Consider the following 112,858-nt stretch of genomic DNA (forward strand, 5'->3'; position numbering starts at 1 on the left):
GGGGGGGTGGACAGAATGGCCGGGTCGAGAGGTGCTTGCCCTGAGTCGCCCTATCAAAATATGCGACAATTGCTCAGGTCTTATGTGATATCTATTTGTCGTTCCTTGCCTTTCCTCGATAATGATCATCTTTGACTGAACAAGTTTCCCGAGAGCCCTTCTTATTGTACGAGAGCTCACGCCAATCTTCATTGCCAAATATTTATTGCCTGGAAAGGCCTTTCCTCCATATCTTATGAATATATAAATCTTTTCAAAGATACTCTGAGCACATGGAGATATGCGCAATTTGATCATTATTGATTTTATGTCACTTAATTTTATTTGTGACAAATCACCTTGAGACAGTGCTTCATATGTAATATCTTCAATTTTAACTGAATACATTATCGTCTCCTTGGCCGTCCGCGCTTTTTATCTTTGCTTGCAAAATGCAATGAGGAGTGATCAGGCGCAGATACCCCATGGCCGAAGCGCTGCATGAGCCATTCTTCTATATCTGCGCGATGCCAAACGACTCGACTTCCAAGCCGCTGAGGCTTCGGAACCAAATCCCATTGCCCGCGAAAAACTCTTCGCCGGATCGCGGCAGGACTGGTGCCCAAGATGAGCGCCACTTCACGAACTCCTATGAGAACTTGTTCCATCGCGGACCTCCTGGGGTAAGTTGTGCACCATTTCCCGGAGGGCCGGAGCGCGAAGAAAGAGCAATTTCAACCAGTTCTCCAGGCACCGAAAATACCTTCTGCATGCTATGGCGCCTCCGCCAAAGCGGCATACAAAAGCACAATATTTTGATATGATTATTCTTTTTCCTCAAGACAGGCAGGGATCGTGAGCGCTCCTCAGCTTTGCTTCTATCCTCGGCAGCGACGGGCATGTCCTCCCTGTCCAGCCTTGTCTCGGCTCATGCTTGGCTATAGAGTCTCGCCAGTTTGGCGAAGGCGCGGGGAATCCTCGGAATCTCGTGTCCTTACCGAAAAATTCAGATCAAGGATCACCGCTCCCGCATGAACCAACAGACATTGTCAGCATTCACCTGGTCGGTCGCCGACCTTTTGCGCGGCGACTACAAGCAGTCAGAATATGGCAGAGTCATCCTTCCCTTCACCATTCTACGGCGCTTGGACTGCGTTCTCGCCGCGACCAAGCCTGCCGTCCTGGCCGAACTCGAGGCCAAGAAGGCGCAGGGCATAATCTCCGACCCGTTTCTGCTCCGGGCTTCCGGCCAGAGCTTTTTCAACACGTCACAGCTGGACATGAAGAAGCTCATGGGCGACCAAGATCATATCCGAGAGAATCTGTTCGCCTACATCAGCGCTTTCTCACCCGCCGTGCGGGACATTTTCGAGCGCTTCGAGTTCCACGCGCAGGTGGAGCGGCTGTCCAAATGCGGCCTGCTCTACCAGGTCACGGAACGCTTTTCCCAGATAGACCTGCACCCCGAGAACGTGAGCAACTTCCAGATGGGGCTGATTTTCGAAGAACTGATCCGGAAGTTCGCCGAGTTGTCGAACGAGACAGCCGGAGAGCACTTCACCCCGCGCGAAGTCATCCGACTCATGGTGAATCTGATCTTCATCGAGGACGACGACGTGCTCTCCAAGCCCGGCGTCGTGCGGACGATCTACGACCCTACGGCCGGAACCGGCGGAATGCTCTCCATCGCGGGCGAATACCTGGCGGAGCACAACCCCAAGGCGCGCCTGACCGTGTTCGGCCAGGAACTGAATCCCGAGTCCTACGCCATCTGCAAGGCGGACATGCTCATCAAAGGCCAGGACGTGTCCAACATCGTCTTCGGCAACACCCTATCCGACGACGGCCACGCGGGGACGCGCTTCGACTACATGCTGTCCAACCCGCCCTTCGGCGTGGAGTGGAAGAAGGTCGAGAAGGAGGTCCGTCGCGAGCACGATACGCAGGGATTCAACGGCCGCTTCGGCCCCGGCCTGCCTCGCGTGTCGGACGGTTCCATGCTCTTTCTGCTGCACCTGATCAGCAAGATGCGTCCGGCGGCAGAGGGCGGCTCGCGCTTCGGCATCGTGCTCAACGGTTCGCCGCTCTTCACGGGCGGAGCCGGCAGCGGCGAGAGCGAAATCCGCCGCTACGTCCTGGAGAACGATTTTCTGGAGGCCATCATCGGCCTGCCCACGGACATGTTCTACAACACCGGCATCAGCACGTATGTCTGGATCGTCAGCAACCGGAAGCCCGAGCACCGCAAGGGCAAGGTCCAGCTCATCGACGCCTCGGCCATGTGGCAGAAGATGCGCAAAAGCCTGGGCAGCAAGCGCAAGGAACTGTCCGACGCCCACATCGAGGAGATCACCCGCCTGTTCGGCCAGTTCGCCGAGACCGAGCTGGACGGCAAGCCCATCAGCCGCATCTTCAGGAACAGCGCCTTCGGCTACCAGACCATCACCGTGGAGCGGCCCGAACGCGACGAGGCGGGCAAGATCGTCCTGGGCCAACGGGGCAAGGCGAAAGGCAAGCCCGTGCCGGACAGCAAACTGCGCGACACCGAGAACGTCCCCCTGGACGAGGACGTGAACGAGTACTTCAAGCGCGAAGTGCTGCCCCACGCCCCGGACGCCTGGATCGACCACGCCAAGACCAAAATCGGCTACGAGATTCCTTTCAACCGCCACTTCTACGTCTTCACCCCGCCGCGCCCGCTGGAGGTCATCGACGCCGAACTGAAGCAGACCACAGACCGCATCAAGGCGATGATCGAGGGACTGATCGCATGAGTTTTCCCCGGTATCCGGAGTACAAGGACAGCGGGGTCGAGTGGCTGAGGGAGGTGCCATCTCATTGGTCAGTTGGGCCTTTACGCTACGCAATAGCGCGGATCGATTCCGGAACAAGCGTCAACGCGAAAGATATGCCTGCCGAGGAAGGTGAGATTGGCGTCCTCAAGACGAGTTGCGTTTACGGTGGCAGTTTTGATCCCGATGAAAACAAAGCTGTTCTCCCGGAGGAGTTCGGTCGCGTTTCGTGCCCATTGAAGGCAAACACGTTAATCGTCAGCCGCATGAACACGCCAGATCTCGTTGGCGCCGTTGGCTTGGTTCGTATTGCTCAGGCTGGGTTGTACCTGCCAGATCGTCTATGGCTTGTGTCGTTCGCTGATGCTCACCCGACGTTCTGCTATTACTGGATGCGGTCTGCTAGTTACCGAGGGCAGGTACAAGCTGTGTGCTCAGGGACTAGCTCCAGCATGCAGAATCTGTCGCAGGGGCAGTTCCGGTCCTTTATCTTTCCCACGCCTCCCATGTTCGAACAATCCGCCATTGCGGCCTTCCTCGACCGTGAGACCGGCAAGATCGATGCGCTGGTGGCCGAGCAGGAGAAGCTGATCGAACTGCTGAAGGAGAAACGCCAGGCGGTCATCTCCCACGCCGTCACCAAGGGCCTCGACCCCACCGTGCTGATGAAGGACAGCGGGATCGAATGGCTGGGCGAGATGCCAGAGCATTGGGAGCGTGTCCAGCTAGGGCGTCTCTGCCGTCAAGTTTCAGATGGGCCACACTTCTCACCTGCATACGAAGATGAAGGAGTGATGTTTATCTCTGCTCGAAATATTAAAGTCGACGGCTGGTCTTTAGATGATGTAAAATTCATTTCTGAAAGAGACTACGCCGAGTTTTCTAAACGAGTAATTCCAGATTTCGGTGATGTTCTCTACACTAAGGGAGGAACGACAGGAATCGCCCGAGTTGTCGACCTAAAGCAGAAATTTCAAATCTGGGTCCATATTGCTGTGCTAAAACTTCATCACAGCATGTCAAATCCTTACTATGTCGCCTATGCGCTCAATAGCCGTGGCTGCTATGAGCAGTCACAACTATATACGCGAGGTGCTACGAATCAAGATCTTGGGCTGACTAGAATGATAAAGATTTGGCTTGCTCTCCCGCCTGTATCTGAACAAAACGAGATCGTTGAGCACCTTAATTCGGCAACTTTTGAACTTGATCAGCTGATCGCCGAAGCCCAACGCGCCATCGACCTGCTCAATGAACGCCGCTCAGCTCTGATCTCTGCCGCCGTGACCGGCAAGATCGACGTGCGCGGCATTCACCCTGAAATGACGGAGGCCATATGACCGTCGGCTCTACCGGACGCTCCCTCGAACTCTTCTTCATCGACGGCAAGCCGGACGGGATGCAGACGGCCGAAATGTTCAACTGGACCGGGCACGTGCTGATGGCACCCCGGACCCGCATCAAGGCCGCCTTGGACCGCAAGGAAGCGAAATATACCGGGATATACCTCCTTCTCGGCGACAAGGACGACAAGCCGTTCGCCTACATCGGGGAAGGAGAGGACATCTCGGACCGCATCAAGAATCACGATCAGAAAAAGGACTGGTGGACGCAGGCCGTTCTTGTCACGACCGGAGCGAATACCCTCAACAAGGCGCATGTGAAGTACCTTGAGTCGCGCCTTGTGGAGATCGCCAAGAGAGTCAAACAGCGCGACCTCGAGAACGGAAACACGCCCCCCCGCCCCGGCCTTTCCGAGGCCGCGCAGGCGAACATGGAATCCTTTCTCGAGTATCTCTTGATGACCCTGCCTGCCCTGCGCATCGACATGTTCCTGGACAAGGCCAGCCCCAAGGAGTCCACAGGAGCGGAGGCAACAGAAAGCGGCGAGTCCTCCTCACTCTTTTTCGAACTCGCGAGCCCAAAGCATGGACTCGCCGCAAAGGCGAAGCTCGTGGACGGGGAATTCATCGTCCTCAAAGGCTCCACGGCTCGCCTCAGGTGGAAGGGCAAGGGCTCATGGGACAGCACCTACGCGAAGCTCCACGAAGAGTTGCGGGCAACAGAGGTCCTTGTTGAAGACGGGGGCCACTGTGTCTTCGCCAAAAGCTACGCATTCCGCAGCACGAGCGCAGCCGCCGCGGTGATTAAAGGTCGTCCGGCCAGCGGCCCTGCCGAATGGAAAGTCGTCGGCACGGGACAGACCTACAGGGAATGGGAGGCCAGCCAGCTTCACGCTGCGGCTCTGGAGACTGCATGAAATTCGAGACCTTCGAGTCCGGCCGGTGGACCAAGCGGTACCGGTACAAGAGCTTCGAGCCGGTGCCGGTCAACCATGAATGGACGTGGGAAGACGCGGCCGTCAACGCGCTGCTGGAGACCGCCAACCGGGCGCTGGGGGAGCTGAACGCCTTCTCGCTCATCGTCCCGGACATCGACCTGTTCATCCAGATGCACGTCGTAAAGGAGGCGCAGACCTCCAGCCGGATAGAAGGAACGCAAACGGGCATCGAGGAGGCTCTCATGCCCGAAGAGCAGATTGAGCCGGAGAAACGCGACGACTGGCGAGAAGTGCGCAACTACATCACGGCAGTCAACCAGGCCATCGCCGAACTGAAGGACCTTCCACTGTCCAACCGTCTGCTCCGAAGGACGCACGAAATCCTCATGACCGGCGTGCGCGGCGAGCACAAGCAGCCGGGCGAATTTCGCACCAGCCAGAACTGGATCGGCGGGTCGAGCCTGATGGACGCCGTATTCATCCCGCCGCACCCGGACGGCGTGCCCGACCTGATGAGCGACCTGGAGAAATTCTGGCACAACGAAGAAATCACGGTTCCGCATCTCGTCCGCGCCGCCATAAGCCATTACCAGTTCGAAACCATCCACCCATTCCTGGACGGCAATGGACGTATCGGCCGCCTGCTGATCCCGCTTTATCTGGTCAGCCACGGACTCCTTGCCAAACCGTCGCTCTACCTTTCGGACTTCTTCGAACGAAATCGGGCGAGCTACTATGACGCCCTGATGGGGGTCCGCGTTTCCAACGACATCATGCACTGGGTGCGCTTCTTCCTGCGCGGCGTGGCGGAAACGGCCACCAAGGGGCGCGACGTGTTCCAGCAAATCCTCGCGTTGCGCACCGAGAGCGAAAACGCCGTGATGGGCCTGGGCAAGCGCAGCGCCAATGCCCGATCGTTGCTGCACGTGCTGTATCGCAACCCTGTCGTAACCGCTGCCGATGTCGAACGTGAGGTGGGGGTGAGCACGCCCACGGCCAACGCGCTCACCCGCGACTTCGAACGGCTTGGACTCCTCAAGGAGATCACGGGGCAGCAGCGCGGGCGATCCTATGCGTTTGATCGTTACCTTAGGCTCTTCGTTAGTTAAGGATAAGGCGTTTTCTTTGACTTAGCGTGACCTGTAGTTAAACTTGCTCGGGGACGGCTGATGAATCTGCACAAGGAAATCGAGTTCGAGAACGACATCTGCGGCCATCTGGCGGCGCACGGCTGGCTTTACGACCCCGCCGACGCGGCGGCGTATGACCGGCAGCGGGCGTTGTTCCCGGTCGATATCCTTGCCTGGGTGCGGCAGACACAGCCGGACGCGTGGGACGCCCTGGTCACGAACCACGGCGCATCGGCGGAAGCGACCCTTCTGGACCGCATCCGCAAACAGCTCGACGAGCGAGGCACGCTCGCCGTGCTGCGCTTCGGCGTCGAACTTCTCGGGCTGCGCCAGCCTATCAGCCTTGCCCAGTTCAAGCCCGCGCTGGCCATGAACCCGGAATTGCAAACCCGCTATGCGGCCAACCGGCTGCGCGTGGTGCGCCAGCTCCGCTATTCCGTACACAACGAGAACTGCCTGGACCTGGTGCTGTTCCTGAACGGCATCCCCGTGGCCACGGCCGAACTGAAGAGCGACTTCACCCAGGCGGTGGAAGACGCCGTGGACCAGTACCGCTTCGACCGCAATCCCAGGCCCAAGGGACAGGGGGCGGCCGAACCGCTGCTGGATTTTCCGCGCGGGGCGCTGGTCCACTTCGCGGTCAGCAATTCGCGCGTCAGGATGACCACGAAGCTTCTCGGCCCCGCCACCACATTTCTGCCCTTTGACCGCGGCGACGAGGGCGCGGCGGGCAATCCGGCGAATCCCGGCGGCCACCCCACCGCCTACCTCTGGGAGCAAGTCTGGGAGCGCGAAAGCTGGCTCGAGATCCTCGGCCGCTACATCGTCTCTACCCGCGACTGCAAGAGGCGCATCGAGAAGATCATTTTCCCCCGCTACCACCAGCTTGACGCCACAAGGCGCCTAGTGGCCGCCGTGCAGGCCGAGGGACCGGGCCAGAAGTACCTCATCCAGCATTCGGCGGGTTCGGGCAAGACGAACTCCATCGCCTGGACAGCACATTTCCTGGCGGACCTGCACGATGCCGCCGGGCACAGCAAGCTCTTCGACTCGGTACTCGTGGTGAGCGACCGCACCGTTCTGGACGCCCAGCTGCAGGAGGCCATTTTTGCCTTCGAACGGACCACGGGCGTGGTGGCGAGCATTACCGGAGAGCACCAGAGCAAGAGCGGCGAGCTGGCCGAGGCGCTGTCGGGCGGAAAGAAAATCGTCGTCTGCACCATTCAGACCTTTCCCTTTGCCCTTAGGGCCGTGCAGGAGCTTGCCGCCACCCAGGGCAAGCGCTTTGCCGTGATCGCGGACGAGGCCCACAGCTCCCAGACCGGAGAGGCGGCATCGAAGCTCAAGCAGGTGCTTTCGGCCGATGAGATGAAGGAGCTGGCCGACGGCGGCGAGGTGAGCACGGAAGATCTGCTGGCCGTGCAGATGGCTGCGCGGGCCAACCAAAAAGGGATCACCTACATAGCGTTCACGGCCACGCCCAAGGCCAAGACGCTGGAGCTGTTCGGACGACGCCCGAGGCCCGACCTGCCCGCCGGGCCGGAGAATCTCCCCGCGCCGTTTCATGTGTACGGCATGCGGCAGGCCATCGAGGAAGGCTTCATTCTCGATGTGCTGCGGAACTATACGCACTACAAGCTGGCCTTCCGCCTGGCCAGCAACGGCAAGGAGTGGGACGAGCAGGAGGTCGAGCGGAGCGAGGCGTTGAAGGGCATTCTGCGCTGGGTACGGCTGCACCCGTACAACATCAGCCAAAAGGTCCAGGTCGTCGTCGAACACTTCCGGGCGAACGTCGCCCCCCTGCTGGACGGCAAGGCCAAGGCCATGGTCGTCACGGCCAGCCGCCAGGAGGTCGTCCGCTGGCAGTTGGCCATCGAGAAATACATCAAGCGGCAGGGATACAAGATCGGCACCTTGGTGGCGTTTTCCGGGGCCGTGCGGGTCGAGGAGCTGGGAAGCGACGAGGTCACGGAGAACAGTGCCGTTCTCAACCCGAACCTGCGGGGCAGGGACATCCGTGAGGCTTTCACCACTGACGAGTACCAGATCCTCCTGGTCGCCAACAAATTTCAGACAGGATTCGACCAGCCGTTGCTCAGCGGGATGTATGTGGACAAACGGCTCGCGGGCATCCAGGCCGTACAGACGCTTTCTCGCCTGAACCGCTCTTACCCCGGCAAGGACACCACCTACATACTCGACTTCGTCAACGAGCCCGAAGAGGTGCTGGCCGCCTTCAAGACTTATTATGAGACGGCGGAGCTCGAAGCCACGACCGATCCGAATCTCGTCTACGACCTGCGGGCGAAGCTCGACGGGATGGGCTTCTACGACGATTTCGAAATCGAGCGCGTTGTGGCCGTCGAGCTGAATGATCGGGCGACGCAGGCCCAACTCGTTGCCGCCATAGAGCCTGTGGCCGACCGCCTGCTCAAGCGATTCAAGGCGCTGCGGCTTGCGCTTGAAGCAGCCAAGAGAGTGCAGGACAGCAAGGCAGAGAAGGACGCGAAGGACGAAATGGACGCCTTGCTCCTTTTCAAGCGCAATCTCGGCGCCTTCCTGCGCGTGTACACCTTTCTTTCCCAGATATTCGACTACGGCAACACGGACATCGAGAAGAGAAGCATATTCTTCCGACGCCTCCTCCCTCTTCTTGATTTCGGACGAGAGCGCGAAGGCGTGAACCTGTCAGGGGTAACGCTGACGCACCACAACCTGCGCAATCGAGGAACGCGAGACCTGCCGCTCGGTGACGGGCAAGGCGCAAAGCTGAAGCCTCTCACGGAATCAGGGAGCGGCGAAGTTCAGGACAAGGAAAAGGCCCTCCTCGCGGAGATCATCGCCAGGGTCAACGATCTGTTCGAGGGCGACCTGACCGATGATGACAAGCTCGTCTACGTGAACAACGTCATCAAGGGAAAGCTCCTGGAATCCCACATCCTGGCGGAGCAGGCGGCAAACAACACGAAAGAACAGTTCGCGGCATCCCCGGACTTGTCGCGTGAACTACTCAACGCCATCATGGATGCCCTGGCCGCCCACACGACCATGAGCAAACAGGCTCTCGAGTCACAACGGGTACAGCAGGGACTGCGGGACATCCTGCTGGATCAGGCGGGGCTCTACGAGGCGTTGCGAGAACGATCGCATAAGGCCGAGACCACGGCTCCGTAGATTTTCGGCGGCATTCCTCCGTGCGTTCAGTGCCGCATCTCCTGCCTGGTATTCTCATATGCTTCTCAGTTGTTGATTCTCTTGCTCGTCCTCGCCGGGGGTGAAGCGCGGACGAGCTTTCCCGACAGCCAGTGTCACTCCGTAGCCCAAGGCCTCAAGCCACTTGACGAGCGTATCAAGCGTGACATTTCCTATCCCCCCACGCAGGGCAATGGAAAGATCGTGTGGTTCGATTCCGCAGATGTCGGCTGCCTGTGCTTTGGTCAGACCTCGATCAGAGATTACGCCATCCAGGGCGTGCACAAGAGCGGACTTGGCCGAGAGCAATTCGGGGTTCGGCAACCCGAGATCTGCAAAAACGTTCATGCTGGCGGCGTAAACCCTTCGCTCGGGATCGGGCTCAAGATCGGCCCGGAGGTACCGGAGTGCAGCCATACCCCGCTTTGTGATCATATCAATCGGCCGCGTTCCGAAACGTATGCTGTGACGCGTCATCCAGGTAGACGCACGTTCAGGAGCATTTCGGTAGAAAAGACGTACAGCTTTTTGAAGCGCCAGAAGGTGCCCGACCCGCTCGACAATCTCCGTGTCGTTCGGGAGCGGGAATCCCTGGCGGAAGCGCCCGAGCATGGCCCGACTTGATCTTGGCAAGCCCAACACGGAGGCTTGCTCATCCTCTGTCAGCCCCCAGCCATCCAGTGCCCGCAGGATCCTCCTGGTCAATCTCCGGCGTATACGGCGCTCCCGGGCGGAACCGGTCAATCGTAATGCTCCATGACTACGTGTACGATCATGCATCATTTTCTCCTTCTCGTATAATTCATGCGCAAACAAGAGCATGACTATAAAATACTATGCATCATGGCCACATGAGAGAGCAAACAAAAAACAAGTCAGTCTTGTTTAGACACAGATAACGTACAGATAATTACAGACACTACCCTGCTGACAAAATAATCCCGCAAGGCATCGATTTATCATGATGCCTTGCGGGATTATTATTTGTGTCTATTTCGAACCGAGATACTGTGACACGACTGAATCGCGATCCGGTCCGTGTCCCAACTCGGATTTGATTATCAGGCGGGCATCCCGGTCCAGCTTGGACCAGGCTTTCCCCGCAACTCGTTCCGCATTGGAACGAAACTCCACTTTGCTCGGGAATTTGCATGGCGGAAGAAAGCCCGTGATGCATTCGTAGCGCCCCTGGGCATAGGCATGGCGGTTTCCATGCATCGAGGCCCCGGACGTTGACCTGGAAATGCCCTGCTTGGCCAGAGTGGCGTAGGCGAACTTTCGCCACTGGGCCTCACTCATTGCCGGGTCCATGGTCGATCCCCGTGGAGAGATGCAGTCTCGTGCAAAAACCAGGGCCTTTCGACTGACCTCCGGAACTGAAGACAAGATCCTGTCCCGCCCTCCTTTAGTGCCCTCGCTTATGAGGACTCTCCCGTCAGACAGGACTGCCCGCTCAGGATTCAATTTGCAGGACTCCTCGAAACGAAGCCCTAGCGAGCGCTGGAGCATGAGCTGGGCAGCAAGTCGCTGCTCATTGAGCGATCCGTTACGCAGTGTGTGAACCACCTCTCTGAATACATTTTCGGGGAGCGACTTGTCCGAGTTCGTGACGTAGGTTCTGTTGGGAATACCGAACTCCTCGTTCCTGCTTTCCGCGACGCGCGAATTTCCAAAATGACTACAGCAGATCCGAACGGCTGAAAGGTACTCCTTTACGGTCGCGGCGGTGAGACCATCGATATTGAGCCAATGGCCGACCACCGCCGCGACGTGTTTCATGCTTACGTTTTCCCATTTCCGCACGCCAAAGCCGAGTTGATGCAAGGTACTCACAAAACGCTTGGCTTCATTGAAATGGTTCTTCTTCGTTTTTCCTGATCCCCCGTGGCTTTTGATCCCGCGATGAGCGCCCATGAGAAGGCTGTTTTCATTCTTCATAAAAAACCTCCTGACCTGCCAAATAGCTACCTCGGGCGCGTGAGCGCCGGTGTGTTGGTAAATGAGGGGTCGGGCGTGAGCCGACTTCAGTCGGCCCCGTCTGGCCCAAGGCCAGAACGCAAGACGCCCCTGACAAGGTATGTAATCGACCATCTAAGGGGATGGCCGTTGGCAAGGGATAGGATGGGGAGAGAGGGATGCCTGACGGGAACTAGCCGTCAGGTCGGAATATAGTCTTGTTCCGACGCTAGGCGACCGGAACAAGATAATAATGTGGCGCGCTTAGGCGCGCGACGATGACGACGCGCTACGCGCGTCTGTATTCCTCTCGCGAGTCATACAGACGCGCGAAATGCCATTTGGGAGATAATTTGGGGTGCCCGCTTAGGCGGGTAGTCAGGGGTGCACGCAGAGGGTGCACGGCATGCTGTTTCGTTGCCGCCAAAGCGGCTCTTGACGCACAAACCTGCCGTGCTTTTGAGGGATACCAATCGCCGAAGCCATTGGTATTTGGGATGCGCAGGGCGCATTCTATGACCCGAAATTTTTACACCCGCCGGGTTCGGGGATTGATGCGCTTAGCTAGATCAAACACGGACCATTCGTCAATGATGAGAAAAGAAAACAGAGCCCCCCAATATTCGCATTGAAATTTTAAAAGAAAATGCTTATATAGACCCCTTCTTACAGTGACGCCATGCCAAATATTATATGGCTCTGACGTCCAGAACACTGACTTTTATCCCGCATTTCTTAGCATTACCAAACTACAAGCGGCTCGTCTATTTACCATGTGCTTTTAGTAAAACAATTTTTCTTACTAAAGAGGACCTCCATGAAGATTTTCGAATCGACACAAAATATTCAGGATGCAGTAGATTCCGTATTGAAACACGGTTTCGCAGCGATCGATGGAACAAAGTCAACAGCCGTTCCCTATGCAGAGAGGGTTGTCAACGCATTGGTTCCTCACAATATATCCGCATCTATTGGATACCAAAATACTTTGAAAAATGGCTACCTTTATTATGTGGTTGATTTAGAAAGATATCCATGTGGTGATGAGGAGCTGAAAAGACTTATCGATGATGTTGACAGTGATAACGATCCTTGCGAAAATTTTTAATACATTTCTATATGCTAATGAAAAAAGGATACTGCTTACAGTTAATATTTCACATGAGCTTTACCGCTAAACTCTCTGCATTAAGATGCGTATATCTCTTCAACATTTCTAGTGTCTTATGCCCGGTCACTTCCGCCACCTCCATCATGTTCAAACCTTTCTCAAATAATCGACTGGTAGCCTCATGCCTTAAGTCATGAAACCTAAGATCATCCAGCCCCGCACGGCCAGTAACACGCATGAATGCGGTGGTGATGGCATTAGGGGTTATTCGCCAGACCGGTCCGATATCCACATTTCGTTTAGTTAAGATTTCAGCAGCTTTTACGGACAGAGGAACCTGACGAGGTTCACCCGTCTTAGTCTGTTCAGACAAGAGCGACACTACTTTACGCCTCAGCTCCACCTGCTCCCAGCGCATCTGCGCTATCTCGTTTCGCCTCATGGCTGTCTCAATGGCAAAGATGATGATGTCTGCAATCTCACCGCCATATTGACGAGCAGCTGTCAGCAGCCTTTCCTCTTCCCCTGGCTTTAGTCGCCTCTCGCGGGCTCTCGGCATCTTTGGGAGACGCACATTTGCAGTGGGAAGACCACGAGGCAGGTTGATGCCCCAGTCTATCTGACAACACTTGAGGACGCGGTTGAGGAGCCCCATGTCGTGCCTGACGGTCTGGAGACTGTAGGTCTTGAGCATGATCTCGCGGTAGGCGGATATCTGCGCCGAATCCAGGGTGGCGAGACTGGTCGCTCCGAGATTCTCTTTCAGGCGGTCGAGGTTAGCCATCTGGGCTATGCCGCCACGCGCCAGAGAGGGGCAGACATCTTTCTTGTAGCGATCAATGGCCTGGGCAAGGGATGTCTTCTCTGCTGCTGTCGTGGAGACGAACGTCGCCCGGTCCATCTGGCTCTCGATGCCACGCGACCAAGCTTCGGCATCCGCCCGGGTATCGAAGGTTCGCGTCTGGACCGGGTAGCCCTTACGTCTGACTTTGACCTGCCACTGCCCCATTCCGCGCCGCGTGATCGTCGCCATTGTCCCTCCGCACCGAGTGTCCCAAATTTGTCCCAAATGTGGGATAAAAGATGCCGTACTTTATATGATTATGCGGAGTTGGACAATTCTCATTTCAGCTTTGGGAGCTGAACGTCGGAGGTTCAAATCCTCTCGCCCCGACCAATATTTCAATGGGTTGGAGTCCATGACGGACGCCAACCCATTTTTTTTGCCAGCCTATGGCTCCCGCCGGGTGCAGTGCCCAAGCCCGCGAGGCAGGCGGCGCGTGTCAGCGCAGGCCGCTCACCACCATCTGCGCCAGGAGCACGGCCAGGGTGGCGGCGGGGTAGTAGCTGGAGAGGTTGAAGAGGCGGGAGGCCTTGTCCGCCGCGTCGAAGGGGTCGCGCATGAGGCGCAGGACGGGCAGGAGCGTGAGGCAGGCGCCCAGGGCCAGGGCCGTGAGCAGGAAGGGCGCGGAGAGGCCGCCCGGGGCCAGGGCGAGCACCAGGGCCGAGAGCGCCAGGGCCGCGGCGATGGAGCCCGCGGCCACGCGCGAGGCCGTGCGCGGGCCGTAGCACAGCGGGATGGTGCGCGCCTCGTAGCAGGTGTCCTCGCCCACGTCGTACCAGTCGGCCGGGATGTTCTGCCCGCCGATCTCCCAGAGGAATATCCAGGCGAAGAGCCCGGCCACGAACCAGCCCGAGGGCGCGGGGTCCACGGCGTAGACCGCGGCCATGCCGCCCAGCGTCTTGACCACGCCGCTTATGAGCGCGCGCAGGCTCGTGACCGTGAGCAGCTTGCAGTAGGTCACCTCGAGCAGGCAGCCCAGCAGCAGGATGTAGGCGCTGACCGGGTTCAGCGCCGCGGCGCAGACCAGCGCGACGAGCCCCCATCCCGCGGCCCAGAGCACGGCCTCGCGCAGGGGCAGCAGCCCCTGGGCGATGGGATGGCGCACGAAGGCCGCGTCCAGGTAGGCCTGGCTCTTGTCCGGCGGCGAGGCGAGGAGCTTTTCGCGGTCCACCTTGTGGTCCACGATGTCGTTCAGCGCGTAGACGGCGGTGTAGCCGCCGAAGGCCGCGAGACAGCCGAGGATGACGACCTCGGCCGAGGGGATGCGGCCGAGCCAGAGCAGCGCGGCCAGGACCGGCGTGGCCATGTCCAAAAGGCCGTGCGGCGTGCGCGAAAGGGCCAGGAAAAGCCGGAGCTTCCCGCTTCCCCGCGGTGCCTGGGCGGTCAAGGCGCTGTCCACTCGTCCTCCATCGGTCGGTCTGCGGATCCCTTTCCGGAATCGTTTGCGGAACCGGCCGCGACCGGCTGGGCGGCCGCGGGCGAAATCCTAGTCATTCCCGCCGAGGCGGGGCCTGAACACATAGTACTGATACCCATTGTAGCACACCATCACCGGCAGGAGAACCGCAAACATCCAGGTCATGATGCCGAGCACGCCCGCGGGCGAGGCCGCGTCGGCGATGCGCACCGAGCCGGGCACGATGAAGGGGTACATGGTCGCGGCCAGGGCGGCCAGCAGGCTCCCCATGAGGCCCGCGGCCCAGGGGAATACAGGACCGCCGCGCCGCGCCGAGAAGGCGAGCATGGCCAGGCAGACCAGGGCGGCGAGGCCGAGCACCGGATACCAGGCCACGGCGCCCGAGGGATCGAGCCTGCCGCCGCCCACGGCCCAGGCGGCGAGCCAGGCCCCGGCCAGGAGCGTGCCCGCCGCGCCGAAGCCCAGGGCCTTGGCGGCGAGCCGCCTCGGCGCGCCCTGCACGCGGCGCATGAGATAGGCCCCGCCGAGCATGAGGTCGGCCATGAGGAGGAGCGCCGCCACGGGCAGCGCGCCCAGGGAGAGGAAGTCCCAGAAGCCGCCTGTGTAGCGGCCGTCCGCCACGGGCAGGCCGGAAAGCAGCGCGCCCGCGATGAGCGCCTGGGCCGCGACGATGCACAGGCTCCCGAGCCCCAGCGCCGTGAGCCAGCCGCGCGGCCGGGCCGCGCCGTGGTGGTATTCCATGGCCACGCCACGGCAGATGAGCCCCATGAGCAGGAGCAGGAACGGCAGGTAGAGGGCGGGCAGGAGCAGGCTGTAGACCAGGGGGAAGGCGCCGAAGAGGGCGCCGCCCAGGACCACGAGCCAGGTCTGGTTGGCATGCCAGACGCTCGAGACCGTCCCGATCATGGCCTCGCGGCCCTCGTCCTCGCCATGCAGCAGGAGCAGGAGCCCCACGCCCAGGTCCGCGCCGTCGAGCGCGAGGTAGAGGAAGAGGATCGCGGCGATGATCAGGAACCAGACGTCGGCGTAAGGGTTCACGGCCATCATGCCTCCCCTCCCCGTCCGGGGCCGCTTGCGGCCTGCCGCGGCAGGGGCAGCGTGGTGTCCGGCCCGGCCAGGAGCAGCTTTCGCGCGTACCAGAGGAATATGCCGAGGAGCACGGTGTACACGGCCAAATAGGCGGCGAGCGACCAGCCCACCGCGGCCGGGGGCAGGATGCTCGCGCCCTCGGAGGTGCGGATCAGGTTGTAGAGGACCCAGGGCTGGCGGCCCACCTCGCGCGTGACCCAGCCCGTCTCCGTGGCCAGGTAGCCGAGCGGCGCCATGACCACCCAGGCCCGGAGCAGGGTCCTGCTCCCCGCGGCGCGCTCGGGGGAGAGCCCGCCCTTGCGCCAGACCCACAGCGTCCAGAACATGAGCAGGACCATGGCGAAGCCGATCGCCATCATCACCCGGAAGGCATAGAAGGGCACGACGATGGGCGGCCTGTCCTCGGGCGGGAAGGAGCTGAGCCCGACCACGCGGCCGGTGGGGGAGCTCGTGAGCAGCAGGCTCAGGGCGTAGGGGATGGCGATCTCAAAGCTGTTGCGGTCGTGGTCGGAATCGGGCCAGGCGACGACGGCCCAAGGAGCGCCCTCGCCCGGCGCGTTGGTGTGCCAGTGGGCCTCCAGCGCCGCCAGCTTGGCGGGCTGGGTCTCGGTGACCATGCGGCCCGCGCGGTCGCCCATGAGGACCTGCAGCGGGGCCACGAGCACGGCCGCGACCAGGGCCAGCTTCAGGGAGCGCAGGAAGAATTCGGTCTTCACGCCGCGCAGGATGTACCAGGCGCTGATGCCGCCGATGACGAAGAGGCTCGTCTCCAGGCAGGCCAGCCACATGTGCCCGAAGCCGGGGAAGAGGTCCGGGGTGAAGACGGCCGCCGCCCAGTCGGTGATGTGGTAGATGCCGTCCTTGTTGCTCAAAAAGCCGCCGCGGGGCGTGTGCATCCAGCTGTTGGCGACCATGATCCAGAAGGCCGAGAGCGAGGCGCCGAGCGCCACCATGCCGGTGGCGAAGAGATGCATGCCCGCGCTCACCTTCTCCCAGCCGTAGACCATGATGTAGAGGAAGGCCGCCTCGAGCATGAAGGCCATGGCCCCCTCGAAGCCGAGGATCTGGCCGAAGAAGTTGCCGGTCATGGCCGAGAAGGCGCTCCAGTTGGTGCCGAACTGGAACTCCAGCGGGATGCCGCTGGCCACGCCCACGGCGAAGTTCAGGATGAAGAGCTTCGTCCAGAAGCGGGTGTGGTGGTAGTAGGCGGGCTCGCGCGTGCGCAGCCACAGGGCCTCGGTCGTGAAGAGGAAGATGGAGAGCCCGATGGTCAGGAGCGGCCAGGCGATGTGGAACATGGTCGTGGCCGCGAACTGCAGCCGCGACAGGAAGACGTGATCGCCCAGGAAGTCCATCGTCTCTCCCTCCTTACGCGCTCGCCGCGGCGCGCGCCGTCCCTGCGTCCTTCACGGCCGCGCCGAGGATGCCGAAGCGGCTCTCGGAGTAGCCCGGCAGGAGCGAAAGCCCTGCCGCGGCCATGCCCGCCCGGTACTCGGGGCCGTGGAAGCGGTCCTCGCGAGGGTGGGCCAGGATGCGGCGGAACAGGAAATTGGCGTAGAGCGGCGGGTAGATCTCCTCGAAGTAGAAGCCGCCGCCGGGTTTCAGCACCCGGGCGATCTCGCGCAGTCCCGCGCGCCAGTCCTCCAGGTGGTGGATGATGCCGAAGTTGAAGACCGCGTCCAGGCAGCCGTCCTCGTAGGGCAGGCGCTGGGCGTCCCCGGCCATGAACAGCAGCTCGGTGCCCGGGGTCGGGCCGATGCGCCGGGCCATGCGCAAAAGGTCCATGTCGATGTCCAGCGCGTCCACGCGGCGCGGGGCGAAGGTGCGGGCCACCAGCCGCGCGCCCGCGCCGTTCCCGCAGCCGATCTCGAGCACGTGGCCTCCGGCGGGCATGCCGCGCAGGGCGCGCATGCGCCTCACCTCCCGGGCCTGCACGAGGCGGCGCACCGGACTGTTTATCCAGACCCTCTCGGGCCAGTTGACCTTCATTCCCGTCCCCAGGTTCGTCGTTGTCCGTCGTTGTCCGTGGTTGTTCGTCGTCTGCCGCGCGCGCCCTTCAAGGCCTTCGGGCGCGGCGCGGCGCAACGGCTCCATTAAGCCCTACCAAAGCGCAGGGCCTTTCACAATGCGGCGCGGATTATTATCCGGCCTTTCGTCCGTGATAGATCTTGGCGATGCCGAAGGTCAGATCGCGCACCGCGCACTCAGAAAGCCCGGCCTCGGCCATCTCGGCCAGGAAGGCGGGCTCCGTAGGAAAGGCGTCCACGGACTCCACGAGGTAGCTGTAGGCGTAGTCCGTGCGCGACAGCCAGTTGCCCACGGGCGGCAGCACGTGGTCGAAGTAGAGGCGGTAGAGCCTGTGCAGGACCGGATTCCGGGGATAGCCGAACTCCATGACCATGACTTGGCCGCCGGGCTTCAGCACGCGCACGAACTCGCGCAGCACGGCCACGCGCTCCGCGATGTTGCGGATGCCGAAGGAGATGGTCACGACATCGACCGAGCCGGACCGCACCGGCAGGGCCCGCGCGTCGCCCTGGGTCAGGGCGATGCGCCCCGAAAGCCCGCGGGCCGCGATCTTCTTGTGACCCACGCGGAGCATGGCCGGGGAGAAGTCCACGCCGAGGACCGAGAGCCCCGGCCTTCTGCGGCAGATCTCTTGCGCCACCTCGGCCGTGCCCACGGCCACGTCCAGGACCACGCCGCCCGCCGGGGCGGCGATCATCTCCGCCAGCACCTTGCGCCAGGCCACGTCGCGGCGCAGCGAGAGCACGCTGTTCTGCAGGTCGTAGGAGAAGGCGATCTCCTCGAACATGGCCTTTACACGGTGATCATTCACGCCTTTCCTCCGTCTGCGTTTGCGTGTCGTCCGTCCTCGGGCTCGCCGTCGCACTCCCCGTCCGCCTCGTCCAGGGCCAGGGCCGCCGCCACGAGGGAGAGGTGCGTCAGCCCCTGCGGGAAGTTGCCGAGCATGCGGCCCGCGGCCGTGTCGTATTCCTCGGAGAAGAGGCCCACGTCGTTGCCGAGCGACGCCGCGCGGTCGAAGACCTCGCGGGCCTTCGCGATCCGTCCCTGGCGGGCCAGGCACTCGGCCAGCCAGAAGGTGCAGGCCAGAAAGACGCCCTCGCGCCCCGAGAGCCCGTCGCCCTGCCTGCCGTTCGGGCCGCCGTTCGGGCCGCCGCCCGCGCGGTAGCGGCGCAGCAGGCCGTCCTCGAAAAGCTCTTCCATGACCGCGTCCGTGGTCCGCACCATGCGCGGGTCGGCGAAGTCCACGAAGCCCATCACGGGCAGCAGGAGCAGGGCGGCGTCCATGTCCCGCGCACCGAAGGAGCGCACGAACACCCCGCGCTCCTCGTCGTACCCCTCCCGCTCCACGGCCTCGCGCACCGCGTCGCGCTCGCTTTGCCACATGGAGAGCGGGGCGGGCCTGCCGATCTCCTCGGCCAGGGCCGCGCCGCGCGCGAGCGCCGTCCAGCAGGCCGCCTTGGAGTGCACGAAGTGGCGCGGCTCGCCGCGCACCTCCCAGATGCCCCTGTCCGCCCGGTGCCACTCGGAGGCCGCCCGGTTCACGACCTCGCGCAAAAAGGTCCAGTAGTCGGCGTCCGGGTCGTGGCCGCGCAGGTGCCGCCGCCATGCGAGGTCAAGCATCTCGCCGTGGATGTCAAGCTGCTCCTGCGTGTAGGCGCCGTTGCCCACGCGCACAGGGCCCCGGCCCAGGTAGCCGCCGAGCTCCGGCACCTCGCGCTCGTACAGGCGGCGCTCGCCGCCCACGCCGAAGACGATCTGCAGCTCCTCCGCGCTGCCCGCGGCGCTGCGCTCGATGAAGCGGCCGAAGCGGTCGGCCTCCTTGTCGTGGCCGAGCCTGCCGAGCGCGCGCAGGGTGAAGGCGGAGTCGCGCACCCAGCTCAGGCGGTAGTCCCAGTTCCTGCCCGCCTGCATGGACTCGGGCAGCGAGGTGGTGGGCGCGGCCGCGATGGCCCCGGTGGGCGCGTTGGTCAGCGCCTTGAGCACCAGGCCCGAGCGCAGGGAAAGCTCCTTGTGCGGGCCGCAGCCCCTGGTGCGCCTGCTCCAGCGCCGCCACCAGGCCTCGGTCTCGTCGAGCAGCTGCTCCATGCGCGCAAGGCCGGGAAAGTCGCTCCCCTCGCCCCCCACCGCCCCGGGAGACTCCCGGTCCAGCAGCTCGGGCGGGCGGTGCGTCAGGGAGAGGCAGGCCTTCTCGCCCGCGGCCAGATCGAAGACGGCGCGCAGGTCGTGGCGGCGCTCGAGGGTCAGCTCGCGGTCGCTGGCGACGAGCAGGCCGTCCGCGCCGCCCAGCGCCGACCAGGCGCCTTCGCCGTGGCACCTGATCCAGGGGCGGATGGCGCCGTAGTCGAAGCGCGGCACGACCTCCATGGCCAGGCGCACCCGCCCGGAGATCCCCTCGACGAGGCGCAGAATCTGGCGACGCGGGGCGCGCGCCCCGCCCTCGCGCATGGCCAGGCAGTCGCGCAGGCGCACGCTTCCGCCCTCGGTCGTGAAGACCGTCTCGAGCACGAGCGTGCCGTCCAGGTAGCGCCTCTCGGAGGTGAAGGTCCCCTCCGGCGCGATGCGGCAGTAGCCGCCGCGCTCGCGGCCAAGGAGGCGGCCGAAGCAGCTCGGCGAGTCGATGCGCGGCATGCAGCACCAGTCGATGGAGCCGTCGAGGGCCACCAGGGCGCAGCTGTGGCAATCGGAGAGATAGGCGTACTCCTCGATGCGCGGCGGGCCGTCGTCCCCTCCGCCCCATTGCCGCCGTATCCCGTTGCCTGCCATGAGACCTCCCTTGCGCCGCGCGCGGTATGCCGGACTGCATCCGGCTCGGTGATAGCGAAGAACAATTATCATAGCATCGGAAACGGATCGGTGCCAGTCTTTCGATTACGAAAGACCGGTCGCGGCCTCCCCTGGAAGACGACAGGGGACAGCCCTGAAGGGCTTTTTGCGAGGCGCGCGACGGGCGGTTCGGGCACACAAATCGAGCCGACCAGGTTTACTTTTCCGCTCAACCTGCTAGGCTCTCCTGCTATGGACCGTCCTGCCGCCGGGCCCTGCCGGGCATTCGGGCGCAAAGGACGGCAACGAGCAAGGACGTCAACGGGACAGGCATGCAGCAGCTTTCCGGATCCCTCACCCAGACCCTTTCCCCCTGGCAGCCGGGGGCCTTCGCCCTCGTCGTCTTCGCCGTGCTGGTGGCGGGGCTCATCGGGGTCATCCTCTTCCTCACCTTCTGGCTGAATCCGCGCCGCGACGAGCGCGAGAAGGCGAGGCCCTACGAGTGCAGCATGCTGCCCACGGGACAGGCGCGCTTCAACTACCCCACGCCCTTCTACCTCGTGGCCACCTTCTTCCTGCTCTTCGACGCGGAGGCGGTCTACGTGCTCACCTGGGCGCTGTCCTTCGACCGCCTGGACCTCGCGGGCTGGCTGCACATCACCTTCTTCATCGGAGTGCTGCTCTTAAGCCTGTTCTACATCTGGCGCAAAGGAGGGCTCGAGTGGAGCGTCCGTCCGCAGCGCTGAAGCATCCGGGAGACCTCGTGCTCTCCGGCGTGGACACCATCGTCAACTGGTGCCGCAAGAACAGCGTCTGGCCCTTCTTCTTCGGCCTCTCCTGCTGCTTCGTGGAGGAGGCCACGGCCTTCACCGCGCGCTACGACATCGCCCGCTTCGGCTCCGAGGTCTTCCGCGGCTCGCCGCGCCAGGCCGACGTGCTCATCGTCTCGGGCACGGTCTTCAAGAAGGTGGCGCCCGGCGTGCTGCGCCTCTACGAGCAGATGTGCGAGCCGCGCTGGGTCATCTCCATGGGCTCGTGCTCCAACACCGGCGGCATGTACGACGTGTACAGCGTGGTCCAGGGCGTGGACCAGATCCTGCCCGTGGACGTCTACGTGCCCGGCTGCCCGCCGCGGCCGGAGGCCCTCCTGCAGGGGCTCGTGCAGCTGCAGGAGCTGATCGCGCGAAACGAACGGCCCGCGCGGCCCATCTTCCATCTTTCCGGCGGCAGCCAGGGCGGGCGGCGCACGCCCCTGCTCGACGGCGCAACCAAGACGCGCGACCCGCGCGGCCCCGGGCTTTCCGGCACGCCCATCCGCGGCACCTCCATGACCCCGCCCTTCTTCACGGACAGCCGCTCCGAGGGCATGTGGGCCCCGCCCGCGGGCCGCGTCGAGCTCACGGAGGGCGAGAGCGCGCTCGCGGCCGAGCTCGCGCGCCGCTTCGGCGACGCGGTGCGGCCCCTCGAGCCGACCTCGGACATGCCGACCTTCGAGACGAGCCCGGAGAAGGCGGCCGAGGTCCTGGCCTTCCTCAAGAACGAGAGCGGCCCGCGTTACCGCCGCCTGGAGGACCTGACGGCCGTGGACGAGTCCGCGCGCCGCCCGGACCCCGCGCACGAGCAGCGCTTCGGCCCCCGGCCGGACTTCAGCCTGGTCTACACCCTGCTCTCCTTCGACACGGCCTCGCGCCTGCGCCTCAAGGTCGGCCTTTCCGGCCGGGAGCCCGAGGCGAAAAGCGTCACCCCGGTCTGGCCCTCGGCCAACTGGTACGAGCGCGAGGTCTACGACATGTTCGGCATCCGCTTCGCCGGGCACCCGAACCTCAAGCGCATCATCATGCCCGACGACTGGACCGGCCATCCGCTGCGCAAGGAGCACCCGGACCGGGCCACCTCGCTCGCCCCCTACACCACGGAGGAGGCGAGGAGGTTCCAGCCCCTGGACGGCGCCGTGGTCATCGGGCGCAAGGCGGGAGAGGACGACTTCATCCTCAACTTCGGGCCGCACCACTACAGCACGCACGGCATCATCCGCTTCGTGCTCGACCTGCAGGGCGAGCAGATCGGGGCCATGCAGACGGAAATCGGCTACCACCACCGCGGCGCGGAGAAGATCGGCGAGCGCCAGACCTGGCATCAGTTCATCCCCTACACGGACCGGCTGGACTACCTGGGCGGCGTGGCCAACAACCTCTCCTACGTCACGGCCGTGGAGAAGCTCGCGGGCATAGAGGTGCCGGAGCGCGCGCAGTGCATCCGGGTGATGCTCTCCGAGTTCTTCCGCCTGAGCAACCACCTGCTCTGGTACGGGACCATGGTCCAGGACCTGGGCATGATGAGCGCCATCTTCTACGCCTTCCGCGAGCGCGAGACGATCATGGACATCATCGAGTTCGTGACCGGCGCGCGGCTGCATCCGGCCTGGTTCCGCATCGGCGGCACGGCCATGGACCTGCCCGAGGGCTGGAAGGAGCGCGTGGACGCCTTCGTCAAGATCTTCCCCAAGGCCATCCGCGAATACGAGGCCCTGTTCACCAAAAACCCCATCTTCAAGGCCCGCACCAAGGGCATCGGCCGACTCCCGCTGGACCAGGCCATGGACTGGGGCGTGACCGGGGCGAACCTGCGCGCCTCTGGGCTGGAATGGGACCTGCGCCGGAAGATCCCCTACTCCGGGTACCAGGACTACGATTTCGAGATCCCCACCGCGGCGGAGGGCGACTGCTACGCCCGCTACCTCGTGCGCATGGAGGAGATGCGCCAGAGCCTGCGCATCATCGAGCAGGCCGCGGCGCGCATGCCCGAGGGCCGCTACAAGGCCGCGGACTACCGCTACTGCCTGCCGCAGAAGGAAGAGACGCTGCACCACATCGAGAGCCTGATCCACCACTTCATCAACACCTCGCGCGGGCCCCGGATGCCGCGCGGCGAGGCCTATGCCGCAACAGAGGCGCCGCGCGGCGAGCAGGGCTTCTACGTGGTCAGCGACGGGCTGAACGCGGCCTACCGGCTGCACATGCGCTCGCCGGGCTACGCCAACGTCCAGGCCCTGCCGCTCATGAGCCTCGGCCACACCGTGGCCGACTTCGTGGCCATCATCGGCTCCGTGGACTACATCATGCCGGACATCGACCGCTGACGGGACGAGCGAAGAAGCGAAAGAGAGAGGACGAACGCCGCGATGGTGAACGACCAGGAAACGACCCAGAATCCGCCCATGTGCGTGCTGCCGGCGCAGCCGAACGACCCGCTGACCCCGGAGCTCGAGGAGCGGCTGCTCGCCATCATCGGGGCGACGGACGAGCCCAAAGAGAAGATCGTGGACGTGCTCTACATCCTGCAGAACCACTACGGCTACCTCTCGGACACGGCCGTGCGCGAGGCCGCGCGGATCATGGGCCTGGCGCCGCTGCAGATAGAGGAGCTGGCCACCTTCTACGACTACCTCTACCGCGAGCCCATCGGCCGCTACGTGATCCACGTCTGCGACGGCGTGGTCTGCTGGATGCACAACGCCTCCCTGATCTTCGACCACCTCTGCTCCAAGCTCGGCGTGCGCGTAGGCGAGACCACCGAGGACGGCATGTTCACGATCATGCCCACGGCCTGCATCGGGGACTGCCACAACGCGCCCTCCATGCTCGTCAACGGTCGCTTCTACGGCCGCCTGACCCCGGAAAAGATCGACGACATCATCGCGCATCTGCGCGAGAACTACGACGAAGAGTCCAGGGTGCTGTGCAGGTGATGCCATGAGCGAACTCGTCCTCTTCAAGAACAGGCGCGAGGGGCGCGCGGCCACCTTCGACGAGTACCGCGCGAGCGGCGGCTACGAGGCCCTGATCGACGCGGTGAAGAACAGGACGCCCGGGGACGTGGTGCGCATCGTCACCGAGTCCGGGCTGCGCGGCCGGGGCGGCGCGGGCTTCCCCACGGGCCGCAAGTGGGGCAGCGTGCACGGCGACGGAGGCCCCCGCTACATCCTGCCCAACACGGACGAAATGGAGCCGGGAACCTTCAAGGACCGCGTGCTGGTGAACACGGACCCGCACCTGGTCGTCGAGGGCATCATCCTGGCCGCTTACGCGGTCGGGGCCTGCCACGGCATCTTCTTCATCCGCCCCTCCTACGAGCAGGACGCCAAGGTGCTCGAGCGCGAACTCTCCATCGCCCGCGAGGCCGGGTTCCTGGGCAGGAACATCCTGGGCAGCGACTTCAGCTTCGACATCGACGTGCACCGCAGCGCGGGCCGCTACATCTGCGGCGAGGCCTCGGCCCAGGTGAACGCCATCCAGGGCAAGAGGCCGAACCCCATCAAGGTCGGCGAGCACCTCACCGAGACGGGGCTGTGGGGCAGGCCCACGGTGGTCAACAACGTGGAGACCCTGGCCTCGGTGCCGCACATCCTGAAGAACGGCGTGCCCTGGTTCAAGAGCCTGGCGGCCACGCCCGAGGGCGACGGCACGAAGCTCTACTGCGTGAGCGGCATGGTCGGCGCGCCCGGCTGCTACGAGCTGCCCATGGGCACGGCCCTGGGCGACATCATCTTCGAGCACGGCGGCGGCATGCTGCCCGGCAAGGACTTCAAGGCCTGCCTGCCCGGCGGCGCCTCCTCCGGCCTCATGCCCGCCTCGCTGCTGCACGTGCCCATGGACTTCGACGCCATGAAGAAGGCCGGGCAGCGGCTCGGCACGGCCTCCATCGTGGTCTTCGACCAGGAGACCTGCCTCGTGGGCGCCTGCCTGAACCTGATCGGCTTCTTCGTGCGCGAGTCCTGCGGCTGGTGCACCCCCTGCCGCGAGGGGCTGCCCTTCATCCAGGAGGTCCTCTGGCGCATCGAGCAGGGCGAGGGCGAGGAGCGCGACATCGAACTCCTGCGCGAGACCCTGGACCTGATGCGCTATTCCTATTGCGCCTTCGCGCCCGGCGCGGCCGCGCCCGTGGAGGGGCTCCTGCGCTACTTCGAGGACGAGGTGCGCGAGCACATCCGCATCAAGGGCTGCCCCTTCTCGGCCTCGGCGCGCTGCCTTTCGGCCCCGGCCCCGTCCACGGACGCCGAGGACCCGGCCGCCCGGGAAGGCTGCGACCTCTCGACCCGCAGGCAGGAGGGCTGAGCCGTGCCCACGCTCACCATCGACGGCCTGACCATCACGGTCGAACCCGGCATCCCGGTCATCGAGGCGGCCGAGCGGCTCGGCATCGTCATCCCCCGCTTCTGCTACCACGAGGCGCTCGGGCCGGTGGGCGCCTGCCGCATGTGCGCGGTCATGGTCCTCGAGGCCGCCAACGCGCGGCAGAAGGGGCTGCAGATGAGCTGCATGCTCGCGGCCGCCGACGGCATGGTCGTCTCCACGGACCACCCGCAGGCCATGCGCTTCCGGAGCTACGTGGCCGAGTGGCTGATGATGGACCACCCGCACGACTGCCCGGTCTGCGACGAGGGCGGCCACTGCCACCTGCAGGACACCACGGTGGCCGCGGGCCATTCCAGGCGCCGCTACAGGGGCGCCAAGCGGACCTTCCCGGACCAGTACCTGGGGCCGCTCATCCAGCACGAGATGAACCGCTGCATCCACTGCTACCGCTGCGTGCGCTTCTACCAGGAGTACGCCGGGGCCTACGATTTCGGGGCGCTCAGGATCGGCCGCAACGTCTACTACGGCCGCTTCGAGGAGGGCCCGTTCGAGAGCCCGTTCGCGGGCAACCTGGTGGACGTCTGCCCCACGGGCGTGTTCACGGACAAGCCTTCGCGCTACAAGGCCCGGCGCTGGGACCTCGAGCGCGCGGCCTCGCTCTGCCTGTCCTGCTCGCTCGGCTGCGCGACCACGGCCGGGGCCCGCTACCACCAGCTCATCCGCCTGGAGGCCCGGCGCTCGCCCGAGGTCAACGGCCACTTCATCTGCGACCGCGGCCGCTACGGCCACGAGTACGCCAACCTGCCCGAGAGGCCCCGCCGCGCCCGCGTGAACGGCGCCGAAACGACCGTGGACGAGGCGCTGAACGAGCTTTCGCGCCGCATCATGGCCCTGCGCGTGGCCGCGGGGCCGGACAGCATGGCCTGCCTCTCCTCGCCGCGCGCGAGCCTGGAGAGCCTGGCCGTGCTCGCACACCTGGCCTCGGCCCAGGGCTGGGCCTCGCCCGCGTTCTTCCCCCACGCCCGCGCCGCCGAGGCAAGCCGCGCGGCCGCCGCAGCGCTCGCGCCCTCCCTGGCCGTGTGCCAGAACGAGATGTCCAAGGCCGACGCCATCCTGGCCGTGGGCGTGGACCCGCTCTGCGAGGCGCCCATGCTGGCCCTGGCCATGCGCCGGGCCTCGCGCGGCGGCGCCAAGGTCGCGGTGCTGGACCCGCGCCCGGTGGCCCTGCCCCTGCCCTTCACGCACCTGCCCGTGCGGCGCGCCCAGCTCGACGCGGCGCTGGCGGCCCTGTGCCGGGCCGCGCTGCCGCGCCCCGAAGACGGCGCCTGGGCCTCCTTATGGGACGCCCTGCCCGAGGTGCCCCCGGAGGACGCGGACGTGGAGGCCTTCGCCGCGGCGGCCGAGTTCCTGGGCGAGGCGAAATTCCCCGTCGTCGTCTGCGGCACGGACGTGGCCGGACCGGCGACCATGGCCATGGCCGCGGCCTTCGCGCGCCTCCTGGCCCAGGGCCGGGAGCGGGCCGGGCTCTTCCCCGTGCTGTCCGGGGCCGACGCCATGGGCGCGGCCGTGCTGGACCGCGCGGGCGACGGCCTCAGCGTCGAGGAGGTCCTCGACGCCGTGGAGGCGGGCCGCGTGCGCGGGCTCGTGGTCTGCGAGGCCGATCCCTTCTCGACCTTTCCGGACAAGGCGCGGCTTGCGGCCGCGCTCGGAAGGCTCGACCTGCTCGCGGTCCTGGACTGCCTGCCGGGCGAGCTTGCGGATGCGGCGCACGTCCTTTTGCCCACGCAAAGCGTGTTCGAGTGCGGCGGCTCCTTCCTGAACCAGGAGGGCCGCCTGCAGCAGGCGCGGCGCGTGCACGGCCCGGGCATGCCCCTGGCCCAGGCCACGGGCGGCAGCCACCCGGAGCGCGTCTTCACGCACGCGGTCGCGGGCGGCGACGCCAGGCCCGCCTGGGAGCTCCTGGCCGCCCTCGGCAACCGCCTCGCCACGGCGCACGGCTCCGGAGGCGGGGCCGAGACGGAGCGCTGGGCCGCGCTCGCGGCCGATCCCTGGCAGGCCGTGGCCGCCGCCTCGCCCGCGCTGGCCGCGACCGCGCCGGGCACGCGCGCGGAGCTTTGCGACGACGACACGCCCCCGCCTCCGCCGGAGCTCGCGCCCGCCGATCCGGAACCCGAGGCCGACCCCCTGGCCGACGTGCTCTTCGTGGAGCAGACTTTCGGCACGGAAGAACTCTCCCGGCGCTCGCCGAGCCTCGCCGGGCTCGTCCCGGCGCCCGCGGCCCGGCTGCACGAGCTGGACGCCGCGGAACTGCACCTCACGGACGGCGACGACGTGGTGCTGCCCATGGACGGCGGCGTGGTGCGGGCCGTGCTCAGGACCGCCAGGTCCATGGCGCGCGGCACGCTGGTGCTGCCGCGCAGGCCCGAGGCGGGCTGGCACGTGGCCGGGGCGGACGCGGTCCGCGTGGCCCTGCACCGCATCTGGAAGGAACACGAGGCGCCCGCGGGCGCGGAGGCGCAGTCATGAACGAGACGCTCGCCGTGTTCCTGGCCGGATTCGGCCTGCTGCTGCTCAAGATGGCCGTGGTGCTCGGCGTGGCGCTGGGCGCGGCGGCCTATCTGGTGCTCTTCGAGCGCAAGCTGCTCGGCCGCTTCCAGCTGCGCTACGGCCCCAACCGCGTGGGCCCCTTCGGCCTGCTCCAGCCCATGGCGGACGGCGTGAAGATGCTGCTCAAGGAGGACCTGATCCCCGAGGGCGCGGACCGCGTGCTCTTCCTGCTGGCCCCGGCCCTGCCCACGGTCACGGCCCTGCTGACCTTCGCCGTGGTGCCCTTCGGCGACACGCTCACCGTCATGGGCCATGCCGTCCCCCTGGTCATCTCGGACCTGAACGTCGGGCTCCTCTTCGTGCTGGCGCTGTCCTCCTACAGCGTCTACGGCGTGGTGCTCGGCGGCTGGGCCTCCAACTCCAAGTACAGCCTGCTCGGGGCCATCCGCGGCGGCGCGCAGATGATCAGCTACGAGCTCTCCCTCGGCCTCTCGCTGGTGCCGGTGGTCATGCTCTCGCGCTCCCTGAGCCTCGTGGACATCGTCAACGCCCAGGCGAGCTGCCCCTTCATCCTCATGCAGCCGCTCGCCTTCGCCATCTTCTTCATAAGCGCCCTGGCCGAGTCCAAGCGCGTGCCCTTCGACCTGCCCGAGGCCGAGAACGAGCTCATGGCGGGCTACCACACCGAGTACAGCGGCATGCGCTTCGCCCTCTACTTCGTGGGCGAGTACCTGAACATGTTCGCCCTCGGCCTGCTGCTCGCGGTCTTCTTCCTGGGCGGCTGGCGCGGGCCGTTCCTGCCGCCCTTCGTCTGGCTGCTCCTGAAGGCGGCCGTGGTGCCCTTCTTCCTGGTCTGGTCGCGCGCGAGCCTGCCCAGGCTCCGCTACGACCAGCTCATGCACCTGGGCTGGAAGGTGCTCACCCCCCTGGCCCTGGTGAACATCGTGCTCACGGGCCTGGGCATGGTCCTTTGGGGATGATTTCCTGATATTTCCGGATGGATGAAGACGACATGAACGAGATGAAGCACAACGGGATCAGGGAGACGCTGCGGGAGATCGCGGAAGGCGCGGGCGGGATCGCCTCGGCCTACGCCACCACCCTGCGCCATCTCTTCAGGAAGCCCATCACCGAGCAGTACCCGGAGTACAGGCGGCCGCTGCCCGAGCGCTCGCGCGCCCGCATCATCCTCACCCGCAGCCCGGACGGCAGCGAGCGCTGCGTGGCCTGCTACCTCTGCTCCGGCGCCTGCCCGGTGAACTGCATCTCCATGGAGTCGGCCGAGCGCGAGAACGGGCGGCGCTACGCCCGCTGGTTCCGCATCAACTTCGGCCGCTGCATCTACTGCGGCCTGTGCGAGGAGGCCTGCCCCACCCTGGCCATCCAGCTGACCCCCGACTTCGAGTTCTGCAGCGACGACATCCTGAAGCTGGTGGCCGAGAAGGAGGACCTGCTGGTGGACCACGGCGGCAAGAACCAGGACTACGATTTCTACAAGGTGGCGGGCGTGGCCGCGACCTCGCCCAAGGGCACGCACGAGAACGAGAGCGTGCCCGTGAACATCAAGAGCAACCTGCCCTGAGGGATCCGGAAAGCATGTCCATGACGCGCGCAACATACACCGGAGAGCGGCCATGAGCCTGTACGCGCTGCTCTTCTACGTGCTCGGGGCGGTGATCCTCGCGGCCACGGCCATGGCGCTCACGCGGCGCACGCTGATGCACGGCGTGATCTACCTGGTCAACGCCTTCGTGGCCACGGGACTCCTCTTCTACCTGCTCGGCGCGCCCCTGCTCGCGGCCTTCGAGGTCATCATCTACGCGGGCGCGATCATGGTCCTCTTCCTCTTCATCGTCATGTTCATGCAGCCCAAGGACGCGGCGCACGAGGGACTTTCTCCCCAGCAGTGGATCTTCCCGGCCGTCCTGGCCGTCTCCATCGTCATCTCCGGCGCGGCCCTCATCCTCTCCGGGCCCGGCGCGGGCAAGCCCATGGCCATGGCCATGGCCGCGCCGCGCGAGCTCGGCCGCTTCGTCTACGACCGGTACTGGCTCGCGGTGGAGGTCGTCTCCTTCCTGCTCTTCATCGGCCTGGCCGGGGCCTACTACCTGGGCCGGGACGCGAGGCACGAGGCGCCCGAGAAGCCGCGGCCCGCGGAGGTCGACGGCACGGCGAGCGAGGCCCCGGACGCGGAAGCGGATGCACAGCCGGGTGCAGAACCGGATGCGAAAAAGGAGGAGACGCGATGATCGTTCCCCTCGAGCACGTGCTGATCCTCGCGGGCATCCTCTTCCTCATGGGCGCGCTCTGCGCGGTGGTGCGGCGCAACCTGGTCATGATCCTGCTCGGCGTGGAGGTCATGCTGAACGCCGCGGGCATCGCCCTGACGGGCGCGGCCCTGCGCTGGAACGCCCTGGACGGGCAGGCCTTCGTGCTCTTCATCATGGGCGTGGCCGCGGCCGAGGTCGCGGTGGGCCTGGCCCTCATCGTCCACCTCAGACGGCGCACCGGCAGCCTGGACGCCGACGCCTACAGCGAGCTGAAGGGGTAGCCGTGAAGACCGCCGTCGCCCTCGTGCTCCTCTTCCCCCTGCTCGGCGCCGCATGGCAGGCCCTGTTCGCCCGGGGCGTGCCGCGCCGCACGGCGCAGGCCCTGGCCTGCCTGGCCGTATTCGGCAGCCTCTGCGCCGCCGTGGCCGTCCTGTCCATGAACTGGGGCCGCGAGAGCGCCCTGACGCTCCTGCCCTGGTTCTCGGTCGGCTCCTTCTCCGCGGCCATGGACGTGCTCCTCGACCCGCTCTCCGGGCTCATGGCCGTGATGGTCACCTTCGTCTCGCTGATCATCCACGTCTACTCGGCCTGGTACATGCGCGAGGACGAAAGCTACGTGCGCTATTTCTGCTACCTGAACCTCTTCGTCTTCTTCATGCTGGTCATCACCCTGGCCGACAACCTGGTCTTCCTCTTCCTGGGCTGGGAGGGCGTGGGCTTCTGCTCCTACGCGCTGATCGGCTTCTGGTACCTGGACGACGCCAATACGCGGGCCGGGCGCAAGGCCTTCATCCTCACGCGCATCGGCGACGTGGCCTTCCTCGTGGCCATCGCCGTGCTCGTGTCCGTCTTCGGCACGCCCTCCATCGCGCGCATCGTCGCCGGAGTTTCCGGGACCGGCGCGGCGCTGCTCACCCCGGGCACGGCGACCCTGCTGGGGCTCCTGCTGCTGTGGGCCGCCACGGGCAAGTCGGCGCAGATGCCGCTGCTCGTTTGGCTGCCGGATGCCATGGCGGGCCCGACCCCGGTCTCGGCGCTCATCCACGCCGCGACCATGGTCACGGCGGGCGTCTACCTCCTCATGCGCCTCTTCCCGCTGCTCGCCCTCTCGCACACGGCCCTGCTCTGCGTCGCGGCCGTGGGCGCGTTCACGGCCCTGTTCGCGTCCTGCGCCGCGCTCGGCCAGCGCGACATCAAGCGCATCCTGGCCTGGTCCACCATCAGCCAGGTGGGCTACATGTTCCTCGGCATCGGCGCGGGCACGGTCAGCGGGGCCATGTTCCACCTGCTCAGCCACGCCTTCTTCAAGTCCCTGCTCTTCATGGGCGCGGGCTGCGTCATCCAGGCCCTGCACGAGGAGCACGACGTGTTCCGCATGGGCCGCCGGGTGCGCACCGCGCTCCCCTGGCTCTACTGGGTCTTCCTCTGCGGCTGCCTGGCGCTCGCGGGCGTGCCGCCGGTCTCGGGCTTCTTCAGCAAGGGCGGCATCCTGCTGGCCTGCTTCGACTACGCGAGCACGGGCGGCGGGGCCTACACCCTGCTCTGGCTCATGGGCACGGCGGCGGCCTTCCTGACCGCGGTCTACACCTTCCGCCTCTTCTTCCTGGCCTTCACCGGCACGCCCGCCCTGTCGCCCGGCCGCGAGGCGCAGAAGATCCCGGGCGGCATGACCCACGTGCTCTGGCCCCTGGCCGTCCTTTCCGTGGTCGGCGGTGTGCTGAACCTGCCCGAGCACGGCTGGCTCGACCGCGTGATAGGCGGCGGACTGCCCCACGCCGCGGGCGCGTCGGTCCTCGGCCTGTCTCCCGCGCTCGTGGTGGACGGCCTGGACACGCTCCTCGTCGTCGCGGGCATCCTCACGGCCTGGCATCTCTTCGGCCCGCGCGCCGCGCGCACCGCGCCCTCCGAGGGCGGGCTGCGCGCCTTTGCCGAGCGCGGCCTGGGGCTGGACGGCCTCTACCGGAACCTGATCGCCCGGCCCTACCTGGCCATGGCCCCGGTCATGCGCGGCACGGACGAGCGCGGCGTGGACGCCGCGGCCGAGGGCACGGGCCGCCTGGCCGTGCTCGCGGCCCGGGCCGTGCGCCCCTGGGCCACGGGCCGCCTGTCGTACTATCTGGCCATGCTGCTCCTGGGGCTGGCCTTCATCCTCGCCGCCCTGGCCGGGAGGGTCATATGATCGCTTCGGCCGCGGCCAATGCCTTCCCCCTGCTCTCGGCAGTGACCTTCCTCCCCCTCCTGGGAGGCATCGCGGCCCTGCCGCTCAAGGACCGGCCGGACCTGTGCCGCATCCTCTGCCTGCTCGTCGCCCTGGCGGACCTCGCCCTGGTGGCGCTGCTGCCGTGCTACGGCGACCTCTTCGGCGCCCTCGCGGGGGGCGGCGGCGCGGTCCTGGCGGAGGACTTCGCCTGGATCCCCCGCTTCGGCATCCGCTACACCCTGGCCCTGGACGGCCTGAGCTACCTGCTGGTGGTCATGACCGCCTTCCTGGGCGTGCTCGCGGTGCTGGTCTCCTGGCGCGAGATCACGCGCAGGACCGCCAGCTACCACGCCTTCCTGCTCTTCACCCAGACCTCGGCCATGGGCGTGTTCCTGGCGCGCGACCTCTTCCTCTTCTACCTCTTCTGGGAGGTCCAGCTGGTGCCCATGTTCTTCCTCATCGGCATCTGGGGCCACGAGAGGCGCAGGGAGGCGGCGCTCAAGTTCTTCCTCTTCAGCATCGCGGGCGGCCTGTTCATGCTGCTGGCGGTCATCGGCCTGTACCTCGCGCACGGCGCGCAGACGGGCGACTACACCTTCGCCCTGCCCGCTCTGCTGGCCTCCCCGGCCACGGGCGCGGCCGGAGCCTGGCTCTTCGCCGCCTTCCTCCTGGCCTTCGCCATCAAGATGCCCATCGTGCCGGTGCACACCTGGCTGCCGGACGCCCACACCCAGGCCCCCACCGCGGGCAGCCTGATCCTGGCGGGCGTGCTGCTGAAGACCGGCGCCTACGCCCTGGTGCGCTGGGCCTTCCCGCTCTTCCCCCAGGCCTCGGCCGCAAGCGCCACGCTCCTCGTGGTGCTGGGCGTGGGCGGGCTCTTCTACGTCTCCTGGATCGCCCTGGCGCAGACCGACGTGAAGCGCCTGATCGCCTATTCGAGCATCGGCCACATGGGGCTCATCGTGCTCGGCGTGGCCGTGTGGGACCGCATCTCCCTGGCGGGCTCGGTGCTGCAGATGGTCAACCACGCCCTGACAACGGGCGCGCTGTTCATCATGGTAGGCATGCTGGCCGAGCGCACGGACAGCCGCGAGATGTCGGACTTCGGCGGGCTGTGGAAGCGCATGCCCGTGTTCAGCGCCTTCTTCCTGCTCTTCTGCCTGGCCTCGGCAGGGCTGCCTGGCCTGGGCAACTTCGTCAGCGAGCTGCTCATCCTCGTGGGCTCGTATCAGGTGCGCCCCGTGGCCGCCGTCTTCGCCTTCGCGGGCATGGTCTTCACCCTGGTCTACGTGCTGCGGCTCGTGCAGGGCACGCTCTTCGGAGAGCCGGGAGGCCGCAGCGCGGCCCTGGCCGCGCTGCCCGACCTGAGCGCGCGCGAGACGGCCATCCTGGTGCCCCTGGCCCTGTCCACCCTCTACCTGGGGCTCGCCCCCTCGGGCGCGCTCGAGCTCCTGCACGGGCCGATCGGCGGGCTCCTGGGCCTGCGCTAGGGGAGGGAGAGGAATGGACGGACGCCGCAGCGAAAGGACAAGGAGGGCCGCATGACCGGCCAGACGATAGGACAGGCGATGGGGCCTCTTACAGGCCAGTTGGCGGGCCAGATGGCTGGGCAAATTGCGGGGCAGGCGCCGAGCCTGTGGCTGCTGCTCCTGCCGCACCTCCTGCTCGCGGGCGGGGCGCTGGCCGTCTTCACGGCCGGGGCCTTCTGGCGCACGCGGCCGGTGCGCACGCTCTTCGTCCTCTCCGCCGCCTCGGCCCTGCTGGCCTGCGGCGCGGCCCTGGCCCTGCCCGCGCTCACCGGCGGCGCGATCCCCGACGCCTCGGGCCTTTCGGCCATGCTCGACAGCGGCCCCTACGCCCGCTTCTACCTCGTGCTGCTCACGGGACTCACCTTCACGGCCCTGCTCTTCCTGGCCAACTACGCCCGGCAGCGGGGCTTCGAGGAGGACGAGCCCTACGCCCTGGTGCTCCTGGCCGCGCTCGGGGCCATGCTCCTGGCGCAGGCGGTCAACTGGGTGATCTTCTTCCTGGGCCTGGAGACGCTCTCCATCCCGCTCTACGTGATCATCGCCGCGCGGCGGGGCGATCCGAAGAGCGGCGAGGCGGCGGTCAAGTACTTCGTCATGGGCGCGGTGGCCAGCGCGGTGCTGCTCTTCGGCATCGCCCTGCTCTACGCGGCCACGGGCACGGCCGAAATCGCGGCCGGGCTCTCGCAGCCCATGAGCGGCACGGGGCTTTTGGGCCTCGGCTTCCTGCTCGCCGGGCTCGGCTTCAAGCTTTCCCTGGTGCCTTTCCACCTCTGGACGCCGGACGTCTACGAGGGCGCGCCCGCGCCGGTCACGGCCTTCCTCTCCACGGCCTCCAAGGTGGGCGTGTTCGCGGGGCTTTTGCGGCTCGCGGTGCAGGGCCAGGGGGGCATGTGGGACGGGCTCGCGCTCGTGCTCTGGGTGCTGGCGGCCGCGACCATGGCGGGCGGCAACCTCGGCGCGCTCGCGCAGGGCAGGGTCAAGCGGATGCTGGCCTATTCCTCGGTGGCCCAGATGGGCTACCTGCTCATGGCCCTGCTCGCCGTGCCCGCGGCCGGGCCCGGGCCGATCATGTTCTACAGCGCGGTCTACGCGCTCATGGACCTGGGCGCGTTCGGCGGGCTCGGCCTGCTCTCGCCGCGCGAGGGTGATCTGAACGAGTTCGGGGATTTTTCCGGGCTCGGCTACGCCAGGCCCTTCACGGCCGGGATCTTCGCCTTCTCGATCCTGGCCCTGGCCGGACTGCCGCCCACGGGCGGGTTCGTGGGCAAGTTCCTGCTCTTCGCGGCCACGCTGCGCGCGGGCTACACCATCCTGGCGGCGCTCGGCGTGCTCACGGCCGTCATCTCCATGGGCTACTACCTGCGCCTGCTCGCGGCGCTGTACATGCGCCCCGCCGAGGAAGCGTCCGCCAAGGGCCTGCCCACCACGGCCTCGGGCGGCGTGGCCCTGGTCCTGGTGGCGTTCCTCATCCTGCTCCTCGGGATCGTGCCCTCGCCGGTCATCAGCGCCCTGGCCGCCCTGCATTGACGTGACGTCCGCACAATACGCGAAGCCGTATTTTGCGGAGGACCGCTTCGCCGAAAGACACGGGTTTCGGCTCGCTCTCCCTCGAATAGTCCCCTAGCGCTGCAAAAGCCTGAGAACGGCCACGTCCACGGCCGCGAAGCCCATGCTCGAGAGTTCGCCGAGCGCCTGCGAGGTGCGGCGGAAGTCGGGGTCGACCACGCCCTCGGCCCCGCGCATGGCCGGGCCGTGCAGCGCCAGGAGATGCGCGCCCCAGGCCTCGGCCGCGGCCGTGCCCACCTTGAGCGCGCAGCCCGCCTTGGCCCCGTCGCAGATCATGCCGAGCACCGAGGACAGCACCAGGGCCACGGCCTGCTCCGCCTGCGCGGCGCTGCCGCCCGCCAGGCGCACCAGGGCCGCTGCGGCACCCGCGCCCGCGGCCACGGCGCAGCCGCAGATGGGCGTGAGCCGCCCGGTGCGGGCCTTGATGGCCCCGGTCACGAGGTGGGAGAGCGCCAGGGCCTCGGCCAGCTCGCGCGGGCTCCTGCTCCAGGCCGCGGCGGCCAGGGCGGGCGGGATGATCGCGGTCAGGCCGTGGTTGCCCGAGCCCGCGCTGCTCATCACGGCCTGCCGGGCGCCTGCCATGCGCACGTCGGCCGCGGCCGTGGTCGCGGCCTTGATGCGCGCGCCCAGGTCGTCCTCGCGCGCGAAGGCGGCCAGGGTATGGCCCGCGCCCAGGCCGTGGGGCTCGGCCAGCCCCATCGCGGCCACGGCCGTGTTCAGCTCGGCGCCGCTGCGCAGGAAGTCGGCCAGCTCCTCGTCCACCTCGGAGGCGAAGGTCCAGAGGTCGTCGAAGGCGGCGCGCTGCAGGTCCGCGAGATAGGGGGGGAGATGGTCGGCGGCGTGCGCGTCCGCGGCGCGGAACACGACCTCGCCCTCCAGGCGCACCTCGGCCAGGTGGTCGTGGCGGCCCGCGACCACGGCAAGGGCCCGGCGCGTGTCGCCGACGAGCTCCACCTCGGCATAGACCACGGGCACGTCCTGCACGATCTCCTGGCTCACGGCGCCCGCGTCGCAGAGCGCGGCTGCCAGGGCCACGTCGTCCTCGGTGATGTTGCGCAGGGCCTCGAGCCCGGCCTCGGCGTCGCCCGCGAGCGCGCCCAGGGCGGCAGCCGCGAGGTTGCCCGCAAGGCCGCCCGTGCCCGGGATGCCGACGGATTTGCCGTTCTTGAAGATGTTGGCGGAAAGGCGGAGGTGGATGCGCCGCGCGGGTTCGCCCAGGCGGGCGGCGGCAGCGGCGGCGGCCAGGGCCACGGCGCCGGGCTCGGTGCAGCCGAGCGCGGTCTTGACCTCGGCGCTGAAGAAGGCGTTCAGGTCCATGTCTGTCCCCAGCACACGTCGCAGGTGCGCGAGTTTGCCGCGCGCCGGAGATACGGCGCGCGGACGACTCACGACCTAGCGGACTTGCCCGCGAGGGGCAAGCCCGCCGTGCTCAGGGAAGGGGATTGCAGGCGAGCCGGAGCGGGGAGCGCGCGCGTCCGCTGTCCGGTCCCGCGCCGCAAGGGCGCGAAGGACCGCAGGACGCATGGTCCCGGTGCGCCGCGCAGGCCACAGGCCAGGCGCGGCAACGGCCCCGGTCGAGGGACCCTACTTCTTGGACAGTTCGCCGGTGAGGTAGCGGTTTTGTCGGATGACGTCGCGCGCCAGCTGGTTCATCTGGACCGCGCGGTCATTCTGCTGCCGGGCCAGCTCCATGAGAGCGTCGCCCGCCGCCTTTTCCCTGAGGGTGCGATTTGGGTTGTCTGACATGGCAATCCTCCCGCACTTTGGAATCGCCTCGACCGGTCGGACCGGCCGCAGCGTCGATTCGGAAGGTAACATAATTCAATTGACAGTCAAGTTAAAAGACCGGCACAAAACCGTTCTTCATGTCGGCATAGTCGCGAAGCCCAGGGCTGGCAATACGACAAGACTGTTACCCGCAGGGGGTTATGCAGAACATTGATCGACCGATCAGTCTGAATGCCGACTATCGTTCGCCGGCCAGCCTCCCGCAGCGGAGCAAGCTGACACAATTTTGTCAAACAACGCTCGAATTCTTTTTTCGCCTTTCCCGGGCCGCCAGGCCCTCCCCCCGTTGCGCAAGGTCGCGGCCGGCTCCACGAAAGGGCCACGCCGCAGGGATCATCGCCTCGCCGCCGAGGACGGCGTGAAGGCGGTGGGCGAGCTTGGCGGAATGACCTTTTCCTTCGCGGCCGGGCGCGAGGATGCGGGGATGGGCGAACGGACGGCGAACATGGCCGGTGGATGACGCAGGGAGACGGATGCATGTCGCGAAACCCCGGACGCCTCGTCGGTCTTTTTCAGACCGGGAATCGTTTTGGAAAAAGCGGCGAGCGGCCCCTGCCGCCCCGGAAAAGGGAGCGGTGAAGCTGCCCGGGTTGCGGGCAGGGCGCACGGCGTCGGCAGCCCTGCGGCCTCGCCCGCGCGGGCAGGCAGCGGCGTAAAGACCGGACGAGACGTCCGGCCCTGCCGCGGCTGCGGCGGGAGCGGGCCGGAAGCAGCGTCACCGGCAAAGCGGTCGAGGCCGTGCGATACGCCGACGCGTACCGCGCGCGGGCCTTCTTAAATGGCGAAGGCCAGGCCTTTCTCGAGCCTGGCCTGGCAGTGCACGCAGAGCGTGGCCGTGGGCCGCGCCGCAAGCCGCGCCGTGCCGATGTCGTCCTCGCACTCCTCGCAGATGCCGAAGTCCGGGGAGTCCAGGCGCGCCAGGGCCTCGCGGACCTCCTTCACGGCGCGGGCCTCGCGCTCGCGCAGGGCCACGTTCAGGCTCTGCTCGGAAAGCCTGGAAGCGTACTCGTTCTCGTCCGCGCAGGTCTCCGCCGAGGTCTCGGCGGGCGAGATGGCGAGCAGTTCGTCGAGCTTGGCCTCGAGGGTCCTTCTGATGCTGTTCTTCTGTTCAGGGGTCATTGCTCCGTCCTCACTGGTCGTTCGCTTTCGATGAGCCTATAGGGCGTCGCATACTTGCTGTGTAATGACGTGCATTCGTGGCGTTTTCAAGTCGGAATCGCAGATATTTTCCGTCGCCCCGGACGAGGGAGGGGCCTGGCCACTCCCCTCCCGCCGCACTTCGTGCTAGAATGCATACTGCATATGGCGAGCCAAGTGGAGGAACAGATGCATCGCGCCGTCCGGCTCTTCGCCGTCATCTTCGTGCTTGTCGCCGTCCCGCGCGCCTTCGCGGTCGAGACGGTGATCTTCGCCTTCGATCCCCAGCACGCGCCCTACACGCTCATGGAGGAGGGGCGGCCGGGGGGCTTCGCCCTGGACCTCCTGCAGGAGGCCCTGGCCGGGACGCAATACCACGTGGAGGCAGTGGCCGCGCGCTGGGAAGAGGCGCAGAAGATGCTCGAGACGGGCATGGCGGACATCGTGGCCGGGCTCGCGCGCACGCCCGGGCTCGAGGAGCGCGTGCTCTTCAGCCGCCTGCCCTTCGCGGCCGTGCGCACGGTCCTGCTGGTGCGCCTGGACTCCCCCTACCAGACGATCGCGGATCTCGCGGACAGACACGTGGCGCTCGAGCGCGGCGCCGATTTCACCAAGGGACTGCTCGCGCGCGACGGCCTCGCCCCGGTCTTCTACCCCACCGAACTCGACGCCCTGCACGCCATGCTCGACGGGCAGGCCGAGGCCTTCTGCGGCACGGGCAAGTCCGCCTGGGCGGCCCTGACCCCGGCGCAACGGACCACGGTGCGCCAGATCGGCGAGCCCATCTACCAGGGCCCGCTCTACTACGCCCTGAACCGTCGGCGCACGGGCCTGCTCACCGCGCTGAACCAGGGGCTGGACAGGGCCATGTCCGACGGCGCCTACGTGCGCCTGTACGCCAAGTGGTTCGGCGTGCCGCCGAGCGAGGAGCTGCTGCAGCCCCTTCCGACGGCCTCTGCCGCGGGCCCCACGGCCGCGCCTGGCGGCGCCGCGGCAGGTGCCGCCCCGGACAAGACGCCCGCCGGGTCCGCCAAGGCCCCGCAGGACGGAACCGAGGCGGGCACGGCTCGGCCTTAGCCGACCATGTAGCGCAGGTAGTAGCCCAGGGTGGGATAGGCCAGGGGGAGGCGCGCCAGCTCCCGCGCGGGGATGCGCTGCCGCACGGCCAGGGCGAAAAGGTTGGCCAGCTCCTCGGCCCCGTGTCCGACCATATGCGCGCCGAGCACCGCGCCGCCGCCCGGCTCCACCAGGAGCTTGGACGCCGCGTGGCGCTGGCCCAGGCGCTTCCAGGAAAAGCTGTCCGCAAGGCCGTGCTCCTTCTTCTCGAAGGGCACGCCGCGCTGCACGAGCTCCTCTTCGTTCTCGCCCACGGCGCAGATGGGCGGCAGGCTGAAGCAGACGCGCGGCACCCCCCGGTAGTCCACCTCCTTCTCCTCGCCCGCGGCGATGTTGGCGGCCGCGACGCGGCCCTGCATGTCCGCCGTGGGCGTCAGGGGATAGGGGGCGCGGCAGCAGTCGCCCACCGCGTAGATGTGCGGGTTCGAGACCGAGCGCATGGTCGAGGCCACGCGGATGCCCTGTTCCGAGAAGGCCACCCCCGCGGCGTCCAGGCCGAGCCCGTCGAGATCTGCCACGCGGCCCGCGCCGTGCACGGCCATGTCGCAGGCGAGCTCGGTCGCCCCGTCCCTGCCCGCGCGCACGACGAGCCCGTCCTTCTCCCGCCGAACGGAGTGGAGCGGCGCATCGAGCCGCACGTCGATGCCCGCCTCGGCCGTGGCCGTGAGCAGCACCTGGACCATGTCCGGGTCGAAGCCCTTCAGCGGACGCGCGCTGCGGTGCACGATGGCCACCTCTGCCCCGGCCCGGCGCGCGGCGTGGGCGAACTCGAAGGAGATATAGCCGCCGCCCACGAAGACCAGGCGGCGCGGCAGGCTCCGAAGCGCCAGGAAATCGTCCGAGGAGGAGAGAAGCCCGGCGCCCGGCTCCGACAGCGGCCGCGGCCGCTGGCCCACGGCCACCACCGCGTGGCCGAAGCCGAGCGTGCGCGTTCCCCCCTCGTGCAGCGCGACCTCGATGCGCTCGCGGTCGATGAAGCGGCCCCGGCCGGAAACGGTCTCGATGCCGAGCTCGGCGTAGGCCTCGCGGATGGACTCGGCGCGGCCGTCGACGAAGGAGGCGCGGAGCCTGGCCATCCCCTGCCAAGAGAGCTCGGGCAGGGCGGCCACGCCGCTCCCCAGCAGCCCCTCGGCCAGGTGCAGGGCCTCGGGCGCGGCGAGCAGCGCCTTCTTGGGATTGCAGCCCCTGAGCGGGCAGGTGCCGCCGAAGCCGTAGTCTTCCACCAGGGCCACGGACAGCCCGGCCCGGATGCAGGCAGCGGCAGCGGCCCCTCCCCCGGGGCCCGCGCCCAGCACCACGATGTCGAAACGCTCGGTCATGGACTCTCCTCTCTGCTTTCCTGCGGGCAGCCCGCCGCCGCCTTTCGCGGTCCGCGCGCGGCCGCCGAAAAAGGCCTTTCTCCCTCCCTTATACGGAAATCGCGGCTCAAGTGAAGGAGCAAAACCCCGGGCCCGTCCGCGGGAGAGACCGGCGGCGTGACGAAGGTAAACGAGAGGAGCGGATGTCTTTCCGACCGGAAAGCCGGGCAGGACAGGGCAGTCCGGGAACGGGCAAAGGACCTGGAAACGGACTGGGCGAACGGCCGGTAGTGCCCGCCGGCCGTCGCTTCCGGAGCCTCGGCAACTGTCAACTATTCCGACTTCGGCTGTCGTGGGGCATTACATATTTGCCATCTTATGTCAGATCTGACATAAATTCAGCATCAGTAAATCCGATGGGTTCCCCTAACGGCCTGGCCCTTGCACTATACCCGCCAAAGCGTGCCGACCCTGGGAGGAATGTCATGGCTACCTTCAAAAAGATGCTCGCAGCAGTCCTTTTGTCTCTGGGGATCTTCATAGCAGGCGCCGGACAGGCGTCCGCGGTCACCATCCTGCCGGACCCGACGATCTACGCGCACCAGTACGACCAGTTCTACTCGTACTCGGCCAAGCTGCTCACGGCCATGGGCTTCTCGGGCTTCGACGTGCCCACCGGCACGGGCGGCCTGGACGTGCTCGTCTACACCGGCGCCTCGGGCCAGGACAACGACCCCGTGGGCGGCGGCTACGTGCTCCAGGACCCGCTGCACGCACCCGCGGGCGGCGTGACCACCTTCTCGGGCGTCTGGGGCGCGGGCAACGCCTCGGTCAAGGGCCCGGTCACCGTGGACACCCTCGTGGACTACCTGCACACCTTCGGCCCCGACATCAACATCCCGGTCTTCAACTTCGACATGAACCAGACCGGCGCCGGGCCAGACCTCGACGTGGTGGGCAACGTCTCCGTCGTCGACCCGAACACCAACTCGGTCATCGCCTCCTGGGCCTTCGACAACCTGAACGACGGCATCTTCGAGCCCACCGAGTGGGTGCTCTCCCCCGGCACCATCACCGAGGGCCCCTACACCGTGGACAACAACAAGGGCTCCGGCAAGCTGGACTTCGTGGTCTACGCCCCGACCATGGACCTCAGCCAGTACACCGGCAAGGGCTACATCTTCGAAACCGACTTCCGGATGCAGCGTCTGAACGACGGCTTCGAGGAGCTGTTCCTGACCGGCGCCTTCGCACCGGACGCGCCCACCCCGACCCCGGAGCCCGCCTCCCTGATCCTCGCCGGTTCCGGCCTGCTCGGCCTGGTCGCCGCGCGGCGCAGGAAGAGGTCTTAAGCGCAAAACCGCCCCTCCCCTCCCCCTCCGGTCCTCCGGAGAGGGAAAAGAGAAGGCCCCGGACAGCGGTTGCTGTCCGGGGCCTTCCAATCTGTGGCCGGAAGCGGGGCAGGCCCCGCCGTTCAGGCGGGAAAGATGGCCTGCGGCATGGCGCGTCCGGCCTGGGCGAAGGCCTCGGCCAGGAGCACGCGCACGGCGCGCTCGCCCTCGGCGCCGAGGTCGTCGGAGAACTCGGTGACGAAGGTCTCGATGTGCTTTCGCACCACGTCCTTGGAGAGCTCCTGGGCGTTGTGCGCGATCCAGGCGGCGGAATCCGCGGGGGTCGCTCGGGCATGCGCCAGGCTCGCGCGCACCGCCTTCTCGACGGCCGCGATGGTCGGCGCGCCGAGGCTCCTGCGGGCCACGATGAGGCCGAGCGGCAGGGGCACCTCGAAGGCCTGCTCCCACCACGCGCCGAGGTCCACGACCTTGTGCAGCCCGTGCTCGGCGTAGGTGAAGCGGCCCTCGTGGATGAGCACGCCCGCCGCGACCTCGCCCGAGGCCACGGCGTCCATGACCAGGTCGTAGCGCATGGGCAGGCGCGGGCCGTGGAACAGGCCGGTGAGGTTCAGGAGCAGGCTGGCCGTGGTGGACAGTCCGGGAATGGCGATGGGCGCCTCGGAGACGTCCTCGGGCCGGGCGGCGCCGCCCGCGACCAGGAGCGGCCCGACGCCGCGGCCGAGCGCGCCGCCGCAGCGCAGCGAGACGTACTCCTCGGCGCAGTCGGCGTAGGCGGCCACGCTGATCTTGACCACGTCGGCCTCGCCGTTCGCGGCCATGGCGTTCAGCCGCTCCACGTCGTGCAGGGAGGTCGTGAAGCCGAGCGGCTCTCCGGGGGTCTCGGGGTCGTCGGCCGTGGTCAGGCCGTGGACCAGAGCGTGGAAGATGAAGGTGTCGTTGGGGCAAGGGGAAATAGCGAGAGAAAGCGTGCGCATTGTGCCTCCGGTCTCCTCCTCTAGCCTCGGAGGGCTGCGTTGACAAGCCGTGCGGCCGGGTCTAGGTTCCTGCACACCTCACGAAACCGGATGACTCCCCTATGGACATGAACTGGTATGATTCCCTTGGCCTCGCGGACGTCGCGCGCAAGGTCGCGGACGGAGAGCGGCTGAGCATGGAGGACGGCGAGCGCCTCTTCGCCTGCCCGGACGTCACCGCGGTCGGCGCCCTGGCACACCACGTGCGCACCCGCCTGCACGGCGACAAGACCTATTACGTGGTCAACCGCCAGATCAACTACACCAACATCTGCGTGAACGGCTGCCTGTTCTGCGCCTACGGGCGCGAGCGGGGACAGCAGGGCGCGTTCCTGCTCTCCCAAGACGAGATCCTGGCCAAGGCCCGCGAGGGCATCCCCCCGGCCGAGATCCACGCCGTGGGCGGCTGCCATCCCGAGACCCCGCTCTCCTTCTACGAGGAGATGCTGCGCGAGCTCGGCAAGGCCCTGCCCGAGGCGGAGCTCAAGTGCTTCACCCTGGTCGAGATCGCCCACTTCGCGCACCTCGAGGGCTGCTCCACGCGCGAGGTGCTCCTGCGCCTGAAGGACGCGGGCCTGGTCATGATGCCCGGCGGCGGGGCCGAGATCTTCTCGCCCGAGATCCGCACGCGCATCTGCCCCAAGAAGATCACGGGCGAGGAATGGCTGCGCATCGCGGGCGAGGCCCACGAGGTCGGCATTCCCACCAACTGCACCATGCTCTACGGCCACATCGAGAGCACGCGCCACCGCCTGGAGCACCTGGACGAGCTGCGCCGCCAGCAGGACAAAAGCCACGGCTTCGTCTGCTTCGTGCCCCTGTCGTTCCAGGCCAGGAACAATCTCCTCGGCGTGGAGCACGGCCCCACGGGCGTGGACGACCTGAAGACCATCGCCATAAGCCGCCTCATGCTCGACAACATCCCGCACCTTAAGGCCTACTGGATCATGCTCGGCACCAAGCTGGCCCAGACCGCGCTGTGGTTCGGGGCCGACGACCTGGACGGGACCATCGTGGAGGAGAAGATCGGCCACATGGCCGGGGCGGACTCCGCCGCCTCCCTGTCGCGCGAGGAGCTGAACGAGATGATCCGCGGCGCGGGCTTCACCCCGGTGGAGCGCAGCGCCCGCTTCTCGGAGCGCGGCGAGAACGCCGCGGCCAAGGAGGTCGCCTAGATGACAGCCCCGGACAACGCCCTGCTCGACGCCGCGCGCGCCAAGGCCCGGGAGGGCGGACGCCTCTCCCGCGACGAGGCCGTCGCGCTCTCTCTCGGCGAGGACTTCCACACCCTGGCGCACCTGGCGCACGCCCGGCGCATGGCGCTCCATCCCGAGCCCGTCGTGACCTACGTGGTCGACCGCAACATCAACTATTCCAACGTCTGCGTCTGCGGCTGCAAGTTCTGCGCGTACTTCGCCGGGCCCGGCGACGAGCGCGGCTTCGTGCTGAGCGAGGAGGAACTCGACCAAAAGATCGAGGAGACCATCGCGGTCGGCGGCACGCAGATACTCATGCAGGGCGGCCACCACCCGGACCTGCCGTTCTCCTGGTACGAGGAGATGCTCGCGCGCATCAAGGAGAGGCACGCCATCCACGTGCACGCCTTCTCCCCGCCGGAGATCGCCCATTTCGCCAAGACCTTCGGGCTCTCCACGCGCGAGGTCGTGAAGCGCCTGAAGGCCGCCGGGCTGGACTCCATCCCCGGCGGCGGGGCCGAGATCCTGGTGGACCGCGTGCGCTCCGCCGTGGCCCCGAACAAATGCTCCTCCGCCGAATGGCTGCGCGTCATGGAAGAGGCGCACGAGGAGGGGCTGCGCACCTCCGCGACCATGATGTTCGGCCATCTGGAGACGCCCGAGGAGCGCATCGACCACATGCTGGCCCTGCGCGAGGTGCAGGACCGAACGCACGGCTTCACGGCCTTCATCCCCTGGACCTTCCAGCCCGAGAACACGGCGCTTTCGCAGTGCCGCCCCCTGACCGCGCCGGAGTACCTGCGCACCCTGGCCGTTTCGCGTCTGGTGCTCGACAACTTCGAGAACCTGCAGGTCTCGTGGGTGACCATGGGCGCGCGCGTGGCCCAGCTGGCCCTCTTCTTCGGGGCAAACGACTTCGGCTCCACCATGCTCGAGGAGAACGTGGTGGCCGCGGCCGGAGTGCGCTTCCGCCTCTCGGAGGAGGAGATCAGGCGCGTGGTGCGCGCGGCGGGATTTGAACCCCGCCGACGCCTCATGGACTACAGCCCCGCGCCAGCCGAGTACGCCGACTAGTGTCGCGTCCATGAAAAGAGTCGATATGCTACGCAGTAGTCGTACGCGACACATGAACCGGGCGAATGCACGGTTCCGCCGCCGATGGCGGCGTGAGCAAGCAGAAAACCACGGTTTTCGGCGCAGCGATCTTCCGCAAAATACGGCTTTGCGTATTTTGCGGACGTCACACTAGGGAACCACGCGGGCGCGACCGCGTCCGCCGCATTCGGAGAACGGTACATGAACGACACCGGCGAGACCGCCGTCAGGCTCGGCAGGATCAGCTACCTGAACGTCCTGCCCATCTACTATCCCATCGAATCCGGCAACGTGCGGGGACCGCTCTCCGTGGTCTCCGCGCCCCCTGCGGAGCTGAACCTGCTCGCCCGCGCGGGCAAGCTCGACGTCAGCGCCTGCTCGTCCTTCGAGTACGCCTCGGCGGCCGACGACTACTTCCTCGTGCCTGATCTTGCCATCGGCAGCCGCGGCCACGTGCGCAGCGTGCTGCTGCTCTCGCGCCTGCCCGTGGCCAAGCTCGACGGCAAGAGCGTGCGCGTGAGCTACCAGACCCACACCTCCGTGGCGCTTCTGAAGCTCTTCTTGCAGCAGCGCGTGGGCGTGGACGTGACCTACACCACGGGCGACGTGACGCGCGCACTTGCAAGCGGCGAACGGCCGGACGCCTTCCTGGCCATCGGCGACGAGGCCATGCGGCTCAGCGCCCACCCGGACTACCCCCACCGCTGGGACCTGGGCAGCGTCTGGCTCGACTGGACCGCCCTGCCCTTCATCTTCGGCGTGTGGATCGCCCGGCGCGCCGCGGCCGCAGAGAACCCCGGCCCGGTGCGCGAGGCCTGCCGCGCCCTGGTCGAGGCCAAGGACTGGAGCAAGGCCCGGCCCGAGCTGGTGGCCGAGCTGGCCGCCGCGCAGGGCGGCTTCACCGTGCCCGACATGCGGACCTATTTCGAGGGTCTGGTCTACGACTTCGGAGAGCGCGAGAAGGACGGCCTGTCCGTCTTCTTCGAAAAGCTCGAGGGCGCTAGGATCATTCCCAAGGCGCCGAAGCTGCAGTTCCTGGAGATGTAGCGGCCGGGACGGCCGCGTGCCGCCCGTTCAGCCCCGGGCCAGAAAGCCGGGGTTGATCAGGGACTGACGGTTGTAGATGAAGGGCTCGCCGTCCAGGGTGGTCATGGAGCCGCCCGCGCCCTCCACGATGGCCTGTCCGGCCGCCGTGTCCCACTCGTAGGTCATGTTCGTGCGCGCGTAGATGTCGGCCTTGCCCTCGGCGAGGAGGCAGAACTTCCAGGCGCTGCCCGCGGCGATGCGCTCGGAGATCTCGTAGTCGGCCAGGAAGGCGTCGAGTTCCGGCGCGGAGTGGGAACGGCTGACCAGGGCGCGAAGCCCCTTGCCCGGAGCGGGCTTGGCGGTGCGGATGCGCTGCGGTGCGAACTCGCGGAACTGCTTGAAGGCCCCGAAATCCTTGCCCCCCCAGTACAAGAGCTCCATGGCCGGCACGTAGATCACGCCGAAGGCCGGAAAGTTGCGCGCCACCAGGGCGATGTTCACCGTGAACTCCCCGTTGCGCGCCACGAACTCGCGCGTGCCGTCCAGGGGGTCGACGCAGAAGTACCGTGGCCAGGACTGGCGCTCGGGATAGGGCACGTGGTTGCCCTCCTCCGAGAGGATGGGCATGCCCGGGTAGCCTTCCAGCAGCCGCTCGGTGATCAGCCTGTCGGCCAGCCGGTCGGCCTGGGTCAGGGGAGAGTGGTCGTCCTTGTACTCCACGGAAAAATCCGTGGCGTAGATCTTCATGATCTCCTGCCCGGCCTGCTTGGCCAGGTCGGTGAGATCGGCGACCAGTGTGTCGTAGGTCATGGTGCCGCGCCTTGCCTTGTCTGGGCGCGCCGCGATCGACTCGCGGCCGCCCCCCTCCATTCCATCCTGAACGCGTCTGATTGCAGCCTTTCGGCAGGCCCGCCACAGGCGGCCATCTTGTAACAGGAGTTCACGCCAAAACTCAAGAGCGTGTGCAGGCGAACCCGCTCTGCCTTCCCAGCACCCTGCGCCACCCGCCTGCAGCCTTCCGGGGCCCGCGCCGAGCGGGCCGCCCCGGTCTCGCTCCGAGACGTATTCCGATGCCATCAGGGATGCAATGACCCACCGCAGCATGTTCTTCCGGCAAAATGCTTCTGCCACCGTGCTATGTCAAGATTGACATAGTATCATTTTGACACATTGGCGTATCATTTTGTCCCATATTTCAATGGTGTATGTCATTTCGTGCATAGATGTTCACCTTTCCATCAGATGCGGTAGTATTCAGATTGAAGCAAGACTACTGTTACAGTCGCAATCATCAGACGGGAAGGAGCGAGGCGATAGAACCGGAACGGATTGATCAACAGTAGTCCACCTGTGTGTCGTTCCCTATCGTCTTGAGCGCAACAAAAGGCGGGTGGCCGGTTCGGATGACGGGATGACCGCGGGGCAGCCGGTCGAGGAGCATTCCGAGCCTGAAAGGACTCCGGACCGGGCGGAGAAGGGAGCCCTGCCTCCCCCCCTGGGCGCAGGGCAAGTCGCGACATTGCAAGACTATTCAATACGTACGGAGGATTACCATGATCAAATTCATTCGGGTCGACATGAGTTCCAAGAGCGCCAAGACGGAAGAATGTCCGGCGCAGTACGCAGGGCTCGCCGGTCGCGGGCTGACGTCCCTCTTCGTGGCGGGCGAGGTCAAGCCCACCTGCCATCCCCTGGGCAAGAACAACAAGCTCATCTTCGCCCCCGGCTTTCTTTCCGGCACCACCGCGGCGAACTCCGGAAGGCTCTCGTGCGGGGCCAAGAGCCCGCTGACCGGCGGCATCAAGGAGAGCAACACCGGCGGCACGTTCTCCCAGAAGATGGCCAAGCTCGGCATCAAGGCCGTGGTGTTCGAAGGGCTGCCCGCTGACGACAAGTACTACGTGATCAAGATCGACGCCGACGGCGTGAGCTTCGACGAAGCCCCGGCGGAGACGCTCGGCGGCATGGGCAACTACGACGTGGTCAAGGTCCTGCAGGCCAAGTACGGCGCAGACGTCGGCGTGGCCGTCATCGGCGTGGCCGGAGAGATGAAGCTCACCGGGGCCAACATCTCCTTCGCCGATCCCGACGGCAACATCCGCAGCGCCGGGCGCGGCGGCCTCGGGGCCGTCATGGGCTCCAAGAAGATCAAGGCCGTCGTCATCGACGACGCGGGTGGACCCGGCGTCACCATCGCCGACCAGGAGACGTTCAAGGGCGCGGCCAAGCGTTTCGCCAAGGCCCTCACCACCCACCCGGTCACCAGCCAGGGCCTGCCCCAGTACGGCACCAACGTGCTGGTGAACATCCTCAACGAGGCCGGCGGCCTGCCCACCAAGAACTTCCGCAGCGGCCGCAATGCCTGGGCCAACAACATCGGCGGCGAGACCATGGCCGCCACCATCAAGGAGCGCGGCGGCAAGACCACCCACGGCTGCCACAAGGGCTGCATCATCCGTTGCTCGCAGCACTACATGGACAAGGACGGCAAGTACCTGACCAGCGGCTTCGAGTACGAGACCATCTGGGCGCTCGGAGCCGACGCGGCCATCGACGACCTCGACGCCATCGCCCATGCGGACCGCGAGTTCGACGAGGTCGGCGTCGATTCGATCGAGACCTCCGTCGCCGTGTCCGTGGCCATGGAGGCCGGCATCATCCCCTGGGGCGACGCCAAGGCCGCCCTGGATCTCATCGGCCAGATCCGCAAGGGGACGCCCCTGGGCAGGATTCTCGGCAGCGGCGCGGGCGCAGTCGGCCAGATGTACGGCCTGACCCGCGTGCCGGTGGTCAAGAACCAGGCCATCCCCGCCTACGACCCGCGCGCGGTCAAGGGCGTCGGCCTGACCTACGCCACCACCCCCATGGGCGCGGACCACACCGCGGGCTACGCGGTCGCCACCAACATCCTGAGGGTCGGCGGCTTCGTCGATCCCCTGAAGAAGGAAGGCCAGGTGGAGCTGTCGCGCAACCTGCAGATCGCCACCGCGGCCGTGGACAGCACGGGCATGTGCCTGTTCATCGCCTTCGCCATCCTGGACATCCCCGACGGCTTCAACGCGCTGGTGGACATGATCAACGCCCAGTACGGCCTCTCCCTGACCGCGGACGACGTCACCGAACTCGGCAAGACGATCATCCGGGCCGAGCTCGACTTCAACCGCCGGGCAGGATTCACCAAGGCCGACGACCGGCTGCCCGAGTTCTTCGAGGAGCCCTGTCCGCCGCATAACACGACCTGGGACTTCACCGACGAGGAGATCGACTCGGTTCTCAACTTCTAGCCGGTCCCCCAGGATCGCGCCCAGCCAATCCCCGGGCGGGCGGCGTGCGTCGCCCGCCCTTACGTGTCCCGGCGACGCGGTCGCCGCCCGCCGGGCATTGATCCGCAAGGAAATCAATCCTACGGTGTGCACATGCATATCACAGTGAAATGTTTCGCCACCCTCGGCCCCTTTCAGCCCGCCGAATCGGACCGCTATCCGCTTCAGCCGGGAGAGAGCGCGGAAGACGTCATGAGGCGTCTGGGCATTGCGCCGGATTCGGTCGCCGTTCTGTTCGTCAACGGCCGTCACGCCGAGCCCGGCGTGACGCTGGCCGACGGCGACCGGGTCAGCCTGTTTCCGGCCGTGGGCGGCGGCTGAACGGCCCCGACCTGCCGCCGCCCAGGCCGACGGCGGCAACGAGGCCATGCAACCCATCATCAGGCCGGAGGAACTGCACGTGCCGACAACCATCGAACTGCGCGCGTTCATGGGGCTTTCCGATCTGTTTCGAGAACGGGGCTGGGACTTTCCCCTGAAGATCGAGGTCCCCGGCCGCATGTCCGGCTGCGAGCTGCTCGAGCGTCTCGAGATCCCCGAAGAGTTCGTCGAGGTCATCTTCGTCAACGGCAAGGCCAGCAAGCCGGACACCGCGGTCATCGATGCCGGAGACCGGGTCGCCCTGGCCCCGCCGGGAGTGCCGGGACCGTATCGAGTGCTCCTCGGCTTCAAGAAGATGGACTGAGGGCGCCTGGCCGCGGCGCCCGCCCGGGCCACGGCCGCTCTTGGCAAAGCCCGGCCGCTGTGTCAGGAGTGGTGGTCATGGAAATCGAAGTGCGCTGTTTCGCGACGCTGGCCAGGTTCACCCCGGGCGACGGCTTCTTCGAGCTGCCCGACGGCGCGACCGCGGCCGAGGCCATCGCGGCGCTCGGCATCCCGGCCGACGACGTGAACATCATCTTCATCAACGGAAAGGCCGCCGAGCTCGCGAGTCCGCTCGCGGAAGGGGACAGGCTCGGCCTCTTCCCCGCGGTGGGCGGAGGCTAGGTGCCCCTGCCGCCTCCTCCCTCTTCCGGCTCGTCCGGACCGGGGACCTGCGGCCCCGCGGCCCTGCCCCTGGCCGACCTCCTGCGCGCCGCCGCCCGCGCCGAAAAGCAGCCCGACAACAGCGAGGCCCTGGTCATAGCCGGGGCGGACCTGCTGACAGCCTCGCGCCGCGCCCAGACGCAGCCGTGGGAGGCCGCCGAGACGGCCCTCTCGCTCGGCATCGTGCCCGCGCGCTACCAGAGGAACCTGGGCGCCTTCGGCTGCGAGGGGCAGCTGCGGCTGCATCGCTCCTCGGCGGCCATGGTGGGGCTCGGCGGGCTTGGCGGACTGGCCCTGGAATCGCTCGCGCGCCTCGGCGTAGGGAATATTCGCGGCGCGGACGGGGACTTCTTCGAGGAGAGCAACCTGAACCGCCAGCTCCTGTGCGAGGCCGACTCCCTGTTCGGCCCCAAGAGCGACGCCGCGGCGAGGCGCGTGCGGCGCATCAACCCGCTGCTGCGCTTCTTTGCGGTGCGGGCCTTCCTCGAGGCCGGGGACATGGCGGAATTTCTCTCGGGCGCGGACGTGGCCCTGGACTGCCTGGGCGGGCTCGCGCATCGCCCGGCCCTGGAAAAGGCGGCGGGCGAGGCGGGAATCCCCCTGGTCACGGCCGCGGTGGCGGGCTGGTCGGGCTACGTGGCCGTGGTCATGCCCGGCGCCACGGGACCGGCCGCGCTCATGGGGGCCTCGGAGGGAGGCGCCGAGGACACGCTCGGCACCCAGCCCCCGGCCATCTACACCGCGTCCGCGATCATGGCCGGGGAGGCCGCGCGGCTTCTGGCCTTCGGCAAGAGCGCGCTCGCGGGCCGCATGCTCCTCTTCGACCTCGAGCGGCAGACCTACGACACCGTGAGCATCTGAGCCCCGGCAGCACCCCGGCAGCGACAAAGAAGACGGACATGGACTGGAGCAGCGAAGTTCCGACCGAGCCGGGAGTCTACTGGTTCGAAGGCGTCTATTACGCGGACGGCGAACGCCGCCGCACGCCCAACCCCACGCCCGTGGTGCTCACCGCAAACGGATTCGCGCCCTACGGCGGCGGCGAGCCCATGACCGGGCTTTCCGGCTCGTTCCAGGGCCCCATGCCCGGCTCGAACCGCAAGGCGGGCTAGTCCCCCCACTCCTCCTCGGGCACTCCTATCTCGTAGGTCCCGGCGAAGTTCCCCGCGTCCTCCGGCGCGCTCAGGCGCAGCGTGCGCATGGGCACGTCCGGCAGGTCGTCCGCGTGGTGCGAGGTCATGACCAGGCTCGCGCCCCTTCCCGCCATGGCGGCCAGGGTGCGGCGCATGGCCGCGCGCGAGGGCGCGTCCAGCCCGGCGAAGGGCTCGTCCAGGAGCAGCAGGCGCGGCCCGGCCACGAGCGCGCGGGCCAGGAGCAGGCGGCGCAGTTGCCCGCTGGAGAAGCTCTCCACCGATCTCTGTGCAAGCTCCGCCAGCCCGAGTTCGAAAAGCAGCGCGCGGGCGCGCGCCTCCTCCTCGGGCGTGGCCGCCTCGTGCAGCCCGATGTGGCCGCGAAGCCCGGAGACGACCACGGCGAGCCCGGTCATGTCCTCCTCGTGGATCACGTGCAGGTCGAAGGAGACCAGGGCCGTGCGGCGACGGATCTCCCACAGGCTCATGGGCTTGAAGCGGCCGAAGCGGCCCACGCGTCCGGCAACGGGATGCAGGTCCCCGGCGGCCAGTGCCAGGAGCGTGCTCTTGCCCGCGCCGTTCGGGCCGAGCACGGCCCAGTGCTCGCCCGGGCGCACGGTCCAGTCCAGGCCGACCAGTACGGCGCGGCCGCCGCGCACGGCCGTGACCTTCTCGAAGGCCAGGAGGAAGGCGGGCGCGCCCTTGCCGCCCGGCTCGGAGACAGAGGATGCGGGAACGACGGGCGCGGCCTCCCCTGCGCCATCCCCGATGTCCGGGAAGGCGCGGGCCGCTGCCTCGTCCAGGGACCCGGCGAAGACGACCTTTCCGGCCTCCACGACCAGGCCGCGCGAGAGCCCGAGGGCCCGCGCCTCTTCCGGCCGGTGCGTGGCGTAGAGGAGCTGCACGCCAGGCTCCTCCCCCCGGCGCTCCGCCTGGGCGCGCAAGCTCGCGAGCATCTCCTCGCGGGCTGCGGCGTCGAGTCCTTCCAGGCACTCGTCGAGCACCAGCAGGCGGGGCTTTCCGGCCAAGGCGCGGGCCAGGAGCACGCGGCGCTGCTGGCCCTGGGAGAGGGAGGAGAAGAGGCGCGCCTCGAGCTCCGCCAGACCGACCGCGGCAAGGGCGGCGCGGGCCGCGGCCAACTCGTCGTCGCGCACCCGGCCGTAGGCCAGGGGCGTGTCGCGCAGCCCGGCCACGGCCACGTCCAGGGCCGTGGGGTTCACGCCCGCGCGCACGTACCACAGCTGCTGCTCGGCCGAGACCAGGGCGCTCTTCTCGCGAAAGCCGAGCGGCGAGACCTGGGGACGGCCGTCCACGAAATAGGTCCGCTCGCCCTCGCTCGGCCAGATGTCGCCGCGCACGAGGGAGAGAAAGGTGGACTTGCCCGCCCCGTTGGCGCCGAACACGGCCCAGCTCTCCCCGGCCGCGAGCTCCCAGTCGAGCCCGCCGAGCACGAGGTTCCTCCCGCGCCGCACGCCCGCCTGCCTGAACCTGACCAGTGTCCCGTCCTGCATCTCGCCCGAATCCTCCTCTGCATGGCGCCCTTGACGTGCAAACGCCTTTGCGCCAGAAAATGGATACATGGAATACCGCGTCCCCACCCTGCTCAACCTGGCCGTGGCCGGTCTGCTGCTGGGGCTCAGCGCCCTGTTCTTCCTCGTGCTGCCGGGGCTGCTCCTGCCGCGAAGCGCGTGGTGGCTCCTGCTCCTCGTGCCCGTGGTGCTGGCCAGCAACACCTTCTGGTTCGCGGCGCACGAGTCCTTCCACTTCAACCTGCACCCGAACAGGACGGCCAACGAGCTGCTCGGCCGCGCCCTGGCCGTGTGCCTGGGCGTGCCCTTCCACGTGGTGCGCTTCGGCCACCTGCAGCACCACCGCTTCAACGGCGCCCTCGTGGACCGGCCGGACATCTACGACCCGGCCGACACCTGGCCGCCGCTGGCCTGGATCGGCTACTACGCGCAGCTCGTGGGCGGCTTCTACCTGCTGGAGGCGGCCAGTTTCCTGGTCTTCCTCCTGCCCGCCCGGCACATCCCGAAGGTGGTGGACATGGGGCTGTCCGAGCGCGACGAGGGCTCGGCCCAGATCAAGAAGCTGGCCCGGCAGACCTTTGCCAAGCCGGAGGTGGTGCGCGCCGTGCGCATCGACGGCGCGCTCGCGCTCGCGCTGCACGGCTCGGCCCTGTGGCTCTACGGGCCGTGGTGGCCCGCCTTCGTCGCCGCGCTCGCGGGCCGCGCCTTCCTCGTCTCGCTGGCGAACAACCTGCCGCATTACGGCACCGGCAACACGGACGTCAAATCCGCCCTGAACGTGCGCCTTCCGCGGCTTTGCGACGCGGCCCTGCTGCACTTCTACTGCCACCGCGTGCACCACGCCGACCCGCGCATCCCGTGGACCGGGCTGCCCGCGGGCATGGCGGAGCGCGGCCTCACCTTCCAGACCGGCTGGTGGCGGGCGGCGCTCGTCCAGTTCCGAGGCCCCATCACCCTCGCGGCGGCGCAGGCGGGCGGGACGGTGGCGGTCCCGGCCGCGGCCTGACGCCTCAGGCCGAGAGCTTGCCCATCACCCAGGCCATGTTGCGGCCGAGCACGGCCATGGTCTCCTTGCCCTCGGCGTCGTTTTGCACGTCACCCTTGTCCAGCCCCCGCCCCAGGTTCCAGTAGATCGACCCGGGCACGACCATCTGGCCGATGAGGAAGAAGTGGTTCATGGCGTTGAAGACCTCGATGCCGCCGCCCCGGCGCACGGCCACCACGCCCGCGCCCACCTTGCGGCCGAACATGTCGCCGTTGGCCTTGGCGACCATGCCCGCGCGGTCGATCACGGCCTTCAGCTCCGTGCTCACGTTGGCGAAATAGGTGGGCGAGCCGAGCAGGATGCCGTCCGCGGCGTCCATGAGCTCGATCAGCCCGTTCATGTCGTCCTTCTCCACGACGCAGCGCCGGTTCTTCTTCTCCCAGCACTTCATGCAGGCGATGCAGCCGGAAAGCTTCTTGCCCGCTAGGTTGACCATCTCGGTCTCGATGCCCGCGGCCTCGAGCTCGTCGAAGACCATGCGGATGAGCTGGGCCGTGTTGCCGTCCCTGCGCGCGCTTCCGTTGATGCCGAGGACCTTCATGGCTCATTCCTCCTTGGAGGGTTTCGTCGTTTGTGATTGCGCCGCCTCGGGCGCCTCCTTGCCGGAGCCGCCCGCCCAGTCGCACGACGCCTCGAGGTGCGGGCAGTGGTCGTGCCACAGGGTCTCGATGCTCAGGTTGGGCGGGGCCTCTTCGGCCGAGGCGAAGACCTGGTGGAAGACGTCGTGCACGAAGGCGAAGCGCGGGTCGATGAAGTCCAGGCCGCTCTGCCCCTTGCCCCGGCCCAGGCCGCGCAGCACGTCGGTCACGCGCACGTCGGCCGGATCGCGCGAGAGGGCGTAGGTCGGCCCGAACTCGTCGTCGAGCCTGGTCACCACATGCTGCCCGGCCAGGGTCTCGGCCACCTCGTTGACCGCCTTGACCGGCACGCCGAGCTTCTGCGCGGCGTGCTCGTTGTTCAGGGGCCGCACGCCCTTCTTGAAGGCGTCCACGAGCAGCAGCAGGAAGAGGATGGCCGTCTTCACGCGGCCCTCGAAGGTGATGTGGCCCGCGCGCACCTCGCTCTCGAAGGTCTTCATGTTCTGCAGCGAGAAGCAGATCTCCGCGCCGAGCAGGACGATGGCCCAGCTGATGTACAGCCAGAAGAGGAAGAGGGGGAACTGCGCGAAGCCGCCGTAGATGGCGTTGTACTTGGCCACGCCGATCTGCCAGTTGACGTAGCCCCACTGCGCCAGCTGCCACAGGGTGCCCGCCACCACGCCGCCCGCCAGGGCGCACAGGAGGTTCACCTGGGTGTTGGGCATGAAGGAGTAGAGAAAGGTCAGGGCCAGCCACATCATCACGTAGGGCAGGACCTTGAGCACGCTCAGGTAGATGTAGTTGAAGGCCGAGATGGTCAGGATCTTCTGCACCACGGCCTCGTTGTGCAGGCTCACGGTCACGGACAGCCCCACGAAGAGCAGCAGCGGGCAGATGAGCGTCACGGAGAAGAAGTCCGTGAACTTGCGCCAGGGCGAGCGGCCCTTGGCCACGCCCCAGATGTCGTTGAAGGCCTTCTCGATGCTGCCCAGGAGGGAGAGGGCCGTGAACAGGAGGACGACCAGGCCGACGTAGCCGAGCGTCTTCACGTTGGTGTTCTGCACGTAGCGCAGGAAGAGGTCCACGAGGTCGCTGCGCCCGGCCGAGAACTGCAGCAGCAGGCTGCGCACGTACTCGGTGTTCTGCAGGCCGAGCGCCTTGGAAATGGTGAAGGCCACGGCCAGGAAGGGCGCGATGGAAAGCGTGGTGGTGAAGCTGAGCGCCGCGGCGCGCAGCAGGCAGCGGTCGCGCAGGAAGCCGTAGACCACGAGAAAGAGCCAGCGCGTGGCGGTGACCACGCGGCGTTGCTGCAGCGTCTGCTGGGAGTAGTCCTCCACCCAGATGTCGCGCGTCACGTGGGTCATCAGCCGGGCGGCGCGCCGCGCGAGCGATTCCTCGGCATGGTTCCCGGTCCTGTTTCCGGCCCCCTTGCCTGCGCCCTTGCCGGGCCCCTGTCCGTTGCTCGCGCCGCCGCTCGGCTTCATGCGTCTTCCTCCGGTGCGTTGTGCCCGTCGCGGGCAGACTCTGGGGGACGAGGCGCCTTCCTCCGGGAGACGAGGCTCCGCCCCCTAGGGGATGAGGCTCCGCAAGATGCGGAAGGGCAGGGTCACTGCGTCCTTGACCGTGTTCACCAGGGCCGCGCCGGTGTTGATCTCCACCTTGACGTCATCCCACGGACCGCGGATGGCGACCGGGATGGTGGTCAGCTTGAAGACCTGCACGGAGACGCGGTAGTCCACCTCCTCCTTGACCAGGTCGGTGCCGCCCTTCGCCTCGGCCTTGTACCCCCATGGCTGCTCTATGTTCAAGGCGGCCGTGCCGACCACGCCGTTGTTCACCAGGATGTCCGTGTCCGCCGTGGCGAAGGCCGTGGCCTTCTCCGGCCGGACCGTCCCCCTGGCCTGTCCCTCGGCCCGGGCCAAGTCCTGCTTGGTGGGCACGAGATCGCGCAGCGAGGTCTCGGTCTTGCCGGACTTGGGCTTGGAGAAGAGCAGCCAGCCGTCCGAGACCTCCAGCCGCCCCTTGCCGTCCATGTCCTCGAGCAGGCCGTCGTTGGTCGCGCCGGTGAAGGTCAGGGAGGACTTGAGCGTGGTCACGCCGCCTGCGTACGGCGCCCCGGCCATGCTCACGAGCAGTTCGCCGAGCTGGAACTTCTGCGCCGTGCCGTCCACCTGCAGGATGAGGTTCGGCTTGACGATGTGCGCCGTGACCACGGCGTCGAGCCTGCCGCCGCAGACCGTGGCCGAGCAGGGCGCGGCCTGCAGGAAGCCCTTCTCCCCGGCCACCGTGACGTTCACGTTCCTGCCCGGCACGCCGTAGATGGTGAAGGCGTCGAAATGGACCGAGCCCTTGGCCTTGACGTTCGCCAGGAAATCGATGGGCAGCTTCACCGGGCCGGGGTTGGTGTCCGGCGCGTCGCGCGGCTCGCGGTAGCTGTCCACGTTCAGGTCCGTGCCCTCGATGTCGAAGGCGATGTCCAGGGGATCGAAGGAGGCGATGCTCGCCCGCCCGCTGATGCGCGTCGCGTCCAGCCCCAGGCGGATGTTCTCCAGCACGAGCGTGCCCTTGCCCCAGGTGAAGTCGCAGACCGCGCTGGCCGAGGCCAGGACCGCCGGGTCGCGCGTCTGGATGGGTCCGCCCTTTCTCGCCTCCAGCACGGCCCGGGGGCTGAAGGGCGCCACGTCCACCGAGCCGCGCCAGGTGGCCGCGGAATTGAGGTTGGTGCCCTTCAGCATGGCGCGCACCGTGGTGCCCAGGGCCTGGACCTGCAGGTCGCCGAGGCCGAGCTCGCCCGCCGCGGTGTCGAGATCCAGCAGGCCCTGCGCGGTGATCGTCCGGCTGCGCTCGGGCATGCGCGCCCAGGAGCCGGTGAGGTTGAGCTTGGCCTGCCTGGTCTGCAAGGCGTCCAGGGAGCGCGCCAGGGTGACCGGGCCGGACAGGCCCGCGTCCAGGGTGAGGCCCTCGCCCGGGGCGCTGCCGCGCAGCGAGGACTCGACGACGTAGGGGAAGCCCTTGCCCGCGTCGCCCTGTCCGGGCTTCAGCGTGAGCTTGGCCGCCACCGGGCCGAGGGACGTGCCCGCGCCGAGCACCGCGCCCTGGTCCAGGGAGAGGGACGCCTGGGCCGACAGCCCCGCGAGGATGTCGCCGAGGTTCGCGCCGCGCGCCGAGGCGCTGATCTGCCCGCTGAGCTTGCCGCGCAGGGACCGGCCGGAGCCGGACTGCCCGCCCTGGCCGAGTTGGGCCGCCTGGGCGAGGTCCACGCCCGAAAGCTTGACCTCGCTCATGAGCACCGGCGTCCTGTTCTCCGTGCCCAGGCCGAGCAGCGCGTTCACGCCGCCCCCGAGCGCCTGGCCGGAGAGGGAAAGCTTGCACCGTCCGCCCTGGGCCTCCACGGCGAAGGCGAGGTCGCGGGCCGTCACCCCCTGCGCCTTGATCCACCCGGCCTTGCACTGCACGACGGCGTCGTCGGCCGCAAGTCGCCGAAGCCCCAGGGGGGCGGAAAGGTCCGGCCCCTTCCTGGCAGCCGCGCTCTTGGCCCCGGCCTGCCCGTTGCCCTGGCCGCCCGCGAAGAGCGGCATGTAGCGGTCGAGGTCCAGGCGGTCCGCGTTCAGCGTGGCGCGCACGGGCATGGCGTCGAGGTCGTCGATGCGCAGCTTGCCGTCGAGGGAGGCCCCGTCCAGGGAGAGCGAGGCCTTGTCCACCACGACCGAGTTGGCGCCGCCCGAGAAGGACACGGTAAGCGCCGCCCGGGTCAGCGCCTTGGCGTCCAGCCCCTTGGGAACCGCCAGGGAAAAGACGCGGTAGATGTCGCGAGGGTTGAATTCCGGGACCTTGAGGCTGCCGCTCCAGGCCTCGGGCTTGCCGTCCACGCTGAGCTTGAGCCCCACGAGGGCGGGCGGCGGCGCGGGGCGCCCCTTGTCGGCGGCGCTTCCCTTGGGCGGGAAGGGCACGGCCGGAGGCGGAGGCGGCGGGGTGGCGCCCTCGGGCAGCGGGTTCAGCACGTCGAGGGAGAGCGAGGCGCGCATGGCGTCCTCGCGCACCTCGGCCTGCACGTCGCCGAGCAGCCTGCCCGCGGGCAGCGAGGCCTGGAAGCGCGAGGCCTTGATCTCGCCGCCGTGGGCGGCCATCTGGATGTTCAGGTCGCGGGCCTTCAGCGCCTGGTACTCCGCGTTGTCCGCGTGCAGCCGGAACTCCAGGTCCATGCCCTGCACCCAGGCCACGAAGTCCTTGACCGCGCCGCCCGCCTGTGCCGCGGAACGGCTCGCGGGCGGGTCGTCGTCGTGCCCGTCGTGGATGAGGAAGGTGCCGACGTCCAGGTCGGTCGCCGAGAGGTCCACCGTGACGATGGGGTCGGCGTAGCGCTCCAGCCGCAGGCTGCCGCCGATCCGGCTCGTGCCCGCGCGCACGTCGAGGTCGGAGACCGCGAAGGCCTCGCCGTCCGCGGTGAAGGACAGCGAGGCAGAGGCCTCACCCTGCTCCAGGGCCGCGGGCGGCTGCCCGCCCAGCACCTGGAAGAAGGCGGCCGGGTCCTTGAGCGTGACCCGGACCTGCCCGTCCGCGCTCGGCGCGGAAAAGACGTCGTGGCCCTTGGCCTGGCAGGCGATCTCGAGCCCGGCGCCCTTGGCCGTGAGGCTCTTCAGGTCCACCTCGCCCGTGGCCATGTCCAGGCCGAGCGAGCTTGCCAGCGACAGGGCGGCCCTGCGGTAGCCCGGCAGGAGCACGTCGACGTTCACGTCCAGCGCCGAGGACTCGATGACGATGTGCCCGTCCGGCGAGCCGTGGCCCCCACCGGTCCAGGTCAGGCGGCCCTGCACGGCCTTGAACAGGCCCACCGGGCCGCTGTCCAGGTCTGCCCCTCCGGAGAGGGTGAAGGCCCTGCCCGCGCCTTCTCCCGCGTCCAGCTCCACGTTCGTGAGCCGGGTGAAGTGGCCGGTGACGCGGTCGTCGATCTCGGCGCCCATGCCCGAAAGGCGGACGCGCTCGACCACGACCTTCCACGGCGACCCGCCCTGCTGCTCCTCGGCGCGGCCCTCCTGCCCGGCCGGGACCGGGGCGAGGGTCTCGGTCCCGCTCTTCTGCTGCGGGAGGAAGCCCGGGTTCAGGTTCCAGCGGCCGTCCGGGTTGCGCACGAGGTGCACGGAGAGGCCTTCCAGGCGCACGACGCGCACCTTGAGCTCGCGGCGCAGCAAGGGGAGTATCTCCACGCGCACCACGGCGCGCACGAGCCGCGCGGCCGGATCGCCCTCGAAGCCCTCCGGGCTGTCGACGACGACGTCCCTGATCTCGAATCCGGCGTGGGGGAAGATCTCGAGGCGAAGGCCGCCCTCGATGCGCACGTTCGCGCCCAGGGCGGACTCGAGAGCCGAGTCTATGCGGCCGACGAACGCGGCAGTGTTCAGCAGGCGGGGCAGCACGCCGACCACAAGGAAAAACGCTATGGCCAAGAGGCCGAGAATCGCGGTCAGCCGCTTCATATCACCCAGTCAGCTCCTCCATCGGATCATAGCAGCATCGGCCCGGAATGCCACTCCCCTTTTTGCTCCGGGAGAGGGGCGGGGCGCGGCTCGCGCCGGGCTCAGGCCGAAGCGCCGAAGCGGCGCATGAAACGGCGGTCGATGAAGTCCTTGAGGGCCATGGCCCAGCGCCCGCGAAGGCACAGTCCGCGCTTGTGCGCGAGCGCCGTGCCGTCTCCGGCGTTGAGCAGCAGGAGGTAGTGCGCGGCCCCGGGGTCGAAGGCCCGCAGCGGGCGGCCGCACAGGGCCGCGGCCAGGTTCTCCGCGAGCACGGGATTCTGGCGCACCGCGTAGACGCCCACCTTGTCCAGGGGGCGCGGCGCGAAGTCGATGCAGTCGCCTCCGCCGAAGATCTCGGGGTGCGCCGGGCTCTTCAGGAACCCGTCCACCAGGAGTCCGCAGCTTGGCCCCACGGGCAGGCCCGAGTCGCGGGCCAGGGGCGAGGGCTCTATGCCCGGCGCGAGGAAGGCCACGTCCCACAGGAGGCTTTTGCCGTCCGAGAGCCGGGCCAGCCCCGGCGAGAGGCCGGCCAGCCGGATCCCTTCGAGCACCCGCACGCCCTGCCCCGCGAGCGCGCCCAGGGCCAGGGCGCGCAGCCGTGCGGGAAAGCCCGCCAGCAGGCTGCTTCCGGCCAGCAGGGTGACGACCGGCCGCCCTCCGGCCAGGCGCACGGCGCGGGCCGCGTTGCCCGCCACCTCCACCCCGGCGGGGCCGCCGCCCGCGACGCACACTGCCACCCGGCCGCGCTCGCGGGCCAGCCCGGCAAGCCGCCCGCGCGCGGCGAGCAGAGCGCCCACGGGCTTGACCGGCCAGACGTCCTGGGGCCAGACGTCCTGCAGCCGGGCGTCCTGGGGCCGCCCGCCGTCGATCGCCCCGGCGGCCACGCGGCTGCCGGTGTTCAGGGAGAGCACGTCGTAGTGGATGGACGAGCCGTCGGAGAGGATCAGGCGGCGCTCCTCCGGCTCGATGCGCACGGCCTCGCCGCGCACGAAGACGCCGCCGCGCTCGCGCACCATGCGCTCGACGGGAAAGCGGACCTCGGCGGCCTCGTAGAAGCCGCCGAGCAGGCCGGGGCCCATGCCCGAATAGTAGTGGTGCGGCCCGGGCGCCACGCAGGTCACGCGGTGGCCCGCGGCCGCCATGCGGGGGATGGCGCGCACGGCCGCGAGATGCGCGTGCCCGGCGCCGACGAGCACGAGATGTCCCACGGTGTCCGCTCCTGCCCCGGATTACGTCGCGCGCTCCCCGGCAGACCCTAGCAGGCCGAGAGCTGCGAGACCTCGTCCCCGGACAGGAGCCTGTCCAGGTCGAGCAGGATGAGCAGGCGGTCCGAGAGCTTGCCCACGCCGCTGATGTACTCGGACTCGATGCCCGCGACCACGGGCGGCGGCGGCTCGATGGTGTCCTGGGGAATGCGCAGGACCTCGGACACGGCGTCGACCACGAAGCCGATGATCATGGCGCAGATCTCCACGACCATGATCCGCGTGTCCTTGTCGTGGTTGTGGTCCGCCATGCCGAAGCGCTTGCGCAGGTCCACCACCGGGATGACCTTGCCGCGCAGGTTGATGACCCCCTCCACGAAGCTCGGGGCCTTGGGGACCTTGGTGATGGCGACCATGCGGATGATCTCCTGGACCTTCAAGATGTCGATGGCGAACTCCTCCTCGCCCAGGGAAAAGGTCACCAGCTGGCGGATGGAGGAGTCCCCCCTGTCGCCGGTCCTGCTGCCCACGAGATGCATGAGTTCGGAATCCTGGCTCGCTGTGCCCATGATCGCCTCCTCCGGAGTTGCTGCGCCGGGCCGCCGCTCGCTGCGCGGCGGCCGCGTCGACTCCTTCTTAGCCTTATGCGCCGCGGAAATCCCTTATTTTTCCGGCCCGGGCCAAAGCGCGTCCGTGCGCCCCATGAGGTGGTAGGCGAGAAGGCCGTACCACTCGTGCGCCGCGAGCACGGCGCGGTCGAGCCCGCCCGCGAGGTCGAGGCCGAAGGTGCGCGCGAGCGGGTCGCCCGGCCTGCGCGTGCGGTAGTCCACGGGCCAGGGGACGACGGGAAAGTTCGCGGCGCGAAAACAGCCCACGGAGCGCGGCATGTGCCAGGCCGAGGTCACGAGCAGCCAGACCTCGCCGGGCTTGGGATCGGCCAGTCGGCGGCTGAACACGGCGTTCTCCCAGGTGTTGCGCGATTCGCGCTCGAAGACCACCCGCGAGGTGTTAAAGCCGATGCCGTCCAAGAGCGCGGCGAGTTCGTCGGCCTCGCGGCGGTCCTGGTCGTGGATGTCCCCGGAGCCGCCGGTGAAGATCAGCCTGGCCGAGGGATAGCGGCGGGCGAGCGCGAGCATGGCCAGCAGCCGCTCCGAGCTGTCGTTCACCGACCATTCGTCCCGCGAGGCCGCGAGCGAGGGGTCGAGGAAGCCGCCGAGCACCACGATCCCGTCCACCCGGGGCGGCGGAGCGGGACGGGCGAAGCGCTCCTCCAGCGGCCGGAGCATGGCGCTGCCCACGGGCAGCACGGCCACGGCCAGCAGCGCGAGGGCCGCGACGGCCACGAGCAGGCGTCCCGAGCGCCTCCCGAGGAGCATGAGCGCGGTGCCCGCGACGAGCAGGAGGAGCAGCAGATTGTCGGGCGATGCAAGGGGACCGAAGATCTTGGAGAGGGCGAACATGGAGCCTCCCGGGCGCTGCTGGGGGCGGCCCGGCCGGACCGCCCGGAAAAACGAAGGCCGCCGGTCCCGGGGAGGGGACGGCGGCCCGTATGAACGTATGAACGCGTGGGCCTACGAGCCCCCCATGCCCCTGTCGTCGAGCAGGCCGAGCTTCTGGATCTCGGTGATGATCATGGTCTCGTCGATGGGCTTGACCAGAAAGGAGGTGGCGCCGCCGAGGAAGAAGGCGTTGTGGGTGTCCTCGGAGTCGTCCAGGACCGTGGTGATGATCACCTTGACCTGGCGGTCCTCGCCCACCTCGTGCTCGCGCTCGATCTCGCGGATCTCGCGCAGGGCGTTGTGGCCGTCGATCTCGGGCATGACCAGGTCCATGCAGATGAGATCGTAGGGCTTGCCTTCCTGCAGGGCCCGGCGGAAGGCGTAGATGGCCTCGTCACCGTTCACCGCCACGTCGCAGAAGGCGTAGGGATGCAGGATCTCCTGCAGGTAACTCCGGCAATAGAAATCGTCGTCGACGATGAGAACTCGCATGTGAACTCCAGGCACCTGTTTTCGACAGATGGAAGCCGACCAATTACAGGCTTGAGGAAACTACCCCCACCATGTGCGTTTGTCAAAACCTTAGCAGGAGATACGCATGTCCCGCCGCGCGGGCAAGAAGAAGAGGCGCGCCGGTCCGTCAGCGCCGGATGATGCTCGTGGAGACGCCGTTGCACTGGCACTCTCCCTCGTCGGGCAGGTCCTCCAGGCGGGAGCGCAGGCACTCGACCGTGCCGTGGCGGAAGACGACCCAGACGTGCCCCCACAGGGCGCAGGCATGGCCGCGCGCGTTCTCGGGCAGCACCGTGCGCGGCTCCCCGAGCAGCTCCCGGACCTCGTCCGCGCGCATGCCGATCTCCGCGAGCTGCATGGCGCGCTGCGTCTCCTCCTCGATGGACAGCTGCACCCGGCCCTTCTCCTCCTTGAGCTTGTCCAGGCTCTCGGCGGGCGGGCGAGGCCCGACTCCTCCGGCCGCCGCGGACGGCGCCGGGGCCTTCGGGCCTTGCGCGGTTTTTTGCGCGCGCAGCGCGGCCAGGCGGCGGTTCAAGCCCTCCCGGTCCACGCTCGCGGACATGGTGCAGACCACGTCCAGGCTCTGGCCGTGCGCCTCCAGGCGGTCCTCCTCGCCCTTCACCTGCACGAGCCCTCCGGCGTAGGTCGAGGACTTGTCCGGCGGGAGCACGAAGTCCTCGACCTCCGAGGCCGACTGCACGGCCACGCCCGACTTTTCCAGGATGCGGCGCATGACCTCCGCGCGGCACTTGCGTCGCGCCGTGTCCAGGGTCTCGCCCGGCCCCACGGTGTAGCGCCAGGTCGCGGCCTGGCTCACGGCCGCGCCGGGCTGCCCGGGAACGGACTGCTCGGGTGCTGGCTGGCCGGGGGCAGGCTGGCCGGGGGCATTCTGTGCCGGTTTCGGGACGGGGGCGGCGGGTGGCGCCGCCGGGGCCGGGGGCGCGGGCGGGCGCGGGGCGGCCTGCGGAGGGGCAGGGGGCGGGGAGGCCTTCCTGAAGGCCAGGGGCACCAGGGCCGCGGCCGCGCACACGGTGACGATCCCCGCGATCAGAAGCAGTCGTCGCACTCGATCCTCCTCGCCGCGGGGAAAGCAAGAACCGGGCCGCGCCGGTTCGGGAAAGGCGCGGCCGGGCGGCCTAGAGCTCGATCTCCAGGTCCTGGGCCGCGGCGGCCACGCCCATTTCCGGCCTGCCCGCCGCGTCGGCCAGGCGGCGGCAGTCCGCGACCATCTCCTTAAGCGCGGCGTCGCTGCGGTTCTGGTTGTGGTGGAAGAGGAAGAAACTTCCCACGTCGGCCCGAAGCGCCAGGTCCAGGGCGTCGGTGTACAGGCTGTGGCCCCAGCCCCGCGTGAGCGCGTAGTCCGCCTCCGTGTACTCCGCGTCGTGCATCAGCACGTCGGCTCCCCGGCTGAAGGCCGCGTACTCCTCCGCGCTCCTGCCGCCGGGATGGGGGTGGGCAGGCTCGTTGTCCGTGAGGAAGACGAAGGAGCGGCCGTCCTCCTCGAAGCGGTAGCCGAGCCCGAGGTTCGGGTGCGAGAGCGGGATGGAGGTGACGCGCAGGCGGCCCACGGAAAGCCGTTCGCCGCACACGCCCTTGTATTCGATGCGCGCCTTGAGCGCGGAATAGGGCACCGGGAAGTAGGGCGCGGCCATGGTCTTGGAGAGCAGGAGCTCGACGTTGCCCTGCCCCATGGGGCAGCCGAAGAGGTCGATGTGCGTGCTCGGGCTGTATATGGGCTTGAAGAAGGGAAAGCCGAGGATGTGGTCCCAGTGGGAGTGGGTGAAGAGCATGGTCAGGCGCGAGCGGCCCTCGTCCATGAGGCGGTTGCCCAGGCGGCGGATGCCCGAGCCCGCGTCCACGACGACGATCTCGTCGTCCGCCGTGCGGATCTCGAGGCAGGTGGTGTCGCCGCCGAAAAGAACGTATTCCCGGCCCGACACGGGAATGGAGCCGCGTGCTCCGAAACACCGAATCCGCACTCCAGGTCCCCCTGCAACTCACCGGAACAGCTCACGAAACGTGCACCGGCAATAAACACGGAACGCGCCATCCGCTTCACACGCGCTACACCAATTTTCCCGGCGAAACAACACCTTGTCCCATGCCCTTCGTTTTCGGCCCGGCTTGCGCCTGGGTGCGAATTCACCTAAATGACATGTGAGAGTTGCCACACGGTAACCGATCTGCCGGATTAATCATGCCGTCGAAGCACAATCAGGACGGACCCCAACCCGCCACGAGGCCCGAAGGTACGCGAGACCCGCGGGCCGAGGACGGCAACAGGGACACTATGCAGCATCAGGCGCATTCGCCCGAACTCATACGGCTCCCCCCGCCCAGCGGGGGCCCGTTCAAGAAGACGCTATACAACCTTCTGACGCAGCCGCTGTGCAGGATCATCGGCCTGCCCGAGCTCAACCGCATCTACGCCCAGGTCACGGACGCGGACACCGACATCTTCCTCACCGAGCTCCTCGACGAGCTCGGCGTGTCGGTCGCCCTCTCGGACGAGGACAGGGCGCGCATCCCCGTGGACGGGCCGTGCGTGGTCGTGGCCAACCATCCCTTCGGCGCCGTGGAAGGCGTGATCCTCGCCAAGATCCTGCGCGAGGTCAGGCCCGACGCCAAGCTGATGGCCAACTACATGCTGGCGCTCATCCCGGAGATGGGCCGGATCATCATCCAGGTCGACCCCTTCGGTTCCGACGCCTCCACCGGCAAGAACATCGGCCCGCTCAAGGATTCCATCCGCTTCCTGCGCCAGGGCGGCATCCTCGGCGTCTTCCCGGCCGGGGAGGTCTCCACCCTGAATCTGAAGAAGCGGGCCATCACGGACAAGCAGTGGAGCCCCACCGTCGGGCGCATCATCCGACGAACCGGCGTGCCCGTGCTGCCGGTCTTCTTCAAGGGCTCCAACCGCGCCCTCTTCCACCTTCTCGGCCTCATCCACCCCAAGCTGCGCACCGTCATGCTGCCGCGCGAGATGCTCAAGCGCCAGAACACGACCATCGAGATGCGCATAGGCCATCCCATTCCGCCCGCGCAGCTCAAGGGATTCGAGACGGACGAGCAGCTCATGGACTACCTGAAGCTGCGCACCTACGTCCTGCGCAACCGCGACGAGAAGCCGCAAAAGCGCGTCCAGGTGCCCGAGCTGCCCGGCGTCTCCCTGGTCGCTCCCAAGCCCCGCGAGGTGCTCGAGGGCGAGATCGAGGGGCTGCCGCCCGAGCAGCTCCTGGTGGATGCGGGCGACCAGATCGTCTTCATCGCCAGGCGCCCCCAGATCCCTGCCTGCGTGGAGGAGATCGGACGGCTGCGCGAGATGACCTTCCGCGAGGTGGGCGAGGGCACGGGCAAGGCCACGGACCTCGACCGCTTCGACGACACCTACTGGCACCTGGGGCTTTGGAGCCGCACGGAGCGCGAGATCATGGGCGCCTACCGCCTCGGCCCCACGGACGAGATCCTGACCGCCGAGGGCCCGGACGGGCTGTACACGAACACCCTCTTCCGGCTGAAGACGAAGTTCCTGGGCGAGATCGACCCGGGCCTGGAGATGGGCCGCTCCTTCATCCAGAACCGCTACCAGAAGAGCTACACCTCCCTGCTCATGCTCTGGCGCGGCATCGGCACCTTCGTCGCGCGCAACCCGCGCTACGCCACGCTCTTCGGCCCGGTGAGCATCTCCAACGACTACCGCTCCTTCTCGCGCGAGCTGATGCTGCGCTTCCTCTCCATGCGCGAGGCGGCAGGCTGGCCCCTGGCCGGTTCGGTCAAGGCCAAGACCCCGCCCAAACTGAAGCCCCTGCACCTCTCCGGGCTGGTCATCAACTCCGCGCGGCAGGTCTGCCGCGACATCGACGACCTGGCCTCGCTGATCTCCGAGGTGGAGAGCGACAAGAAGGGCGTGCCGGTGCTCCTGCGCCAGTACCTGAAACTCGGCGGCAAGTTCCTGGCCTTCAACGTGGACCAGGACTTCGCGGACGCCCTGGACGGGCTCATCGTGGTCGACCTGCGCAAGACCGACCCCAAGATCCTGGCCCGCTACATGGGCAAGGACGAGGCCCAGGCCTTCCTGACCCACCACGGCGTGGCCGACGAGTCCGACTGATCCCCGGAAACGGGATAGCGGCGGACGGGCGCCCGCGCATCGACCCTGGAGGCGATGCGCGGGCGCCCGTCCGTTCGGGGCCGAAAAAAGTCCGGGCTCAGGGCAGGAAGGACTTGGAGGCCCAGATGACACGCCCCAGGACCTGAAGCTTGCCGATCTTGGAGCCCGCGATCTCCACGCTCGGGTAGGCGGAATTCTCGCAGTGCAGGAAGATGCCGTCCACGCCCGCGTCCACCCGGCGCACGGCGATGGCGCCGTTCAGGACCAGGGCGTAGAGCCTGCCGGGATGGAGCGCCGTGAGCGAGGAGTCCACCAGGAGCACGTCGCCGTTGCGCAGCCCCGGCTCCATGCAGTCGCCCGAGACCGTGGTCACGAACATGGCGTCCACCGGCCCCTGCGCCGCCAGCCAGGAAAAGTTGAAGCAGTAGGAGTTCTCGGCGTTGCCGAGCAGGGTCTTCAGGTCGTGCGGCCCCTCCCTCAGGATGGGCGCGATGGCCGGGATCTGGATGATCTCGCCGCCGGGCACGGGCACCTGGCGGCTGAAGCCGCGCCTGTACGCGGGCTCCTCTCCGCACAGGAGCCAGTCCGGGGCCACGCCGAAGCGCCTGACGAGCCGCGCGAGCAGCGGAACGTCGGGCAGGCGGCGGCCCGAGAGGTAGTTGGCGAGCGTGGACCGGGCCACGCCCATGGCCGCGCAGAACTGCGGCCGAGTCAGTCCGGAATCCTCAAGAATCTTGCGGAGACGGCCCCCCATGGCCGCGTCTTCGCTCCCCCCCGTGTGCATACCCCCCCCGTGGTTGACAACGTAAGCGAATTCGGTATGGTGCCCCTTTCTACAGGTGTGGCGAAAACGTCCACATATGTAGATTAGAGTACAGAACAGCCGCATAGCGGTCAAGAAAAAGTCCGCGAATGTGGCCCAAAAGGGCTGGAAACCGTCGGAATCAGGCTGCAGGAATGGACGCCACGTTCGTGAACGTGGACAGCCTGTCGAAGACGTCCCGTCATACGCTGTTTGATACCCGCCCCCATGGGCGGACGCTCTTTCTCCTGGCCGCCTCCCGTTTCGAGAGCGTGAGCGGCCGCCCGCACCCCCCATCCCCCCCTCACGTCTAGCGGGCGGCCGCGAGCGCATCTCGAGCCGGGAGGCGCCTCTTTTTTCAGGCTCCTCCCCCCTTCCCTCTCCATCTCCGTCCTCCGGAGCGTCCGGCGGCCTTGCCACCGCGCCTGCCCGGGGCTACACAGTCCCCTTTCACCGCGAAACGCCACGGAGGGATTCGATGCTGCCTGCCTGCCGCACCCGCGAGATGAGCTCCTTCAAGGTCATGGACGTGCTCGAGGCCGCCCAGGCCATGGAGGCCAGGGGTGAACACGTCATCCACATGGAGATAGGCGAACCCGACTTCGACACGCCACAGCCCGTCAAGCGCGCGGCCATCCGCGCCATCGAGGAAGGCAAGACCCACTACACGCACTCGCTCGGCCTGCCCGAGCTGCGCCGCGCCATCGCCGCGGACTATCTCGCCCGCTACTCCGTCACGGTCGACCCGGACCGGATACTCGTCACCTCCGGCACCTCCCCGGCCATGCTGCTCATGTTCGGCGCCCTGCTCGAGCCCGGCGACGAGGTCGTGATCTCCGATCCCTGCTACGCCTGCTACAGGAACTTCATCCGCTTCGCCGAGGGCACGGCCGTGGAGATTCCGGTCTCCGAGGCGGACGGCTTCCAGCTCGACGCCGCGGCCGTGGCGGCGAGGCTCACCCCGCGCACGCGCGCCGTCCTGCTGAACTCCCCGTCCAACCCCACGGGCACTCTGCTCGCGCCCGAGCGCATGGCCGCCCTGGCGGAGCTGACGCGTGAGGGTCCCCTGCTCTGCTCGGACGAGATCTACCACGGCCTGGTCTACGAGGGTCGCGAGCACAGCGTGCTCGAGTTCACGGACCGCGCCTTCGTGCTCGGCGGCTTCTCCAAGCTCTACGCCATGACCGGCTGGCGGCTCGGCTGGCTGGTGGCGCCCGAGGGCTACATGGACTGCCTGCGCAAGGCCGCGCAGAACCTGCTCATCTGCGCCGGGTCCGTGGCCCAGTGGGCGGGGCTGGCCGCGCTCACCGAATGCGCCGCGGACGTGGAGCGCATGCGCGCGACCTACGACGAGCGCCGCCGCTTCATGATCAAGAGGCTGCGCGAGATCGGCTTCTCCCTGGCCTGCGAGCCCACCGGCGCCTTCTACGTCATGGCCAACGCCCGGCGCTGGACCGACGACGCCCTGTCCTTCGCCTTCGAGATCCTGTCCGAGGCCAAGGTGGGCGTGACCCCGGGCACCGACTTCGGCCCCGGCGGCGAGGGCTTCATCCGCTTCTCCTACGCCAACTCCATCGAGAACATCGCCGAGGGACTCGCGCGCATCGAGCGCTACCTCGCCGGACGCGGCCCCAAGGGGGCGTGAGCGAGCCGAAGACCACGTTTCTCGGCGCGGCGATCTTCCTGCACGACACGGCCGGGCCTCTTGCGGACGTCACACGGGACGGCCGCGGAAAGAAGCCGCCCGGCCGCCTCCAAGGCTGGTCTTTCTCCCACGAAGGAGCTAAGAGGGGATAGTCCAGACCGTTCTCCTGCGTGGAGGGGGAGGCCATGTCCGACTCGGAACGCGTCCTTGTCGTGGAAAACGACGCCGAACGGCGCAGGGTGCTGTGCGACGTGCTCGCGCGCTCGGGCGTCGAGCCCGTGTGCGCGGCCACGCCGGACGAGGCCGCGCAGGCGCTTTCCCGCGAGCGCTTTGAAACCGCCTTCGTGTCCGTGCGCCACCTTGGCGAAAGCGGCTTCGAGGTCGCGGAGCGGCTGAAATCGGTCGCGCCTGGGCTCGGCATCATCTTCGTCTCCGCCCCGGAATTCGCCGAGGACGCGGTGCACGCCATGCGCTTCGGCGCCTGCGAGTTCGTGCGCGTGCCCCTGGAGCCGGGCGAGGTCGCCCTGGCCCTGGCCCGGCTGCGCGAGCGCAGCGCCCTGGTGGACCTGGCCTTCCAGGCCCGCCTGCGCTACGACCACCTCGTCCAGAACATCCCGCTGATCATCTTCTCCCTGCGCGAGGACCTGACGCTCTCCTTCATCAACCGCGCCTGCCTGCCCATGCTCGGCTTCACCCCGGAGGAGGCGGCGGCCGTGCCCGACTTCCTGGCCCAGCGGCTGCATCGCGACGACCGCGAACGCGTGCTCTCCCGCCTGCGCGAGGCCATGGACCACCACTCCCCCTTCACCCTGCAGGCGCGCCTCACGCACCAGCAGGGAGGCACGGTGCACGTGCTCCTGAAATCCATGCCCCGCTTCAGCTTCACCGGGGCACCGGGCGGCGCCTCGCTCGACGGCGTGATCATGGACATCAGCGAGCGGGTGCTCCTGGAGAAGACCCTGGTCCAGGACGAGAAGCTGAAGATGCTCGGCACCATCTCGGCCGAGGTCTCGCACGAGATCAGGAACCCGCTGGTGGCCATCGGCGGCTTCGCGCGGCGCCTCAAGCAGAGCCATCCCGAGAGCGGCGACGTGGACATCATCCTGCGCGAGACCGCGCGCCTCGAGAGCCTGCTCTCGCGCATCCGCGACTACCTGAAGCCCCTGCGCATGGCGCCCAAGCCCTCGTCCATCAACCACATCCTGAGCGAATGCCTGGCCCTGCTGGCGCAGGAGATGTCCGAGCGCGGCGCGGTCTGCCGCCGCGAGTTCGTGCACGACCTGCCGCTCGTGGCCGTGGACCCGGACGTGCTCGGCCAGGTCGTGGTCAACCTGGTGCTGCACTGCCTGCAGCACATGCCGCACGACAGCGAGGCCGTGATGCGCACCGGGCTCGACGGATCGAGCGTGCTCGTGGAGCTCGTGGCTCCCTCGGAGGCGCACGCCCTGGACGCGCCGGAGCGCTCCCTGCTGCCCTTCGACGCCGAGTCCGAGCACCTGGGCCTGCCGCTGTGCTACCGGCTGCTCAAGGGCATGGGCGGCGTCTTCAGCTACGACCGCGAGGACGGCATCGCCCGCTACACCCTCTCCCTGCCCGTGGGCAGCATGCGCCCCTCCGTGGTCTACTACGACATGGAAGATCTGGCGCCGTGGAGCGAGACTGCCGACGGCGCCCCCGCCCAGGGACAGCGCGACGCCGAGTTCGAGATCGCCTTCGATCGGGAATGGCGGCGGGCGAGCCGCCACCACCTGCCGCTGTGCGTGCTGGTGGCGGACATGGACGATTTCAAGGGCTACGTGGACAAGAACGGCGCCAAGGCGGGCCGCGTCGCCCTGAAGCGGGTGGGCGAAGCCATCGAGCAGCGGCTGAAGAGGCCGGGCGACTTCGCCGACCAGGGCCGGGGCCAGCAGTTCACCATCGTCCTGCCGGACACGGACGAGATGGGCGGGGTCGTGGTAGCCGAGGACGTCCGCGAGCTGGTGCGCGGGCTGCGCATTCCCCGGCGCGGGACGGACGGCGAGGAGATGCTGACCGTCTCCGTGGGCGTGGCCTCCCTCGTGCCCAGCTCGCAGGCCCTCCCGGCGCACCTGGTCGAGGAGGCGACGCGGGCGCTGTACGCGGCCAAGTCCGAGGGCCGCGACAGGGTCTTCGCCGCCAGGCTGCGCAATCTGCACGGCCGGGATAATGCCCCGGGCAACGGGCCGGGCAATGGGCCGGGCGGCGACGCCGGCTCTCCCGAAGGACGCGAGCCCTCCGGCGGCGACGCCGGGCGATCGAACTAGACGGATTCAGGGCGCCGCGTCAGGCGCCGCCCCAGGACGAACGAAAGAAGGCCCGCCGGGGAAGGGCCGGGCAGGCCCGGCTCAGACGGCCACGACCGAGTTCTTGCCGCGCCGCTTGGCCGTGTACAGCGCCTCGTCCACCCGGCGCAGGAGATGCTCCTGCGACTCGCCGTGGTGGTAGGAGGTGACGCCGAAGCTGCAGGTGATCCCATTCTCCGGCCCCACGGGATTCTCGTGCATGAGGCGCAGGAGCTTCTCGGCCATGTGCGTGGTCTGCTCCAGGTCGCAGCCCGGGACCGCGAGCATGAACTCCTCGCCGCCCCAGCGCGCGAAGACGTCGTTGGCGCGGATGTTGAGCCCCACGAGCTGGGCCAGTTCGATGAGTACGCGGTCCCCTATCTCGTGGCCGTGGGCGTCGTTGACCCGCTTGAAGTCGTCGATGTCGAACATGGCCAGGGAAAAGGGGATGCCGTAGCGCCGGGCGCGGTTCAGCTCCTGGTGCAGGACCTCGCTGAAGCGCAGCCGGTTGCAGATGCCGGTCAGGTGGTCGGTGCTGGCCTGGGAGGCCAGGCTCCTGCGCTCGTCGTCGATGGGCGTGATGTCGGTCAGGACGATGACGTACTTGTCCGTGTCCGGGAAGCGGTTGTGGGTCGCCAGATAGGCCCGGCTCTCCTCGCCCTGCGGCCCGCGCAGGCGCACCACCACGTCCTGGCACTGCGCCGCCACGATCTCGTGCAGCCACTGGCTGACGCGGGTCCTGTCGTGGTGGCCCGAGATGTTCTCGATGAAATCCTCTATCCCCCTGCCCGCCAGGATGAACTCCTCGAGCGAGGAGTAGCCCATGAACTCGAGGAAGGTGCGGTTGACGTACTCCACCTCGCCCTGGTCCACGACCACGATGAAGCCCGGGTTGATGTCCAGCAGGATGCGGTTGAAGCGGTTGGCCTCGTTGACCTCGCGCTGCCGGGCCATGCTCTCCGCGGCGCGGGACACGGCCCTGATCACCTGGCGGTGGTCGAAGGGCTTGATCAGGTACTTGTCCACCCCGAGCTCGATGGCCTTCAGCAGGTAGTCGGCGTCGCTGTAGGCCGAGGTGACGATGACCGGGACCTCGGGGTCGGTCTCGCGGATGGCCGCGATCATGTCCAGCCCGTTCATGCGCGGCAGCCGGATGTCCGAGACGACCACGTCGGGCTTCAGGCGGTGGTAGAGCTCGAGCCCCTCGAGCCCGTCGGCCGCACAGTGCAGCTCGCGCACCAGCTTGCCGAGGATGGTGTGCATATGGAACTGGATGATGGAGTCGTCCTCGACATGCAGGATGCTGACGCCGCACAGCAGGTCCGGGTGGCCGAGGTCCGTCCGGGACGGAGGAAAGGGCTGGTGCATTTTTTTCTTCCGCTACGAGGGGTGATATGAGCATACCTGTAAAATCGCTCAACGCCAAGTAGGCAATCCCCTCATTCCCTCTTCCCCGGACCCCGCGCGGAGAGCGGGCTTGCCAAGGCCGGGCACTGGTTATACAAGTACACGGTGTTGGGGGGGCGGGCTTTTGGGTCCGTGTGCTCCCGCTGTGCCGATCGAAGCCACGAACGCCAAGGAGACGACGTGGATATTAATATCGCCAAGCCGTTCATCAAAGCCACGGTGGACGTCCTTTCCACCATGGCCATGGTCCAGCCCAAAGCGGGCAAGCCTTACGTCAAGAAGGACAACGTCGCCCAGGGCGACGTCACCGGTGTGATCGGCATCACCGGGGAGAAGAACGGCACCATCTCCGTGACCTTCACCAAGGACTGCGCCGTCGCCATCGTCAAGAACATGCTCGGTGGCGAGATCGAGGACATCATACAGGACGTCAAGGACGCCGTCGGCGAAGTGACCAACATGATCTCAGGGCAGGCCCGCCGCGGCCTCTCCGAAATGGGCTACGTCTTCCAGGCGGCCACGCCCACGGTCATCATGGGGGCCAACCACACCATCTCCCATGTGGTCTCGTCGCCCATCATGGCCGTCCCCTTCGAGACCGAGTTCGGCGAGTTCACGGTGGAGGTCAGCTTCGAGTAGGCGCGTCAGGCCGGAGTAAGCGCGTGCGCTTCAAGGAATATCTGCTCAAGGCGGGCTACCGCCTCTTCCTCGGCACCGTCGACTCCTCGGTCTACGAGTTCTTCAGCTGCCCCCAACCCCGCCGTGCGGTCTGGTTCCACAAACCCGGGAGCTTTCAGTGCGCCGGATGCAAGAACCAATGCGAAACCGACTCGACCAGGGGCTTCCAGATCTTCCTGGACTTCTCGTGAGGCCCGCGCGCGTGCGCACGACCTCCCTGCCCTCCTCTCTCCTGTCCGCCTGCCTGCGGACCGGGCTCCTGGCCTGCCTCCTCGCCCTGGCGCCCCTCGTCGCCGCCCTCTCCCCGGCAGACGCTCTCGCGCAGCAGGCGGGTCCCCCGGCCCCCTCCGCCCCCGCGGCCCCGCAGAACGGCCAGGGCGGAGCGCAGCAGCCCCTGCAGGGCCAGACATCTCCCGCCTTCCCCCCGAACATGAACGTGCAGGACCTGCCCATCATCCTGCCCGCGCCCAACGTTGACGAACCCGCCTTCGACACCGGGCAGGTCATGGGCTGCCTCTGCCAGAAGGCCCTGGCCGCGGTGACCTGCAAGAAGGTCGCGGACTACAACCTGGTGCGCACCGTGGGCACGGCCTACCTCTTCAACTCCTTCTACGCCTCGTCCTCCGAGGACTTCTACTGCGTGGCCCAGCCGGACAGCCTGGTCCTCTCCAGCACGGCCTGGGGACGCCTGCGCGTCACCGTGCCCTACGCCGTGGACAAGAAGGCCCGCACCGTCTCCGCCACCGTGGCCGGCACCATGTGCGACAAGACCGTCAAGATCCGGTGCACCGCGCCGGGCAAGCCCTGAAAAGGGATTCCTGAGAAGAAGAGCTTCGGGAGAGGCCCCGCGTCGGCAGAGCCCGAGGCGCGCCCGCTCCGGCAGGCGCGGCAAGCGGCGTCCTACAGCCGCCTGAGCCAGGCCAGCAGGGCCACCGCGGGCAGGGCGCACCAGATGGGCACCAGGGTCATGTAGTGCAGGGCCGCGCCCGCCGCCGCGCCGAGGATGGCGAGGTAGGCCCAGGCCTCGAGATGCTTGCGGAAGACGCCCCCGCGCCCCACGAGGTCGCGGTAGGGGATGGATTCGTCGGCCAGCCCCGACTCCCCCTCGTCATCGAAAAAATCGTCGGGGTCGCCGTCCTCCGGCCGCAGGCCGCCCGGTCGGCCGTCCGAGGCCCCCCACTGCCGCCCGCTCTGCAGCTTGTGACCGCACTGGCCGCAGATGCGCGCGTCGTCGGGATTGTCCCGGCCGCAGCGGGTGCAGACGATCATCGCGGGCCGCCCCGGAACCGGCTTTGCAACGCAAGCCCCGCATGGTATGCAGGGCGCCACATATATCCCAGCCAACGAGGCGCCCCCGCCATGAACAACGCCGTCATCCCCTTTCTCCCGTCCGACCGCCTGCCCCCGGAAACCGTGCGGCAGCAGGCCGAAGCCATCAATTCCTCGCAAGTGCGCGAGGTACTGGACAATCTGCCCCACATCATCTTCATTCTCAACTCTTTTCGGCAGATCGTCTTCTTCAACAAGATGTTCCTGGAGCTGGCCGCGGACCTGGCGGCCGACCTGGCGGCAGAACTGGCGGGCGGGCTCGCGGCCGAAAAACTGCTCGGCCTTCGGCCCGGCGAGGCGCTCAGCTGCCAGCAGGTGCCCTCGGCGCCGGGCGGCTGCGGAACGGGCAGGAACTGCCGCCACTGCGGCGCGGCCCAGGCCATCTTCGAGTCCCTGGCCGGGCGCGAGGCCAGGCGCGAGTGCCGCCTGACCCGCCACGCCCCGGCCGGATTCCAGTCCCTGGACCTGCTCGTCTACACCAAGCCCGTGAACATCGGCGGCGAGAACTTCATCATCTTCTCGGTGCAGGACATCAGCGACGAGAAGCGGCGCCAGGCCCTGGAGCACATCTTCTTCCACGACATCCTGAACACGGCCACCGGACTGCGCGGCCTGATCCAGTTCCTCTCCGAGGAGGTCCCGCCCGCCCTGCGCGAGGAGGCCGGGCTGCTTGCCGGATACTTCGAGCAGATGGTCGAGGAGATCCTGGCCCAGAAGGACCTCCTGGACGCCGAGAACGACCGCCTGGAGGTCTCGCCCGAGGAGATGGACCCGGAGGCGTTCCTGAGCGCCCTGCTGCCCATCTACCGCACACACCCCCTGGCCAGGAACCACCGCGTGGCCCTGGGCGCGGTCTGCCCCGCCCCGCTGGCGAGCGACCCCATCCTGGTCAAGCGGGTGCTGGACAACATGGTCAAGAACGCGCTCGAGGCAGAGGACAGCGGCGGCACGGTGACGCTCTCCTGCTCCGCCGACCCACAGCGCGTGCACTTCCACGTGCACAATCCCGCGACCATCCCGGACAGCGTGCGGCCCTTCGTCTTCCAGCGCTCCTTCTCCACCAAGGGCCGCAACCGAGGCCTGGGCACCTACGGCATGCGCCTGCTCGCGGAACGCTACCTGGGCGGCGAGGTGAGCTTCGAGTCCTCCCCCCCCGCAGGCACGACCTTCACCCTCTCCCTGCCCAGAAGGCCCGCCCCCATTCCCAACAAGGGCTGAGGCCCAGGCTGCAAAAGAACCAGGGAGGGCTCCTCGCCCTCCCTGGACCCTCCTCGCAAGGGGTCACCCCTTGACCGCCTCCGCGCGCCATTACACGGCAGAAGGACATACGCCGCCTAGGCGTGAGAGGCCGAAAGCTGGAATCGTTCCTGCCGGGGAACGGCTAGACCCCACCTCCGGGCTGCTCAAAAGGTGTCAGATGCAAGGCGCAAGAAAAGTCCAAGCCCGACGCGTATTCCTCATACGCGAGGGTTTGGACTTTTCGCAGCAACGCAGCAGATGACGCCTTTTCAGCGGCCCGGAATCGGACAGCAAGTGCCTTCGCAGCAGCTGGTGAGAAACTCGCTGTAGGCGAAGAGGATGCGGCGCTCGCGCAGGAGGCGGTTGCCGCTGAGCGGCTCCATGCGGCGTCCCTCGGCCAGGGCGGGCAGGTCCTTCCAGCGCGGCAGGGCGTGCATGCCCGAGTCCAGGTGCTCGCCGTCCGGCACGGAGAGGAGGACGGCGTCCCTGGTGTCCGTGGACACGGCCAGGGGGGCCGGGCCGCCCGGGATGAGCCGGGCCGCGGCCACTGTCTCGCGGTCGTAGGTGCCGGGCATGCCGGAGCAGAAGATGATCACGAGCAGGGGCCGGTCTTCGTCGTCGTAGGCCACCAGATCCGCGACCCGGCAGTATTCGCGGTCGTCGATGGGAAAGCGCACCCCGATCTTCGAGCGCAACCGCTCGCGCGGGTAGCCGAGTTCCTCGACCAGCATACGCGCCAGGGCTTGGCGCACCTCCTCGTAGGTGGTGCTCGGCACGTCCTCGCCGCTCAGGTAGTCGCGAATGGTTCCGCCAAGGGATATCTCGTGCATGTCGGCTCCGGCATCCGTGTTTCCGCCATGCTAGCGCGCCCCACGGCCCGCGACAAGCCCGACCGGAGACGGCTGACGAAACGAAGACGACGGGCCCATGTCCAACACATCTCCCCTCCCTCGATACCAGCCGGAAGCCCCAAGTCCGCCCTCCAGAGACAACCCGCCCCCCAAGGCCGCTCAAAGAGCGCCGGATGCAAGGAGCAAGAAAAAATCGAGTCCGACGCGTATTCCCCATACGCGAGGGCTCGATTTTCTCGCGGCGACGCCGCAGACGACGCTCTTTCAGCGGCCCGCACGAAAAGCCTTCTCCGGGCCCCCTGCAGGGGCCCGGAGAAGGCGAAGACTAGCCGAAGATGCGGTAGTTGAAGAAGCCGCGCAGCACGTAGTCGATGCCCACGTAGAGCGCGAGGACGATGAAGAGGCGCTTGAGCCAGATGTCGGAGAAGTACTTGGAGGTGCGCGGGCCGATGAGCGAGCCCACGAAGATGCCGACCAGCTCGATGCCGACCATGCCGAAGTCGATGGGCGTGCCCTTGGTCATGAGGGTGGCGATGGACGTGATCATGGAGATGAGCACGGCCAGGGCCGAGGTGCCCGCGGCGATGTACATGGGCAGCTGGGTCACGGAGGTCAGGAAGGGCACGATCATGAAGCCGCCGCCCACGCCCAGGAAGGCGGAGATGGCGGAGATGACGATGCCGCCGAGAACCGGCAGGAGCGGGTTGAAGTCGAACTCCACGCCGAAGAAGGTGAACACGCAGCGCGACAGGGAGAAGGACTTCACGCGCACGCCCTGCGCGGCCATGTCCACCTTGCCGCCCGCCTTCTGCTCCTTCATGCTCGCCTCGAAGGCCTTGGCCGCCTCCTTGGCCTTCTTCTTGGACGCCTGGCCCGCGGGGGAGGTCTCCCAGAAGAGGTAGCAGCCGAGCACCAGGACGAAGAGGCCGAAGTAGCCCTGGTACTGCGAGAAGGAGAGCTTGCCCGCGGAGAGCATGTTCGAGCCCCAGGCGCCGAGCAGCGAGCCCGCGCCGAGCGTCAGGCCGAGCGGCAGCACCAGGCGGCCCATCTTGTAGTAGTTGATGGACGAGATGAGGGCCGAGAGGCCGACCAGATACTGGTTCGAGGCGCGGATCGAGTCGGTCAGCATCTTGTTCAGTGTGGGCGCGGTCTTCTTGAAGGTCTTGGCGTAGTTGCCCAGGCCGTAGACCGAGATGTGGCCGACGCCGGCCATGACGCCGCCGAAGGCGCCGACCGTGGAGAAGATCCAGCCCACCCACACGGCCCAGAACAGGGCCACGATGCTGTTCACCGTGGGCGCGCCCGCGATGCCCAGGAACCCGGCGGCCTTGGTGGGATCGATCTGCCCGGGCTCCGTGCCCTGCGGCGCCTGGGCGATGGCATCGGCCAGGCCGCCCGCGTGCGCGGTGGCCGCGGCCAGGAGAAGGACCGCCAGGGCGGCCAGGGCCGAGAAAAGCACTACCTTCCGCTTCATACGCAAAACTCCGTCGTTGAGGTTTGCTGCGATCCGTTGCGCGGCCTCACATGCCGCCTGGTCCGCCCGTCTCACCGCATGGCCTCGCGCCCGAGAGCCCGGGACCATGCGGCAAGGGAGCGGCTGCCGAGCGGCACCACGCGTCACGGATCGCGTCCGCCGATGACCACGACGGCGCGCCTTCGGTTCTCGGATTCCCGCGGCCGGTGCTTCGGCCCGGGAGCCTCGTTGCGACGGGCGCACCCGGCGGGAAGGGCTCTGCCCTTCGCGGCGACGCGCGTCCGTCCCTGGAAGGCCAGGGAGCTCTAGAGAGGAAGCGGGGGGCTGGGGCCCAGGTCACGCTGGCGCAGGTGCCTGGGCGGAAGGAAGAAAAGATGGAAGACGCCGGTGCACAGGTGCACGCGGCTCAGTTCGGGAGCGGCGGCCGCACGGCGGCCGGTGGGGAGAAAGGTATGCGGATGCTCAGCCGGCATGCTGCCCTTCGCTCTTCCCGTTCTCCTTTCCCGGCACGGGCGCCATGAGGTCCGCCCAGCTCATGAGCTCTTCACCGCAGTCCTCGTTGGCCTTGACCCAGGCCTTGATGCGGTTGAAGGGCCAGAGCCGGGGCTTCACCCAGCGCCCGAAGACCACGCGGACAGCCACGTAGAGGGGAATGAAGAAGAACGTGTAGCCCACGCTCTTGCCCAGGAGAGGAAGGACGAAGGTCACGGCGGCGAAGCGCGTGCCCATCCAGTCCAGGGCGAAGAAGGCCGGCCACAGGGAAGCGGCGAAAAGCGCCACACCGGAGAAGAAGGAAAGACCGAAGGCCTCGTTGGCCATGGTGTTGCAGGCCTTGTAGCTCTCCTTGTCGCGGAGCTTGATGGCCTTGATGGACAGGTTCTGGTGCACGACCATGTCGCGCTGCAGCTTGGCCCAGTGCTTGCGGTTCAGGAAGTAGGCCAGGGCCATGGTCAGCTCGCCGACCACGGTGCACAGCACGCAGAGCGCCACGATGCCCCCGAGGAAGGAGAGCATGGTGGGGAGGCCGAGAAGCATCAGGGCCTTGAAGGGTGCGATGCACAGCGCGTCGAGAATGCTTTTGATCATGGCTGCCTGTCTTTTGGGCGGTGTCCGCGTCCGCGGACCGGGTCGAGGTTTCGGGGAAGGCGGGCGGCCCCCACAGGACCGCCCGCCGTACTGATCTTCGCTTCGCGATCTAGAACGGGGGCACGATGCTGTAACCGAGGAAGCCCTTGGTCGTGTAGCGCAGGCCCACGTAGACGGCGAGGACGATGAAGAGAATCTTCAGCGCCCTGTCCGGCAGGTACTTGGAGGTCCTGGGACCGATCAGCGAGCCGATGACGATGCCCACGAGCTCGGCGCCGATCAGGCTCCACTGCACCGGCACGTTCTTGAGGAACATGTAGGAGAAGATGGAGGACGCCATGCCGATGAGCACGGCCATGGCCGAGGTGCCGGCGACCAGGTACATGGGCAGGCCGGCCACGGAGGTCAGGAACGGCACCAGCAGGAAGCCGCCGCCCACGCCCAGGAAGGACGCCAGGGCCGCGATGATGAAGCCGCCGATGACCGGGATGACCGGGTTGAAGTCGAACTCCACGCCGAAGAAGGTGAACACGCAGCGGGTGGGCGCGAAGGACTTCACGCGCACGCCCTGGGCGGACAGGTCGACTTCGCCGCCTTCCTTCATCTTCTTCACGCTGTCCTGGAAGGCCTTGGCGGCTTCCTTGGCCTTCTTCTGGGTGCGCTGTCCGGACGGCGAAAGCTGCCAGGTCAGGAAGCAGCCCAGGAAGAGGACGAAGATGCCGAACCAGCCCAGGTACATCTTCAGGCTGATCTTGCCCGCGGACAGGATCGGCACCAGGATGGAGCCGGAGACCGAGCCCACGGCCAGGGCCACGCCCAGCGGCAGGACCAGGCGGCCCATCTTCCAGTAGTTGAAGGTGGACAGGGCCGCGGAGGTGCCGACCAGGTACTGGTTGGACACGCGGATGGAGTCGGTGACGATCTTGTTGAGCGTCAGCTTCTTGCCGATGCTCTTGGAAGCGTAGTCACCAAGACCGAAGATGGTGATGTGGCCCACGGAGGCCATGATGCCGCCGAAGGCGCCGACCGTGGAGAAGATCCAGCCGACCCACACGGCCCAGATGAGGCCGAGCAGCAGGTTGACCTGAGGCGCGCCGGGGATGCCCATGTAGCCGACCGGGGCGGCCGCATCGACCTTGCCCGCGGTGATGGCTTCCTGGATGGCGTCCTGCAGTCCGTCGGCGTGGGCGATCCCGCTCAGAGCGAGAACGCCGACGGCGGCGAGCAGCGCCATCGTGAACAGATGTTTGCGATTCACTTCCAATACCCTCCTTCTGACATGTTGACGGTTCGTCCACCCCACTCCCCGCCCGGGGAGGTCCCTCGCGCCTAGCGGGTCAGGAACTTCTCGAGCGCGTAGGCCTTGCGCACCTCGGCGCTGTCCATATTGGGCTCGAGAAAGGTCAGCGCGTGCGACGTGCAGGCCGTGACGCAGGCGGGGCGCAGGCCCTCGTCCACGCGGTCGCGGCAGAAGTCGCACTTGATCACCGTTCCTGTCGCCTCGTTGAACTGGGGGATTTCCCAGGGGCAGGCCATGATGCACGCCTTGCAACCCACGCAGAGCTCCTGGTCCACGTAGACGATGCCGTCCTTCTCGCGACGGCTCATGGCGCCGGTCGGACAGGCCGCCACGCACCAGGGCTTCTCGCACTGGAAGCAGGGCATGAACTGGTTCAGGTATGCGGGCTCACCCTCCCGCGCCACGGGGCCGACGCTGACCAGGAGGCCGAGCTTGGCGCCGACGGGGACGCGGTTCTTGGACTTGCAGTGGACCTCGCACGCCTTGCAGCTGATGCAACGGTCCTTGTTCGTCTTGATCATATACTTGCTCATGACTCCTCCTTGCCTTGTCGGCCGCCAGAGAACGCAGCTGAGGTATGCCGACCCGTTAGCAAACACGCTTGAGGAGTGAGAAGTGAATTCGCCAAACGTGAAAAAAGAAACACAGCGGCAAAACCCTCGGCCGGAATCATGTGCACTATTTCACGAAGCCGTCCTTCCCCTCTCTCCGCCCTGATCCCGCGCCGCTTGGCCGGGAAAAACGAAACCGGGGAGCATCGCGAACAATTTCACGAAGCCCCCCGGTTCCGCTGCGCGCCCGGACCGGGGCACGGTCCGGGGCTCGAGCCGCTGTCTATCCGAATCCTTAGTGCAGCAGGGCCTTCCCCGCCGTGAGCACGATGTCGAAGATGCGCGCCGGGAAGACGCCGAGCGCCAGCACGCAGGCGGCGAGCAGCCCGCCCACGGCCACGGAGCACGGATGTGCCTTGACCGCCGGGGCGTTCTCCGGCTCGTGCGTGTAGGCGTGGCGGACCATGTTCAGGTAGTAGTAGATGGAGATGGCCGTGTTCAGCGCCGCCACGATGACCAGCCAGTCGTAGCCGCGGTCCCAGGCCGCGGTCAGCAGGTAGAGCTTGCCGGTGAAGCCCGCCGTGGGCGGCAGGCCGACCAGGGCGAAGGCCGCCACGAGCAGAATGAGCGCGAGGCCGGGCGCGCGCCTGGCCAGGCCGTCGAGGTCGGAGAGCGAGAGGTTGCGGCCGTCGTCGGCCACGCGGCAGATGACCCAGAAGCAGGTCAGGTTCATGAGCAGGTAGACCAGGCTGTAGAAGGCCGCGGCCGCCAGCCCGAGGGACGTGCCCGCGACCAGGCCGAGGGTCACGTAGCCCGCGTGGGCCACGGAGGAGTAGCCGAGCAGGCGCTTTAAGTCCGTCTGGGCCAGGGCGGCGAGGTTGCCGAAGGTCATGGACAGGGCGCCGAGCACCGCGATGAAGGTGGTCACGCCCACGCCCGGATGGAGCAGCGCGGCCAGGCGCACCAGCACCACCACCGCGCCCAGCTTGGGCAGCGTGGCCACGAAGGCCGCGGTCTCGTTGCTCGTGCCGTCGTAGACGTCCGGGGCCCAGAAGTGGAACGGGAACAGGGCCAGCTTGTAGAAGAAGCCCGCGAGGAAGAGCGCGAGGCCGAGGCAGGCCACGGGGGCCTCGGAGAAGCCCCAGGGCTTGGCCGCGAGCGCCGCGATGTAGGTCGTGTGCTGCCCCGCGATGATGTAGGACAGGCCGAACAGCGAGACCGCCGAGGCGGCCGCGCCGAAGAGGATGTACTTGATGCCCGCCTCGGCCGCCTTCTTGGAGCGGGCGCGCAGGGGCACCACGGCGAAGAGGCTGTAGGAGGAGACCTCGAGGGCCACGAACATGGTCACCAGTTCCACGCTGGAGGCAAGGAGCATGAGGCCCCAGGCCGAGAGGCCGAGGAAGAGCAGGTAGTCGGTGCGCTTCTCGTCGGCCAGGGTCTTCTGGCCCCAGCCGTTCAGCACCGCCACGAAGAAGCCGAGGGCCACGGCCAGCTTGAAGAACTGGGACATGGCGTCGATCTGGTAGGCGCCGTGGAACATGGCCGCGGAGCCGGCCTGGACCAGGGAGACGGCGGCCACGAGCACGCCGAAGCCCGCGGCCGCGGGCACCCAGGCGACCTCGCCCTGGCTTTTCTGCGAGGAGCAGGTCTGCACGAAGAGGCCGAGCACCAGAAGGAGCTGGAAGAGCTCGGGCAGGACGCGAAGCAGGTCGAAGTTCACGGCACGCTCCTTTCGCTAGCGGTGGCTATTCCCGGCAGGGCGTTCGCGGCCAGGAGTGCGGGCGCCTCGTGCGCGGCCAGGTAGGTCGAGACCGTCTGCCGCGAGGTGAAGCCCTTGAGCAGGTTCTGCACCGAGGGCTCGAACACGCGCAGGACCAGGCCGGGCGCGAGCCCGAGGACCAGGGTGAAGACGGCCAGCGGCGTGAGGTAGGCCCATTCGCGAAGCGTGAGGTCGCGCCAGCTCTTGCCCTTGGGCGAGGCCTGCTGCCCGATGGGCGCGTAGGTCATGCGCTGCAGCAGGCGCAGCATGTAGGCCGCGCCGAGCATGGCGCCGGGGATGGCCACGAGGCCTATGCGCCAGTCGTGGGCGAAGGTGCCGAAGAGCACGAAGATCTCGCCCACGAAGCTGTTGAGTCCGGGGAAGCCGAGCGAGGACAGGGCGAAGAGGCCGAAGAAGCCCATGAACGCGGGCAGGTACTTGCCCATGCCCTGGTTGTCCGAGATCTCGCGGCTGTGGCTGCGCTCGTAGATGGCGCCGACCATGATGAACAGGCCGCCGGTGACGATGCCGTGGTTGAGCATGACCAGCAGCGCGCCCTCGATGCCGCGCAGGGTGAAGACGAAGATGCCCAGGGTGCAGAAGCCCATGTGGGCCACCGAGGAGTAGGCGATCAGCTTCTTGATGTCCGTCTGCCCGAGGCAGATGAGGCCGCCGTACAGGATGCCCGCGATGGACAGGGCGATGAAGTACGGTGCGAGCTCGACCATGGCCAGCGGCGTCAGCGTCATGCAGAAGCGCAGGAAGCCGTACGCGCCCATCTTGATGAGCACCGAGGCCAGGAAGACCGAGCCCGCCGAGGGGGCCTCGACGTGGGCCGCGGGCAGCCAGGTGTGGAACGGGAACATGGGGACCTTGATGGCGAAGGCCAGGGCCATGGCCAGGAAGGCCCAGAACTGGAAGCGCTCCGAGAACTCCTTGTTCATGAGGTCCGGCAGCGAGAAGGTGCCGCCGACCTTGGCGAAAGCCACGATGGCCACCAGCAGCAGCGTGGAGGCGGCCAGGGTGTACAGGAAGAACTTGATGGATGCGTACTTGCGCCGCGGCCCGCCCCAGATCGCGATGAGCAGATACATGGGGATGAGCATGGCCTCCCAGAAGACGTAGAAGAGGACGAAGTCCAGGGCGCAGAAGACGCCCACGCAGGCGGAGGTCATGAGCAGCAGGCAGATGTGGAATTCCTTGATCCGCCTGCCGATGTAGGTCCACGAGCAGAGCACGCACAAGGGCAGGATGGCCACGGTCAGGATGACCATGAGCAGGGACAGGCCGTCCACACCGAGGTAGTAGGAGAGCCCGACCGAGGGCACCCAGCTCGCGTGTTCCACGAACTGAAAGCCGGTCTGGGCCAGTTGGTAGTCCCGCACCAGCGGGATGGCCAGGACGCACTCCACGGCGGAAGCCCACAGGGCCAGTGTCCTGACCAGGCCTTCGTGCCGGAAGAGCATGAGTATCCCCGCCGCGATCACGGGGAAGAAGATGAGTGCACTGAGCACCGGGTAGCCCGCTTCTGTCATTCTCCGCTCCCCTTCGCTAGCGTAAGGCGTACAGGACAAGGGCCAGGGCCGCGAAAGCCAGGGCCGCCGCCAATCCCAGGTAATCCGTGAGCCGGCCGGTCTGGACCGTTGCCGCCCGCTCGCCCACGCTGCGCGTGGTGTAGGCCGTGCCGTCCACCACGCCGTCGATGCCCTTGACGTCGAACCAGGAGGTGAACCGTCCGCCGCTAAGCAGGGCGCGCAGCCCCACCACGCGGTAGACCTCGGTCCACACGGAGTCGGCCCAGGCCGCGGGCCGGGTCACCAGCCCCAGGAAGAGTCGGCCGATGAACCGGTAGAGCAGCTCGAAGTCGATGTTGCGCTGGTCGTGGGGCTTCATGAGCTCGCGCAGGACGTAGAAGGCGAGTCCGGTGAAGCCGAGCAGGAGGAGCGCCTGGAGCACGTGCCAGGTGGTCCAGGGGTGATACTCCGCCGCGATCTCCGGGAAGGGAAGGAAGCGGTAGAGCAGGCTCGGGAAGAGGCCCTGCACGGTGCACAGCGTCGCCCCGCCGATCATGGCCGCGTACATGTTCCAAGGGATGGGCTTCAGCTCCCGCTTCACGTCGTCCGGCTTGCCGCCGAAGAAGGCGAAGTACGGCAGCTTGATGCCCACCGAGAGGAAGGTGCCCACGGCCGCTATCTCGAGCAGGATGCCGATGGCCGACTGGTGGTCCTCGAAGGCGCCGGCGATGGTCATGGTCTTGGAGATGAAGCCGTTGAAGACCGGCATGCCGGAGATGGACAGCCCCGCCACCACGTAGCAGATCATGACCAGGGGCAGCCGCGAGGCCAGGCCGCCGAGCTCGCTGAGCTTGGCCGTGCCCGCGGAGTAGAGCACCGCGCCCACGGTCATGAACAGCAGGCCCTTGTACAGGATGTGGGCATAGGCGTGCGCGGCCGCGCCGTTGATGGTCATGGCCGTGCCGATGCCGATGCCCGCGACCATGTATCCCACCTGCGAGACGATGTGGTAGGAGAGGATGCGCCGGGCGTTGTTCTCCATGGTCGCGTAGACGACTCCGTAGACCGCCATGATCGCGCCCATCCAGGCCAGGAACTCCGTGCCCGCGAAGGCGCGCGCCAGGACGTAGACCGCGGTCTTGGTGGTGAAGGCGCTCATGAAGACCGCGCCGGTGATGGTCGCCTCGGGGTAGGCGTCCGGCAGCCAGGCGTGCAGGCCGATGAAGGCCGCGTTCACGCCGAAGCCGAAGAGGATCAGCCAGTCGTAGTACTGCATGTTCCCCGGCGCCACCGGATCGAAGGAGTAGGTGCCGATGGCCTTGTAGCGGAGCAGGAGCCCCGCGAGCATGAGCAGGCCGCCCGCGGTGTGCACCAGGAAGTACCACAGGCCCGCGCGCGCCGCCCGCTTGTTGGCGTTGCAGTTGGTCACGATGAGCATGGTCGAGGCCACGCTCATGAGTTCCCAGAAGGCGAAGAGCGTCAGGTAGTCGCCCGCGAAGACGCAGCCGAAGGCGCCGCCCACGTAGAGCGCCGCGGAGATGTGCTGCGCCTTCTCCTTGACGTGGAAGGCGTAGGTGAAGCCGAGCAGCGCCTGGATGGCGAAGACGTTGGCGAAGACCAGGGAGAGCGCGTCCACCCGGCCGATGTTCAGGGTGAAGCCCATCCAGTGCAGGGAGGCATGTATGGACGCCGGGTCCGACATGAACTCCATGCTGAAGACCGACCAGATGGCCAGGATCGCCGGGATGGGCAGGAGCAGCCGCCAGGACTTGAACAGCCGGGGCGGGAAAAAGGGCAGCGCCACGGCCAGGGCGATGAAGGCCACGGCCGGATGGTAGAAGCCGGGGCTAATCATCGTAGAAGTCCTCCGAAACGTCGAGGATGTGCGCCAGCACGGCCTTGGTCACGAAGGCCAGGACCACGGCCACGACGAACCCGAAGATCGCCCAGAAGCCGGGCAGGACCTCGGCGTGGACGTGGGGTTCATGCGGCCGGATGAAGAGGTTGAGCCCCACGAGGACCGCCAGCGCCGCCAGGAAGAGGCGCAGCCAGAGTCCGTGAAGCTCCCGCAGCTTGGAGAAGAATCTGCCGAGTCCGTTCACTTCCGCCCTCCTAGTAGCCGCCGAATCTGCGCACGAAGTTGAGGATCACCTCGGGGTAGAGACCGAGGAGAACCGAGATGGTCGAGGTGATGAGCAGGGGCACGACCAGGGCCGCAGACGGCTCGCTGAGCGCTTCGACGTTCATGCCCTCGACCGGCTTCTTGAAGAAGGCCCGGTAGGTGATCGGGCCGAAGTAGGACGCGTTCAGGATGGTCGAGCCCAGGAGCGCGATGACCAGGATGACCTGGTGCGCCTGCAGGGCTCCGTTGACCAGATACCACTTGGTGACGAAGCCGCAGACGAAGGGCACGCCGATCATGGACAGCGAGGCCACCGCGAAGGCTCCGAAGGTCAGCGGCATGCGCCGTCCCATGCCGTCCATGAGGCTGATCTTCTTGGTGTGCGAGGCCACGTAGATGGCGCCCGCGCCCATGAAGAGGGTGATCTTGGAGAAGGCGTGGTTGGCGATGTGCATGATGCCGCCCTGCACCGCCATGGGCGTGAGCATGGTCACGCCTATGATGACGTAGGACAGCTGGCTGACCGTGGAGAAGGCCAGCCGCGCCTTGAGGTCGTCCTTGGACAGGGCGATGATCGAGGCCACCAGGATGGTGAAGGCCGCCAGGTAGGCCGTCGGTATGCCCAGGTTCAGGCCGGACATGCACGAGATGCCGAAGCCCGAGAGGACCACGCGGGCGACGCAGAAGACGCCCGCCTTGACCACGGCCACGGCGTGCAGCAGGGCCGAGACCGGTGTGGGCGCGACCATGGCCGAGGGCAGCCAGTTGTGGAAGGGCATGAGCGCCGCCTTGGCCAGGCCCGCGATGAACAGGACGTAGGTCAGGGTGACCAGGTACGGGTGCTGGTGCCAGGGGAAGTTCATGCCCATGATCACGTCGCCCAGGTGGAAGTCGAGCGTGCCGCAGAGCACGTAGGTCAGGACCATGGCGGGCAGCAGGAACATCTTCGAGGTGCCCATGAGGTAGACCAGATACTTGCGCGCGCCCGTGTAGGCCTCGTCGTCCTGGTGGTGGGCGACCAGCGGGTAGGTGAAGACCGTGATGACCTCGTAGAAGAGGTACATGGTGAAGACGTTGGCCGAGAAGGCCACGCCCACCGCGCCGAAGATGGCCACCGCGAAGCAGAAGTAGTAGCGCGTCTGGGCGTGCTCGTTCAGGCCGCGCATGTAGCCGATGTTGTAGAGCGTCACCAGCATCCACAGGAAGGTGGCGATGAGCCCGAAGACGAGCGAGAGCCCGTCCGCGCAGAACGTCACCGTCACGCCGGGCAGGATGGTGAACATGTGGTAGGTCCAGATGCGCCCGGCGAGGACGGCCGGGGCAAGCGAGAGCACACCCACGAAGGCGGCCGCGGCCGCGGTGAAGGAGACGCCCTCGCGCTGGTCCTGATCATGGCGCAGGAAGTAGATGAGAAAGGGGGCCAGCAAGGTGACGAACAGCGGCCCCAAGAGACGAACGCTTTCGATCTGCACTTCCCTACCCCCTGAGTTCCGCGACGGAGTCTGCGTCGGACCGTCCGAAGCGGCGGGCGACGACGATGAGGATGGCCAGGACCAGGGTGGCTTCCGCCGCGGCCAGGCCCATGACCAGGAGCGAGGCGAGCTGCCCGAGGACGGCGTCGCCCTCGGTGAGCTGTGCCGCCGCGACGATGGACAGTCCCGCGCCGTTGAGCATGAGCTCCACGCAGATGAGCATGCCCACGAAGGTCTTGCGGAAGGTCAGGCCGTAGAGCCCCACGCACAGGAGGAAGACGGCCACGAGCTGATAGAGGACGAGGGCGCTCACTTGTCACCTCTCTTGTGCTTGAAGGCCAGGACCACGGCGCCGGACATGGCCACGAGCAGGATCACCGAGATGAGCTCGAAGGCCAGGACGTAGGGCTCGAGGAGCCCCTGGCCCAGCACCGCGGGGGGCACCTCCGTGGGCGTGGCGATGGAGGCCGGCGCGTGGCGCACCAGGGTCCAGAAGAGCACCGCGCCCGGGAAGGCGGCGGCGAACAGGGCGATCATGTAGCTGCGCATGGGGCGCGGCTTCTGTTCCTCGCCGCCCGCGGGCGAGCGGGTCAGCATGATGGCGAAGAAGATGAGGATGACCACGGCGCCCACGTAGATGAGCAGCTGCATCATGGCGATCAGCGGCGCGTTCAGCAGGAGGTACATCCCGGCCACCCCGAAGAGCGCCAGGATGAGCCCGAGCAGCGCCCGCACGAGGCTCGCGGAGCGCACCGCCGAAACCGCGCCCCCCACGATGCACAGGGTGTAGAAGGCGAACAGGACCTTGGCCGCGGTTTCCATCATTCCTCCTCCTGCCCCTTCTCGGGCTGTGCCTTCTCGGGCGTGGGCGCCGCTGCGGCGGCCTCCGCCGCCTGGGCCTTGAGGCGGGCCATCAGGTCGAAGACGAAGCTCTTCTTGGAATAGTCCGCAAGGTAGATGTCGGTGGAGAAGCGCAGCGAATCCACCGGGCAGGCCTGCACGCACAGGCCGCAAAGGCTGCAGAGGTTGTAGTCGAGGATGAAGCCCTTGGGCGTCTTGACCGGCTTCTCCTTGGCGGGCGGCTTGGCCGACGTCTTGGGCTCGAGCCCTGAGGCGTACGCCTTGGGCGGCGCCGCGGCCTCCTTGGCCGGGTCCTTCTTGGGCGGCGGCTGCTTGACGATCTTGATGCAGCCCGACGGGCAGACGCTCTGGCACATGAGGCAGGTGATGCAGCGCGGCGTGGCCGGGTCGTTCTTGGCCCCGACCAGCTCGATGTGTCCGCGGAAGGTGACGAGGTGCTCGTTCTCCACCACCTTGCGCGGGTAGTGGACCGTGACCTCGGGCCGGACGAACTCGCGGCCGGTGATCTTGAGCCCCACAAGAAGGCTCTTCATGCCCCGGACGGCTTCCTTTATCTCGTGTACGACGCCCATGTCCTCCCCTCCCCTACAGCTTGACGATCACTGCGGTGGCCAGCAGGTTCAGCGTGGCCAGCGGCAGGAGCCACTTCCAGTTGAGGTTCAGGAGCTGGTCGAAGCGCACGCGGGGGTAGGTCCAGCGCGCCCACATCATGATCAGCAGCAGGGCGTAGACCTTCAGCAGGAACCACCACGGGCCGGGCACGGCCGGGCCCTGGTAGCCGCCCAGGAAGATGGCGGCGGCCACGGAGCAGGTCACGACCATGTTCGCGTACTCGGCCAGGAAGAAGAGGCCGAAGCCCATGCCCGAGTATTCCGTGTGGAAGCCCGCGGTCAGCTCCGACTCCGCCTCGGGCAGGTCGAAGGGCGCGCGGTTGGTCTCGGCCAGGGCGCAGATGAAGTAGATGACGAAGGCCACGGGCTGCAGGGCCGCGTTCCACTGCCAGGGCCAGGGCCCCTGGGCGCGGGTGAGCTCGAAGAGGTCGAGCGAGCCGCGCATGAAGCAGACCGCGAGCACGGCCAGGAGCAGCGGGATCTCGTAGCCCACGCTCTGGGAGACCGCGCGTGCCGCGCCGATGAGGCCCCATTTGTTGGCCGACGACCAGCCCGCGAGGCAGAGCGAGAGCACGCCGAGCCCCGCGAAGGCGAGGATCAGCAGCACGCCCACGTTGCACTTGAGCGCATAGGTGCTCTCCCCGAAGGGGATGGGCAGGAACATGACGAAGACCGGCAGGAAGCCGACGATGGGCGCGAGCCAGAAGAGCAGCGCGTCGGCCCCGCGGGGGGTGACGAGCTGCTTGCCCATGAGCTTCACCGCGTCGGCGATGGTCTGCAGGATGCCCTGCGGGCCGACCTCGAAGGGGCCGGGACGGCGCTGGATGAAGCCGGCGACCTTGCGCTCGACGTAGACCAGGACCGTGGCGTTCGCCCCCACGAAGGCGGCCAGGGCGACGAGGCCCACCACCAGGCGGATCAGCGTGTCCGGCGTGGTGGCGAACGGGTCGGGCATTGTCCAGGAGGAGGTGTCCATCATCGGTCTATCTCCGGGATGACGAGGTCAAGGCTTCCCAGGATGGAAACCGCGTCGGCCAGGAGCACGCCCCGGCCTGCTTCCGCGAAGCACGACAGGTTGGAGTACGAGGGCGAGCGCAGCTTGACCCGGTACGGGGTGCGGCCGCCGTCGCTGGCGACGTAGAGGACGATCTTGCCCCGCGCGCCTTCCACGGCGAAGCAGGTCTCGCCCTTGGGGGCGCTCCACTTGGGCTTGGGCGCGGTCTTGGCGAGGAAGGGACCGGCCGGGATGGTGGCCACGGCCTGCTCGATGATGCGCAGCGACTGCTCGATCTCGTCCATGCGCACCATGTAGCGGGCCCAGGCGTCGGACTGCGTGTAGACGGGAACCTCCCAGTCGAAGCGGTCGTAGACCGAGTAGGGCTCCACGCGCCGCGTGTCGTGGCCGAGTCCCGCGCCGCGGCTGACCGGGCCGGTGCAGCCGTAGCGGCGGCACATGTCCGCGTCGATGTGGCCGATGTCCTCCACGCGCTTCCTGAGGATGACGTTCTCCGTGACCAGGTCGCGGTACATGGGCAGCCGCGAGCGCAGGTAGGGCACGAAGGCCGCGAGACTCTTCAGGAACTTGTCCGAGAGGTCGGCCGAGACGCCGCCGAAGCGGTAGTAGCTGTAGGTCAGCCGCGACCCCGTGGGCTCCTGGAGCATGTCCATGATCTTTTCGCGGTCGTCGAAGGCGTACATGATCGGGGTGAAGGCGCCGAGGTCGAGCAGGTAGGCGCCCCACCACAGCAGGTGCGAGGAGATGCGGTTGAGCTCGCAGGTGATGACGCGGATGTACTCCGCGCGCTCGGGCACCTCGATCTCTCCCAGCCGCTCCACCGCGCCCGCCCAGGCCCAGTTCCAGGCCAGGGCGTGCAGGTAGTCCACGCGGCCCATGTTCGGCCAGAACTGCACCCAGCTCTTGGTCTGGCCCATGAACTCGTGCATGCGGTGCACGTAGCCGAGCACCGGCTCGCACCGCTTCACGTACTCGCCGTCGAGCTCCACGATGATCCGCAGCACGCCGTGGGTCGACGGGTGCTGCGGCCCCATGTTGACGACCAGCGTCTCCTCGTTGTCGGTGGGCTGGAAATGCCTGGTGTAGAAGTCGCCGCTCTGGAAGAAGCTCATGCAGCGCCCTCCTTGGCCGCGGATGCGGGCTTGTCCTTGGCGGCCTTTTCGGCGGCGGCAGATGCCTCCTCCGCCTTCTTGGCGGCCTCGGCGGCCGCAGCCTCGATCTCCTCGCGGGAGACGAAGGCGGGCCAGCACTCGGCGCGGATGAATTCGTCCACGATGTTGGACGCGGGCTTCTTGTCCTCGAAGGCCCGGACCAGGGGATGGCTCTCCTCGTCCTCGGCCAGGAGCAGCGGCAGCGGATTCGGGTTGCCCGCGAAGCGCACGCCGGAAAGCTCGGCGGCCTCGCGCTCGTGCCACTCCGCGCCCTGGTAGATGTCCGCGATGGACGGCACCTCGGCCTCGCCCTGGCGCACCAGGGTGCGCACCAGCATGCGGCCGGGCTTCTCGTAGTGGGCGTAGAAATAGTTGATCAGGATGCCCTCGCGCAGATCCAGGCAGGCGATGGTCTCGAGGAACCAGCCCTTCTCGAGCATGGCGCGCGCGGCGCCGGGGATCTGGGAGGGTTTGACGTGGTCGATCTCGGCGATGCCCATCTTGCCCATGTCGCCGCCGAAGGCGCACAGGCGGGCGAAGGAGACGCTCCTTCCGTTCATGCCTGCTCTCCCTCGACCGGCGGCATCTCGGGCACGGGCCAGAAGCGCTTGCCGGTCATCTTGCGCTGGATCTGGAAGAGGCCCTCGAGCAGTCCCTCGGGCCGGGGCGGGCAGCCGGGCACGTACACGTCCACCGGCACCAGCTTGTCCACGCCCTCCACGATCCCGTACTGCCCCTTGAAGGAGAAGGGACCGCCGGAGATGGCGCAGTTGCCGAGCGCCATGACGAACTTGGGGGCGGGCATCTGCTCGTAGAGCCTGACCACGGCCGGGGCCATTTTCTTGGCCACGGTGCCGGCCACGATCATCAGGTCCGACTGGCGCGGCGAGGGACGGAAGACCTCTGCCCCGAAGCGGGAGATGTCGAAGCGGGCCATGCCCACGGCCATCATCTCGATGGCGCAGCAGGCGAGGCCGAAGGTCATGGGCCAAAGCGACATGGCCCGGCACAGGTCGAAGATCTGGTTGACGGCGGGGATGTCGAGCCTGGGCGGCTCGAGACCTCCCTCCACCGGCCTTATCCGTTGATCCGGCGCGGCCATGCGAAGACTCCTTTCCGCCAGAAGTAGACGATGCCGAGGGCCAGCACCACGAGGAAGATGGTCACCTTGACGAGGGGCATCCACCCTTCGGAGTGGACGTACTGCGCGGCCACCGGGAAGAGGTAGAGGACGTCGACGTCGAAGGCCAGAAAGATGAGGGCGTAAATCCAGTAGTTGACGGTGAAGCGCATCCAGGAGCCGCCGTGCGGCTCCATGCCGCACTCGTACGGCATGGACAGGTCCCCGCCGTGCCACGAGGGCGCAAAAACGAGCGCCGCCGCGAGCGGACCCGCGGCGAACGCCGCGCCGGCACCAAGCGCCAGCACGATCGCGAGGTTCAACCAGGTGAAGACCACTGCCTACCCCCCTTAACCGCTTAAAAGTGGAGGGAATCCATGAATCACCAGTACCACCAAGGCAAATAATGAATGGCATATGAGAAACCACAATCGCTCTGATGCGTCAATCCCCCTATCCCACATATTCGAGAATTCGTGAAAAACTGGACAAATTACCCCAATGCCGCACGGGGCTAGTAGCGCATTTTTTCACAATGGCTGACCGATTTCAGGATAAAGGGGTGGTCTGCCTGTATCCGTTAGTGAAAAATGGGACAAATTGCCCCAGTCACTTCTCCTGCACAACGCGTGTTTTTTCACAAGGGCGAGTCTTTCTTGCCTACTTCGAAAAAGTCCTGCTACGTCCAGCCTACTTTCGGATCAAATTCAGCCCCTGTACCGAGGCGCGGGGGCGTTCTTCAGCACTTTCGGAGGGACCAGATGGCAAAGCAGAAGGTCTTCAGCGTGTGCGGCATGTGCACTGTGCGCTGCCCCATTGAGGTGGACGTGGCCGACAACGAGGTGCTCTTCATCCAGGGCAACTCCAAGAGCGGTCTCAAGGGCGCCCTGTGCGCCCGCGGCGCCGCGGGCTACGCCCTGACCCAGGACGACGAGCGCCCCCAGTACCCCATGATCCGTGAAGGCGAGCGCGGCGAAGGCCGCTGGCGCCGCGTCAGCTGGGACGAGGCGTTCGCCTACGTGGCCGAGAAGCTCACGGCCATCCAGGAGAAGCACGGCAAGGAGTCGGTCATCTTCTCCGACCGCGGCGGCCCCTTCGTGGACCTGCACCAGGCCTTCGTGCGCGGCCTGGGCTCGCCCAACTACCACAACCACGACTCCGCCTGCGCCCGCGGCGTGCAGCACGCGGCCAAGTCCGTCCTCGGCATGGGCCGCAAGGACGTGGTCTACGACTTCAAGAACGCCAAGCACATCGTGCTGCAGACCCGCAACATCTTCGAGGCGATCAACGTCTCCGAGGTCAACTCCGTGCTCGACGCGCTGGACGCCGGCTGCAAGCTGACGGTCATCGACGTGCGCGCCACGGTCAGCGCGGGCAAGGCCGACAACTTCTTCATGATCCGTCCGGGCACCGACTACGCCTTCAACCTCGGCGTGATCCACGCCCTCATCCACTCCGGCAAGTACGACAAGGAGTACGTCTCCAAGTACGTCAACGGCTTCGACGCCCTGCGCACCTTCATCGGCCCCTACACGCCCAAGTGGGCGGCGGAGGAATGCGGCGTCTCGGCCAAGGCCATCGAGGATTTCGCCGCGCAGCTGGCCGAGGCCGCGCCGTCCGTGATCTGGCACCCGGGCTGGATGACCGCCCGCTACAAGGACTCCTTCTTCGTCTCCCGCACGGCGTACATCATCAACGCCCTGCTCGGCGCCATCGGCGCCAAGGGCGGCCTGCCCGTCTCCAACAAGCCCGGCGACGTGGGCGCCAAGGGCATCAAGAAGTTCGTGGACCTCTTCCCCAAGCCGGAGGCCAAGCGCGCCGACGGCGCGGGCTGGAAGTACCCGCACATCGACGCCGGTCCGGGCCTGGTCAACCTGGCCTACGACGCGGCCGTCTCGGGTGATCCCTACCCGGTGCGCGCCTACATCTGCCACCGCCACGACCCGCTCATGGCCTACCCCGATCCCGATGCCCTGAAGAAGAAGTGGGAGAACCTGGACCTGTTGGTCTCCGTGACCTTCTCCTGGTCCGACACGGCCTGGCATTCGGACGTGGTCCTGCCCATGTCGCCCTACCTCGAGCGCGAGTCGCCCATCGCCCAGAAGGGCGGGCTCAAGCCCCAGTTCTTCGTGCGCCAGCGGGCCCTGCAGCCGCGCTACGACACCAAGGCCGACTGGGAGATCCTCACCGGCATCGCCAAGGCCATGGGAGTCAAGGAACTGGCCTTCGAGAACGCCGAGGCCATGTGGAACTACCAGCTCGAGGGCACGGGCAAGACCGTGGCCGACTTCGCGGAGAAGGGCTTCGTCGAGCTCTGCGCCAAGCCCCTCTACAAGGACATGACCGAGTTCAAGTTCCCCACCCCCTCGGGCAAGATCGAGATCATCCATCCCAAGTGGGAGGACCAGGGCATGTCCTGCCTGCGTCCCTACGAGTCGCCGGCCAAGCCGCCCGCGGGCAGCTTCCGCATCATCTTCGGACGCTGCGGCCTGCACACCCAGGGCCACACCGTGAACAACAAGCTCCTGAACGAGCAGATGCCCGAGAACGTCCTCTGGCTGAACGACAAGGTCGCGGCCGAGATGGGCGTTTCCAGCGGCGACAAGGTCAAGATCGGCGGCGGCTCCGAGAGCGGCGTCATGAAGGCCTTCGTCACCGAGTACGTGCACCCCGAGGCCGCTTTCATGATCCACGGCTTCGGCCACAAGCTGCCGCCCGAGTCCCGGGCCTACGGCAAGGGCGTCGCGGACAACGCGCTCATGCCCGGAGGCCTCGAGAACTGGTCCAAGGAAGGCGGCTACATCTGCATGCAGGAGCACTTCGTCACCGTCTCCAAGGCCTGATAGGCCACCTATCCGCAAGCTCATGCCGCACGGGCGGTCCGGGGAAACCCGGGCCGCCCGTCTTCTTTGCGCCGCGAACCGATCGCCTGCCCGGGGTGGTGGACGGGGCGCGGGATATTCCGCTATGTCTCCGATCATTCTGTCCCTGTGACACCGTTTTCCGGAGAACCGCGCATGCCCACCCTCGACCGCAGCCACTTCATCCTCATCCCCTGGCTCTGCTGGGCCATCTACTGGCGCAGGTCGGCGCGCACGGCCAAGGCCGACGCGTGGCGCGAGTCGCTGTCCTCACGCCTTCTCGGCCTCGGACCGATCTGGGCTGCGGCGCTCCTGCTCTGCCTCCCCTCCTCCTTTCTCTCGGGCCTCGCGGCGCGTTTCGTCCCACGCGCCGCGTGGGTGTTCCCGGCTGGCGCGGTGCTGACCTCGGCGGGCCTGCTCTTCTGCATCTGGGCGCGGCGCGTCCTGGGCAGGAACTGGAGCGGCGCCGTGAGCGTCAAGCAGGGGCACGAGCTGGTCACGACAGGCCCCTACGCCCTGGTCCGCCACCCCATCTACAGCGGCCTGCTGCTCGCCCTCGCGGGCACGGCCCTGGCGCTCGGCGAATTCCGCGGCCTGCTGGCCGTGGCCATCGCGGCCGCGGGATTCCTGCACAAGATCCGTCTCGAGGAAGTCTTCATGCGGGAGGTCTTCGGCGACGCCTACGCCGCGTACGCCGAGCGCGTGCCCGCGCTCCTGCCCTTCGTGTTCTGACCTTCGGGCGCGCTGTTCGCGCCTCCCTCTCCGTCGCACCTTCCCGCTCCGTCGCGCCCTGCGTTGCCCCGAGCCTCCCGGGTGTGCTACGATCGCAGTTCGGCAAAATCCCGTCCGTGAACTTCCGGTCCGGCCCCCTCCCGGTCCGGGCGGCTTCGAAGGAGCACGCCATGTCCCATCTCGCCTTCCTCGCAAACCCGGCCTTCGTCATCGTCTGGTACGGCTTCGGCCTGCTGGCCGCCGTCTGGGTGACCTACGACGTGCTCAGGGTGAACACGCACGTCATGCCCGCCCTGAAGGCAGGCTGGCCCATCATCGTCACCTTCTTCTCGATCATCGGCCTCGGCCTCTACCTGGCCAGCTGCCGCCCGCCGGGCATCGCCTCCCTGCGCGGCGAGGAGGCCGACGAGATCCACCACGCCTACGTCTCCGTGACCTGGAAGCGGGTCACGGGCTCGGTCATCCACTGCGTGGGCGGCGACGGGCTCGGGGTCGTGACGGCCATGGTCGTGGCCCGGCTCGCGGGCTTCAGCTTCTGGCACGAGTTCTGGTTCGAATACGCGGTGGGCTTCGTCTTCGGCTGGTTCGTCTTCCAGTACCTGTCCATGCGCAAGATGGGCCACCCGCCCCTCGAGTCCCTGTGGAAGGGCGGCCGGGCGGAGTTCTTCTCCATGCTCACGGTCATGCTCGGCATGGGGCTCGTGATGCGCTTCGTGACCCCGACCGTGGTCGGCCACAGGCCGCTGCCGGACGAGGCGGCCTTCTGGGGCTTCGCCTCCCTGGGCCTGTTCGTGGGCGCCATCGTCACCTACCCCATGAACTGGTGGATGGTGGCCGTGGGCTGGAAGCACGGCATGGGCTGAGCCCCCGGAACGCGGCGGCCGCAGGCGGCGGGGGAACGGCCGGGCCGCCCCCCTGCCCCGGCCTGGGCGCTCACTTCCCGGGGTGCCCGGGGTGCTTGACGAAGGTGCCCTTGGCGTATTCCTCGAAGGCCACGCGCAGCTCGTCCTGGGTGTTCATGACGATGGGGCCGTACCAGGCGACGGGCTCGCCGAGCGGCTTGCCGCTGATGAAGACGAAGCGCAGCGGCCTGTCCAGGGCCGTGACCTCCACCTCATCGCCCGCGTGCGCGTAGAGCACCGTGGTCTCCGGGCCGCAGCGGCACTCCCTGTCCACGTCGAGCCAGCCCGAACCCACCATCTCGTAGTCGAAGGCGTCGCGCCGCTCGTCGAAGTAGCCGTGGCCGGAGAGAACGTAGGCGATGGCCGTGTGCCCCTCCTTGACCGGATGGCGGAAGACGGCCCCGGCCGGGACCGAGACGTCCAGGAGCTCCGGGTCGATGACGATGTCGCGCACCGGGCCCATGACGTCGCCCACCTTGCCGCAGACCACCTTGACCCGCGCCCCGGAGTCGAGCTCCGCCTCGGGGATGGTCGCGGCGCGCACGTCGCGGTAGCGGGGCTCCATCATCTTCCGCCCGGCGGGCAGGTTGGCCCAGAACTGGAAGCCCCAGAGCATGCCGCTTTGCGTCTCCTTGGGCATCTCCTGGTGGATGATGCCGCTCCCCGCGGTCATCCACTGCACGTCGCCGGGGCCGATGACCCCGCTGTTGCCCATGCTGTCGCCGTGCTCCACCCGCCCCTCGAGCACGTAGGTGATGGTCTCGATGCCCCGGTGCGGGTGCCAGGGGAAGCCCGGCAGGTATTCGGCCGGATTGCCGGTGTGGAAGTCGTCCAGCATCAGGAAGGGGTCGAAGCGGGGCACCTGGGAGTAGCCGAAGGCCCTCTTCAGGTGCACGCCCGCGCCCTCCACCGTGGGGCGGCTCTTGTAGACCGTGGCGATGCGTCGCGTGCTCATGGCGTCCTCGCTGCCGGAGCGTTTTCGGGCGGCCCGTGGGGCCCCGCATGCGGGCACGCCCCCGGCCGGGCGCCCTGCACAGGGAGAGGGTTCCTGCATAGCAGGATGCGCGGGCCGTGTACACGCCCGGCCGGAAATCACGCGGACGGAAGCGACGGGACAGGGGCTCGGCCAGGGCGGGCCGAGGCCACTTGACCGGCCTCCGGGAGGCTCGTAAACATCGTTCAGCGCCGGGCGCGCCGCGCTTCCCCTTCGGGAGGCCCCTGCCCGGCCGCGGCGCGATCCGACCGCATCCGATCCGACCCGACACCAGACAGAGAGGGCCCGCACGCTCGCGGCCGCTTTCGTGCCCGGCCCGGGAGGCTTCGCCGCACCCCGAGGGACGGGGTGCGGCCGCATGCGGCGTTCGGCCCCTCACGAGGCGGCAATCCGGCAATCGCCCGCGAAACAGCAAAGGATGGTTCGCATGAAAGGATATCTTCTCACGTTCTACACGCAGCAGAGCAGGACGCACGACGGCATGTCGCTGGCGGACTGGATCGTGGAGGAGGCCAGGCGCCTCGGGATCAGGGGGGCGACGCTGCTCTTTGCGACCGAGGGCTTCGGCCACGACGGCCGCTTCCATTCGGCCGGGTACTTCGACCTGGAGGACCAGCCGCAGCAGGTGACCATGGCCGTCAGCCCCGGGGAGTCGGAGCGGCTGTTCGCCAGGCTGCGCGAGAACAGGCTGCGCGTCTTCTACACCTCGGCGCCCATAGATTTCGGGTTCACCTGCGACGACTGAGCGCATTGCGCGCGCGTCTCCGTGCCCGCAGGCCCGGGCATGCCCCTCGGGCGGTCCGGAGCAGCGGAGTGCGGCCCTTGAAAGCTGAATTTTTCTTCAAAAAACAGTTCGCACAATCACAAGGAAGAAATCATGATCGGTCCTTTCGTCAACGGAGGGGCGCTGCTCCTCGGCAGCCTCGCGGGCGCCTTTCTCGGCCCCAGGCTCGACAAGAACCTGCGCAACCACATGCCCATGGTCTTCGGCTGCGCCTCCATGGGCATCGGCGTGGCCATGGTGGTCAAGGTCAAGTTCCTCGCGCCGGTCGTCCTGGCCCTGGTCGTGGGCACGCTGCTCGGCGAGCTCGTCCGGCTGGAGACCGGCATCCAGAAGGCCGCAGGCAGCGCCCGCGGCCTCATCGAGAAGATCGCGACGCCAAGCGGCGACCTGAGCCAGGAGGAGTTCCTGGACAAGTTCGTGGCCGTGATGGTGCTCTTCTGCGTCAGCGGCATGGGCGTGTACGGCTCCATGAACGAGGGCATGACCGGCGACCCCACCCTGCTCATCGTGAAGTCCATCCTGGACTTCTTCACCGCCCCGATCTTCGCCTCGATCCTCGGCTACACCGTGGGCATCCTGGTCATTCCGCAGCTCGCGGTGCAGGCCACGCTCTATCTGTGCGCCGCGCTCATCCTGCCGCTGACCACGCCGGACATCATGGCCGACTTCTCGGCCTGCGGCGGCCTGATCATGCTGGCCACGGGCTTCCGCATCTGCGGCATCAAGCAGTTCCCTGTGGCGAACATGATCCCGGCGCTCATCCTGGTCATGCCCCTGTCCGCCCTGTGGGCGCACTTCGTCGGCTAGGAAGCCCTCCTCGCGGGGGAAGGCTAAGGAGAGGACGGAGGACGGCAGGGGGCTATCCCCTCCTGCCCGCCGGAATCGCTGGCGACGGGCAGGCGCGGCGCGCGGCCGACGGGATATGGCGGGATATGGCGGAAGATGGCGAGATCAGGCGATCTTGCCGGTGGCCTTCTTCACGGGCTCGAGGAAGACGGCGGTGCCGTAGCAGGTGTAGTGGCGCTCGCCCTCGGGGTGGAAGGCGACGGATTCGCGATACCCCACGATGGCGTCGGCACCGGCCTCGAGGGCGGAGTTGATGAGGCCGTAGAAGGCCGTGTCGGCCGAGAACGAGCGCGAGGCGACGAGCCCGAAGACCCATTTGATGTCGCGGCCCTCGACACGCTCGGTGGTGACGATCTTGATGCGGCCGTTGAAATAGGATTGGCGGGCGGCCTCGTAGCGCTGCTCGTCGTCGCCGTCCGTGGGCTTTTTCCTGCCGCCGAAGAGGGCCATTTCGGTTCCTTGTCCTTGGGCGCTCAGGGCTTGCGCCGGTTTTGGGTCCTGCCGGACCGGGCGGCCGCCTCGACGCGCAGGTTCTGCTCGCCGATGCGCCGGGCCAGGGCCTTGATGCCGTCGGCCGGATCGGCCTGGCCATGCGCCGCCGGGGCGCACGGGGCGGCCTGGGCCCGGGCGAGGTCGCTGCGGATCTTCCTGATCTCCTCGGCCATCTCGCGCTGCAGGGCGAGTATCTCGTGCAGAAGGCGCTGTTCCTCGCTCATAGGCTCTCGTCCACGATCAGGCCGGTGGTGTCGAAGACCGTGGCGTCGATGGTCTGCGAGGAGATGGGCCCCCAGCTCAGGGCGAACTCGGCGTCCGCCCGGGCGCGCGCGGCCGCGCGCACCTGGTCGAAATGCCTGCTCAGCGCTTCGAACATGGGCACGAAGGGCTCAGGCGTTCCCGGCGGGTCGACCGGGGTCCAGTCCGGCAGCTCGATCAGCATTCCCGATATGTACCTGAACCCCCGCCGATTTCAAGTCCGCGGGCTTGCGCCGCGGGTGGGGCATGGGGCATAGTCGGCCCTCCGAGACGATTCCCGCTTTTTTGGAGACGCGATGACCGCCGAGAATTCCCCTTTTCCGCCGACCGGAACGCAGCCCAGGCGGCCGGGCTTCTGCCCCGCCTGCGGCGGCCGCCTCACCCCCTGCCGCCGCTGACGAGAGGTCGCGCTGCGCTGCACGTCGTGCGGCGCCACGTTCGATCTTCGCGGCCACGCCGACCTCATCGACGACGAGATGGAGGAGCGGCTGGCCTATATCTCCGTGGACCGGTGCTGACCCCTCATGGTGCTTAGGGATGGACAGAAAACGCCGCGCCCTGCTAGGCTCTCCTCGGCCGACGCGAAATGCGCGGCCGGGTTTCCCATGCGCCCGAACCACGTGAGACATCTCTGCATTCTCGCCGCCCTGTGCGCGGCCCTTTGCCTCCTGCCCCGCCCGAGCGTCGCCGCCGAGGAGCCGAGTCCCCTGTGGCAGCCCCTCATCGACCGCCTGGCCGAGGACGGACTGCCGCGCGACTACCTGGACAAGCTCTTCTCCCGGCCCGAGATCACCTTCCAGCCCCGGGTCATGTCCCGCAAGATGATCGCGCTTTTGCGCAGCAAGACAGCGCCCGCGACGCCCCCTTCCAAGGAGGCGCCGTCCGCGCCCCGCGTCTACGAGCGCTACCTGCAGCCCGCGCTGCTCGCGGACGCGCTGCGCTTCATGGACGACAACAGGGCGACGCTCGACAAGGTGGAGCAGGAGCGCGGCGTGTCGCGCGAGGTGGTGGTGGCCATCATGCTCGTGGAGACGCGGCTCGGCTCCTATCTGGGCAACGGCAACGCCTTCGTCTCCCTGGCCTCCATGGCGCTGTGCGACGACTTCCTGCTCGTGCAGGCCTACATGCCCATGAACTCGCTCTCGCCGCAGCTGCAGCAGTGGCTCGTGCGGCGCACGCGTCAGAAGGCGGACTGGGCCTACGAGGAGCTCGTGGCCTTCATCGAGTACGCCATGGCCAGCGGCCAGGACCCGCTGAACATCAGGAGCTCGCCGTACGGGGCCATCGGACTGTGCCAGTTCATGCCGAGCAACGCGGTGCGCTTCGGCGTGGACGGCAACAACGACGGCGTGGTGGACCTCTTCGACCCGGCGGACGCCCTGCCCTCCATCGCCAACTACCTGGCCTTCCACGGCTGGAAGCCCGGCCTCACCGAGGAGCGCCAGGAGCGCGTCATCTACCACTACAACCACGACGAGACCTACGCCCGGACCATCGTGGAGCTGTCCAAGAAGCTCAAGGAGATGGAAGGCGCGCGCAACTAGCGCGACGCCCGCCGTCTCTCCCCTTCCCTCTCGCGCACGCGCCGCGCCCTTCCCGGCGGCGGCTTGACAGATCCCCCTCTCGCGGGCCACTCTTGGGTCGCTGTACTCAGGGCGGGGTGGAATTCCCCACCGGCGGTATCCCGGCGCGAGCCGGGGAGCCCGCGAGCGCTTCCGCCATGCGGCGGAAGGTCAGCAGACCTGGTGCGAGGCCAGGGCCGACGGTCACAGTCCGGATGGAAGAGGATACGGCAGTCGTGTGACCCGTTGCGGACGGTTCCAGTCCGCGCGGCCGCCCGTTGCGTTCCGTCGTCTGCGGAAACGTCCGGGGCGGCCGTCCCCTCTCATGCCCTGATTCTGGTAACCCATTATCGCAAATGGAGATCTGCCATGAATCAGTCCCTTCTTGCACGTTTCGGCACCCCGCGCGAGCGGGTCTCGCGCGCTCTGGCGGCCCTGCGCCGCGGCCAGGGCGTGCTGGTCACGGACGACGAGGACCGCGAGAACGAGGGCGACCTCATCTTCGCGGCCGAGTCTCTGACCGAGGAACAGATGGCCATGCTCATCCGCGAATGCAGCGGCATCGTCTGCCTCTGCCTGCCGCCGGACAAGGTGCGCGAGCTCGGCCTGCCCATGATGGTCAGGGAGAACTCGAGCCGCTACGGCACGGCCTTCACCGTGTCCATCGAGGCGGCCGAGGGCGTGACCACGGGCGTCTCGGCCGCGGACCGGGTGCGCACGGTGCGCGCCGCGGCGGCACAGGGCGCGCGGGCAGAAGACCTGCGCAGCCCCGGCCACGTCTTCCCCCTGCGCGCCCGCGAGGGCGGCGTGCTCGAGCGGCGCGGCCACACCGAGGCCACGGTGGACCTCGTGCGCCTGGCCGGGCTCACGCCCTGCGGCGTGCTCTGCGAGCTGACCAACCCGGACGGCACCATGGCCCGCCTGCCAGAGATCGTGGACTTCGCCGAACGCCACGGCATGTGCGTGCTCACCGTGGACGACCTGGCGGCCTACCGCCGGGAGACCGAGGAGGCCGAGCGGCGCCTGGCGGTGTAGTCCGCGCGGATCGGGAACGGCGCTCGCGCCATCGAAAAACACGCCCCCCCGGGCCGTTCAAACGGTCTGGGGGGGAGCATCGTGAGGCAGAGGCACACGACGCGCAGCAGGCGCTGAGAAGTGTGCCGCCATTTCCCCCAGGCCGTTCAAAACGGTCCAGATGCAAGGCGCTCAAAAAGTTCAGGCCCGGCGCGCATTCCAGATACGCGAGGGCCTGAACTTTTCACGGCAACGCGGCGGATGGGCCGTTTTCAACGCCTGGCGGTCTAGCCCAGGAGGCGACGGCACAAGGTGCGCCACAGTCATTGAAGCGCGTGGTCCCGCCCCCGAGGACGTTTTCGACGGTGTCTGGCCGGGCAGCGACACTGGAAATCGGCGGTACAAAGAAGGCCGCCACAGCCATTGAGGCGCGTGGTCCCGCCCCCCAGGCCGTTCAAAACGGTCCAGATGCAAGGCGCAAGAAAAGTTCAAGCCCGACGCGTATTGCGGATACGCGAGGGTTTGAACTTTTCGCAGCAACGCGGCAGATGGGCCGTTTTCAACGGCCTGGGCCGGGTTCGCGCACGCGGGCGAGGAGCACCATGCCCGCGAGGAAGAAGCAGGCCACGGCCAGGATGGCGGGGCGCGAGCTGCCGGTCAGCTGGCGCAGCACGGCGAAGACGAGCGGCCCGCCGATGGCCGAGAACTTGGTGACCACGGAGAAGTAGCCGAAGTGGCGCGCCGTGGCCCCGCCCGGCACGAGGCGGGCGTAGTAGGAGCGCGAGAGCGCCTGCGAGCCGCCGAGCACGAGCCCCACCACCCCGCCGAGCGCCGCGAACTGGATCGCCCCGCTGATCTCGTAGGCCGATACGGCCACACCGGTCCAGACCAGCAACGAGAGCAGGATGGCGCGTCGGGTGCCGATGCGCCCGGCCAGCCGCGCGAAGCCGATGGCCCCGGCGAAGGCCACGGCCTGGATGAGCAGCAGCGTGAGCATGAGCACCGAGGTGGGCAGCCCCAACTCCTCCTTGCCGTAGATGGTGGCCATGCCGATGGTCGTCTGGATGCCGTCGTTGTAGAGCAGGTAGGCCAGGAGAAAGGTTGCGGCCGGGCCGCCCCGGGTGAACGAGCGGGCCGTTTCCAGGGCCTCTGTGAGCCCCTGGCGCAGCCAGTCCGCCGGGCCGCCCGTGGCCCTCGCGGGCACGTCGCGCAGCGCGCGGAAGGCGGGCAGGGCGAAGAGCGCCCACCACACCCCGGCCGAGGCGATGGCCAGGCGCGCGGCCTGCCCCTGGGTGAGGCCAAGGCGCTCGTGCAGGGTCATGAGCCCGAGCGCGAGCAGGAAGTGCAGCCCCCCGCCCACGTAGCCGTAGGCGTAGCCCCGGCCGGAGACGCGGTCCGCGTCCTCGGGCCCGGCCACGCGCAGAAGGTAGGAGTCGTAGAAGACGTTGGCGCAGTTGAAGGCGGCCTGGGCCGCGGCGAAGAGGAGCATGACGGAGAGCACGTCGCCCGGGCCGCGAAAGCCGAGCGCCACGGCCGCGGCCGCGCCCGCGAGGCAGAAGACGCGCAGGAAGGTGCCGGACCTGCCGGAGAGGTCCGCGGCCGCGCCGAGCACGGGCGCGAGCAGGAACACGGCCAGGGCCGAGAGCCCCACGGTCAGCCCCCACAGCGTGGTGGCGCTCATGCGCAGGCCGAGGAGGGCGTAGCCCTGGGGTCCCACGATGCCCGTCGCGAACCAGGCGGGCAGCACGGCCGTGGCCACGCTCAGGATGTAGGCGGAATTGGCCCAGTCGTAGAGGCACCAGGCGCGGACGACCGAGGCGGATGCGGGCGGATGCGCGGAGGGATGTCCAAGCTGGTGCGCGGACGGGCGCGCGGGGGCCTCGCGCGAGGCATCAGGGGCCCCCGGCAGGCTCACGGATTTTCCCGGCAGAGCCAGACCACGCGGCCGAGCACGCGGACCTCGGCGGCCTCGCGCATGTCGATCTCGAGCGGCGGGTAGGCGTGGTTGTCCGAGACGAGCACGAGCATGCCGGGCTTCTTGTCCAGCCGCTTGACGACCACGGCGTCGTCCATGGCCAGGGCGTAGATCTTGCCGTAGACGATCTCGCGCTGCCCCTGGTCCACGAGGACCGTGTCGCCGTCGCGCAGCGTGGGCGCCATGGCGTCCCCGGCCACGGCGAGCAGGCGCAGCTCCTCGGGCGCGCCGCGCGCGACCTCTCCCAGCCAGTCGCGGGAAAAGGCCAGGCGCCCCTCCTCCGCGCCGCCCGCAAGGCCCTGCGGCTCCAGGCGGGGCGTGGCCGGGGCGGCAGGCAGGAGCACGAAGCCCGCGGGCGCCTCCTCCCCTTCGGGATCCCCCAAAAGCTCGCTGCCGAGCCCGGTCTCGACCCAGACGGGGTTGGCCCCGTAGAGGCGGCACAGCCGCAGGTACCAGTCCGCGGGCACGGCTCCGCGGCGCTTGGCATCCGTGACCGCGGCGCGCTTCACGCCGAGCACCGAGGCCAGCTCGGCCTGGTTGCGGCAGTCGGCGACGTGCATCATCCGCTTCAGGATGTCCTCGATGAAAAGTCCCTTCATGGCCCCTCCTGCGCTGGCCGCATAGTGGGCCGCATGGGCAGCCGCGTCAAGGCCGCGCGGACGCATTCGTCCAGCACCTCCGGACGGCGCGAGGGGACAAAGAGAGGCTGCCGGGACTGGACGGCGGTACCGCGGCGGCGTATATTTTTGGTATGAAGACCCGATTCGGCAAACGTTTCCTGATCGTTCTCGGCCTGCTCCTGGCAACGGCCGTGCTGACCTACTGCACGACCACGCCCTACACGGACCGCTCGCAGTTCATGCTCGTCAGCCAGCAGGAGGAGCTGCAGCTCGGGCAGCAGGCGGCCGCCCAGGTGCTGAAGACGGAGAAGGTCTCCAAGGACCCCGAGATAAACGCACGCGTGAGGCGCATCGGCGAACGCCTGGCCAAGGTCTCGGTCAGGCCGGACTACAAGTGGGAATTCTACGTCATCGACAAGGACGAGGCCAACGCCTTCTGCCTGCCCGGGGGGAAGGTCTTCGTCTACACCGGCATCCTCAAGTACGCCCCGACCGACGCGGAGCTGGCCACGGTCATGGGGCACGAGATCGCCCACGCGCTCCTGCGCCACGGCGCCGAGCGCATGAGCACGGCCCTGGCCCTGGAAGGCGTGGGCACGGTGGGCTCGCTCGCGCTCGGCGGCTCGGGCAGCGTGGGCGGCCAGGTCTTCGCCCAGTCCTACGGCATGGTGGCCAACGTGGGGGTGCTCCTGCCCTTCTCGCGCGACCAGGAGAGCGAGGCCGACAAGGTGGGGCTCGAGCTCATGGCCCAGGCGGGCTACGACCCCGCAGCCGCATTGACCTTCTGGGAGCACATGGCCAAGGACGAGGACAAGAGCAAGAAACCGCCCGTCTTCCTCTCCACGCACCCGCCCACGGCCGAGCGCATAGAGGCCATCCGCGACCTGCTGCCCTGGGCCAAGACGTTCTACCATCCGCGGGACTAAGGTGTTTCCCGCCTGGACAGCGAGCCGGGCTTAAGCAATACTGCGCGGATTAAAGTCATCCTCTCTGGGAAAAGCAAAGGAGCTGCCAGCGCATGAAGCCCCGGCGCGTCATGGTCGTAGACGACGAGCGCATCGTCGCCATGGATATCGGCCGGACGCTCGAACGCCTGGGATACGAGGTCACGGCGCTGGCCTCCTCGGGAGAGGAGGCCGTGGTCCAGGCCGGAGAGACGCGCCCGGACCTGGTGCTCATGGACATCCGCCTCGGCGAGGGCATGGACGGCGTGGACGCCTCCGTGCAGATCGCCGACCTCTTCGACATCCCGGTCATCTTCCTGACCGCCTATTCCGACGACGCCACCCTGGATCGCGCCAAGCGCAGCCGGCCTTTCGGCTTCCTGGTCAAGCCCTTCGACGAGCGGGAGCTGCACACGACCATCGCCGTGGCCCTCTCCAAGCACGAGATGGAGCGGCGGCTGCGCGCGGCCAAGTCCCAGGCCGAGGCGGCCAGCCGGGCCAAATCGGCCTTCCTGGCCAACATGAGCCACGAGATCCGCACGCCCATGAACGGCATCATCGGCATGACCCACCTGCTCATGGACACCCCGGTCTCGGGCGAGCAGGAGGAGTTCCTGCGGATCATCAAGGATTCCGCCAACTCCCTGCTCGGCCTCCTGAACGACCTGCTCGACCTCTCCAAGATCGAGGCGGGCCGCATGGAGCTCGAGGAAGAGCCCTTCTGCCTGCGCAGGGTGGTTGAAGACGTCATGCGCACCCTGCAGAGCCAGGCGGAGCGCAAGCGGCTGGAGCTCAAATGGTGCGTGGCCGACGAGGTGCCCGACACCCTGCTCGGCGACAGCGGCAAGCTCAAGCAGGTCCTCTTCCACATCGTGGGCAACGGCCTCAAGTTCACGGACAAGGGCACGATCAGCCTGTGCGCGGCCCTGGGCGAGATCACGGGCCGCGGCGCCCTGGTGCGCTTCACGGTGGAGGACAGCGGCACGGGCATCCCGGCCGAGCAGATGGAGATGGTATTCCAGAGCTTCACCCAGGCCGAGAACTTCATGACCCGCCGCCACGGCGGGGCCGGGCTCGGTCTCGCCCTGTCGCGCCACCTCGTGGAGATGCTCGGCGGCGAGATCTCGGTGAACAGCTCCGTGGGCCGGGGCAGCGCCTTCACCTTCACCGCCCTGTTCAAGACCCTGCCGCGCAGCATCATGGCAGCGCCCATGATCCTCGAGCCCGAGATCGCGAAGAGGCTTTCCAGGGCCAAGGTGCTGGTGGTGGAGGACAACACCACCAGCCGCCTGCTGGTCTCGGCCATCCTCGGCAAGGCTGGCGTGCAGGTGCTCACGGCCGAGGACGGGCGCGAGGCGCTCGAAACCCTGGCCGACACCCCCGTGGACGTGGTGCTCATGGACATCCAGATGCCCGGCATGGACGGGCTCGCGGCCACGCGGGCCATCCGCATGGGCGAGGTGCCGGGCGTGGATCCCGCCCTGCCCATCGTGGGCATGACCGCCTACGCCATGAAGGACGACCGCGAGCGCTTCCTGGCCGCCGGGCTCGACGCGCACCTGCAAAAGCCCCTGGACGCCCAGAGCCTCGCCTCCACGCTGGCGGGCCTGCTCGCGCGCGAGGCCTTGCCCGGACAGCGCTCCGCTGAGCCGACGCCCCTGCACGGGATCGCGGTGTTCGACGAGCGCGGCCTCGAGAAGGGCCTGGTCAGGGACGCGGCCGAGGTGCTCGCGCGGTGGGAGGATTTCGCGCAGGACGCCAACGGCGGCGTGGCAGCCCTCGAACGGGCGGCCGAAGCCGAGGACCGCGAGGCGGTCAAGGATTCCGCGCGAACGATCATGCTGGCGGCCGCCGGGATAGGGGCCAGCCTCGTGCGCGAGATCGCGCTCAGGCTGCACCGGCGGGCGGCCGAAGCCGCCTGGCCGGTGCTCCGAGACGAGGTCCGCCTGCTGCGCTCGAGCCTGGAGACGACGCATCTTCTCCTGCGCCAGCGGCTGGGCGGACCGTCCGCCCCCTAGAGTCCTTCCGCCCTTTCGGGCTCTTCAGCGCCTTTACAGCGCCTTGCGCGCCGCTTCCAGGGCACCCGTGTAGTCGGGCTCGTGGGTCACCTCGTCCACGATCTGGGCATAGGTCACCATACCCTTCTGGTCGACGACGAAGACGGCCCGCGCGAGCAGCCGAAGCTCCTTGATCAGCACGCCGAAGGCCTCTCCGAAGGCCGCGTCGCGGTGGTCCGAGAAGATGTTCAGCTCGCCCGCGCCCTCGGCCTCCTGCCAGCGCTTCTGGGCGAAGGGCAGGTCCATGCTCACGGTCAGGATGGCGACCTGGTCGTCGAGCTTCTTGGCCTCGTCGTTGAAGCGCTTGGCCTCGAGCGAACAGACGTCCGTATCCAACGAAGGCACGCTGATCAGGATCACGACCTTGTCCTTCCATTCGGAGAGGGAGCGTTCCTGCAGCGTGTTGTCGAGAACGGCGACGTCCGGGACCTTATCGCCCGCGGTGATGGGATTGCCAAGCAGTGTCAGGGGATTGCCCTGAAAGGTCACGAGTCCGGTGCGTTCCATGATGATGAGCCTCCTTTGGGAACTGGGAATCAGGGAAGACATTGTACACCGAAAAGGGGGGCTGCTGGCAACCGAAAAGCGCGGAGGCGCGACGCGACGGCGAACTCCCTCTCCGGACCGGTCCAAAGCAGGCGAAGCAAGACCGGGAGGCCGCCCTCCCAAGATTCGGGCCTAAAGCGTACCTCCTCATACGGAGGGTTCGGACTTTTTGCGGCAACGCGGCGGACGGTGCTTTCCCTCCTGCCTGGCCGCTCAAAAAGCGCCGGATGCAAGGCGCCAGAAAAGTCCGAGACCGAAGCGTATTCTTCCATACGCGAGGGTTCGGACTTTTTGCGGCAACGCGGCAGACGGTGCTTTTTCAGCGGCCAGGTTGACGCCCTCCCCTGCCCAAGGCTAGAGACGCGCATGACGAAACGGTTGGCAATGGCGGTCTTCGCCGCCCTCATTCTCTTCGGGCTGTGGCAGTTCTTCCATTTTTTCCCCGAGCTGCCCGCCCGCGTGGTGACGCAGCAGACCGCGGCGGGCAAGGCCAGCCTGATCATGGGCAAGCCCGCGGTCGCGGCCATCTACTTCCTCATCCTCATCGGCTTCGGGGCCTACTTCCTGGGTTGCGGCCTGTTCGTGAAGCGGCTGCCGGACCGCTACCTGAAGGTCCTGCCCAACCGCGACCACTGGCTCGCGCCCGAACGCCGCGAGGCCACCATGCGGACCCTCGCGACCTTCCTGCTCTGGCTCGGCGTGGCCACGCTCGGCATGTTCCAGGCCACTTTCCTGTGCATCTTCCTGGTCAACACCGGCCGCGCGGAGATGAGCATCGACCTGGCCACGAACTTCTTCACCACCCTCTACCTGACCTACATCTTCTTCTCCCTGATCGTGCTCAAGAACCGCTTCCGCACGGACACCCCGCGCTGGAAGCGCCCTCCGGAAAAAAAATAGGGCCCCGAGGGGCCCTCCTTCTCCGCTCCCCTTCGGGCCCGGGCCGGACGACGGCCTAGCGCCTCCGGCAGGCCGCGCTGTGCGCGAAGCACAGGTCGCCGTGGTCCACCAGGCGGTAGAGCAGGACCTTCAGCATGTCCGTGACCACGAAGGCCGCCAGGGCGTAGCCCCAGACGAAGAGCGCCAGCCTCCAGCCGATGGGCGTGATGTAGAGCCCGTAGACCGCGACCAGGGTCGCGAGCAGCTTGGTCGCCACGGCCGACCAGAGCAGGATGCCGCTCGGCCGCACGCTCCAGAAGGGGCCGCGCGTGCGCGCCACGAAGATGGTCAGGTGGCCTGCCACGGCGAGCTTGAGGAAGACGAAGGTCTGCAGCACGCCCATGCCCAGGTCCAGGTAGTCCTTGCCGATCCAGAAGATCATGAAGGACGAGACCACGCCGAGGAGCCCGAGGAAGGTGGCCATGGTCAGGACCACCCGCATGTCCCACTTCTCCGGGGTATTCGAGTAGCGCACGCGGTCGTAGGCGATGGCCATGATGGGCGCGTCGTTGAACAGGGCCAGGAGCACGATCATCACCGCGGTCACGGGATAGAAGCGGAAGGCCAGGATGGACAGGGTGATGAAGAGCAGCACGCGGATGGTCTCGGCGATGCGGTAGATGGCGTAGCTCTGCATGCGCTGGAAGATCTGGCGGCTCTCCTTGACCGCGTCGATGATCACCGAGAGTCCGGGCAGGGTGAGCACGATGTCCGCGGCCG

Annotated in this window: 103 protein-coding genes and 1 riboswitch (1 of these 104 cut by a window edge); of the genes, 48 read left to right on the forward strand and 55 right to left on the reverse strand. The window is 67.6% G+C overall.

The window, feature by feature from the left end; all coding sequences use genetic code 11:
• The coding region (locus DSX2_RS17925; RefSeq protein WP_152512843.1) for a GntR family transcriptional regulator at positions 1-387 on the reverse strand (387 nt) is incomplete at its 3' end.
• A 623-nt stretch (positions 388-1,010) separates the two neighbouring features.
• Here DSX2_RS17925 and DSX2_RS04895 point away from each other — a divergent pair.
• Genes DSX2_RS04895 through DSX2_RS04915 form a run of 5 tightly spaced genes read left to right on the forward strand, consistent with a single transcriptional unit; the run spans position 1,011 to position 9,356 of the window.
• A complete protein-coding gene (locus tag DSX2_RS04895; RefSeq protein ID WP_020880042.1) occupies positions 1,011-2,753 on the forward strand; it encodes a class I SAM-dependent DNA methyltransferase in 1,743 nt (580 codons plus the stop codon).
• Positions 2,750-4,111: a restriction endonuclease subunit S gene (locus DSX2_RS04900; protein WP_084486442.1), complete on the forward strand. Its 1,362-nt coding sequence runs from the start codon at positions 2,750-2,752 to the stop codon at positions 4,109-4,111. The genes DSX2_RS04895 and DSX2_RS04900 overlap by 4 nt, the downstream gene beginning before the upstream one ends.
• Entirely contained in the window at positions 4,108-5,031 is a 924-nt protein-coding gene (locus DSX2_RS04905) for a GIY-YIG nuclease family protein (RefSeq protein ID WP_020880043.1), read from the forward strand. Before DSX2_RS04900 ends, DSX2_RS04905 begins: the two co-directional genes overlap by 4 nt.
• Entirely contained in the window at positions 5,028-6,161 is a 1,134-nt protein-coding gene (locus tag DSX2_RS04910; protein ID WP_020880044.1) for a Fic family protein, read from the forward strand. Before DSX2_RS04905 ends, DSX2_RS04910 begins: the two co-directional genes overlap by 4 nt.
• Positions 6,162-6,221: 60 nt before the next feature.
• Positions 6,222-9,356 (forward strand): type I restriction endonuclease subunit R, encoded by a 3,135-nt coding sequence (locus tag DSX2_RS04915; protein WP_020880045.1) that lies wholly within the window; start codon positions 6,222-6,224, stop codon positions 9,354-9,356.
• 54 nt (positions 9,357-9,410) lie between these two features.
• Here the strand turns inward: DSX2_RS04915 and DSX2_RS17930 are convergent, their stop codons facing one another.
• Both DSX2_RS17930 and DSX2_RS17935 read right to left on the reverse strand, forming a co-directional pair.
• Positions 9,411-10,154, reverse strand: a complete 744-nt coding sequence (locus DSX2_RS17930) for a helix-turn-helix domain-containing protein (protein WP_020880046.1) — start codon at positions 10,152-10,154, stop codon at positions 9,411-9,413.
• Positions 10,155-10,364: 210 nt separating this feature from the next.
• Entirely contained in the window at positions 10,365-11,312 is a 948-nt protein-coding gene (locus tag DSX2_RS17935) for a phage integrase N-terminal domain-containing protein (protein WP_020880047.1), read from the reverse strand.
• Positions 11,313-12,147: 835 nt separating this feature from the next.
• Between DSX2_RS17935 and DSX2_RS18225 the strand changes: the two genes are divergently transcribed.
• Complete coding sequence (locus DSX2_RS18225; protein ID WP_152512845.1) at positions 12,148-12,438, forward strand: hypothetical protein; 291 nt, start codon at positions 12,148-12,150, stop codon at positions 12,436-12,438.
• Positions 12,439-12,487: 49 nt separating this feature from the next.
• Here DSX2_RS18225 and DSX2_RS04920 read toward each other — a convergent pair whose 3' ends face one another.
• The 7 genes from DSX2_RS04920 to DSX2_RS04950 all read right to left on the reverse strand — a co-directional run bounded on the left by DSX2_RS04920 (position 12,488) and on the right by DSX2_RS04950 (position 20,582).
• A complete protein-coding gene (locus DSX2_RS04920; protein WP_020880048.1) occupies positions 12,488-13,474 on the reverse strand; it encodes a site-specific integrase in 987 nt (328 codons plus the stop codon).
• 250 nt (positions 13,475-13,724) lie between these two features.
• Entirely contained in the window at positions 13,725-14,684 is a 960-nt protein-coding gene (locus DSX2_RS04925; protein ID WP_020880049.1) for a UbiA family prenyltransferase, read from the reverse strand.
• Positions 14,685-14,771: 87 nt separating this feature from the next.
• Complete coding sequence (locus DSX2_RS04930; protein ID WP_020880050.1) at positions 14,772-15,749, reverse strand: cytochrome d ubiquinol oxidase subunit II; 978 nt, start codon at positions 15,747-15,749, stop codon at positions 14,772-14,774.
• Positions 15,746-17,146: a cytochrome ubiquinol oxidase subunit I gene (locus DSX2_RS04935; RefSeq protein WP_020880051.1), complete on the reverse strand. Its 1,401-nt coding sequence runs from the start codon at positions 17,144-17,146 to the stop codon at positions 15,746-15,748. The genes DSX2_RS04930 and DSX2_RS04935 overlap by 4 nt, the downstream gene beginning before the upstream one ends.
• A gap of 13 nt (positions 17,147-17,159) precedes the next feature.
• On the reverse strand, positions 17,160-17,780 hold the full coding sequence (locus tag DSX2_RS04940) for a class I SAM-dependent methyltransferase (protein WP_020880052.1): 621 nt from the start codon (positions 17,778-17,780) through the stop codon (positions 17,160-17,162).
• Positions 17,781-17,931: 151 nt separating this feature from the next.
• Complete coding sequence (ubiE, locus tag DSX2_RS04945) at positions 17,932-18,630, reverse strand: bifunctional demethylmenaquinone methyltransferase/2-methoxy-6-polyprenyl-1,4-benzoquinol methylase UbiE (protein ID WP_020880053.1); 699 nt, start codon at positions 18,628-18,630, stop codon at positions 17,932-17,934.
• Positions 18,627-20,582, reverse strand: a complete 1,956-nt coding sequence (locus DSX2_RS04950) for a glycoside hydrolase family 15 protein (RefSeq protein WP_020880054.1) — start codon at positions 20,580-20,582, stop codon at positions 18,627-18,629. The genes ubiE and DSX2_RS04950 overlap by 4 nt, the downstream gene beginning before the upstream one ends.
• A gap of 332 nt (positions 20,583-20,914) precedes the next feature.
• On the opposite strand from DSX2_RS04950, the gene DSX2_RS04955 reads away from it, so the two are divergent.
• The 12 genes from DSX2_RS04955 (at position 20,915) to DSX2_RS05010 (ending at position 35,790) form a co-directional block, all read left to right on the forward strand.
• Entirely contained in the window at positions 20,915-21,328 is a 414-nt protein-coding gene (locus DSX2_RS04955) for an NADH-quinone oxidoreductase subunit A (protein WP_020880055.1), read from the forward strand.
• On the forward strand, positions 21,325-23,721 hold the full coding sequence (locus DSX2_RS04960) for an NADH-quinone oxidoreductase subunit B/C/D (protein ID WP_052014692.1): 2,397 nt from the start codon (positions 21,325-21,327) through the stop codon (positions 23,719-23,721). Before DSX2_RS04955 ends, DSX2_RS04960 begins: the two co-directional genes overlap by 4 nt.
• Before the next feature lie 42 nt (positions 23,722-23,763).
• A complete protein-coding gene (gene nuoE, locus DSX2_RS04965) occupies positions 23,764-24,330 on the forward strand; it encodes an NADH-quinone oxidoreductase subunit NuoE (protein ID WP_020880057.1) in 567 nt (188 codons plus the stop codon).
• 4 nt (positions 24,331-24,334) lie between these two features.
• Positions 24,335-25,696, forward strand: coding sequence for an NADH-quinone oxidoreductase subunit F (locus DSX2_RS04970; protein ID WP_020880058.1), 1,362 nt, complete (start codon positions 24,335-24,337; stop codon positions 25,694-25,696).
• A gap of 3 nt (positions 25,697-25,699) precedes the next feature.
• Entirely contained in the window at positions 25,700-28,243 is a 2,544-nt protein-coding gene (gene nuoG / locus DSX2_RS04975; RefSeq protein ID WP_020880059.1) for an NADH-quinone oxidoreductase subunit NuoG, read from the forward strand.
• Entirely contained in the window at positions 28,240-29,244 is a 1,005-nt protein-coding gene (nuoH, locus tag DSX2_RS04980) for an NADH-quinone oxidoreductase subunit NuoH (RefSeq protein WP_020880060.1), read from the forward strand. The genes nuoG and nuoH (DSX2_RS04980) overlap by 4 nt, the downstream gene beginning before the upstream one ends.
• 32 nt (positions 29,245-29,276) lie before the next feature.
• On the forward strand, positions 29,277-29,846 hold the full coding sequence (nuoI, locus tag DSX2_RS04985) for an NADH-quinone oxidoreductase subunit NuoI (protein WP_020880061.1): 570 nt from the start codon (positions 29,277-29,279) through the stop codon (positions 29,844-29,846).
• Between the two features lie 52 nt (positions 29,847-29,898).
• Entirely contained in the window at positions 29,899-30,513 is a 615-nt protein-coding gene (locus DSX2_RS04990; protein WP_020880062.1) for an NADH-quinone oxidoreductase subunit J, read from the forward strand.
• Complete coding sequence (gene nuoK, locus DSX2_RS04995) at positions 30,510-30,815, forward strand: NADH-quinone oxidoreductase subunit NuoK (protein WP_020880063.1); 306 nt, start codon at positions 30,510-30,512, stop codon at positions 30,813-30,815. The genes DSX2_RS04990 and nuoK (DSX2_RS04995) overlap by 4 nt, the downstream gene beginning before the upstream one ends.
• 2 nt (positions 30,816-30,817) lie before the next feature.
• Positions 30,818-32,713 (forward strand): NADH-quinone oxidoreductase subunit L, encoded by a 1,896-nt coding sequence (nuoL, locus tag DSX2_RS05000; RefSeq protein WP_020880064.1) that lies wholly within the window; start codon positions 30,818-30,820, stop codon positions 32,711-32,713.
• Positions 32,710-34,224, forward strand: a complete 1,515-nt coding sequence (locus tag DSX2_RS05005) for a NuoM family protein (protein ID WP_020880065.1) — start codon at positions 32,710-32,712, stop codon at positions 34,222-34,224. The genes nuoL and DSX2_RS05005 overlap by 4 nt, the downstream gene beginning before the upstream one ends.
• 111 nt (positions 34,225-34,335) lie before the next feature.
• Positions 34,336-35,790, forward strand: a complete 1,455-nt coding sequence (locus DSX2_RS05010) for an NADH-quinone oxidoreductase subunit N (protein WP_035040832.1) — start codon at positions 34,336-34,338, stop codon at positions 35,788-35,790.
• Positions 35,791-35,883: 93 nt separating this feature from the next.
• Here DSX2_RS05010 and DSX2_RS05015 read toward each other — a convergent pair whose 3' ends face one another.
• The 3 genes from DSX2_RS05015 to DSX2_RS05020 all read right to left on the reverse strand — a co-directional run bounded on the left by DSX2_RS05015 (position 35,884) and on the right by DSX2_RS05020 (position 38,736).
• Positions 35,884-37,146, reverse strand: coding sequence for an L-serine ammonia-lyase, iron-sulfur-dependent, subunit alpha (locus DSX2_RS05015; RefSeq protein WP_020880067.1), 1,263 nt, complete (start codon positions 37,144-37,146; stop codon positions 35,884-35,886).
• Positions 37,147-37,413: 267 nt separating this feature from the next.
• Positions 37,414-37,575: a hypothetical protein gene (locus tag DSX2_RS18525; RefSeq protein WP_020880068.1), complete on the reverse strand. Its 162-nt coding sequence runs from the start codon at positions 37,573-37,575 to the stop codon at positions 37,414-37,416.
• Between the two features lie 816 nt (positions 37,576-38,391).
• Entirely contained in the window at positions 38,392-38,736 is a 345-nt protein-coding gene (locus DSX2_RS05020; RefSeq protein ID WP_020880069.1) for a TraR/DksA C4-type zinc finger protein, read from the reverse strand.
• Between the two features lie 207 nt (positions 38,737-38,943).
• Here DSX2_RS05020 and DSX2_RS05025 point away from each other — a divergent pair, with 207 nt between their 5' ends.
• Positions 38,944-39,831 (forward strand): transporter substrate-binding domain-containing protein, encoded by an 888-nt coding sequence (locus tag DSX2_RS05025; RefSeq protein ID WP_020880070.1) that lies wholly within the window; start codon positions 38,944-38,946, stop codon positions 39,829-39,831.
• Here the strand turns inward: DSX2_RS05025 and DSX2_RS05030 are convergent.
• Positions 39,828-41,189, reverse strand: a complete 1,362-nt coding sequence (locus DSX2_RS05030) for an NAD(P)/FAD-dependent oxidoreductase (protein WP_020880071.1) — start codon at positions 41,187-41,189, stop codon at positions 39,828-39,830. The genes DSX2_RS05025 and DSX2_RS05030 overlap by 4 nt on opposite strands.
• A gap of 464 nt (positions 41,190-41,653) precedes the next feature.
• Here DSX2_RS05030 and DSX2_RS05035 point away from each other — a divergent pair, with 464 nt between their 5' ends.
• Positions 41,654-42,520 (forward strand): PEP-CTERM sorting domain-containing protein, encoded by an 867-nt coding sequence (locus DSX2_RS05035; protein WP_020880072.1) that lies wholly within the window; start codon positions 41,654-41,656, stop codon positions 42,518-42,520.
• A 122-nt stretch (positions 42,521-42,642) separates the two neighbouring features.
• On the opposite strand, the gene DSX2_RS05040 is transcribed toward DSX2_RS05035, so the two are convergent.
• Complete coding sequence (locus tag DSX2_RS05040) at positions 42,643-43,494, reverse strand: 1,4-dihydroxy-6-naphthoate synthase (protein WP_020880073.1); 852 nt, start codon at positions 43,492-43,494, stop codon at positions 42,643-42,645.
• Positions 43,495-43,595: 101 nt separating this feature from the next.
• Between DSX2_RS05040 and mqnE the strand changes: the two genes are divergently transcribed.
• The 3 genes from mqnE (at position 43,596) to DSX2_RS05055 (ending at position 46,871) form a co-directional block, all read left to right on the forward strand.
• A complete protein-coding gene (gene mqnE / locus DSX2_RS05045) occupies positions 43,596-44,708 on the forward strand; it encodes an aminofutalosine synthase MqnE (protein WP_020880074.1) in 1,113 nt (370 codons plus the stop codon).
• Positions 44,709-45,803, forward strand: a complete 1,095-nt coding sequence (gene mqnC / locus DSX2_RS05050) for a cyclic dehypoxanthinyl futalosine synthase (RefSeq protein ID WP_020880075.1) — start codon at positions 44,709-44,711, stop codon at positions 45,801-45,803.
• Positions 45,804-46,025: 222 nt separating this feature from the next.
• Positions 46,026-46,871, forward strand: coding sequence for a menaquinone biosynthetic enzyme MqnA/MqnD family protein (locus tag DSX2_RS05055; RefSeq protein ID WP_020880076.1), 846 nt, complete (start codon positions 46,026-46,028; stop codon positions 46,869-46,871).
• 27 nt (positions 46,872-46,898) lie between these two features.
• On the opposite strand, the gene cysQ is transcribed toward DSX2_RS05055, so the two are convergent.
• A complete protein-coding gene (gene cysQ, locus DSX2_RS05060) occupies positions 46,899-47,660 on the reverse strand; it encodes a 3'(2'),5'-bisphosphate nucleotidase CysQ (RefSeq protein WP_035040841.1) in 762 nt (253 codons plus the stop codon).
• Between the two features lie 743 nt (positions 47,661-48,403).
• Between cysQ and DSX2_RS05065 the strand changes: the two genes are divergently transcribed.
• The 6 genes from DSX2_RS05065 (at position 48,404) to DSX2_RS05090 (ending at position 52,311) form a co-directional block, all read left to right on the forward strand.
• The gene (locus tag DSX2_RS05065; protein ID WP_020880078.1) at positions 48,404-50,134 is read left to right on the forward strand and encodes an aldehyde ferredoxin oxidoreductase C-terminal domain-containing protein; all 1,731 of its coding nucleotides are present in this window, start codon (positions 48,404-48,406) and stop codon (positions 50,132-50,134) included.
• A gap of 132 nt (positions 50,135-50,266) precedes the next feature.
• Positions 50,267-50,494 (forward strand): MoaD/ThiS family protein, encoded by a 228-nt coding sequence (locus DSX2_RS05070; protein ID WP_020880079.1) that lies wholly within the window; start codon positions 50,267-50,269, stop codon positions 50,492-50,494.
• A gap of 46 nt (positions 50,495-50,540) precedes the next feature.
• Entirely contained in the window at positions 50,541-50,858 is a 318-nt protein-coding gene (locus DSX2_RS05075) for a hypothetical protein (protein ID WP_020880080.1), read from the forward strand.
• Between the two features lie 77 nt (positions 50,859-50,935).
• Entirely contained in the window at positions 50,936-51,160 is a 225-nt protein-coding gene (locus tag DSX2_RS05080; protein WP_020880081.1) for a MoaD/ThiS family protein, read from the forward strand.
• Positions 51,161-52,060 (forward strand): ThiF family adenylyltransferase, encoded by a 900-nt coding sequence (locus DSX2_RS05085; RefSeq protein WP_020880082.1) that lies wholly within the window; start codon positions 51,161-51,163, stop codon positions 52,058-52,060.
• A gap of 38 nt (positions 52,061-52,098) precedes the next feature.
• On the forward strand, positions 52,099-52,311 hold the full coding sequence (locus tag DSX2_RS05090) for a hypothetical protein (protein WP_020880083.1): 213 nt from the start codon (positions 52,099-52,101) through the stop codon (positions 52,309-52,311).
• Here DSX2_RS05090 and DSX2_RS05095 read toward each other — a convergent pair.
• Positions 52,308-53,840, reverse strand: a complete 1,533-nt coding sequence (locus DSX2_RS05095) for an ATP-binding cassette domain-containing protein (RefSeq protein WP_020880084.1) — start codon at positions 53,838-53,840, stop codon at positions 52,308-52,310. The two genes, DSX2_RS05090 and DSX2_RS05095, sit on opposite strands and share 4 nt — an antisense overlap.
• A 67-nt stretch (positions 53,841-53,907) precedes the next feature.
• On the opposite strand from DSX2_RS05095, the gene DSX2_RS05100 reads away from it, so the two are divergent.
• The gene (locus DSX2_RS05100) at positions 53,908-54,864 is read left to right on the forward strand and encodes a fatty acid desaturase (protein WP_020880085.1); all 957 of its coding nucleotides are present in this window, start codon (positions 53,908-53,910) and stop codon (positions 54,862-54,864) included.
• 4 nt (positions 54,865-54,868) lie between these two features.
• Here the strand turns inward: DSX2_RS05100 and DSX2_RS05105 are convergent, their stop codons facing one another.
• The 9 genes from DSX2_RS05105 to DSX2_RS05145 form a co-directional block, all read right to left on the reverse strand.
• Positions 54,869-55,444 carry a flavodoxin family protein gene (locus DSX2_RS05105; RefSeq protein ID WP_020880086.1) on the reverse strand — a complete coding sequence of 192 codons (576 nt, stop codon included), beginning with the start codon at positions 55,442-55,444 and terminating at the stop codon, positions 54,869-54,871.
• Between the two features lie 3 nt (positions 55,445-55,447).
• Positions 55,448-56,965, reverse strand: coding sequence for a YihY/virulence factor BrkB family protein (locus DSX2_RS05110; protein WP_020880087.1), 1,518 nt, complete (start codon positions 56,963-56,965; stop codon positions 55,448-55,450).
• Positions 56,966-57,049: 84 nt separating this feature from the next.
• The gene (locus DSX2_RS05115; protein WP_020880088.1) at positions 57,050-60,955 is read right to left on the reverse strand and encodes an AsmA family protein; all 3,906 of its coding nucleotides are present in this window, start codon (positions 60,953-60,955) and stop codon (positions 57,050-57,052) included.
• Between the two features lie 101 nt (positions 60,956-61,056).
• Positions 61,057-62,202 carry an NAD(P)/FAD-dependent oxidoreductase gene (locus tag DSX2_RS05120; protein WP_020880089.1) on the reverse strand — a complete coding sequence of 382 codons (1,146 nt, stop codon included), beginning with the start codon at positions 62,200-62,202 and terminating at the stop codon, positions 61,057-61,059.
• A 47-nt stretch (positions 62,203-62,249) separates the two neighbouring features.
• Entirely contained in the window at positions 62,250-62,738 is a 489-nt protein-coding gene (locus tag DSX2_RS05125; RefSeq protein WP_035040854.1) for a chemotaxis protein CheW, read from the reverse strand.
• Between the two features lie 123 nt (positions 62,739-62,861).
• The gene (locus DSX2_RS05130) at positions 62,862-63,659 is read right to left on the reverse strand and encodes a YdcF family protein (RefSeq protein WP_020880091.1); all 798 of its coding nucleotides are present in this window, start codon (positions 63,657-63,659) and stop codon (positions 62,862-62,864) included.
• Positions 63,660-63,770: 111 nt separating this feature from the next.
• Positions 63,771-64,190: a response regulator gene (locus DSX2_RS05135; RefSeq protein ID WP_020880092.1), complete on the reverse strand. Its 420-nt coding sequence runs from the start codon at positions 64,188-64,190 to the stop codon at positions 63,771-63,773.
• A gap of 148 nt (positions 64,191-64,338) precedes the next feature.
• A complete protein-coding gene (locus DSX2_RS05140) occupies positions 64,339-65,277 on the reverse strand; it encodes a hypothetical protein (protein WP_020880093.1) in 939 nt (312 codons plus the stop codon).
• A gap of 70 nt (positions 65,278-65,347) precedes the next feature.
• Positions 65,348-66,151, reverse strand: coding sequence for an MBL fold metallo-hydrolase (locus DSX2_RS05145; RefSeq protein ID WP_236615083.1), 804 nt, complete (start codon positions 66,149-66,151; stop codon positions 65,348-65,350).
• Between the two features lie 350 nt (positions 66,152-66,501).
• On the opposite strand from DSX2_RS05145, the gene DSX2_RS05150 reads away from it, so the two are divergent.
• Positions 66,502-68,322, forward strand: coding sequence for a lysophospholipid acyltransferase family protein (locus tag DSX2_RS05150; RefSeq protein WP_035040782.1), 1,821 nt, complete (start codon positions 66,502-66,504; stop codon positions 68,320-68,322).
• 97 nt (positions 68,323-68,419) lie between these two features.
• On the opposite strand, the gene DSX2_RS05155 is transcribed toward DSX2_RS05150, so the two are convergent.
• Positions 68,420-69,076: a LexA family transcriptional regulator gene (locus tag DSX2_RS05155; protein ID WP_236615084.1), complete on the reverse strand. Its 657-nt coding sequence runs from the start codon at positions 69,074-69,076 to the stop codon at positions 68,420-68,422.
• 526 nt (positions 69,077-69,602) lie between these two features.
• Here DSX2_RS05155 and DSX2_RS05160 point away from each other — a divergent pair.
• Positions 69,603-70,769, forward strand: a complete 1,167-nt coding sequence (locus DSX2_RS05160; RefSeq protein WP_020880098.1) for a pyridoxal phosphate-dependent aminotransferase — start codon at positions 69,603-69,605, stop codon at positions 70,767-70,769.
• 185 nt (positions 70,770-70,954) lie between these two features.
• Positions 70,955-73,051, forward strand: a complete 2,097-nt coding sequence (locus DSX2_RS05165) for a diguanylate cyclase (RefSeq protein WP_020880099.1) — start codon at positions 70,955-70,957, stop codon at positions 73,049-73,051.
• Between the two features lie 81 nt (positions 73,052-73,132).
• On the opposite strand, the gene DSX2_RS05170 is transcribed toward DSX2_RS05165, so the two are convergent.
• Entirely contained in the window at positions 73,133-74,437 is a 1,305-nt protein-coding gene (locus DSX2_RS05170; RefSeq protein ID WP_020880100.1) for a diguanylate cyclase, read from the reverse strand.
• Between the two features lie 219 nt (positions 74,438-74,656).
• Between DSX2_RS05170 and DSX2_RS05175 the strand changes: the two genes are divergently transcribed.
• The 3 genes from DSX2_RS05175 to DSX2_RS05185 are packed head-to-tail and all read left to right on the forward strand — an operon-like array spanning position 74,657 to position 75,962.
• Positions 74,657-75,115: a chemotaxis protein CheX gene (locus DSX2_RS05175; RefSeq protein ID WP_020880101.1), complete on the forward strand. Its 459-nt coding sequence runs from the start codon at positions 74,657-74,659 to the stop codon at positions 75,113-75,115.
• A 23-nt stretch (positions 75,116-75,138) separates the two neighbouring features.
• Positions 75,139-75,345 (forward strand): hypothetical protein, encoded by a 207-nt coding sequence (locus tag DSX2_RS05180; RefSeq protein WP_020880102.1) that lies wholly within the window; start codon positions 75,139-75,141, stop codon positions 75,343-75,345.
• An 11-nt stretch (positions 75,346-75,356) separates the two neighbouring features.
• Positions 75,357-75,962 carry a hypothetical protein gene (locus DSX2_RS05185; RefSeq protein WP_020880103.1) on the forward strand — a complete coding sequence of 202 codons (606 nt, stop codon included), beginning with the start codon at positions 75,357-75,359 and terminating at the stop codon, positions 75,960-75,962.
• Between the two features lie 92 nt (positions 75,963-76,054).
• On the opposite strand, the gene DSX2_RS05190 is transcribed toward DSX2_RS05185, so the two are convergent.
• A complete protein-coding gene (locus DSX2_RS05190) occupies positions 76,055-76,423 on the reverse strand; it encodes a zinc ribbon domain-containing protein (RefSeq protein ID WP_020880104.1) in 369 nt (122 codons plus the stop codon).
• Positions 76,424-76,513: 90 nt separating this feature from the next.
• Here DSX2_RS05190 and DSX2_RS05195 point away from each other — a divergent pair, with 90 nt between their 5' ends.
• Positions 76,514-77,701: a HAMP domain-containing sensor histidine kinase gene (locus tag DSX2_RS05195; RefSeq protein ID WP_020880105.1), complete on the forward strand. Its 1,188-nt coding sequence runs from the start codon at positions 76,514-76,516 to the stop codon at positions 77,699-77,701.
• A 290-nt stretch (positions 77,702-77,991) separates the two neighbouring features.
• Here DSX2_RS05195 and DSX2_RS05200 read toward each other — a convergent pair whose 3' ends face one another.
• The 18 genes from DSX2_RS05200 to DSX2_RS05285 form a co-directional block, all read right to left on the reverse strand.
• On the reverse strand, positions 77,992-78,552 hold the full coding sequence (locus DSX2_RS05200; RefSeq protein ID WP_020880106.1) for a type I restriction enzyme HsdR N-terminal domain-containing protein: 561 nt from the start codon (positions 78,550-78,552) through the stop codon (positions 77,992-77,994).
• Positions 78,553-78,898: 346 nt separating this feature from the next.
• Positions 78,899-80,047, reverse strand: a complete 1,149-nt coding sequence (locus DSX2_RS05205) for a sulfite exporter TauE/SafE family protein (protein WP_020880107.1) — start codon at positions 80,045-80,047, stop codon at positions 78,899-78,901.
• A 462-nt stretch (positions 80,048-80,509) separates the two neighbouring features.
• Complete coding sequence (locus DSX2_RS05210; protein WP_020880108.1) at positions 80,510-81,133, reverse strand: hypothetical protein; 624 nt, start codon at positions 81,131-81,133, stop codon at positions 80,510-80,512.
• Between the two features lie 109 nt (positions 81,134-81,242).
• Positions 81,243-82,367, reverse strand: a complete 1,125-nt coding sequence (locus DSX2_RS05215; protein ID WP_035040790.1) for a sulfite exporter TauE/SafE family protein — start codon at positions 82,365-82,367, stop codon at positions 81,243-81,245.
• Positions 82,368-82,462: 95 nt separating this feature from the next.
• The gene (locus DSX2_RS05220; protein ID WP_020880110.1) at positions 82,463-82,966 is read right to left on the reverse strand and encodes a 4Fe-4S dicluster domain-containing protein; all 504 of its coding nucleotides are present in this window, start codon (positions 82,964-82,966) and stop codon (positions 82,463-82,465) included.
• 313 nt (positions 82,967-83,279) lie between these two features.
• On the reverse strand, positions 83,280-84,704 hold the full coding sequence (locus DSX2_RS05225; RefSeq protein ID WP_020880111.1) for an NADH-quinone oxidoreductase subunit N: 1,425 nt from the start codon (positions 84,702-84,704) through the stop codon (positions 83,280-83,282).
• On the reverse strand, positions 84,701-86,278 hold the full coding sequence (locus DSX2_RS05230; RefSeq protein WP_020880112.1) for a NuoM family protein: 1,578 nt from the start codon (positions 86,276-86,278) through the stop codon (positions 84,701-84,703). The genes DSX2_RS05225 and DSX2_RS05230 overlap by 4 nt, the downstream gene beginning before the upstream one ends.
• Positions 86,279-86,294: 16 nt before the next feature.
• Positions 86,295-88,112 (reverse strand): Na(+)/H(+) antiporter subunit D, encoded by a 1,818-nt coding sequence (locus tag DSX2_RS05235; RefSeq protein WP_020880113.1) that lies wholly within the window; start codon positions 88,110-88,112, stop codon positions 86,295-86,297.
• Complete coding sequence (locus tag DSX2_RS05240) at positions 88,105-88,359, reverse strand: hypothetical protein (RefSeq protein ID WP_020880114.1); 255 nt, start codon at positions 88,357-88,359, stop codon at positions 88,105-88,107. Before DSX2_RS05240 ends, DSX2_RS05235 begins: the two co-directional genes overlap by 8 nt.
• A 10-nt stretch (positions 88,360-88,369) precedes the next feature.
• Entirely contained in the window at positions 88,370-89,851 is a 1,482-nt protein-coding gene (locus tag DSX2_RS05245; protein WP_020880115.1) for a monovalent cation/H+ antiporter subunit D family protein, read from the reverse strand.
• A gap of 4 nt (positions 89,852-89,855) precedes the next feature.
• Positions 89,856-90,164: an NADH-quinone oxidoreductase subunit NuoK gene (nuoK, locus tag DSX2_RS05250; protein ID WP_020880116.1), complete on the reverse strand. Its 309-nt coding sequence runs from the start codon at positions 90,162-90,164 to the stop codon at positions 89,856-89,858.
• A complete protein-coding gene (locus tag DSX2_RS05255; protein WP_035040863.1) occupies positions 90,161-90,673 on the reverse strand; it encodes an NADH-quinone oxidoreductase subunit J in 513 nt (170 codons plus the stop codon). The genes nuoK (DSX2_RS05250) and DSX2_RS05255 overlap by 4 nt, the downstream gene beginning before the upstream one ends.
• Positions 90,673-91,284: a 4Fe-4S binding protein gene (locus DSX2_RS05260; protein ID WP_020880118.1), complete on the reverse strand. Its 612-nt coding sequence runs from the start codon at positions 91,282-91,284 to the stop codon at positions 90,673-90,675. The genes DSX2_RS05255 and DSX2_RS05260 overlap by 1 nt, the downstream gene beginning before the upstream one ends.
• A 13-nt stretch (positions 91,285-91,297) precedes the next feature.
• Entirely contained in the window at positions 91,298-92,299 is a 1,002-nt protein-coding gene (gene nuoH, locus DSX2_RS05265) for an NADH-quinone oxidoreductase subunit NuoH (RefSeq protein ID WP_172640009.1), read from the reverse strand.
• The gene (locus DSX2_RS05270; protein ID WP_020880120.1) at positions 92,299-93,450 is read right to left on the reverse strand and encodes an NADH-quinone oxidoreductase subunit D; all 1,152 of its coding nucleotides are present in this window, start codon (positions 93,448-93,450) and stop codon (positions 92,299-92,301) included. Before DSX2_RS05270 ends, nuoH (DSX2_RS05265) begins: the two co-directional genes overlap by 1 nt.
• Positions 93,447-94,049 (reverse strand): NADH-quinone oxidoreductase subunit C, encoded by a 603-nt coding sequence (locus DSX2_RS05275; RefSeq protein WP_020880121.1) that lies wholly within the window; start codon positions 94,047-94,049, stop codon positions 93,447-93,449. The genes DSX2_RS05270 and DSX2_RS05275 overlap by 4 nt, the downstream gene beginning before the upstream one ends.
• Positions 94,046-94,591 (reverse strand): NADH-quinone oxidoreductase subunit B, encoded by a 546-nt coding sequence (locus tag DSX2_RS05280; protein ID WP_020880122.1) that lies wholly within the window; start codon positions 94,589-94,591, stop codon positions 94,046-94,048. The genes DSX2_RS05275 and DSX2_RS05280 overlap by 4 nt, the downstream gene beginning before the upstream one ends.
• Positions 94,567-94,947, reverse strand: coding sequence for an NADH-quinone oxidoreductase subunit A (locus DSX2_RS05285; RefSeq protein ID WP_020880123.1), 381 nt, complete (start codon positions 94,945-94,947; stop codon positions 94,567-94,569). The genes DSX2_RS05280 and DSX2_RS05285 overlap by 25 nt, the downstream gene beginning before the upstream one ends.
• Before the next feature lie 423 nt (positions 94,948-95,370).
• Between DSX2_RS05285 and DSX2_RS05290 the strand changes: the two genes are divergently transcribed.
• The 3 genes from DSX2_RS05290 (at position 95,371) to DSX2_RS05300 (ending at position 99,065) form a co-directional block, all read left to right on the forward strand.
• A complete protein-coding gene (locus DSX2_RS05290; protein ID WP_020880124.1) occupies positions 95,371-97,452 on the forward strand; it encodes a molybdopterin-dependent oxidoreductase in 2,082 nt (693 codons plus the stop codon).
• 174 nt (positions 97,453-97,626) lie between these two features.
• Entirely contained in the window at positions 97,627-98,202 is a 576-nt protein-coding gene (locus DSX2_RS05295; RefSeq protein WP_020880125.1) for an isoprenylcysteine carboxylmethyltransferase family protein, read from the forward strand.
• Between the two features lie 170 nt (positions 98,203-98,372).
• Positions 98,373-99,065 (forward strand): DUF4396 domain-containing protein, encoded by a 693-nt coding sequence (locus DSX2_RS05300; protein WP_020880126.1) that lies wholly within the window; start codon positions 98,373-98,375, stop codon positions 99,063-99,065.
• A 70-nt stretch (positions 99,066-99,135) separates the two neighbouring features.
• Here DSX2_RS05300 and DSX2_RS05305 read toward each other — a convergent pair whose 3' ends face one another.
• Positions 99,136-100,059 (reverse strand): pirin family protein, encoded by a 924-nt coding sequence (locus DSX2_RS05305; RefSeq protein WP_020880127.1) that lies wholly within the window; start codon positions 100,057-100,059, stop codon positions 99,136-99,138.
• 466 nt (positions 100,060-100,525) lie between these two features.
• On the opposite strand from DSX2_RS05305, the gene DSX2_RS05310 reads away from it, so the two are divergent.
• Positions 100,526-100,843 (forward strand): DUF190 domain-containing protein, encoded by a 318-nt coding sequence (locus tag DSX2_RS05310; RefSeq protein ID WP_020880128.1) that lies wholly within the window; start codon positions 100,526-100,528, stop codon positions 100,841-100,843.
• Between the two features lie 132 nt (positions 100,844-100,975).
• Positions 100,976-101,689, forward strand: coding sequence for a DUF554 domain-containing protein (locus DSX2_RS05315; protein WP_020880129.1), 714 nt, complete (start codon positions 100,976-100,978; stop codon positions 101,687-101,689).
• A gap of 144 nt (positions 101,690-101,833) precedes the next feature.
• On the opposite strand, the gene DSX2_RS05320 is transcribed toward DSX2_RS05315, so the two are convergent.
• The 3 genes from DSX2_RS05320 to DSX2_RS05330 are packed head-to-tail and all read right to left on the reverse strand — an operon-like array spanning position 101,834 to position 102,665.
• Positions 101,834-102,178 (reverse strand): hypothetical protein, encoded by a 345-nt coding sequence (locus DSX2_RS05320; protein ID WP_020880130.1) that lies wholly within the window; start codon positions 102,176-102,178, stop codon positions 101,834-101,836.
• A gap of 23 nt (positions 102,179-102,201) precedes the next feature.
• The gene (locus DSX2_RS05325; protein ID WP_020880131.1) at positions 102,202-102,444 is read right to left on the reverse strand and encodes a hypothetical protein; all 243 of its coding nucleotides are present in this window, start codon (positions 102,442-102,444) and stop codon (positions 102,202-102,204) included.
• Entirely contained in the window at positions 102,441-102,665 is a 225-nt protein-coding gene (locus DSX2_RS05330; RefSeq protein ID WP_020880132.1) for a hypothetical protein, read from the reverse strand. Before DSX2_RS05330 ends, DSX2_RS05325 begins: the two co-directional genes overlap by 4 nt.
• A 226-nt stretch (positions 102,666-102,891) precedes the next feature.
• Here DSX2_RS05330 and DSX2_RS18930 point away from each other — a divergent pair, with 226 nt between their 5' ends.
• The 3 genes from DSX2_RS18930 (at position 102,892) to ribB (ending at position 105,078) form a co-directional block, all read left to right on the forward strand.
• Positions 102,892-102,999, forward strand: coding sequence for a dual CXXC motif small (seleno)protein (locus DSX2_RS18930; RefSeq protein ID WP_369095331.1), 108 nt, complete (start codon positions 102,892-102,894; stop codon positions 102,997-102,999).
• 102 nt (positions 103,000-103,101) lie between these two features.
• Positions 103,102-104,025, forward strand: a complete 924-nt coding sequence (locus DSX2_RS05335) for a lytic murein transglycosylase (RefSeq protein WP_236615085.1) — start codon at positions 103,102-103,104, stop codon at positions 104,023-104,025.
• A gap of 98 nt (positions 104,026-104,123) precedes the next feature.
• Positions 104,124-104,274: riboswitch (FMN riboswitch) on the forward strand.
• A gap of 138 nt (positions 104,275-104,412) precedes the next feature.
• Complete coding sequence (gene ribB / locus DSX2_RS05340; protein WP_020880134.1) at positions 104,413-105,078, forward strand: 3,4-dihydroxy-2-butanone-4-phosphate synthase; 666 nt, start codon at positions 104,413-104,415, stop codon at positions 105,076-105,078.
• 538 nt (positions 105,079-105,616) lie between these two features.
• On the opposite strand, the gene DSX2_RS05345 is transcribed toward ribB, so the two are convergent.
• Entirely contained in the window at positions 105,617-106,972 is a 1,356-nt protein-coding gene (locus DSX2_RS05345) for an MFS transporter (protein WP_020880135.1), read from the reverse strand.
• Complete coding sequence (locus DSX2_RS05350; protein WP_020880136.1) at positions 106,969-107,631, reverse strand: S24 family peptidase; 663 nt, start codon at positions 107,629-107,631, stop codon at positions 106,969-106,971. The genes DSX2_RS05345 and DSX2_RS05350 overlap by 4 nt, the downstream gene beginning before the upstream one ends.
• Positions 107,632-107,783: 152 nt before the next feature.
• On the opposite strand from DSX2_RS05350, the gene DSX2_RS05355 reads away from it, so the two are divergent.
• Positions 107,784-108,578: a M48 family metallopeptidase gene (locus DSX2_RS05355; RefSeq protein ID WP_020880137.1), complete on the forward strand. Its 795-nt coding sequence runs from the start codon at positions 107,784-107,786 to the stop codon at positions 108,576-108,578.
• 92 nt (positions 108,579-108,670) lie between these two features.
• On the forward strand, positions 108,671-110,614 hold the full coding sequence (locus DSX2_RS05360) for a hybrid sensor histidine kinase/response regulator (RefSeq protein ID WP_020880138.1): 1,944 nt from the start codon (positions 108,671-108,673) through the stop codon (positions 110,612-110,614).
• A 33-nt stretch (positions 110,615-110,647) separates the two neighbouring features.
• Here DSX2_RS05360 and tpx read toward each other — a convergent pair whose 3' ends face one another.
• Positions 110,648-111,160: a thiol peroxidase gene (gene tpx, locus DSX2_RS05365; RefSeq protein WP_020880139.1), complete on the reverse strand. Its 513-nt coding sequence runs from the start codon at positions 111,158-111,160 to the stop codon at positions 110,648-110,650.
• Positions 111,161-111,565: 405 nt separating this feature from the next.
• Between tpx and DSX2_RS05370 the strand changes: the two genes are divergently transcribed.
• Positions 111,566-112,099 (forward strand): hypothetical protein, encoded by a 534-nt coding sequence (locus DSX2_RS05370; RefSeq protein ID WP_020880140.1) that lies wholly within the window; start codon positions 111,566-111,568, stop codon positions 112,097-112,099.
• 55 nt (positions 112,100-112,154) lie between these two features.
• On the opposite strand, the gene DSX2_RS05375 is transcribed toward DSX2_RS05370, so the two are convergent.
• A protein-coding gene (locus tag DSX2_RS05375) for a plasma-membrane proton-efflux P-type ATPase (RefSeq protein WP_020880141.1) crosses the window boundary here: on the reverse strand, positions 112,155-112,858 show its end. Its footprint extends 1,786 nt past the window's final position; only the last 704 of its 2,490 coding nucleotides appear in the window; the start codon falls outside the window, past its right edge — the gene reads right to left on this strand; the stop codon is at positions 112,155-112,157.

The organism is Desulfovibrio sp. X2 (assembly GCF_000422205.1).
Lineage (GTDB): Bacteria > Desulfobacterota > Desulfovibrionia > Desulfovibrionales > Desulfovibrionaceae > Alkalidesulfovibrio.

Coding starts and splice junctions, on each gene's coding strand:
- DSX2_RS05105 (WP_020880086.1), bottom strand. CDS start 55,444: ATGAAGGTCCTCGGCATCAACGGAAGCGCGCGCAGGGACGGCAACACG.
- nuoH (WP_020880060.1), top strand. CDS start 28,240: ATGAACGAGACGCTCGCCGTGTTCCTGGCCGGATTCGGCCTGCTGCTG.
- DSX2_RS05020 (WP_020880069.1), bottom strand. CDS start 38,736: ATGACCCCTGAACAGAAGAACAGCATCAGAAGGACCCTCGAGGCCAAG.
- DSX2_RS05315 (WP_020880129.1), top strand. CDS start 100,976: ATGATCGGTCCTTTCGTCAACGGAGGGGCGCTGCTCCTCGGCAGCCTC.
- DSX2_RS05125 (WP_035040854.1), bottom strand. CDS start 62,738: ATGCATCTCGTGGGCAGCAGGACCGGCGACAGGGGGGACTCCTCCATC.
- mqnC (WP_020880075.1), top strand. CDS start 44,709: ATGACAGCCCCGGACAACGCCCTGCTCGACGCCGCGCGCGCCAAGGCC.
- DSX2_RS04935 (WP_020880051.1), bottom strand. CDS start 17,146: ATGGACTTCCTGGGCGATCACGTCTTCCTGTCGCGGCTGCAGTTCGCG.
- DSX2_RS05190 (WP_020880104.1), bottom strand. CDS start 76,423: ATGATCGTCTGCACCCGCTGCGGCCGGGACAATCCCGACGACGCGCGC.
- DSX2_RS05015 (WP_020880067.1), bottom strand. CDS start 37,146: ATGGACCTGAACGCCTTCTTCAGCGCCGAGGTCAAGACCGCGCTCGGC.
- DSX2_RS05370 (WP_020880140.1), top strand. CDS start 111,566: ATGACGAAACGGTTGGCAATGGCGGTCTTCGCCGCCCTCATTCTCTTC.
- DSX2_RS05160 (WP_020880098.1), top strand. CDS start 69,603: ATGCTGCCTGCCTGCCGCACCCGCGAGATGAGCTCCTTCAAGGTCATG.
- DSX2_RS04915 (WP_020880045.1), top strand. CDS start 6,222: ATGAATCTGCACAAGGAAATCGAGTTCGAGAACGACATCTGCGGCCAT.
- DSX2_RS05220 (WP_020880110.1), bottom strand. CDS start 82,966: ATGAGCAAGTATATGATCAAGACGAACAAGGACCGTTGCATCAGCTGC.
- DSX2_RS05165 (WP_020880099.1), top strand. CDS start 70,955: ATGTCCGACTCGGAACGCGTCCTTGTCGTGGAAAACGACGCCGAACGG.
- DSX2_RS05355 (WP_020880137.1), top strand. CDS start 107,784: ATGAAGACCCGATTCGGCAAACGTTTCCTGATCGTTCTCGGCCTGCTC.
- DSX2_RS04930 (WP_020880050.1), bottom strand. CDS start 15,749: ATGATGGCCGTGAACCCTTACGCCGACGTCTGGTTCCTGATCATCGCC.
- mqnE (WP_020880074.1), top strand. CDS start 43,596: ATGGACATGAACTGGTATGATTCCCTTGGCCTCGCGGACGTCGCGCGC.
- cysQ (WP_035040841.1), bottom strand. CDS start 47,660: ATGACCTACGACACACTGGTCGCCGATCTCACCGACCTGGCCAAGCAG.
- DSX2_RS04955 (WP_020880055.1), top strand. CDS start 20,915: ATGCAGCAGCTTTCCGGATCCCTCACCCAGACCCTTTCCCCCTGGCAG.
- DSX2_RS05320 (WP_020880130.1), bottom strand. CDS start 102,178: ATGGCCCTCTTCGGCGGCAGGAAAAAGCCCACGGACGGCGACGACGAG.
- DSX2_RS05260 (WP_020880118.1), bottom strand. CDS start 91,284: ATGGGCGTCGTACACGAGATAAAGGAAGCCGTCCGGGGCATGAAGAGC.
- tpx (WP_020880139.1), bottom strand. CDS start 111,160: ATGGAACGCACCGGACTCGTGACCTTTCAGGGCAATCCCCTGACACTG.
- DSX2_RS05150 (WP_035040782.1), top strand. CDS start 66,502: ATGCAGCATCAGGCGCATTCGCCCGAACTCATACGGCTCCCCCCGCCC.
- DSX2_RS04990 (WP_020880062.1), top strand. CDS start 29,899: ATGAGCCTGTACGCGCTGCTCTTCTACGTGCTCGGGGCGGTGATCCTC.
- DSX2_RS05360 (WP_020880138.1), top strand. CDS start 108,671: ATGAAGCCCCGGCGCGTCATGGTCGTAGACGACGAGCGCATCGTCGCC.
- DSX2_RS05310 (WP_020880128.1), top strand. CDS start 100,526: ATGAAAGGATATCTTCTCACGTTCTACACGCAGCAGAGCAGGACGCAC.
- DSX2_RS05110 (WP_020880087.1), bottom strand. CDS start 56,965: ATGAAGCCGAGCGGCGGCGCGAGCAACGGACAGGGGCCCGGCAAGGGC.
- DSX2_RS17930 (WP_020880046.1), bottom strand. CDS start 10,154: ATGCATGATCGTACACGTAGTCATGGAGCATTACGATTGACCGGTTCC.
- DSX2_RS05115 (WP_020880088.1), bottom strand. CDS start 60,955: ATGAAGCGGCTGACCGCGATTCTCGGCCTCTTGGCCATAGCGTTTTTC.
- DSX2_RS05080 (WP_020880081.1), top strand. CDS start 50,936: ATGGAAATCGAAGTGCGCTGTTTCGCGACGCTGGCCAGGTTCACCCCG.
- DSX2_RS04910 (WP_020880044.1), top strand. CDS start 5,028: ATGAAATTCGAGACCTTCGAGTCCGGCCGGTGGACCAAGCGGTACCGG.
- DSX2_RS05295 (WP_020880125.1), top strand. CDS start 97,627: ATGCCCACCCTCGACCGCAGCCACTTCATCCTCATCCCCTGGCTCTGC.
- DSX2_RS05040 (WP_020880073.1), bottom strand. CDS start 43,494: ATGCGCACGCTTTCTCTCGCTATTTCCCCTTGCCCCAACGACACCTTC.
- DSX2_RS05205 (WP_020880107.1), bottom strand. CDS start 80,047: ATGAAGCGGAAGGTAGTGCTTTTCTCGGCCCTGGCCGCCCTGGCGGTC.
- DSX2_RS05325 (WP_020880131.1), bottom strand. CDS start 102,444: ATGAGCGAGGAACAGCGCCTTCTGCACGAGATACTCGCCCTGCAGCGC.
- DSX2_RS05155 (WP_236615084.1), bottom strand. CDS start 69,076: ATGGGGGGCCGTCTCCGCAAGATTCTTGAGGATTCCGGACTGACTCGG.
- nuoE (WP_020880057.1), top strand. CDS start 23,764: ATGGTGAACGACCAGGAAACGACCCAGAATCCGCCCATGTGCGTGCTG.
- DSX2_RS18525 (WP_020880068.1), bottom strand. CDS start 37,575: ATGTCAGACAACCCAAATCGCACCCTCAGGGAAAAGGCGGCGGGCGAC.
- DSX2_RS05230 (WP_020880112.1), bottom strand. CDS start 86,278: ATGACAGAAGCGGGCTACCCGGTGCTCAGTGCACTCATCTTCTTCCCC.
- DSX2_RS04905 (WP_020880043.1), top strand. CDS start 4,108: ATGACCGTCGGCTCTACCGGACGCTCCCTCGAACTCTTCTTCATCGAC.
- DSX2_RS05200 (WP_020880106.1), bottom strand. CDS start 78,552: ATGCACGAGATATCCCTTGGCGGAACCATTCGCGACTACCTGAGCGGC.
- DSX2_RS04970 (WP_020880058.1), top strand. CDS start 24,335: ATGAGCGAACTCGTCCTCTTCAAGAACAGGCGCGAGGGGCGCGCGGCC.
- DSX2_RS05130 (WP_020880091.1), bottom strand. CDS start 63,659: ATGTTCGCCCTCTCCAAGATCTTCGGTCCCCTTGCATCGCCCGACAAT.
- DSX2_RS05305 (WP_020880127.1), bottom strand. CDS start 100,059: ATGAGCACGCGACGCATCGCCACGGTCTACAAGAGCCGCCCCACGGTG.
- DSX2_RS05075 (WP_020880080.1), top strand. CDS start 50,541: ATGCAACCCATCATCAGGCCGGAGGAACTGCACGTGCCGACAACCATC.
- nuoI (WP_020880061.1), top strand. CDS start 29,277: ATGAACGAGATGAAGCACAACGGGATCAGGGAGACGCTGCGGGAGATC.
- DSX2_RS05055 (WP_020880076.1), top strand. CDS start 46,026: ATGAACGACACCGGCGAGACCGCCGTCAGGCTCGGCAGGATCAGCTAC.
- DSX2_RS05275 (WP_020880121.1), bottom strand. CDS start 94,049: ATGAACGGAAGGAGCGTCTCCTTCGCCCGCCTGTGCGCCTTCGGCGGC.
- DSX2_RS05255 (WP_035040863.1), bottom strand. CDS start 90,673: ATGGAAACCGCGGCCAAGGTCCTGTTCGCCTTCTACACCCTGTGCATC.
- DSX2_RS05330 (WP_020880132.1), bottom strand. CDS start 102,665: ATGCTGATCGAGCTGCCGGACTGGACCCCGGTCGACCCGCCGGGAACG.
- DSX2_RS05170 (WP_020880100.1), bottom strand. CDS start 74,437: ATGCACCAGCCCTTTCCTCCGTCCCGGACGGACCTCGGCCACCCGGAC.
- DSX2_RS05070 (WP_020880079.1), top strand. CDS start 50,267: ATGCATATCACAGTGAAATGTTTCGCCACCCTCGGCCCCTTTCAGCCC.
- DSX2_RS05215 (WP_035040790.1), bottom strand. CDS start 82,367: ATGGCGCTGCTCGCCGCCGTCGGCGTTCTCGCTCTGAGCGGGATCGCC.
- DSX2_RS05235 (WP_020880113.1), bottom strand. CDS start 88,112: ATGATTAGCCCCGGCTTCTACCATCCGGCCGTGGCCTTCATCGCCCTG.
- DSX2_RS05025 (WP_020880070.1), top strand. CDS start 38,944: ATGCATCGCGCCGTCCGGCTCTTCGCCGTCATCTTCGTGCTTGTCGCC.
- DSX2_RS05195 (WP_020880105.1), top strand. CDS start 76,514: ATGAACAACGCCGTCATCCCCTTTCTCCCGTCCGACCGCCTGCCCCCG.
- DSX2_RS04940 (WP_020880052.1), bottom strand. CDS start 17,780: ATGAAGGTCAACTGGCCCGAGAGGGTCTGGATAAACAGTCCGGTGCGC.
- DSX2_RS05065 (WP_020880078.1), top strand. CDS start 48,404: ATGATCAAATTCATTCGGGTCGACATGAGTTCCAAGAGCGCCAAGACG.
- DSX2_RS05095 (WP_020880084.1), bottom strand. CDS start 53,840: ATGCAGGACGGGACACTGGTCAGGTTCAGGCAGGCGGGCGTGCGGCGC.
- DSX2_RS04900 (WP_084486442.1), top strand. CDS start 2,750: ATGAGTTTTCCCCGGTATCCGGAGTACAAGGACAGCGGGGTCGAGTGG.
- DSX2_RS05135 (WP_020880092.1), bottom strand. CDS start 64,190: ATGCGAGTTCTCATCGTCGACGACGATTTCTATTGCCGGAGTTACCTG.
- DSX2_RS05010 (WP_035040832.1), top strand. CDS start 34,336: ATGGCTGGGCAAATTGCGGGGCAGGCGCCGAGCCTGTGGCTGCTGCTC.
- DSX2_RS05290 (WP_020880124.1), top strand. CDS start 95,371: ATGGCAAAGCAGAAGGTCTTCAGCGTGTGCGGCATGTGCACTGTGCGC.
- DSX2_RS17935 (WP_020880047.1), bottom strand. CDS start 11,312: ATGAAGAATGAAAACAGCCTTCTCATGGGCGCTCATCGCGGGATCAAA.
- DSX2_RS05035 (WP_020880072.1), top strand. CDS start 41,654: ATGGCTACCTTCAAAAAGATGCTCGCAGCAGTCCTTTTGTCTCTGGGG.
- DSX2_RS05100 (WP_020880085.1), top strand. CDS start 53,908: ATGGAATACCGCGTCCCCACCCTGCTCAACCTGGCCGTGGCCGGTCTG.
- DSX2_RS18225 (WP_152512845.1), top strand. CDS start 12,148: ATGAAGATTTTCGAATCGACACAAAATATTCAGGATGCAGTAGATTCC.
- DSX2_RS05270 (WP_020880120.1), bottom strand. CDS start 93,450: ATGAGCTTCTTCCAGAGCGGCGACTTCTACACCAGGCATTTCCAGCCC.
- ribB (WP_020880134.1), top strand. CDS start 104,413: ATGAATCAGTCCCTTCTTGCACGTTTCGGCACCCCGCGCGAGCGGGTC.
- DSX2_RS05090 (WP_020880083.1), top strand. CDS start 52,099: ATGGACTGGAGCAGCGAAGTTCCGACCGAGCCGGGAGTCTACTGGTTC.
- DSX2_RS04895 (WP_020880042.1), top strand. CDS start 1,011: ATGAACCAACAGACATTGTCAGCATTCACCTGGTCGGTCGCCGACCTT.
- DSX2_RS04950 (WP_020880054.1), bottom strand. CDS start 20,582: ATGGCAGGCAACGGGATACGGCGGCAATGGGGCGGAGGGGACGACGGC.
- nuoH (WP_172640009.1), bottom strand. CDS start 92,299: ATGGACACCTCCTCCTGGACAATGCCCGACCCGTTCGCCACCACGCCG.
- nuoK (WP_020880063.1), top strand. CDS start 30,510: ATGATCGTTCCCCTCGAGCACGTGCTGATCCTCGCGGGCATCCTCTTC.
- DSX2_RS05300 (WP_020880126.1), top strand. CDS start 98,373: ATGTCCCATCTCGCCTTCCTCGCAAACCCGGCCTTCGTCATCGTCTGG.
- DSX2_RS05030 (WP_020880071.1), bottom strand. CDS start 41,189: ATGACCGAGCGTTTCGACATCGTGGTGCTGGGCGCGGGCCCCGGGGGA.
- DSX2_RS05350 (WP_020880136.1), bottom strand. CDS start 107,631: ATGAAGGGACTTTTCATCGAGGACATCCTGAAGCGGATGATGCACGTC.
- DSX2_RS05005 (WP_020880065.1), top strand. CDS start 32,710: ATGATCGCTTCGGCCGCGGCCAATGCCTTCCCCCTGCTCTCGGCAGTG.
- DSX2_RS05210 (WP_020880108.1), bottom strand. CDS start 81,133: ATGATCAAAAGCATTCTCGACGCGCTGTGCATCGCACCCTTCAAGGCC.
- DSX2_RS05280 (WP_020880122.1), bottom strand. CDS start 94,591: ATGGCCGCGCCGGATCAACGGATAAGGCCGGTGGAGGGAGGTCTCGAG.
- DSX2_RS04920 (WP_020880048.1), bottom strand. CDS start 13,474: ATGGCGACGATCACGCGGCGCGGAATGGGGCAGTGGCAGGTCAAAGTC.